At 68.1% G+C, this 83,719-nt stretch carries 66 protein-coding genes and 1 pseudogene (1 of these 67 only partly in view); 49 read left to right on the top strand and 18 right to left on the bottom strand.

The window, feature by feature from the left end:
• The first annotated feature begins 128 nt into the window (after positions 1-128).
• The 7 genes from DEU38_RS14765 (at position 129) to DEU38_RS14735 (ending at position 6,886) form a co-directional block, all read left to right on the top strand.
• Entirely contained in the window at positions 129-974 is an 846-nt protein-coding gene (locus tag DEU38_RS14765; protein WP_114722154.1) for an SDR family oxidoreductase, read from the top strand.
• A gap of 179 nt (positions 975-1,153) precedes the next feature.
• Positions 1,154-2,320: an acyl-CoA dehydrogenase family protein gene (locus DEU38_RS14760; protein ID WP_114722153.1), complete on the top strand. Its 1,167-nt coding sequence runs from the start codon at positions 1,154-1,156 to the stop codon at positions 2,318-2,320.
• Positions 2,317-3,309 carry a bifunctional MaoC family dehydratase N-terminal/OB-fold nucleic acid binding domain-containing protein gene (locus DEU38_RS14755; protein ID WP_114722152.1) on the top strand — a complete coding sequence of 331 codons (993 nt, stop codon included), beginning with the start codon at positions 2,317-2,319 and terminating at the stop codon, positions 3,307-3,309. Before DEU38_RS14760 ends, DEU38_RS14755 begins: the two co-directional genes overlap by 4 nt.
• Complete coding sequence (locus DEU38_RS14750; RefSeq protein WP_114722151.1) at positions 3,309-4,421, top strand: acyl-CoA dehydrogenase family protein; 1,113 nt, start codon at positions 3,309-3,311, stop codon at positions 4,419-4,421. Before DEU38_RS14755 ends, DEU38_RS14750 begins: the two co-directional genes overlap by 1 nt.
• Positions 4,418-4,867 (top strand): MaoC family dehydratase, encoded by a 450-nt coding sequence (locus DEU38_RS14745; RefSeq protein WP_114722150.1) that lies wholly within the window; start codon positions 4,418-4,420, stop codon positions 4,865-4,867. The genes DEU38_RS14750 and DEU38_RS14745 overlap by 4 nt, the downstream gene beginning before the upstream one ends.
• A complete protein-coding gene (locus DEU38_RS14740) occupies positions 4,867-6,045 on the top strand; it encodes a lipid-transfer protein (RefSeq protein WP_114722149.1) in 1,179 nt (392 codons plus the stop codon). Before DEU38_RS14745 ends, DEU38_RS14740 begins: the two co-directional genes overlap by 1 nt.
• 25 nt (positions 6,046-6,070) lie before the next feature.
• Complete coding sequence (locus tag DEU38_RS14735; RefSeq protein WP_114722148.1) at positions 6,071-6,886, top strand: MaoC/PaaZ C-terminal domain-containing protein; 816 nt, start codon at positions 6,071-6,073, stop codon at positions 6,884-6,886.
• A 133-nt stretch (positions 6,887-7,019) separates the two neighbouring features.
• Here DEU38_RS14735 and DEU38_RS14730 read toward each other — a convergent pair whose 3' ends face one another.
• Positions 7,020-7,799, bottom strand: coding sequence for an SDR family oxidoreductase (locus DEU38_RS14730; RefSeq protein ID WP_114722147.1), 780 nt, complete (start codon positions 7,797-7,799; stop codon positions 7,020-7,022).
• Positions 7,800-7,996: 197 nt separating this feature from the next.
• Between DEU38_RS14730 and DEU38_RS14725 the strand changes: the two genes are divergently transcribed.
• Together DEU38_RS14725 and DEU38_RS14720 are read left to right on the top strand one after the other, a co-directional pair.
• On the top strand, positions 7,997-8,758 hold the full coding sequence (locus tag DEU38_RS14725; protein WP_114722146.1) for an SDR family NAD(P)-dependent oxidoreductase: 762 nt from the start codon (positions 7,997-7,999) through the stop codon (positions 8,756-8,758).
• 1 nt (position 8,759) lies between these two features.
• Complete coding sequence (locus DEU38_RS14720; RefSeq protein ID WP_114722145.1) at positions 8,760-9,659, top strand: 2-hydroxyacid dehydrogenase; 900 nt, start codon at positions 8,760-8,762, stop codon at positions 9,657-9,659.
• Between the two features lie 76 nt (positions 9,660-9,735).
• On the opposite strand, the gene DEU38_RS14715 is transcribed toward DEU38_RS14720, so the two are convergent.
• Complete coding sequence (locus DEU38_RS14715) at positions 9,736-10,653, bottom strand: diiron oxygenase (protein ID WP_114722144.1); 918 nt, start codon at positions 10,651-10,653, stop codon at positions 9,736-9,738.
• A gap of 67 nt (positions 10,654-10,720) precedes the next feature.
• Positions 10,721-11,062, bottom strand: coding sequence for a GDSL-type esterase/lipase family protein (locus DEU38_RS28845; RefSeq protein WP_114722143.1), 342 nt, complete (start codon positions 11,060-11,062; stop codon positions 10,721-10,723).
• A gap of 165 nt (positions 11,063-11,227) precedes the next feature.
• On the opposite strand from DEU38_RS28845, the gene DEU38_RS14705 reads away from it, so the two are divergent.
• The 3 genes from DEU38_RS14705 (at position 11,228) to DEU38_RS14695 (ending at position 13,898) form a co-directional block, all read left to right on the top strand.
• Positions 11,228-12,838, top strand: coding sequence for an alpha/beta hydrolase (locus DEU38_RS14705; RefSeq protein ID WP_397484718.1), 1,611 nt, complete (start codon positions 11,228-11,230; stop codon positions 12,836-12,838).
• A gap of 404 nt (positions 12,839-13,242) precedes the next feature.
• Complete coding sequence (locus tag DEU38_RS14700) at positions 13,243-13,668, top strand: hypothetical protein (protein ID WP_114722141.1); 426 nt, start codon at positions 13,243-13,245, stop codon at positions 13,666-13,668.
• Complete coding sequence (locus DEU38_RS14695; RefSeq protein ID WP_147283515.1) at positions 13,665-13,898, top strand: hypothetical protein; 234 nt, start codon at positions 13,665-13,667, stop codon at positions 13,896-13,898. The genes DEU38_RS14700 and DEU38_RS14695 overlap by 4 nt, the downstream gene beginning before the upstream one ends.
• 174 nt (positions 13,899-14,072) lie before the next feature.
• Here the strand turns inward: DEU38_RS14695 and clpX are convergent, their stop codons facing one another.
• Both clpX and DEU38_RS14685 read right to left on the bottom strand, forming a co-directional pair.
• Positions 14,073-15,368, bottom strand: coding sequence for an ATP-dependent Clp protease ATP-binding subunit ClpX (gene clpX, locus DEU38_RS14690; protein WP_114722139.1), 1,296 nt, complete (start codon positions 15,366-15,368; stop codon positions 14,073-14,075).
• A gap of 44 nt (positions 15,369-15,412) precedes the next feature.
• Positions 15,413-16,501, bottom strand: coding sequence for a TetR/AcrR family transcriptional regulator (locus DEU38_RS14685; RefSeq protein WP_114722138.1), 1,089 nt, complete (start codon positions 16,499-16,501; stop codon positions 15,413-15,415).
• A gap of 492 nt (positions 16,502-16,993) precedes the next feature.
• Here DEU38_RS14685 and DEU38_RS14680 point away from each other — a divergent pair, with 492 nt between their 5' ends.
• Entirely contained in the window at positions 16,994-18,166 is a 1,173-nt protein-coding gene (locus DEU38_RS14680; protein ID WP_258557917.1) for a glycosyltransferase 87 family protein, read from the top strand.
• Between the two features lie 125 nt (positions 18,167-18,291).
• On the opposite strand, the pseudogene DEU38_RS29210 reads toward DEU38_RS14680, so the two are convergent.
• Both DEU38_RS29210 and DEU38_RS14670 read right to left on the bottom strand, forming a co-directional pair.
• A pseudogene (locus DEU38_RS29210) lies at positions 18,292-18,486 on the bottom strand (ABC transporter permease); the annotation flags it as partial.
• A gap of 185 nt (positions 18,487-18,671) precedes the next feature.
• A complete protein-coding gene (locus tag DEU38_RS14670) occupies positions 18,672-18,869 on the bottom strand; it encodes a hypothetical protein (RefSeq protein ID WP_147283514.1) in 198 nt (65 codons plus the stop codon).
• Positions 18,870-19,324: 455 nt separating this feature from the next.
• Here DEU38_RS14670 and DEU38_RS14665 point away from each other — a divergent pair, with 455 nt between their 5' ends.
• Complete coding sequence (locus tag DEU38_RS14665) at positions 19,325-20,686, top strand: FAD-dependent oxidoreductase (protein WP_181818787.1); 1,362 nt, start codon at positions 19,325-19,327, stop codon at positions 20,684-20,686.
• A gap of 279 nt (positions 20,687-20,965) precedes the next feature.
• On the opposite strand, the gene DEU38_RS14655 is transcribed toward DEU38_RS14665, so the two are convergent.
• Positions 20,966-21,697, bottom strand: a complete 732-nt coding sequence (locus DEU38_RS14655; RefSeq protein ID WP_114722133.1) for an IclR family transcriptional regulator — start codon at positions 21,695-21,697, stop codon at positions 20,966-20,968.
• Between the two features lie 98 nt (positions 21,698-21,795).
• On the opposite strand from DEU38_RS14655, the gene DEU38_RS14650 reads away from it, so the two are divergent.
• The 13 genes from DEU38_RS14650 (at position 21,796) to DEU38_RS14590 (ending at position 35,347) form a co-directional block, all read left to right on the top strand.
• Positions 21,796-23,001 carry an amidohydrolase family protein gene (locus DEU38_RS14650; RefSeq protein ID WP_114722132.1) on the top strand — a complete coding sequence of 402 codons (1,206 nt, stop codon included), beginning with the start codon at positions 21,796-21,798 and terminating at the stop codon, positions 22,999-23,001.
• A gap of 11 nt (positions 23,002-23,012) precedes the next feature.
• Positions 23,013-23,885: an alpha/beta fold hydrolase gene (locus DEU38_RS14645; RefSeq protein WP_114722131.1), complete on the top strand. Its 873-nt coding sequence runs from the start codon at positions 23,013-23,015 to the stop codon at positions 23,883-23,885.
• Between the two features lie 65 nt (positions 23,886-23,950).
• Positions 23,951-24,706 carry a class II aldolase/adducin family protein gene (locus DEU38_RS14640; RefSeq protein WP_114722130.1) on the top strand — a complete coding sequence of 252 codons (756 nt, stop codon included), beginning with the start codon at positions 23,951-23,953 and terminating at the stop codon, positions 24,704-24,706.
• Positions 24,703-25,014, top strand: coding sequence for a galactose-1-phosphate uridylyltransferase (locus DEU38_RS14635; protein ID WP_114722129.1), 312 nt, complete (start codon positions 24,703-24,705; stop codon positions 25,012-25,014). Before DEU38_RS14640 ends, DEU38_RS14635 begins: the two co-directional genes overlap by 4 nt.
• Positions 25,011-25,928, top strand: coding sequence for an NAD(P)-dependent oxidoreductase (locus DEU38_RS14630; RefSeq protein WP_114722128.1), 918 nt, complete (start codon positions 25,011-25,013; stop codon positions 25,926-25,928). Before DEU38_RS14635 ends, DEU38_RS14630 begins: the two co-directional genes overlap by 4 nt.
• Positions 25,925-27,145 carry an alpha-hydroxy acid oxidase gene (locus DEU38_RS14625; protein WP_114722127.1) on the top strand — a complete coding sequence of 407 codons (1,221 nt, stop codon included), beginning with the start codon at positions 25,925-25,927 and terminating at the stop codon, positions 27,143-27,145. The genes DEU38_RS14630 and DEU38_RS14625 overlap by 4 nt, the downstream gene beginning before the upstream one ends.
• A gap of 80 nt (positions 27,146-27,225) precedes the next feature.
• Entirely contained in the window at positions 27,226-28,374 is a 1,149-nt protein-coding gene (locus DEU38_RS14620) for a steroid 3-ketoacyl-CoA thiolase (protein WP_114722126.1), read from the top strand.
• Positions 28,375-28,776: 402 nt separating this feature from the next.
• Positions 28,777-30,309, top strand: a complete 1,533-nt coding sequence (locus DEU38_RS14615; RefSeq protein WP_258557913.1) for an ABC transporter substrate-binding protein — start codon at positions 28,777-28,779, stop codon at positions 30,307-30,309.
• Between the two features lie 36 nt (positions 30,310-30,345).
• Complete coding sequence (locus DEU38_RS14610; protein WP_114722124.1) at positions 30,346-31,287, top strand: ABC transporter permease; 942 nt, start codon at positions 30,346-30,348, stop codon at positions 31,285-31,287.
• The gene (locus DEU38_RS14605; RefSeq protein WP_258557912.1) at positions 31,284-32,171 is read left to right on the top strand and encodes an ABC transporter permease; all 888 of its coding nucleotides are present in this window, start codon (positions 31,284-31,286) and stop codon (positions 32,169-32,171) included. The genes DEU38_RS14610 and DEU38_RS14605 overlap by 4 nt, the downstream gene beginning before the upstream one ends.
• Complete coding sequence (locus tag DEU38_RS14600; RefSeq protein WP_114722123.1) at positions 32,158-33,213, top strand: ABC transporter ATP-binding protein; 1,056 nt, start codon at positions 32,158-32,160, stop codon at positions 33,211-33,213. The genes DEU38_RS14605 and DEU38_RS14600 overlap by 14 nt, the downstream gene beginning before the upstream one ends.
• Positions 33,210-34,016 carry an ATP-binding cassette domain-containing protein gene (locus tag DEU38_RS14595; RefSeq protein WP_114722122.1) on the top strand — a complete coding sequence of 269 codons (807 nt, stop codon included), beginning with the start codon at positions 33,210-33,212 and terminating at the stop codon, positions 34,014-34,016. The genes DEU38_RS14600 and DEU38_RS14595 overlap by 4 nt, the downstream gene beginning before the upstream one ends.
• Positions 34,017-34,102: 86 nt before the next feature.
• Positions 34,103-35,347 carry a phytanoyl-CoA dioxygenase family protein gene (locus DEU38_RS14590; protein WP_114722121.1) on the top strand — a complete coding sequence of 415 codons (1,245 nt, stop codon included), beginning with the start codon at positions 34,103-34,105 and terminating at the stop codon, positions 35,345-35,347.
• A gap of 19 nt (positions 35,348-35,366) precedes the next feature.
• Here the strand turns inward: DEU38_RS14590 and DEU38_RS14585 are convergent, their stop codons facing one another.
• Positions 35,367-36,932: an MFS transporter gene (locus DEU38_RS14585; RefSeq protein WP_114722120.1), complete on the bottom strand. Its 1,566-nt coding sequence runs from the start codon at positions 36,930-36,932 to the stop codon at positions 35,367-35,369.
• 73 nt (positions 36,933-37,005) lie between these two features.
• Here DEU38_RS14585 and DEU38_RS14580 point away from each other — a divergent pair, with 73 nt between their 5' ends.
• A complete protein-coding gene (locus tag DEU38_RS14580) occupies positions 37,006-37,689 on the top strand; it encodes a TetR/AcrR family transcriptional regulator (RefSeq protein ID WP_181818786.1) in 684 nt (227 codons plus the stop codon).
• Between the two features lie 6 nt (positions 37,690-37,695).
• On the opposite strand, the gene DEU38_RS14575 is transcribed toward DEU38_RS14580, so the two are convergent.
• Positions 37,696-38,739 (bottom strand): adenylate/guanylate cyclase domain-containing protein, encoded by a 1,044-nt coding sequence (locus DEU38_RS14575; RefSeq protein ID WP_114722119.1) that lies wholly within the window; start codon positions 38,737-38,739, stop codon positions 37,696-37,698.
• Positions 38,740-38,930: 191 nt separating this feature from the next.
• Here DEU38_RS14575 and DEU38_RS14570 point away from each other — a divergent pair, with 191 nt between their 5' ends.
• The 4 genes from DEU38_RS14570 (at position 38,931) to DEU38_RS14555 (ending at position 43,847) form a co-directional block, all read left to right on the top strand.
• A complete protein-coding gene (locus tag DEU38_RS14570; protein ID WP_114722118.1) occupies positions 38,931-39,713 on the top strand; it encodes a DUF6319 family protein in 783 nt (260 codons plus the stop codon).
• Between the two features lie 188 nt (positions 39,714-39,901).
• On the top strand, positions 39,902-40,558 hold the full coding sequence (locus tag DEU38_RS14565) for a S1 family peptidase (protein WP_181818785.1): 657 nt from the start codon (positions 39,902-39,904) through the stop codon (positions 40,556-40,558).
• Between the two features lie 305 nt (positions 40,559-40,863).
• The gene (locus DEU38_RS14560) at positions 40,864-42,501 is read left to right on the top strand and encodes a class I adenylate-forming enzyme family protein (RefSeq protein ID WP_258557921.1); all 1,638 of its coding nucleotides are present in this window, start codon (positions 40,864-40,866) and stop codon (positions 42,499-42,501) included.
• 44 nt (positions 42,502-42,545) lie between these two features.
• Entirely contained in the window at positions 42,546-43,847 is a 1,302-nt protein-coding gene (locus DEU38_RS14555) for an MFS transporter (protein WP_114722115.1), read from the top strand.
• 16 nt (positions 43,848-43,863) lie between these two features.
• Here the strand turns inward: DEU38_RS14555 and ilvD are convergent, their stop codons facing one another.
• Both ilvD and DEU38_RS14545 read right to left on the bottom strand, forming a co-directional pair.
• A complete protein-coding gene (gene ilvD / locus DEU38_RS14550; RefSeq protein ID WP_114722114.1) occupies positions 43,864-45,576 on the bottom strand; it encodes a dihydroxy-acid dehydratase in 1,713 nt (570 codons plus the stop codon).
• Between the two features lie 65 nt (positions 45,577-45,641).
• Entirely contained in the window at positions 45,642-47,309 is a 1,668-nt protein-coding gene (locus DEU38_RS14545; protein ID WP_114722113.1) for an NAD(P)/FAD-dependent oxidoreductase, read from the bottom strand.
• A gap of 97 nt (positions 47,310-47,406) precedes the next feature.
• On the opposite strand from DEU38_RS14545, the gene DEU38_RS14540 reads away from it, so the two are divergent.
• From DEU38_RS14540 to DEU38_RS14530, 3 genes are all read left to right on the top strand, one after another.
• Entirely contained in the window at positions 47,407-48,033 is a 627-nt protein-coding gene (locus tag DEU38_RS14540; protein ID WP_114722112.1) for a TetR/AcrR family transcriptional regulator, read from the top strand.
• A 79-nt stretch (positions 48,034-48,112) separates the two neighbouring features.
• Positions 48,113-49,093, top strand: a complete 981-nt coding sequence (locus DEU38_RS14535; RefSeq protein WP_258557911.1) for an alpha/beta hydrolase — start codon at positions 48,113-48,115, stop codon at positions 49,091-49,093.
• Positions 49,086-50,819, top strand: coding sequence for an amidohydrolase family protein (locus DEU38_RS14530; protein ID WP_114722111.1), 1,734 nt, complete (start codon positions 49,086-49,088; stop codon positions 50,817-50,819). The genes DEU38_RS14535 and DEU38_RS14530 overlap by 8 nt, the downstream gene beginning before the upstream one ends.
• Before the next feature lie 73 nt (positions 50,820-50,892).
• On the opposite strand, the gene DEU38_RS14525 is transcribed toward DEU38_RS14530, so the two are convergent.
• Positions 50,893-52,497 (bottom strand): ABC transporter substrate-binding protein, encoded by a 1,605-nt coding sequence (locus DEU38_RS14525; RefSeq protein WP_114722110.1) that lies wholly within the window; start codon positions 52,495-52,497, stop codon positions 50,893-50,895.
• A 553-nt stretch (positions 52,498-53,050) separates the two neighbouring features.
• On the opposite strand from DEU38_RS14525, the gene DEU38_RS14520 reads away from it, so the two are divergent.
• The 8 genes from DEU38_RS14520 (at position 53,051) to DEU38_RS14485 (ending at position 62,890) form a co-directional block, all read left to right on the top strand.
• Positions 53,051-53,761 carry a GntR family transcriptional regulator gene (locus tag DEU38_RS14520; protein WP_114722168.1) on the top strand — a complete coding sequence of 237 codons (711 nt, stop codon included), beginning with the start codon at positions 53,051-53,053 and terminating at the stop codon, positions 53,759-53,761.
• Positions 53,762-53,988: 227 nt separating this feature from the next.
• On the top strand, positions 53,989-55,602 hold the full coding sequence (locus DEU38_RS14515; protein WP_258557910.1) for an amidohydrolase: 1,614 nt from the start codon (positions 53,989-53,991) through the stop codon (positions 55,600-55,602).
• Between the two features lie 31 nt (positions 55,603-55,633).
• Positions 55,634-57,247 carry an ABC transporter substrate-binding protein gene (locus DEU38_RS14510; RefSeq protein WP_114722108.1) on the top strand — a complete coding sequence of 538 codons (1,614 nt, stop codon included), beginning with the start codon at positions 55,634-55,636 and terminating at the stop codon, positions 57,245-57,247.
• Positions 57,248-57,310: 63 nt separating this feature from the next.
• Positions 57,311-58,264 carry an ABC transporter permease gene (locus tag DEU38_RS14505; RefSeq protein WP_114722107.1) on the top strand — a complete coding sequence of 318 codons (954 nt, stop codon included), beginning with the start codon at positions 57,311-57,313 and terminating at the stop codon, positions 58,262-58,264.
• The gene (locus DEU38_RS14500) at positions 58,257-59,366 is read left to right on the top strand and encodes an ABC transporter permease (RefSeq protein ID WP_114722106.1); all 1,110 of its coding nucleotides are present in this window, start codon (positions 58,257-58,259) and stop codon (positions 59,364-59,366) included. The genes DEU38_RS14505 and DEU38_RS14500 overlap by 8 nt, the downstream gene beginning before the upstream one ends.
• Entirely contained in the window at positions 59,363-60,442 is a 1,080-nt protein-coding gene (locus DEU38_RS14495; protein ID WP_114722105.1) for an ABC transporter ATP-binding protein, read from the top strand. The genes DEU38_RS14500 and DEU38_RS14495 overlap by 4 nt, the downstream gene beginning before the upstream one ends.
• The gene (locus DEU38_RS14490) at positions 60,442-61,431 is read left to right on the top strand and encodes an ABC transporter ATP-binding protein (RefSeq protein ID WP_114722104.1); all 990 of its coding nucleotides are present in this window, start codon (positions 60,442-60,444) and stop codon (positions 61,429-61,431) included. Before DEU38_RS14495 ends, DEU38_RS14490 begins: the two co-directional genes overlap by 1 nt.
• A gap of 40 nt (positions 61,432-61,471) precedes the next feature.
• Complete coding sequence (locus DEU38_RS14485) at positions 61,472-62,890, top strand: amidase (RefSeq protein ID WP_114722103.1); 1,419 nt, start codon at positions 61,472-61,474, stop codon at positions 62,888-62,890.
• Between the two features lie 7 nt (positions 62,891-62,897).
• Here DEU38_RS14485 and DEU38_RS14480 read toward each other — a convergent pair whose 3' ends face one another.
• The gene (locus DEU38_RS14480; RefSeq protein ID WP_114722102.1) at positions 62,898-64,361 is read right to left on the bottom strand and encodes an MFS transporter; all 1,464 of its coding nucleotides are present in this window, start codon (positions 64,359-64,361) and stop codon (positions 62,898-62,900) included.
• Between the two features lie 308 nt (positions 64,362-64,669).
• Here DEU38_RS14480 and DEU38_RS14475 point away from each other — a divergent pair, with 308 nt between their 5' ends.
• The 5 genes from DEU38_RS14475 (at position 64,670) to DEU38_RS29205 (ending at position 69,428) form a co-directional block, all read left to right on the top strand.
• Entirely contained in the window at positions 64,670-65,041 is a 372-nt protein-coding gene (locus DEU38_RS14475; protein WP_258557909.1) for a hypothetical protein, read from the top strand.
• Between the two features lie 112 nt (positions 65,042-65,153).
• Positions 65,154-67,505 carry a LuxR C-terminal-related transcriptional regulator gene (locus DEU38_RS14470; protein ID WP_114722167.1) on the top strand — a complete coding sequence of 784 codons (2,352 nt, stop codon included), beginning with the start codon at positions 65,154-65,156 and terminating at the stop codon, positions 67,503-67,505.
• A gap of 113 nt (positions 67,506-67,618) precedes the next feature.
• Positions 67,619-68,779, top strand: a complete 1,161-nt coding sequence (locus DEU38_RS14465; protein WP_114722100.1) for a Rieske 2Fe-2S domain-containing protein — start codon at positions 67,619-67,621, stop codon at positions 68,777-68,779.
• Between the two features lie 44 nt (positions 68,780-68,823).
• Complete coding sequence (locus DEU38_RS14460) at positions 68,824-69,003, top strand: hypothetical protein (protein WP_258557908.1); 180 nt, start codon at positions 68,824-68,826, stop codon at positions 69,001-69,003.
• Positions 69,004-69,299: 296 nt separating this feature from the next.
• Complete coding sequence (locus tag DEU38_RS29205) at positions 69,300-69,428, top strand: hypothetical protein (RefSeq protein ID WP_258557907.1); 129 nt, start codon at positions 69,300-69,302, stop codon at positions 69,426-69,428.
• Positions 69,429-69,597: 169 nt separating this feature from the next.
• Here the strand turns inward: DEU38_RS29205 and DEU38_RS14455 are convergent, their stop codons facing one another.
• The 4 genes from DEU38_RS14455 to DEU38_RS14445 form a co-directional block, all read right to left on the bottom strand.
• Positions 69,598-70,446, bottom strand: coding sequence for a 3-hydroxybutyryl-CoA dehydrogenase (locus tag DEU38_RS14455; protein WP_114722098.1), 849 nt, complete (start codon positions 70,444-70,446; stop codon positions 69,598-69,600).
• Positions 70,447-70,608: 162 nt separating this feature from the next.
• Positions 70,609-70,752: a hypothetical protein gene (locus DEU38_RS28485; RefSeq protein ID WP_181818784.1), complete on the bottom strand. Its 144-nt coding sequence runs from the start codon at positions 70,750-70,752 to the stop codon at positions 70,609-70,611.
• A 166-nt stretch (positions 70,753-70,918) separates the two neighbouring features.
• On the bottom strand, positions 70,919-72,076 hold the full coding sequence (locus DEU38_RS14450) for an acyl-CoA dehydrogenase (RefSeq protein ID WP_114722097.1): 1,158 nt from the start codon (positions 72,074-72,076) through the stop codon (positions 70,919-70,921).
• A 178-nt stretch (positions 72,077-72,254) separates the two neighbouring features.
• Positions 72,255-73,022, bottom strand: coding sequence for a TetR family transcriptional regulator (locus tag DEU38_RS14445; RefSeq protein WP_114722096.1), 768 nt, complete (start codon positions 73,020-73,022; stop codon positions 72,255-72,257).
• Between the two features lie 227 nt (positions 73,023-73,249).
• On the opposite strand from DEU38_RS14445, the gene DEU38_RS14440 reads away from it, so the two are divergent.
• Positions 73,250-83,719, top strand: partial view of a non-ribosomal peptide synthase/polyketide synthase gene (locus DEU38_RS14440; protein ID WP_397484716.1) — the 5' end (the start) only. 14,067 nt of this gene lie beyond the right edge of the window; only the first 10,470 of its 24,537 coding nucleotides appear in the window; it begins with the start codon at positions 73,250-73,252; its stop codon lies off the right edge, out of view.

The following is an 83,719-nucleotide window of genomic DNA, read 5'->3' as shown; positions in this document are numbered from 1 at the left end:
CGACGAGCCGGTCTACCGTTGGGTGGGCCGCGGCGCGCCGGTCTACACGCAGATGACCGACGAGGACAAGACCGCGCTCGAGGCCGAGTTCGTCGAGTTCGGCCGGACGCGTTTCCTGGGCGTGTGAGATGACGACACGCAAGGTTGCCCTCGTCACCGGGGCGAGCCGCGGCATCGGCCGCGAGATCGCGCTCGCGTTCGCGCGCAAGGGTTTCGACGTTGCGATCACCGCCCGTACGGTCCGCGAGGGACAGGGTGCGGTGACGCCCCGCACCCGCGCGGAGGGCGAGGGTCTGCTCGCGGTGCCGGGCAGCCTCGAGACCACATCCGCGGAGATCGAGGCGTGCGGGGCCCGGGCGTTGCCGATCCCGATGGATCTGCTCGATCGGGACTCAGTTGTCGGCGCCGCCGACGAGATGCTGCGCGAGTGGGGCCGTGTTGATGTCCTCGTCAACAACGCCTACGCCCAGACTGCCGGTCACATGGAGCGCATCCTCGACCTTCGCCTCGACGACGCCGAGGTGATGGTGCGGGGAAACTACCTGCACCAGTTGGCGCTGATCCAGCGGGTGCTGCCGTCGATGGTCGACGGCGGTGACGGCGTGATCGTCAATCTGGTGTCCGGTTCGGCGACCACCGATCCGCCGGCGGCGCCCGGCGAGGGCGGTTGGGGCGTGGCGTACGCCGCGTCGAAGGCGGCGTTCGGCCGCCTCGCCGGTGCGGTCAACGCGGAGTACCGCGGACGTGGCATCCGCGCGTTCAACCTCAGCCCCGGGTTCGTCGTCACCGAGTCCGGCAAGGCGCGTGGCGGTACCGACAAGATCGAGGACGCCGGTTTCGACTCGGTTCCGGCGACCGTGCCCGCCGCGGCGGCCGTGTGGCTGGCCACCGCACCCGACGCCGAGCGTTTTCTCGGAAGGGTGGTCTGGGCGCCCAAGCTGGTGAATGATTTCACTGATTCCACCGCGCCCTGACCGGGCGTCTCGGAGTCGCCCGAGTGCAGGTTGGGTCGCGATTCCCGCTGTGCGAGATGTGTGACCCGAGGATTCGGCTCGGTCGCTAGCGTCCGGGACAACGCAGGCAGACAGTCGCCCGGAACCCGGCGACTGTCTGCCTTTGGTAAACGACGTCGTTCGGTATTAGAGGAGTAACGATGGATTTGAGGGAATCCCCCGAGCAGCTCGCGCTCCGCAAGGAGCTGCGCGAGTACTTCGCGAACCTGCTGCCTGCGGAGAAGCGCCGCGCGGCCGGTGAGCAGGGCGTGGGCGGCGAGTACTTCCGTGAGGTCGTCAAGCTGCTCGGCCAGGACGGCTGGCTCGGCATCGGCTGGCCCGAGGAGTACGGCGGACAGGGGCGTTCCATCGAGGAACAGTTCGTGTTCTTCGACGAGGTGCAGCGCGCCGGTCTGCCGTTCCCGTTCGTCACGGTGAACACCGTCGGCCCGACGCTGATGAAGTACGGGACCGAGGAGCAGAAGGAACGCTTCCTGCCGGGGATCCTCGCGGGCGACATCGTCTTCGCGATCGGCTACACCGAGCCCGAGGCCGGCACCGACCTCGCGTCGCTCAAGACCCGCGCCGTCCTCGACGGCGAGGAGTGGGTGGTCGACGGCAACAAGATCTTCACCTCCGGCGCCAACACCGCCGACTACGTGTGGCTCGCGTGCCGCACCGATCCCGAGGCCCCCAAGCACAAGGGCATCTCGATCCTCGTCGTGCCCACCGACGACCCCGGCTTCTCGTGGTCGCCCATCAACACGGTCGGTGGCCTGATGGTCACCTCGACGTACTACAGCGGCATCCGGGTGCCGCAGAAGGACGTCATCGGTGAGGTCAACGGCGGCTGGCAGCTGATCGCCGCGCAGCTCAACCACGAGCGCATCGGCCTCGCAGCGATCGGCGGCCGCACCTACGGCCTGTGGCACCAGGTTCTGGACTGGGCCAAGGCGAACGGCGCCATCGAGATCCCGTGGGTGCAGCAGGAGTTCGCACGCACGCACGCCAAGCTCGAGGCGATGCGCCTGCTCAACTGGAAGATGACGGCGGCCGTCGCGGCGGACAAGCTGTCCGGCGCGGACGCCGGTGCCACCAAGGCCTACGGCACCGAGACCCACATCGACGTGTACCGCACGCTGCTCGGCATCCTCGGCGCCGCGGGTCGCATCCGCCCCGAGTCGCCGGGTGCGCTGCTGGCCGGTCAGATCGAGCAGATCTCTCGGCAGGGCATGGTCAACACGTTCGGTGGCGGCGTCAACGAGGTGCTCCGCGACATGGTCGGCACGATGGGCCTGGGCCTGGTGCGAGAGAAGAGGGTCAAGTGAGCGAATTCCTCACCAAGCTCGGGGCATTCGAGGGTCAGGTCCTGACACCCACGACGTGGGGTCCGGACGAGGTCAACACCCCGATGATCCGTCACTGGGTCGAGACGATGGGCGACACCAGCCCTGTCTACCTCGACGACGACGCCGCGCGCGCCACCGGGCGTGACGGTGCGGTCGCGCCCGCGCTGATGGCGCAGGTGTGGACCATGCGCACCTTCAACGACAAGATGGCGAACAACGACCCGTCGCAGGTGTGGACCGACCTGATCGCCACGCTCGACGAGGCGGGCTTCACGTCCGTCGTCGCGACCGACTCGGACTTCGAGTTCTTCGTGGAACTGCGCCCCGGCGACCGGGTTTCGCTCACCGAGGTGATCGAGTCGATCTCCGAGGAGAAGAAGACGGGCCTCGGTGTCGGGCACTTCGTCACGACGCTGAAGACATACCGCAACGGTGACGACGAGGTCGTCGCGACGCAGCGCTGGCGCACCCTGCGGTTCAAGCCGAAGGGCAGCGAGAAGCCCGTCGAGAAGCCGGCAGAGAAGGCGGAGAAGGCAGGGAAGTCCTCGGGGGCGATCCCGGGTCTGCGCCCGCGTCCGGCGCTCAACGTCGACAACGCCTTCTGGTTCGAGGCCGCCAAGGAGCACCGCCTGGTGATCCAGCGATGCGCGAACTGCGGTGTGCTGCGCCATCCCACCGGGCCGATGTGCGGTGCGTGCCAGTCGCTCGACTGGGACACCGTCGACGCCTCGGGCCGCGGCATCGTCTACAGCTTTGTTGTCAACCACCATCCGCAGATCCCCGGGTTCGAGTACCCGCTCGTCGTGGCGACCATCGAACTCGAAGAGGGCACCCGCCTGATCGCGAACATGACCGGCGTCGCGCCGGACGACGTCGAGATCGGCATGCCGGTGGAACTGGACTGGATCGACGCCGACCCGGATCTGACGCTGCCCGCGTTCCGGCCGGCCGCACGGGAGGACTCCTGATGGACTTCAACTTCAGCGAAGAGCAAGAGGCGATTCGCAACCTCGCCGACGAGGTCTTCACCAGCAAGGCCGACATCGACCGGGTCAAGCAGGTCGAACTGAGCGACGAGCGCATCGACCGCGACCTGTGGCGCGAACTCGCGAACACGGGCCTGCTCGGCATCGCGCTGCCCGAGGATCTCGGCGGCGGCGGCATGGGCCTGTCCGAGCTGTACGTGCTGCTCGAGCAGCAGGGCCGCCACGTTGCGCCCGTGCCGATCTGGCAGTCGGCCCTCGCGGCCCTCGCGGTCGCAGAGTTCGGCTCCGACGCCCAGCGCACCGCGCTGGTTCCCGGTGTCGCCGAGGGCACGAGCTTCCTGACGATCGGTCTCGAGGAGTTCGGCCCGTACGTCGCGGGCGACCCGCAGACCACGGCCACCGAGGCCCGCGGCCAGTGGACGCTGACCGGCGCCAAGGCCGTCGTCCCGATCACGCACGTCGCGGACCGCGCGATCGTCTCGGCCACCACGCCGTCCGGTGCGGCGCTGTTCGTCGTCGACCTGGCGGCCGACGGTGTCACGGTGGAGCAGACGCACTCCACCAACTGGGAGATCTGCGGCAACGTCACGCTCGAGTCGGCTCCCGCGGAGCTGCTCGGCCCCGCAGACGGCCACACCGCCCAGTGGCTGCTCGACCGCGTCGAGCTCGCTCTCGCCGCGATCCAGCTCGGCGTCGGCTCCGGTGCCGTGCAGCAGGCCGTCACGTACCTCAACGGCCGCATGCAGTTCGGGCGTCCGCTCGCGACGTTCCAGGCCGTCAACCACCAGCTGGCCGATTGCTACATCGACCTCGAAGCGATGCGCGTGACGCTGTGGCAGGCCGCGTGGCTGCTCGCCGAGGACCAGGAACCCGGCACGTCGGTGCTCGTCGCGAAGTGGTGGGCCACCGACGGCGGCCAGCGCGTGGTGCACCGCACCACGCACGTCCACGGCGGCATGGGTGTCGACACCGACTACCCGGTGCACCGGCACCTGCTGTGGGGCAAGCAGATCGGCGCCACCCTCGGTGGCTCGGCGTCCGACCTCGCCCGTCTCGGCGAGCAGCTCGCCGCCGGTGTCGAGGTGGTCGCATGACCACCACCGTGCCCGCGCTGACCGGGCGCAGCTACGACGACATCGCGGTCGGCGAGGTGCTGCCCGAGCTGGCAATCCCGTTGACCCGCACGCTCATCGTGTCCACCGCGATCGCGACGCGCGACTTCCAGGACGTGCATCACGATCCCGAGCTGGCGCGCGAGCGCGGCTCCAAGGACGTGTTCATGAACATCCTCACCAGCAACGGGCTGGCGGGGCGGTTCGTGACGGACTGGGCCGGACCGTTCGCGACGGTGCGTCGGGTGAAGATCCGTCTGGGCGCCCCGAACTACCCGGGCGACACCATGACCATGACCGGTGAGGTCGTCTCGAAGGAGAACGGCCTCGTCGAGGTGAAGGTGCAGGGCGCGAACAGCCTCGGCAACCACCTCGCCGGCACCGTCACGGTCGCGTACCCCGCTGCCAGCGAAGGAAAGGACGCCTGATGGCCGTCAGCCCGCTCTCGGGTGCCGCCGCGATCGTCGGTATCGGCGCCACCGAGTTCTCGAAGAAGTCCGGCCGCTCCGAGCTGCAGCTCGCGTGCGAGGCCGTCACGGCCGCGCTCGCGGACGCCGGTATCGACCCGTCCGAGGTCGACGGTCTGACCACCTTCACGATGGAGACCAACGGCGAGATCCTCGTGGCCCGCAACTGCGGGCTCGGGGAGCTCAAGTTCTTCTCCCGGATCGGTTACGGCGGCGGCGCGGCGTGCGCGTCGGTGCAGCAGGCGGCGATGGCCGTCGCGACCGGCATCGCCGACGTCGTGGTGGTCTACCGTGCGTTCAACGAACGCTCCGGAATGCGCTTCGGCGCGGGCCAGCACGACCGCCCGATGGACAGCACCGCCGACCGCGCAGCGTACGCATGGCTGACCCCGCAGGGACTGTCGACTCCCGCCCAGTGGGTCGCGATGTTCGCTCGCCGGTACATGTACCAGTACGGTGCCACGAGTGAGGATTTCGGTCGGGTTGCTGTCGTGGCGCGCAAGCATGCTGCGAACAACCCGAAGGCGTGGTTCTACGGCAAGCCCATCACGCTCGAGGACCACCAGAACTCCCGGTGGATCGCCGAACCGCTGCACCTGCTCGACTGCTGCCAGGAGACCGACGGCGGTCAGGCCCTCGTCATCGTCTCGGCCGAGCGCGCCAAGGACCTGCGCAACAAGCCCGCGATCATCAAGGGTGCCGCGCAGGGTTCGGGCAAGGACCAGCACATGATGGCGAGCTACTACCGTCCCGACATCACCGGCATCCCGGAGATGGGTCTGGTCGGCCGCCAGCTGTACGCGCAGGCCGGTCTGACGCCGGACGACATCAATGCGGCGATCCTCTACGACCACTTCACCCCTCTGGTGCTCCCGCAGCTCGAGGAACTCGGTTTCTGCCGTCCCGGCGAGGCCAAGGACTTCATCCGCGAGGGCAATCTGGAGATCGGTGGACGGCTGCCGAGCAACACGCACGGCGGCCAGGTCGGTGAGGCGTACCTGCACGGCGTCAACGGCATCGCCGAGGCGGTCCGGGTGCTGCGGGGCACGTCCACCAACCAGCCCGAGAACGTCGAGAACATGCTCGTCACGGCGGGAACCGCGGTTCCCACGTCCGGCCTGATTCTCGGCGTCGCCTGACCGAATTACCTGGAAGGACCGAAGAATGACGGCAGTGGAGCAGAAGCCGGCCGGCGCGTGGCGTGGGGTCGACCTCGGCACCCGCACGGTGAGCTACGACGAGCGCGACGCGATCCTGTACGCGCTCGCCGTGGGTGCGAAGGCCACCGATCTGGACCTCGTGATGGAGGACCGGCTGCGGGTGCTGCCGACGTTCGCGTTGACCCTGGCCCAGTGGGCCCCCGACGAGCTGGGCCAGCGCGGCGCCTTCGACATGAAGACCGCGCTGCACGGCTCGCAGGAGCTGAAGGTGCTCGCACCGCTGCCCCGCAGCGGTGAGGTCACGCTGAAGGCCAGTGTCGGCGAGGTCTGGGACAAGGGCGCCGCGGCGGTGTTCGAGGTCAAGGTCGAGTGCGAGTACTTCGTGGCGACCTGGTCCCTGTTCGCCCCGGGCGCAGGCGGATTCGGTGGCGAGCGTGGCCCGTCCAAGCCGCCGGCGCCGGAGGGTGACGCCAACGTGACGGCCCAGCTCGAGACCGCGTTCAACGTGGCCGCGCTGTACCGCCTCACCGGCGACCGCCACCACATTCACATCGATCCGGCGGCCGCCGCCGGCATCGGACAGCCGCGCCCGATCATGCACGGACTGTGCACGCTCGCCGCGTCGACGTTGCCGCTCGCGAAGGAGCTCGGGGTGCACCCGGCCGACCTGACCGAGCTGCAGGGCCGCTTCGCCGCGCCGATGTTCCCCGGTGACACCGCGGATCTGCAGGCATGGGGCGACGCGTCGGGTCTGTCGTTCGAGCTCGTCCGCGAGGGCAAGGCTGCGATCTCCGGCGGTTACGCGGTCTTCACCAAGTAGCCCGCAACGACCGAATGTCACATGCGTTCAATCAGATTGAACGCATGTGACATTCGGCCACGACTTCAGCTGCGGGAGCACTCGACGAAATCGTGCTCCCGCAGCTGTTTTCATTCCGCCGACTCGCGATGCGTCAGATCTCGGGGTGTGTGGCCATGTAGCGGGCCGGGTACTCGCCGCCGCCGTGGACGGCCAGATCGGCGCCGTTGACGTACGACGACAGGTCGCTGCCCAGGAACAGGCAGGCCTTCGCGATGTCCGACGGAACCGCCATGCGCTCGATCGGCAGCGTGCGGGTGACGGCGGCGCCGCCGTCCTCGCCGTATACCGATGCCGCGGCCTCGGTGCGGATCAGCCCGGTGGTGATGTGGTTGACGCGCACCTTGGGTGCCCACTCGAGAGCCAGGGCCTTCGTGAGTGCCAGCAGGCCGGCCTTCGCCGCGGTGTACGCCGCGGTGCCGGGCTGCGGCTGATGTGCGGAGACGCTGCCGATGTTCACGATCGCGCCGCCCGTCTCCTGCTCGCGCATGACGAGATTCGCGGCCTGCGCCATGTAGTACGGCGCCAGCAGATTCAGTGCGACGATCTTCTCCACGAAACGCGGCGACACCGTGGCGGCATCGGCGTCCGGCGAGCCGCCGGCGTTGTTGACCAGCACGTCGAGGCGCCCGAAGCGATCGACCGCATCCTTGATCAGGGCCGTGGCGTCGGCGGGGTCGCGGACGTCGACGGCGCGGAAGGCTGCGGTGCGGCCGTCGACCGAGGGCAGGTTCTCCGGCTCGTTGCGGGCACACACCAGCACGTCGGCGCCGGCCCGCAGGAAGTGTTCGGCGATGGCGAAGCCGATGCCCTTGGTTCCGCCGGTGACGACTACGGACCGGCCGGTGAAGTCGACAGGGTTGGGGTAGTTCACGCGAACTGCCTTTCTGTGTGGCGCAGCGGTTTGTAGCGGAGTGCCCGTCCCCACGAGGATCCGTGGGGCTCAGAATCTTTCGTCGCGAATTTCGCGAAAACGCTGCGGACAAGCAAATGCTTGGTTAAGAATATCCGACTGGAGGGTTGTAGCACCAGGTCTCCGCGTTTCTCACGACATACCGAGAGCAGGTACACATGGGCAAGCTTGACGGCAAGGTCGCACTCATCACGGGCGCCGGGCAGGGCATCGGCCAGGGCATCGCGCACGCGCTGGCGAAGGAGGGTGTGTCGATCGCGGTCGCGGGGCGCACCGAGTCCAAGCTGGTCACGACGGTCGAGCAGATCGAGGCCTACGGCGGCAAGGCGTTACCTGTCCGGTGCGACGTGAGCGACGCGGCCGACATCGAGGCCGCCGTCGAGCGGACCGTCGGGTTCTTCGGCGGTGTCGACATCCTCGTCAACAACGCCAACGACTGCGGCCCCGGGCCGCTGCTGTCGGTCAAGGACGAGGACTTCGAGCGGTCGTTCGCGACCGGACCGCTCGCGACGCTGCGCCTGATGCGCGCGTGCTACCCGTCGATGAAGGAGCGTGGCGGCGGATCGATCGTCAACCTCGTCACGTCGGCGGCGGTCCGCTGGGACGCGAGCAACTACGGCGCCTACGGTTCCATCAAGGAGGGTATGCGCTCGCTGACCCGCGCCGCGGCCTGCGAGTGGGGCATCGACGGCATCCGCGTCAACTCCATCGCGCCGCACGCGATGTCGCCCGCGCTCGAGGGCTGGATCGAGCGGTTCCCCGAGGAGGCGGAGGCGTTCAAGGCCGGTATCCCGCTGCGTCGCATCGGTGACGCCGAGAGCGACATCGGCCGCGCCGTGGTGTTCCTCGTCGGCGACGACGCCGGCTACCTCACCGGCGCAACCATTCCGCTCGACGGCGGGCAGTCTCGCTGGGGCTGACATGGTGACGACGCGCACGGCGGCAGACCGGGTCCTGATCCTCACGGAGGATCCGGGCATCGAGAAGGCGATCCGCGCGGCCGCCGGTGCCGCCGTCGCGATCGTGCGCCCGGGTGCCCGCACCTCCGAGGAGGTGCGGGCGCTGCTGCCCGGGGTCGACGTCGTGGTCGCGGACTGGAGCGGACGCCTGCCGCTCGGCGCCGCCGAGGCCGCGGTGGGTCGACACCTCGAGCTGATCCAGCAGCCCGGCGTCGGCATCGCCTACATCGACCTCGACGCGTGGGCGGAAACCGGTGTCCCGGTGGCGAACACGCCCGGCGGTAACGCGGCCTCGGTCGCCGAGTGGGCGGTGGCCGCCACCGCGAGCCTGTGCCGGTCCCTCGGCTGGGCGGATGCCGAGATGCGTTCCGGCCGTTGGCCGCAGGCGTCGATCCTGCAGCGCGACTGCCGCGATCTCGGCGAACGGCGGGTGGGCCTCGTCGGATTCGGCGACATCAACCGTCGCTGCGCCGCCCTGTTCCAGGCGTTCGGGTGCGATGTCGCGTATCACTCGCGACGGCCGGATCCGGGGTCCGCGCTGCCCTACCGGTCGCTGGGTGACCTGCTCGCGGAGTCGGACGTGCTGGTGGTGGCGGTCCCACTCACCCCGCAGACCCGCGGACTGATCTCCGCGCGCGAACTGGCGCTGCTGCCGCCGGAAGCGTTGGTGGTCAACGTTGCCCGCGGACCTGTGGTGGACGAGGTCGCGCTGGCCGTGGCGATCCGATCGGGCGCGGTGGCGGGAGCGGCACTGGACGTGTTCGCGCACGAGCCCCTCGAAGCCGACAGCCCGCTGCGCGAACTCGACGGCGTCCTGCTCAGCCCGCACATCGCCGGCGGCAGTTCCACCGCGCTTCGGTGACTCTAGGGTCGAGGCAGCGACACGCGCCGGTCGCAGGTCTCTCGGCGACCGGGGCGTGGATCGTTCCGACCCGCCGTCAGAGCAGGTGGACCTTCTTGTAGAGCAACTTCGACGGGCCGCCGACGAGGCCGACGCTGTCGAGGAAGCTCATCAGCTTGGAGCCCGACGTGCGGATCATGTCGTGGTGGTGGGTGTTGGTGCGGGCCGCCTCGAGTGCGCGCTCCTTGTCGAGACCGGCGTTCGCGTAGACGTCGGGATGGATCATGCTCTTCATGACGAAGTAGACGACCGCGGCGGTGTTGACGCGTTCGACGGCCAACCGGGCGCGGCTCGCGCCCTGAAGTCGGCGTCCGACCTCTTCCCGGGCGAACCGGATGTGCCGCGCCTCCTCGAGTACGTGGATCTTGCTGACGGTGCGGGTGACCGGCTGGACGCGTTCGTCCTTCATGAAGTCACGCTGCATCATGTCGAGGATCTCCTCGGCCGCCATCACGCTGGCGTATGCGTTGGCGCCGCGGAAGAAGCCGCCCCACAGGCGACCTGCCTTGTGGATGAACGGGATCGGGCCGTAGTCGGGCATCCCGAGGCGCTCGCCGGCGCGGGCGAACATCACCGAATGGCGGCATTCGTCGGCCACCTCGGTGAGCGCGAACTGCACGTGGCGCGAATGCTTGTCGCGGCCGTAGACGTCGCGCAGCAGCATCTGCATGAGCAGGATCTCGAACCACAGGCCGACGCTCGACACGCTCGCCGCCTCGTGCTTGGTGAGCTCGATCTTCTGCTCGTCGCTCATCTCGTCCCACAGTGCCGTGCCGTAGAGCGTGCTCCATTCGGGGGTGAGGCCGAACTTGTCGGTGGGGACCGGTGCATCCCAGTCGACCTCGACCATCGGGTCGTAGGACTTGCGTGCCGACGACGCGAGCAGTCGACGTGCGGTCTCCTCACGGTCGGATACCGACGGAGCTGTGCGAGTCGACGGAGTCGCAGTGGTCATGACTACCCCTCGTTCGTGTCACCGCCGCAGTCGCGGCAAGCCATCTGTGTGTGACTGCTGGTTACTGTTAGCTGAACCATACAATGGGCATTGTCACAATGGCAACGGTCACGCGGCGGCGGCGTCGAGTTTTGCCTGCTAGAGCGGCAGCGAATGGGTGTACGGCCGGAGCACCTCGACCCGCGGCGTAGCCAGCGCCGCCCAGATGGAGGCGATCACGGGCGAAGTCGGCTCGCAGGCCGCCGTTCTCATCGGCGAGCGCGGGCCACGGGTCGATGTAGACGGCATCGGACTGTTCGGCGATGTCCCGGTACGCGCGGTTGAGTTCGCGGATCCGCCCGGCGTACCGGCGTTGCCGGGGCATCACGGTCTGCACGAACAACGGCGCTCCGGGTGCGCGGTCGCGCACCGCGCCGCGCCGACCAGTCGCCGCAGCAGTGGTCGCTCTGTGCGGTATCGGCGGCTGCCTCGTGATGCGTTCGCGCCGGAAGCCGCCCCGGTGCGGGCAGCTCCGATTCGGCGGAAAGTGCTCGCGCGCACTACTGTCGTGGATGTGCTGAACTCGGGGAACAGTATTCGGAAGTCGCAGTCCCGCACCGGCCGGAAGGCTCGCCTCGGTGCCGTCGCGGTCGGGTTGACGGTCGGATTCGCTTCCGTCGCCGTACCGTCGGCTGCCGCCGACCCCGCGGGCGGGGAGCTGGCCTGGGGCCCGTGCCCCGCCGAGTACGCGCTCGATCCGGACACCGACCAGTGCGGCACCGTCACGGTGCCGCGTGACTATGCGAATCCCGGTGCCGGATCGATCGACGTCCTCGTCACCCGTCACGCCGCCGAGGACCCGGCCGCGCGCCGGGGCGTGCTGTTCACCAACCCCGGCGGGCCCGGCGGCGACGCGATCGCGTCCAACGGCATGTTCGCGCAGGCGCTTCCCGAGCAGATCCGCCGGCAGTGGGACCTCATCGGTGTGCAGCCCCGGGGTCTCGCGCATGCTGGGGCGGTCGAATGTGCCGTCACCCCGGAGCTTTTGGCCGCAATGAACGTCGGCTTCGCGGGCGGGGCAGCGCGGCTGGCGTGCGACGGTGCGGCACCCGGCGCCACCGCGCACATCACGACGGAGAACACCGCCCGAGACTGGGAACAGGTGCGGATCGCGCTCGGTGTCGACGTGATCGACGTCTACGGCCTTTCGTACGGCACGATCCTCGCCTCGACGTACGCGACACTGTTCCCGCGGCACACGGGACGGATGGTGCTCGACTCGGCGGTCGATCGCGAGTGGCTGTGGAACGACGTCCTGTGGCACCAGAACGACGGCTACAAGGCGCGCTTCTATGACCTCATGGACTGGATCGCGGCGAACGACGCGATCTACGGCCTCGGCGGCACTCCGCTGCAGGTCTACCAGCGCTGGTCCGACCGCATCGTCGGAGAAGCGGGGGGCAACCCCACCCTCGCGCCCCCACCGGCGCAGATCGGCGACGTCCCACCCGGCCTGGAGAATGTCGCCGATGCGTACCGGGCCGGTGTCGACCTCACCGGCCCCGCCCGGGTCCAGTTCGAGGCGTTCCTGCGTCGTCTCGCCGATCCCGCTCACGCTCAGTCCGCGTCGAGTATCTATGCCCTCACACGCCAAGTGCTTCCCGCCCGGAACAGCTGGCCGATGGTCGCCCGCGTCATCCGGGACGGCCTCGGGGCACTTCCCGAGGGTGTGCCCAGCGACGTCACCGAGGACCAACTCAACTCGATTGTCCAGGCCCAGATGATGCAGGCGATCGTGCTTTGCAACGAGAACGCGGTCGCACCGCGGCCAGAGCGGCTCCCGGGCTGGCTCTTCTCGACGTTCGTCACGGGCGACCTGTTCGACGCCATCGGCTACGGCTACAGCGCAGGTCCGGGGTGCGCAGGGGCGCCGCCGGTGACCGCGCTACCGGAGATCGGCAACCACGGTTTGGCCACGGCGCCCCTCGTGCTGCAGGGATTGCGGGACCCGCAGACGCCCTACGACGGGGGTGTCCGACATGCCCGCGACATGAACGCGCACCTGGTCACCGTGGAAGGCGGGGACCACGGCGCCGCCATCCAAGGCGGCAACACCACGGTCGACACAGCGATCACGGACTACCTGCTGACCGGGGCCACCACCGTCACCCGCGTCCCGGAGGCGCCGATAGCCGCGCCGCTGTAGCGCGTGTGCGCAGGTCGACAGCCGGTTGTTCTGCGTGGCAGGCGATGTCGACCGCAGGCTCGAAGCGTTTGCAAGGTCGAGCAGGTGGCCGATCTGGCAGGGGATGAGCTTGCCGGCTTCCTGATCGTGCTCGTCGTTCGGCTACGAGAGATGTTGGAGCACTTACTCCATGATGGCGTGCAGTCCGCGGGAGCCGGTTCCTCGGACGATCGCTGAGGGTGTAATCGCGGCGGCACACGAATCCGAGGAAAGTGGCTCTTGTGCTGACCATTTCAGCGCAGCGTCGGCTCGTCAGCGGCGGCAGCCGACCGTGGCCTCGGGACACCACAGCTGTCCGGTCTGTCGGCTTCTGGCGCCTACGATCGATCCCGGGGATGTGCTCCGGGTCGAGGACGTGCCCAGGGGTGGAGGATCTGGAAGTGCAGGTGGGGGAGTTGGCCGACAGTCAGGGCATGTGGAGTGTGCGGGGCGCGCGGATCGCGATGATCTGCGCGGCCGCCATGATCGCCGTGCCGGCGCCGTTGTTGATCGTCGGCCTCGTGTCCACCACTGACCGGACCACAAGCACCGGGCACGCCGAAGGCTGCGAAGTGCTCTCGATCCGGAAACCTGGATGGTTCCGCGGCAAGGAATCGGCGAAGATCGGCACGACCTGCGGGACTCTGTCGACCCCGCAGACCGGCGCGATCATCGACAGCCTGGTAGTCGGGCGGGTCTACGACTTCGACGTGCTCATCAACACCGTCAACGGCTCGACCTCCCGGATCATCACGCGGTCCACGCCACAGTCGACCCTCGAACACCTGCAGCAGCAGGTGCTTCCGAAGTGAGGACGACTGTGGCGCAATGGATCCGCCGGCACCAGTTCTTCGCCACGATGGTCATCACCGTGACAGCTCTCGGTGGTGCTGCTGCCCTCAGCACGACTGGACTGCGATCACCGCACAGGACCATCACCGACCGCTTACGAATCGGCGTCACATACGACTTCGATGTGACCGAGCGCATCGTGTGGTTCGTTCGGACCACACTGATCGACGACGCCCGGCCGTCGCGGTAGCCCGCCGCCGGCCGGTTCGGTCGGTCGTCGGGCGGGCGGGCTGGCGACTGTGAATCGCCACCGGAGTAGTCATTTCCCGGGGCTCTGACCTGCGGTGTGACAACAACCACGTCGAGGACAGCGTCGATCGTGGTCAATGTAGATGGATTGCCCGAGCCGTGTTGGGGTGCTGGATCAGCCTGCTTCGCGGCCGGTGGTGTCGTGCGTTACGTTGCTTCGGTCGCGGCGCTGTTCGGCGATGGATGGGTTGGTGTTGGCGCGGACGATGTCTTCGTCGATGACCACGTCTGCGATGTCGTCGCGGCTGGGGATGTCGTACATGAAGTGCTGGAGCACTTCTTCCATGATGGCTCGCAGGCCCCGGGCGCCGGTTCCTCGGATGATCGCTTGGGAGGCGATCGCATCGAGAGCATCGGCCGTGAAGGTGAGTGTGACGCCGTCGATTTCGAAGAGGCGTGCGTATTGCTTGACGAGCGCGTTTTTCGGCTCGGTGAGGATCTTGACGAGCGCATCTTTGTCGAGGGGGCGCACTGCCGTCACAATCGGAAGGCGGCCGATGAACTCGGGGATGAGGCCGAACTTGTGAAGGTCATCGGGCATCACGTCGTCGAGGTCGTCTGGGGTGTCGGTGTCTCCGGATCGGATCTCGGCGCCGAACCCGATGCCGTGATGACCGACTCGGTTGGCAACGATCTTCTCGAGCCCTGCGAAGGCTCCGGAGACGACGAAGAGAATGTTGGTGGTGTCGATCTGTATGAAGTCTTGGTGCGGGTGTTTGCGGCCGCCTTGTGGGGGAACGCTTGCTTGGGTTCCTTCGAGGATTTTCAGGAGAGCTTGTTGGACGCCTTCGCCCGAGACGTCGCGGGTGATCGACGGGTTCTCGCTCTTGCGGGCGACCTTGTCGATTTCGTCGATGTAGATGATCCCGGTCTGGGCTCGATGAACGTCGAAGTCCGCGGCCTGGATCAGGTTGAGGAGGATGTTCTCGACATCCTCGCCGACGTAGCCGGCTTCGGTGAGGGCCGTGGCATCGGCGATCGTGAAGGGGACTCTGAGCATGCGGGCGAGAGTTTGTGCGAGATAGGTTTTTCCACAGCCTGTCGGCCCGAGCATCAGGACGTTCGATTTCGTGAGTTCGACAGTGTCACCGTCAGAGGCCTCGCTGCTGTCGCGCGCGGCGCGGATTCGCTTGTAGTGGTTGTAGACGGCGACAGCGAGCGACCGCTTGGCGGCGTGCTGACCGATGACGTATTGGTCGAGGTGAGCGCAGATTTCGGCCGGGGTGGGCATGCCTTCGCGTTCGAGAATTCCGGGTTCGGCCAACTCTTCTTCCAGGATCTCGTTGCACAGGTCGATGCACTCGTCGCAGACGTAGACGCCGGGGCCGGCAATCAGCTTCCGCACGTGCTTCTGGCCCTTGCCGCAAAACGAGCATTTCAACAGGTCACCGCTGTCGCTGATCTGTGCCATGTCTCACTCCTCGTCAACGCTGATGGGTGGGTGAAATGTGCGCGTCAGTGGTCTCGAGTTCGTGCGATGAGGGCGTCGGCGCGTGCGCAGGCACCGGGGCCGATGCTGCGCGAGGTGATGCGTCCATCGGAGATGGAGACGGCAGCCTCGGTGTCGTCATCGACGTTCGACAACCCGCAGGCTGCGGCGATCTCACCGTTGGGGTCGACCATCACCTGCACGCGCGGCCACGCGGCGGAGGGGAAGGCTTGGCGCAGCGACCGGCACATATCGGCGAGTGCCAATCGTGCCAGTGGCGCTAGCTCGGCGACGTCAGCGGTTACGAGAACAGCGGTGACTGGCGATTCACGGGGTGCTGTACGGACCAGGTGCTCGATGCACTCGAGCCGGTTCATCCCGACTACGGCAACGATTCCGTCGTCGATCGCCGTCGGCTTGCCGCGAACAACATCGGTTGCCCTGGGGACGGCCCACTCCTCGTCGACGGAATTCACAGCGACGTCAGTTGCCGGAAGAGTCCACGGATCGTCGATGACGATTCCAGTGATGTGTCGACAGGTTGCGATCACCTTGGAGTGATCCACGAAATCGGGTGCAACGAAGGATAATTCGCTTGCACCGTACAGAACGGTGAGCACGGATTCGGCGACGCCGACCATGCGCTCGGCGGCCCGGGAAAGTCTCTCGAGGGCCAAGCCGAGAAGTATGGCATCGAGCTTCACCAACTGGGCGAACGGCCGCTGAAACCGTTCGTCAGTGAGGATTTCGGGGATGAGGTCCACGCCGAGCATCGGAGAGGTGAGCTGAACTGATCCCTGATACTCGTAGTTGTTGGTCCGGGGCAGTCGATCCACCCAAGTGCTCGCGAACACCGCCAGCGCGCCCTCCGGGTCATCTGCATAAGTGTTCAGCACTTCGCCGGCGTTCTCCGCCTCCTCCGCGAGGACCGCTAGATACAGGGCACGCTTGCCGGGAAAGTTGGAATACACCGCGCCCCGGGTGAGGTCCGAGCGGATGGCGATGTCGTCCACGGTCGCTTTGCGGAAGCCGCGCTCGGAGAATTCGGCTCGGGCTGCCGCGAGCACCCTGCGCCGGTTGAGCTCTTGCTGCTGGACCCTCGTCAGCCGCGCCATCGCTCCGATTCCTCCCCTCCCTCTGATTCATCCCATTTCAAATGCTGCCGTCATCCGAATGTTGTTAGCATCCGAATGTACACGGGGGTGCTCCGCCTGGGGAGTGTTCGATCACTGGACCGCCCTTCAACAGAGCTATCGGCGATGCCGGGGGGCGAGCGCGGGAAGTGCAACTGTCGGGCGCCTGACCAGTGCATCGACGACTGTCGATGACGTCCTTGCCGAAGCTCGCGCACGTTGAGCCTGCCTACCGTGCCGTCGTGGACGTCATCTGCCGAATCTGTGGAAGGCGAGTAAGCCCTGGCTCGAACCATCACGCCCTTGCTCGCCTGGGACCCCTAGGTGCCCGATCGGCATGTCGCCGAATATTTGAATACCGGCTGTTAGGTTTGTCTAGTGCGGCATTCAGGGCAAAACCGAGTCGGCCTGACATCATCTGAACTGTTCTTCCGCAGCCGTGCAGGCGCCGCTGTTGCGGTCGCGGCGCTGGCCGTGTCGACCGGCCTGACCGTCAGCTTCCTCGTGGGGAACAGCTACATCGACCTGCTCGTCTACCGCATGGGCGCGAGGGTGCTGCTCGATGGAGACGACATCTACGGCGCGTTGCCGCCGGTCGTCGGCGACTTTGGGCTTCCATTCACGTACCCGCCGCTCGCGGCAATGTTGTTCGTCCCGCTCGCGCTGATGCCCCTCGGCCTGGGCCAGCTCGTGTTCACCCTTGTATCGGTGGCTGCGCTGGCGGTGACACTACGGATGGCCCTCGCGCGTGTGAGGCCGGATGTGGGCGCGCGGGCCTCGTGGACCATGACTGCTGTCGCGGTCGCCGTCGCACTGCAACTCGAGCCCGTTCGCGAAACCATCAGCTTCGGGCAGATCAACATGGTTCTGATGGCATTGGTCGCAGTCGATGTGCTGACGGAGAAGCCGAAATGGCCACGCGGGCTGTTGATCGGACTCGCGGCCGCGATCAAACTGACCCCCATAGCTTTCCTGCTGCTCTTCCTGCTCAAACGCGATTGGCGGACCAGCGGCCGCATCGTCGCCGCGGCCCTCGGATTCACCGCAGTGGCTTTCGCCGTGATGCCCGAGGCGTCCACGAAGTACTGGTCGCAGACTCTCCCGGATACGGGCCGGATCGGCCCGGCCTACTTCGCCAACAACGCGTCCTTCAAGGCGGTCATCTCGCGATTCGGGCCGCACGAGCATCTCGGGTCGGTCCTGTGGTTGGTCGCAGTCGTCGTGATGCTGGTGGTCGCGGTGATCGCGATCCGCCGCGCTCTCGACCACGACGATCTTGTCGTTGCGTTGATCGCGAACGCGACGGCAGTCCTGTTGGCCTCGCCTGTGTCGTGGTCGCACCACTGGGTGTGGGCAGCCCCAGCGCTGCTGGTCCTGGTGCTCGCGGTGGTGCGCGCGCCTTCTGCATGGAATGCCATCGCTGCCACCGGTATCGGTGCACTCTTCCTGATCGGCCCGCAACACCTGTTGCCGACGGCTGAGGATCGCGAGCTCGACTGGGCCCTGTGGCAGCACGGATTCGGCACTCTCTACGTGACGGTCGGGTTCGGGTTCTTGGTGTGGCTTGCCTTCGGCGCCTATCGGAACAGGTCGACAGCCCGTGAGTTGAGCCGTGGCGACATCCGCGCCATCCGTGCCAACCGCTGACTGCCCCCATCGTGATTTCGGGCCAGCAGTCCTCGCTGTTCCTGGGACTGCTTTCGGATGCCCGAGGGGCAGCACCCCCGAGGTTGCCCTCAGCGGGGTGGACTCGGCTCGCTGTTGTCAGCGAGTCACACCCAGTAAGGCACACGAGCCCGATACTTGCGGAGGGCGTAGATCGCGAGTGCCCACCCGGCGGCGGTGAAGCCCAGCACGATGTACCAGTGGTACGCCCGCTGGTCCTGTCCGTGCAGCGGCGCCCGGATGATCTCGAGATAGTGGTAGAGCGGGTTGATCTCCGCGATGCGTGCACGTTCTCCGGCACGGTCGCCGGGGCTAGCGGCTTCGCGTGCAGTCCCAGGTAAGCAACGTGCTTCGCCCCACCGCGAACATCATTTCTGTGTGATTTCCTGCCCCGGACCACTCTGCCGGCAACGCGGATCAGCTATCTGGCTGGGTAGTCCGGTGAAGGACGACTTCAAGCGAGTAGCTACGACGTCTCCGGGATCGGTCAAAATAGCGCGGTGTGTCCCGCCCATCCTCGCTGCATCTCGACCGTCATCGCGGTCAGCCTGCGCGCATTCGCGTCACGCCCACCAGTAGCGCCGCGGAGTGTCCATTCGGTGATCTCTCCGGACCCGTCGAAGTACGACGGCAGCTGCCCGGGTGCTGTGAGCAGCAGCCGGCTCGTGGCGAGTACGAACGCCACGCCGAATCCAACCAGCACTCTCCAGGATGGGCGCACGCGATTCGGTGATTTCCCCATACGCGGACCATATGCACCGGCCGCTTCCACTGTGACGCATGGCGATTGCCGAGCGTGCAGGGGAGGCCGTTGCGACCCCCGCACCGCAGCCCTGCATTTTGGTGGGCTACCGGAGGTCAGGCGAAACGGGACGAACACGCTGCGCTTCCGGAGCATATGAGACCATCGGGTATGAATATGCAGTTTTGGGAGGTAACGGCGCTCTTCCGGCATCTGCGGAACTATCTCGTGAATGCCCGCCGATTCTTCACGGGCTGGAGTGTCACCGAGATCCCGCCCACTGAAATCCCGCGCCCCGAAGACCGCTGAGCCGACAACGCGCCGACGTGGTCGAGGCAATGACCCTGGAGCGTGGCGGGGGCAACCCGCATCGAACGTCCCTCGAGGAAGGAACCATTATGAGTCCGAATGGCCCGTCCAAAATCCGCGCAAACGCGTCCACCGCAGGCCGGATGTGCCGGAGTGCCGATGCATCCACGCAGCCCACCGGTTCGGTTCTGGTGATCGGAGCCGGGATCGCGGGACTCACCGCGGCGCGCGACCTGGTCCGGGACGGGCGTCAGGTCACGGTGATCGAAGCACGCGACCGTGTGGGAGGCCGACTGTCGACCGATCGCACCTGGCAGGACATGCCTCTGGATCTGGGCGCATCCTGGATCCACGGCGTGGACGGCAACCCCGTCACAGAGCTGCGCGACGAGTTCGGTCTTCCCACCGTGGTGCTCAATACGGACGAGATCACCACCTACAGTGGCAGCCGACACCTGGACCCGGCCGCGATGACCGAGTACGGCACCGACGTCGAGGCGGCCATGGCCGCGATTCAGGACCTGTCCGCACAGCCGGCGTTCGCGAACACCTCCTTCGCGGCCGCCGTCGACCCGGTCCTGACGCAGCTGGGCCTGACCGGGATCCGCGCCGACCACGTCCGGGACACCGTCCACCAGTTCATCCAGGACGCCTTCGGCGCCGACGCCGGCCAGGTCCCGCTGTGGATCGCGCGGTATGAAGACGGTTACGGCGGCGACGAGGTGGTCTTCCCCCGCGGCTACGACGAGATCGCGACCGGGCTCGCCGAGGGCCTGGACGTGCGCGTGGGTCACGTCGTCGATCGCATCGCCCACGACGCCGCCGGGGTCCGGGTGCACACCGACCGCGGTGTCTTCGCCGCCGACCACGTGGTTGTCACCCTGCCGTTGGGTGTGTTGCAGGCCGGTGCCGTCGCCTTCGACCCGCCGCTGCCCGCGGCGAAACAGGAGGCGATCGGGCGCCTCGGCATGGGCGTCTACAACAAGCTGTACCTGCGCTTCGACACCCAGTTCTGGGACGACGCCGAGGTCATCGCCCAGTTCGGCCTGCCGAACGAGTCGATGGCCGCGTGGTATCCGCTCCATTCCGTCACCGGTGTGCCGGTGATCGTGGCGCTACGCGGCGGGTCGGTAGCGCGCCGCATCGAAAACCTCGATGACACCGCGACCGTCGCCGAGGGGATGCGTGGCCTGCGTGCCATGTACGGCGAGAGTGTGCCCGAGCCCCGTGCGTACCGGCTGACTCGCTGGTCGACCGACCCCTACGCCCGCGGCTCCTACTCGTACCCCGGAATCGACTCCACACCCGACGACCGAGCCATCGTCGCCGAACCGATCGGTAACCGAGTCTTCTTCGCCGGTGAGGCCACGCATGCCACCGAAGCCTCCACCGTCCACGGGGCGCTGCTCTCAGGCCGCCGCGAGGCCGGCCTCATCTCCAGGATCGGATGACCACGCACCCGGCTACAGCGCGTCCCCTGGATGACACCGTCTGGATCGGCGACCCCCTAGAGCGTGTCTCCTGTGTCGCGCGCGAGGTTCGAGCCGTGCGTGTGGGCTCGACAAGTCGTCGAGTCCACCGACACGGTCCAGTCGACCAGCCCGTTCGCATCGGCGTGTGCGAGTAGCGCAGTCAAGATCGTGTCCCAGGTCCCGTCGCCGGCGTAGCGGCGGTGACGCTTCCAGATCGTCTGCCACGGAACAAAATCCGGCGGCACGTCCCGCTACGCCCTAGTGGCGCCCTCCGCCGAGTTCGGCGACCGCGTTCCGGAGCAGAGTTCCGGCCGCGGCGTACTTCTCGGGGTTGAGCCGACTGTCGGGCCCGCTGACCACGAGTGCGCCCAACGGTTTTCCGCTCAGGTCCGTGACTGCCGCGGCGATGCTTGTCGATCCCTGCTGGACGGCGCCCTCGCACAGCGACCAGCCGCGCTCGCGGATCTCGTCGTACTCGGCATCCGTGAGCAGCATGCCGGGGGCGTCCGCCAGATCCGTGCGCCCCTCGGGGGTGAGGTGGGCAAAGATGGCGCGTCCTGCGGCACTGGTTTCCGGCGGGTGGACCGCGCCGACATGCAGTGCGGTGCGGACCATCTGCCGGCCCTCGGCGACGTCGACGACGACGATCGTCGTTCCGTCGAGCAGCGCGAGGTGCGCGGTCTCGCCCGTCTCGTCGCGGATGGAAGCCAGCAGTGGGCGGGCGCGTGCGGGCAGTGGTGACGTGTCGAGTGCGCGACCGGCGACGACCAACGGCTTGGTCGACAGTTCCCACCGTGGCGGCGCATCCGCCAGTGGGCGGATCCAGCCGGCTTCGTGCAGCGTCGCGAGCGTGCGCTGCATGGCGCTCTTGTCCTCGCCGAGTTCCTGGCACAGCGCAGTGAGACCGATGGGCTGGTGCGCGGCAACCGCCTCGACGACACGAAGACCGCGCGCGAGTGTGCCGAGTGTCTTGACTGCGATCTGGATCACTCCTACTGTGTGTATCTGAAAGTGATAGCGAGTATCGCATATCGATACTACCTCCGCAAGGGGCTGCGCTGCACCGCGATTCGACGAAGGAGATTTCCGTGACGGCTGTCAATCAGGAACTCGATCCCGCCCTCTTCAACCCCGAGCCCGAGCAGGCCGAGGTCAAGTACACGGTCATCTCCGTCGACGACCACGTGGTGGAGCCGGCGCACCTGTTCGAGACCTGGATGCCCGCGGCGTTGAAGGACCGTGGACCGAAGATCCTCGAGAACGAACAGGGCGCGCAGGTCTGGGAGTTCGACGGCAACATCTACTCACAGGTCGGCATGAACGCGGTCGCCGGCCGACGCAAGGAGTCCGTCAAGTACGAGCCGTTCCGCTTCGACCAGATGCGGCCGGGCTGCTACGACATCCATGCGCGCGTCAAGGACATGGATCTCGGCGGCATCTGGGCGATGCTCAACTTCCCGTCCCAGATCACCGGGTTCTGCGGCCGTGTATTCGCGCATGCCTCCGACAAGGAGGTCGGCATCGCGGCAGTGCGCGCATGGAACGACTGGCTCTACAACGAGTGGTACCTCGAGTATCCGACCCGTGTGATCCCCGGCGGCATCACCTATCTCACCGATCCGGTCGAGGCCGTCAAGGAGATCGAGCGCAACGCCGAGCGCGGCTTCACCTCGGTGACCTTCCCCGAGCGTCCGCACGCGATCGGGCTTCCCTCCCTGTGGGATCGCGACCACTGGGACCCGATCATCCAGGCGTGCGTCGACACCGACACCGTCATCTCCCTGCACGTGGGCAGCTCCGGCATGTACCAGTACCCGCAGGGTGCGCCCGGACTCCAGTTGGGCGCCACGATGTTCGGGCAGCTCTCCCTCGCCGCCTGCAGCGAGTGGCTGTGGTCGGGCTATCCCAAGGACCACCCCACGCTCAAGATCGCGATGAGCGAGGGTGGGATCGGGTGGGTGCCGATGCTGATCGACCGACTGGACAACATCATCGACCGATCGGGCTACGGCCTGGGCTGGGCCGACCGTCCGGCGGACATCCTGCGCCGCAACTTCTGGTTCTGCACGCTCGACGACCCGTCGACGATCGCGCTGCGCGACGTGATCGGAGTCGAGAACATCATGCTCGAGACCGACTACCCGCACGGGGACGGCACGTGGCCGCACACGCAGGGCGTCGTCGAGCAGTACTGGGGCGGGTTCCCCGCGAAGGACCTGCGAATGATGTGCAGCGAGAACGCCGCCAAGCTGTACCGGCATCCGCTGCCCGAGATCGTCCTTCCCCGAGGCTGAGGGGGAGGGGCTTGCTCGTCGACGTGGGTGACGTGGAGATCGCCACTCGGGTGGTGGGCTCGGGGCCGCCGCTGTTGCTGCTGCACGGTTACCCGCAGACGCGGCGAGTCTGGCAGCGGGTTGCCGATGACCTCGCCGACCGTTTCACGGTCGTCACCACCGATCTTCGTGGTTACGGCGAGAGCAGCAAGCCGGCGGGCGACGACGCCCATGCGACGTACTCCAAGCGGTCGATGGCCGGCGACCAGGTGGAAGTCATGCGCAGATTGGGCTTCGAGAGATTTGCGGTCGCCGGCCACGATCGGGGTGCCCGGGTCGTGCATCGCATGTGTCTGGATCATCCGGAGACGGTGGCACAGGCGGCGCTGCTGGACATCCTGCCGACCTCGGAGGTCTACGCGACCACCGATCGGCAGCTGGCCACGGCGTACTTCCACTGGTTCTTCCTGATCCGGCCGCACCGGCTCGCCGAGCAGCTCATCGACGGAAATCCGGATGCCTGGATGGAGAACGTGCTGGGTCTGGCCGGAGGGGCACCGACCTCGATGTCGGACGAGGACGTGGAACATTACAAGAGCTACTTCCGGGATCCGGCCGTGGTCCACGCGACGTGCGAGGACTATCGAGCCGGCGCGTCGGTCGACCTCGAACACGACGCGCTCGACGCCGGCCGCCGGATCACCTGCCCCGTCCTCGTCCTGTGGGGCGACCGGGGTCTGCTCGCCCGGCGTGAGCATCCGCTCAACGTATGGAAGAGATTCGCGCACAACGTGACTGGGGAACCGATTCCGGGAGGGCACTTCTTCATCGACGACTCTCCCGCCGATGTCGTGAGGGCCGTCGGGGAGTTCCTCGAGCCCTGGCGGTGCGGGCGACTCGCCTGAACCCGACACCCAGGCCCAGCACCACCCGAGGCCGGCACGCCTCGGGACCGAGAGGAGAAACGTCAATGACATTCACACCGACCGCAGATCGTCTGATCCCTGAACTCGATCCCCGGGAGGAGATCGTGATGCTCGGCCGCACCCTCTGGAACGAGGGATACCGCGACCACCTGGCCGGTCACATCACCTACAACCTCGGCGACGGCACGCTGCTGTGCAATCCGTGGCTGCTGACGTGGGAGGAGATGTACCCCGAGGACATTCTCCGAATCGATCTGCAGGGCAAACTGATCGAAGGATCCTGGCCGGTACCGCTCGGCATCCCGCTGCACCTGGCGCTGCACAACGCCCGCCCGGACGTGGTGTACGCACTGCACAACCACTCCGAGTACGGCACGGTGTGGGGCGACATCAAGGAGGTGCCGCCGGCGTACGACCAGAGCTCCAGCCTCGGCGGGGGTGAGTTGGTTCTCGTCGACGAGTACGACGGCGCCGTCAACAGCATGGAGGCCGCCGAGAAGGCGGTCCGCGCGATCGGCGACGCGGATCGGGCGCTGCTGGGTGGACACGGCGTCTTCGTCATCGCGGACACCGCGCGGGCAGTGTTCCTCCGTGCGGTCGCCCTCGAGCAACGCTGCAAGAACGCATGGATGGTGCGGGTGGCCGGCGGTCCCGACAAGACGTCGCTCCCGGACTGGTGGCTCGACCGGCAACTGAAGAACGACGGCAACGGGTACCACGGCTTCTGGGAGGCGGCGGTGCGTTCGGGGCTGCGGGCGGACCCGGTTCTCGCCGAGAAGATCCTGTCCAGGCCGCGATGACCGTGCCATCGATCGCGGAGGGGGCGGGAGCGGGCCCGGCCGAGGTCCGTCCCGCCTCCGCGGAACGAGCGGCGGACATCTTCACGTGCCGCGAGGTCATCCGGATCATCTCCGGGATCGAGCGGCGTGCACCCGGCGAACGCCTCGACGAGTACTACTGGGCCGAGTTGCTGGGCGGCTGTACCGAATCCGAGGTACTCGAGGCGACCTGGGAGCACTATCGCCGGCATGCGCGGCCGATCTGGCCGGCCGACATCCTCGCGCGGGTGGCGGCGCGGAGGGCCGAGGGCGCGGAGATCGTCCGATGACGCCGATCCTGGTGCTCGTTCCCGAGGAGCGCGGCATCTCGGCCCTCGCGCAGGTGCCGAACGTCTGCGCCGTCGTGTACGACCCGGAGAGCCGTCGGCTGCCGGACATCGCGTGCGACGCGGAGGTTCTGGTGGCGCACCGATTCGATCCCGCGGATGACGGCCCCCTCTTCGCGCAGCTGCCCCGGCTGCGGATGGTGCAGTTGTTCAGTTCGGGCGTCGAGCGCTGGACGAACGTCGTGCCCGACGGCGTGCGCGTGTCGAACGCGGACCGGGCGCACGGCGGGGCGGTGGCCGAGTGGGTCGTCGCGCAATTGCTCGCCCACGTCCGCGATCTGGCGGGCTACCGGATCAAGCAGCAGGAGCAGCGGTGGCAGGCGCACCCTACCGGGACGTTGTCGGACAGGCGCGTGCTCGTGTTCGGGGCGGGCGACATCGGCGAGAACCTTCGCCGACGACTCGAACCGTTCGGTTGTACGGTCACCCTGGTCGGACGGACGGCGCGTGCGGGGGTCGTGGACATCGAACGCGGCCGGGCCGAACTCGGTGACCAGGACGTCGTGATCCTGGCGCTGCCGCTCGACGATTCGACGGTGCACCTCGTGGATGCGGTGTTCCTCGCGACGATGAAGGACGGTGCGGTGCTGGTCAATGCAGGACGCGGCGAGCTCGTGGACACGGAGGCACTGCTCGCGGCAACCCGCGAGGAGCGCGTGTACGCGATCCTCGATGTCACCGATCCCGAACCGCTGCCCGCCGATCACGGTCTGTGGACCGCACCGGGGGTGGTGGTGACACCGCACGCGGCGGGCATCACCGACGACGTCCGCGACCGCTGTTGGGCCGCCGCGGTGCGGAAGATCGCGGCGTACGCCGACGGAACCGACGGATCCCGTGTGGCGGTGTCCCGATGAAGGCCTTCGGATTCGACTGGCGCTGGCAGGCCTCCGACGAGTTGCTCAACGTCGAGGACTACCGCCGTGCCGCGCGACGACGTCTGCCGCGCATGGTGTGGACTTACGTCGAGGGCGGGGCCGACGACCTGCGCACCGTCGCGGGCAACCGTTCGGCGTTCGACGACTGGTGGCTCGTGCCGAGCGTCCTGGCCGGCCACGACACCCACGACCTCGCCACCGAGGTGGCCGGGCTGCCGCTCTCGATGCCGGTGCTCACCGCGCCCACGGGCTTCAACGGCCTCACCCGGTGGAGCGGAGACCTCGACGCGATCCGCGCGGCGGAGCGCGTGGGAACCCGCTGTGTCGTGAGCACGGCATCGACGTGGTCGGTCGAGGAGGTCGCCGACGCGGCCACCGAGCCGCACGCGTTCCAGCTGTACCCCGGTGCGGGCGGGGTGGCCGCGGCCCTGATGCGCCGGGCGTGGGCCGCCGGCTTCCGGTCGCTGTTCGTCACGGTCGACGTCCCGACCGTCGGCAACCGTGAGGGCGAGAAGCGCGAAGGGATGGGCGTGCCGCCCGTCCTGACGCCACGCCGACTGCTCGACGTCTCCCGGCACCCGAGATGGGCCTACGACGTCGTGCGGCATCGGCGGATCGGCGGCCGCAACCTCGCGTCCGGCGACGGCGTGACCGCGGCGCTCGCCTCGATCGAGATCCAGGAGCGGCACCTCGTGCAGTCGCGGCTGAACTGGGACGACCTGGCCTGGATGCGGGACAACTGGCACGGCCGCCTCTACATCAAGGGGGTGCTGCGCGCCGAAGATGCCGTCCGCGCTGTCGACCTCGGTCTCGACGGCGTCGTCGTGTCGAATCACGGTGGCCGCCAACTGGACGGCTGTGTGCCGTCGGTGTCGGCGCTGCCGGCGGTGGCCGACGCGGTCGCCGGGCGGGCCGAGGTGCTCCTCGACGGCGGGATCCGGCGCGGCACGGACGTGCTCAAGGCGCTCGCACTCGGCGCGGACGCGGTGCTGATCGGCAGACCGTGCCTGTACGGGATGGCGGTGGCAGGCGACCGCGGCGTCGAGCACGTGCTGACGATCCTGAAGTCGGAGATCGAGCGGGGTCTGACGCTCCTCGGTGTGCGCGACATCCGGGATCTCGACCGATCGCACGTGCGTCCCGTGCGCGGCGGCGAGCGGGACGAGATTGGAATGTCGACCGTTACCACCCAGTGAGACTTGCGCCACAACGGCCGTGGATTCCTCGGTATCAAGAATCACGTTCCAGACGTTCGCGCTGCTCGAGGAGGACTGCAATGGGTACACCGGTGATTGTCGATGCGGCCAGGTCGCCGATCGGTCGACGTGGTGGCTGGCTGTCCGGCCTGCATGCCGCGCAACTTCTGGGTGCGGTCCAGTCGGGACTGCTCGAGCGTCTGAATCTCGATCCGAACATCATCGAGCAGGTGATCGGCGGCTGCGTCACCCAGGCGGGCGAGCAGGCGTCGAACGTCAGTCGCAACGCGTGGCTGCACGCGGGCCTGCCGGAGCGGACGGGCGTGACGACGATCGACTCGCAGTGCGGTTCCGGTCAGCAGTCGGTGAATCTGATCGCGGCCCAGATCGCTGCCGGCGTCATCGATGCGGGCATGGCGTGCGGCGTCGAGGCGATGTCCCGGGTGCCTCTGCTGTCCAACATCAGCGGCGACTTCGGCAGCCCCAAGCCGCCGGGCTGGAGTGTGGACATCCCGGCCCAGTTCGAGGGCGCCGACCGAATCGCGAGGCGACGGGGATTCACGCGCGAGGACCTCGACGCGTTCGGCCTACGGTCGCAGCAGCGTGCGGCCGCTGCGTGGGAGGACCGTCGATTCGACGGCCAGATCATCCCCGCGAAGGTTCCCGGCGCGGACGGGCAGGCGCCCACCGCGGTGTCCCGTGACCAGGGCCTGCGGGAGACGTCGATGGAGGCGCTCGCGCGCCTGAACCCCGTTCTCGAGGGCGGGCTGCACACCGCGGGGACCTCGTCGCAGATCTCCGACGGCGCCGCGGCCGCGGTGCTGATGGACGAGAACGTCGCCCGGGAGCTCGGGTTGCGCCCGCGTGCCCGGATCGTCGCGCAGTGCCTCATCGGCGCGGAGACGCACTTCCTCCTGGACGGTCCGGTGCAGGCCACCGAGTACCTGCTCGACCGAGCAGGCCTGTCCGTCAAGGATATCGATCTCTTCGAGGTCAACGAGGCCTTCGCGGCGGTGCCCATGTCCATGGCCCGGGTGCACGGCGTCGACGAGGACCGTCTCAACGTCAACGGCGGAGCCATCGCTCTGGGCCATCCTGTCGGGTCGTCGGGCGTGCGACTGATTGCCGCGGTGATGGACGAGCTCGAGCGCCGTGACGGTGAACGTGCGCTGGTCGCCGTCTGCGCCGGCGGGGCGATGGCGTCCGGGGCGATCGTCGAGCGGATCTGAACTATGTGAACACCATTGCCATGCAATGTCTTCGGAAGGCGCACGACGTTCTGTCGTGTGCCCGTTCCGGCTGCTCGGAACGAGCACGGCCGGGTCTGCAGAATCCACGATTCCACTCCGGTGTGATTTGCCGCACGCTGAATGCCGCGGCCTGCTAGGGTCCCATTCGGCGGCGGCAAAGGTCCGAAACATCCTTTGCTGCAACTTTTTCGGGCTACTCCCCAGTAGCTCCGATGATGGCGCGAACCGTCCGAGTCGACCCGACCGGTCGGGCAGGTGGTCCGATTCCAGCCGCGCGCGAAGGAAAGCGCGATCACGCGTGCGGGACGAGCCGATTCGTCGTGGATTTTCAGGAGGCATTGCATGATGGACAAGTGGCTTCGCAGGTCGAGGAACCTGGCTGTGCTGGCTACGGCCGCCGCGGTTCTCGCCGGATGTGGTGGTGGGGCTTCGTCTTCGACGACGTCCGATGCATCCGGTGACCTCGACCCCACCGCGATCCTGCGGGTCACGGCGAGCGCGCCCACCCGCAACCTGGACCCGTACATGCAGACCAGCTACGGCGGATGGGGCTACCTCACACCGGTTTTCGACCGGCTGACGGTGGTGGACGAAAACGGCGATCTCCAGCCGGCCCTGGCCGAGTCGTGGGAGTTCGCTCCGGACGGTTCCTACCTCGAGCTGAAGCTGCGCCAGGGCGTCGCCTTCCACGACGGCGCTCCGTTCGATGCGGCGGCGGTGGCCGCGAACATCGAGCGCGGCAAGACCATGGAGGGCAGCACGGTCGTCGCCGCGCTGAAGAACATCACCTCGGTCGACGTGGTCGACGACAGCACCGTCCGTCTGCAGTTGGCACCCGGTACCGGTGTGGAACTACCCGGTGTGTTCAGCAGCAACGTCGGAATGATGGTCAGCCCGAAGGCCATCGAGGCGAAGGCCGATCTGCGTAACAACCCGGGCCAGAGCGGATCCGGTGCGTACGTCGTGACGGCCTACGTGCCCGAGGAGTCGGTCACCCTGGCCCGTGCGGACGGTACGAACTGGGACCCCGAGGCCGGGAAGGTCGCGGGCATGGAGTTCAAGTGGATCTCCGACGCGAGTACCCGACTCAACGGGCTCAAGACCGGCGCCACCGATCTGAGCTGGGTGAGTTCCGCCAACGAGATCGTCGAGGCGAACTCGTTGTCCAAGAGTGGCACGCTGGACGTCACCGAGGTTCCCTTCCGGAACGTCCTGGGCGTGTTCATGCGGGCGCAGGGTGATCTCGCGAAGCCCGAGGTGCGGCAGGCGGTGGCGTCGGCGATCGATCCCGCGGCGATCAGCGCGTTGTTCTCCGACACCTGCACCCCGAACCGTCAGCTGTATCCGGCCGGTAGCTGGGCGGCCGACCCGTCCTACCAGTACCCGTACCAGTTCGATCTCGAGAAGGCGAAGAGCCTGGTGCAGGCGGCCGGCGGAGCCAAGGTCACGCTGACCTTCGCGGCGGGCACCAACACCGAGAAGCCGGCGAACGTCATCCAGTCGACGCTGTCGCAGGCCGGCATCGACGCGGAACTGAACCCGGTCCCCAACACGCAGAACGAACCCCGCTACATCGCCGGTGACTTCCAGTCGATGGTCTCCAACAGCTTCAGCCCCAAGGTGGATCCCGCCGAGACGGTCAACACCTTCGTGACCGGCCCGTACGACCTGGCCAACGGCAACCCGCAGATCGCGGAGCTTGCCGCGAAGGCTGCGAATCCGACTCTGTCGCAGGACGAGCGGGCCCCGATGTATCACGAGATCTGGGACCTGACGTTGAAGGAGGCGATGTTCGTGCCGATCTGCAACCAGACGAACGCGACCATCTCCACTGCGAAGGTCGTCGGCACCGAGAACATGCCCTGGGTGAATCTGGGCATCTTCGACGTCCGTCACGTGGGCATCACCAAGTAGTCGCACCGAACACCGACACCTGCCGAGAGGCCGAAGATGCTGCGCTATGCCGGAAAACGGTTGCTGGCGGCGATTCCGCTGCTGTTGGTCGTACCGTTGTTGATTTTTCTGTTGATCGATCTGGCACCGGGTGATCCGGCGGTGATCCTCGCGGGGGAGGACCCGACCCCGGAGCGGCTCGAGCAGTTGCGGGCCACCCTGAATCTGGATCAGAACGTGTTCGTGCGGTATCTGGACTGGGTCGGGTCGGTGCTGCGCGGTGATCTCGGGGTGTCGCTGCTGTCGGACCAGTCGGTGGCCGAACTTCTGTTCCGGCGCATGGCGACCACGCTCTCGCTGGTCGGGTTCGCAATGGTGCTGGCCGTCGTGATCGGTGTGATTCTCGGGGTGCTGGGATCGCTGCGTCCGGGTGGCGTGGTCGACCGCGGTATCAACGTGATCGCGTCTGTTGCGATCGCGATCCCGGCATTCTGGTTCGGCCTGGTCCTGGTGTCGCTGTTCGCGGTGTCGAACCAGATCTTCCCCGCATTCGGCTACGCGCCGCTCTCGGACGGTGTGGTGCCGTGGTTCCAGCATCTGGTGCTACCGGGTGTCGCGTTGGCGCTGCTGCCCGCCGCGGAGGTGACGTTGCAGTTGCGGTCGTCCCTCGGGCAGGTGATGGGCAGCGACTACATCCTCAACGCGAAGGCACGCGGGTTGGGTCAGGCGAGCGTCGTCCTCAAACACGGGCTCAAGAACGCGTGTATCCCGGTGGTGACCGTGCTCGGATTCCGGGTCGCCGAGGTGCTCGGCGGTGCGGTGACGATCGAGATCATCTACAGCATGCCGGGCATGGGATCGCTCGCGGTCAACAGTGTGCAGAACCATGACGTGCCGGTGCTGCTCGGGTTCGTGCTGTTCACCACGTGTGTGGTGGTGATCGTGAATCTGTTGGTCGACATCTCGTACGGCTACTTCAATCCGAAGGTGCGCGCATGACATCGACATTGCCTACCGAAGCGCTCGGCGACAGCACTCCCGGCGTCGCCGGCCGAGTCTGGGGTTTCGTGCGTCGCCGCCCCGCGGCGACGGTGGCGGGGGCGTTCGTGCTGCTGTTGGTGGTCATGGCGGTCTTCGCGCCGCTGCTGGCGCCCTACGATCCGTATGCGCAGGATCTGCTCGCACGGCTGCAGCCACCGTCGTCGGCGCACTGGTTGGGGACTGATGACTACGGCCGGGACGTGTTGAGCCGGTTGATCTACGGTGCCCGGATCTCGTTGCAGGCGTCGTTGCAGGCGGTGGCGCTCGCGCTGGTGCTGGGTCTGCCGTTGGGTGTGATCGCCGGCTACAGCGGGGGCTGGGTCGATACCGTCCTGACCCGGATCATGGACGCACTGATGAGTGCGCCGTCGCTGGTCCTGGCGATCACGATCGTCGCGGTCCTCGGTTCGGGGATCACCAATGCGATGCTCGCGGTCGGTCTGGTGATGGCCCCGCGGTTCTTCCGTGTCGCCCGGGCATCGACGATGGACGTGCGGGGCGACACCTACATCGAGGCATCGGTCGCGTTGGGCTGCACCACGTCCCGCACCATCGTCCGGCACATCCTGCCGAACGTGATGCCGCCGATCGTGCTGGTCATCTCGGTCTCGCTCGGCACCGCCGTGGCGGCGGAGGCGAGTCTGAGCTTCCTCGGTCTCGGCGCGAAGGCGCCGGCCGCGAGTTGGGGGTCGATGCTGTCCACGGCCGCGTCGAACATGCAGCTCGCGCCCTACCTGGTGTGGCCGCCCGGCGTGATGATCTTCCTGACCGTGCTCGCGTTCACCTACCTCGGCGACGGTGTGCGCCGCGCCCTGACGAGGAGTCGCAATGGCAGCAACTGACACCCTCACCCGTCCGCTGAACCCGGGAGCCGATCCCACCGCGCCCCTGCTGCGGGTGCGCGACCTCACGGTGCAGTTCCGCGCCGGCCGCAAGGACTGGGTCACCGCGGTCCAGGATGTGTCGTTCGACGTCGCCGCGGGTGAATCCGTTGCACTGGTGGGTGAATCGGGATCGGGCAAGACGGTCTCCTCACTCGCGGTGATGGGGTTGACCCCGGACACCGGTGGGCGGGTCTCGAACGGCAGCGTCGAGTTCGACGGGCGGGACCTGACGGCGCTGCCCGCCAAGGAGTGGCGCAAGCTGCGGGGCACCGGGATGGGGATGATCTTCCAGCAGCCCATCCGCAGCCTCAATCCCGCCTACACGGTGGGCGATCAGATCGCCGAGTCGGTGCGTAAGCACCTGGGGCTGGACCGCAAGGCCGCGATGGCGCGTGCGGTCGAGATGCTCGAGTTGGTCCAGATTCCGCGGGCCGCAGAGCGGGTGCGGGAGTATCCGCACGCGTTCAGCGGCGGCATGTGCCAGCGGGTGATGATCGCGATGGTCATGGCCTGCAACCCGAGGCTGTTGATCGCGGACGAGCCCACCACCGCGCTGGATGTGACTGTGCAGGAAACGATCCTGGATCTGCTCCGGGACCTGCAGGAGCAGACCGGGGTCGCGCTGCTGTTCGTCACCCACGACCTCGGCGTCGTCGCGGAACTGTGCGAGCGAGTCGTGGTGATGTACGCGGGCGAGGTGATCGAGGACGGCCGCGCCGCCGAGGTGTTCTTCCGCCCGCAGCACCCCTACACGTCCGGCTTGCTCGCCTCGATCCCGCGTCCGGGCCGGGGCGTCGACAGACGCCTCGCCGCGATCCCGGGCCGGATCCCCGCTGCCGGCGAGTGGCCGGTGGGCTGCCACTTCCACGACCGCTGCACCCACGCCCGCGCCGGTTTGTGCGACACCACGCATCCCGCGCTGACCGACACGACCGCGGGCCGGGCAGCGCGCTGCCTGCGTGTGACGGATCTGCAACTGCAAGGAGTGGAGGCCCCATGAGCCTGCTCGAGGTCACGAACCTGACCAAATCGTTCTCCACCCGTCGGGACTTCCTCGGCCGGAGAACCGGGTGGACCCATGCGGTGCGGGATGTCTCGTTCACACTCGATGCCGGCGAATGTCTCGCTGTCGTCGGAGAATCCGGGGCCGGCAAGTCCACCGTCGGTCGGATGGTGCTGCGCCTGATCGAACCCGATTCCGGCACCGTCACCTTCGACGGCGAGGACGTTCGGGCGGCGAAACCGGCCCGGCTGCGCGAGATGCGCCGCGGCATGCAGATGATCTTCCAGGACCCGCACTCCTCCCTCGACCCCCGGATGACCGTGGCCGACGCGGTCGCCGAACCGCTGCTCGTGCACTCCGACCTCGATCGCGTCGCCCGCACACAACGCGTCCGCGAGTTGCTCGACAAGGTCGGAATCGGCTCCCGCTACCTCGGACGGTATCCGGCCGAGTTGTCCGGCGGTCAGCTCCAGCGTGTCGCGATCGCGAGGGCGTTGACGCTCGAACCGAAGATGATTGTCTGCGACGAACCCGTTGCCGCGCTCGATGTCTCGGTTCGCGCGCAGGTCCTCAACCTGCTGCGGGACCTGCAGGAGGAACTCGGCCTGGCCTACCTGTTCGTGTGCCACGACCTGGCGCTCATCGAGGTGATCGCCGACCGGGTGATGGTGATGAGAGCCGGCGAGGTCGTCGAGACCGGCACCGTCAGCGACATCTACGACCATCCGCGGGAGGACTACACCCGGAAGCTGTTGGAGGCCATCCCGATCCCGATCCCACGATCGGCGCGCGTGGGCTGATCCCCGCCGCTCGGCGCGTTGGAGATCGAAATCGGCTCGTTCCGTGGACCATCTGGAGAGAACAAGAAACGTCGGAGGAGTGTGGAATGGGCACCGATACGCGAGGAACAGGTCTTCCCTGGGTCGAGGCAATCGCGGGTTCCTTCCCGCGGTATTCGTTCGACGAGTTCCACACGATCCAGCTGCCGGCACTGAACGCCCGAAACGCCGTGCTTCTGGTCGATGATCTCGCGGGTGTGCCGCCGCTGGGCTTCCGGCTTCCCGGCGGCCGGGCGTTCACCTGGGCCGCCACGGCTGACGGCATCCGGGTGGTGGAGGGCGAGCAGAACGCCGAGACGCTCGTCGAACTCGACGAGACGACGTTCTCGTCGTACCTGAACGAGCTGTTGACGGCGAGCGGTTCCGTTCGCACCGAGCGCGCGACGGTGGTGCGGGGCAGCCTCGACGGCTGGAAGCGATGGCAGCCGGCCACACGGTCCCTGATCTCGGGCCGGCCGATCTACACCGATGCCGTGCGGGACACGCTCGTCGGGCTCGACGGCGAGCCCCTCGACCTGCTTCGTCGCTTCCCGGTCGACGGTGATCGCGACGAGATGCGTCATTTCCTCGACACCGCGGGATTCCTGCACGTCAAGGAGGTGTATTCCCCGGAGGAGATCGCGTCGTTCCGCGAAGAGGTCGAGTTCGTCCGGTCCCGGACGACCCCCGGCGATCCGTACTCGTGGTGGTCGCTCAATGCCGACGGTGACGAAGTGGTCACCCGCATCAATTACCTCGGTCGCCATTCGGAGGTGTTGCAGGAACTCTGTTTCGAACCTCGGATGACCGAATTCGCGCGCCTGGGCAACCCTGCCTTCCGCGTGTGCGATGACCGTCTGGACGGGCCGATGGTCTTCGTCAAGTCCTCCGACATCGTCAAGGGTGACGGCGATCTCGGCTGGCACACCGATGACGGCATCGGTGGCCACCCGGTTCTGTGCCCGCTCATCCAGGCCGGAGTCCAGCTCGACCACGCCGATCCCGAGAACGGTCAGCTCATGGTCCTGGCGGGCTCGCACCGGTACACCAACCACTGGCTGCAGTGGGGTGAGGAGGGCAACCTGCCCGTCGTCAGGCTCGAGACCGAGCCGGGTGACCTCACCCTCCACTTCGGCGACCTCATGCACAGCACCCCACCACCCGTCGGCCGGAATGCGGGTCGGCGCGCCCTCTACTACAAGTTCTCGGAAGAGAAGACGTTCGAGTGGGTGCCTCCGGGATGTCACTACAACGACGCACTCTTCCACGCCGATGCGACCGGCAAGGTGTCGGCGCGGGCCGCCACCCACTGACCGCCGGACGCCCGTCCGATCAGTCGACCTCGGCGAGCACGTCGGCGTTCTCCGGTTCGGGTGCGGTGGCGATGCCGCGTCCGCCCGGCGCCCACACACCGAGCACGACTGCGGTGACGAACAGGACCCCGGCGAGTACGAACGAGGCCTCCTGCATACCGTGCAGGAAGGACTCCTTCGCGAACTCGGCCAGCTGATCCCCCTGCGGGCCCGCGAGTTTGGAGACCTCGAGCGCGGCCGCGAGCGAGTCGCCGACGGGCTGCTCGGCCTGCTCGGGGACGGCATCGACCGCGGGCTGGATGTGCTGTCCGTAACCGGCTGCGAGGATGCTGCCCGCCAGTGCCACGCCGATCGCGGCGCCGATCTCGCGGGTGGCGTCGTTGACCGCGGACGCGACACCCTGATTGGCGGTCGGGGTGTTCTGCACGATGGCCGTGGTCGCGGGCGCGGTGCACAGCCCCAGCCCGAAGGCGGCGACCACGAGCGGCACGGCGACATCCGGGTACGAACTGGTCTCGTCGAGCCGACCCAGCAGGACCAGCGACACAGCCATGACCGTGAGACCTCCGAACGTCATCGCCCGCAGCCCCAGCAGCGGAATGAGCAGCGGTGCCAGCACCGACAGCGCGAGCACCACGACGGCGATCGGGGCCAGTGCGAGGGCCGACTGCAGCGGCGAGTAGTCCAGGACCAACTGCAGGTGCTGGACGATGAGGAAGAACAGACCGAACGTCGCGAAGAACTGCAGCAGAAGGGAAGTCGATCCCACACCGAAGGTACGGTTGCGGAACAGTCGGACGTCGAGGAGGGGGTGCGCCACGCGGAGTTCGACCATCGCGAACACAGCGGCCGCGGCGAGCCCACCGACGATGGCCGCGAGCACGAGCGGGTCGAGCCACCCGCGTTGCGGTGCCTCGATGATGCCGAGCACGAACACCCCGATCGCCCCGGCGATGAGCACGCCGCCACGGATATCGAACGCCGACGGGTGTTCGTCGCGGGACGACGGGATCGTGAAGGACAGCGCGAACAGCACGGCCGAGACGGCCGCGAGCCCGACGAAGATCGAGTGCCAGGACCACTGCTCGAGCAGCAGTCCGGAGCCGATGAGACCGGCGATACCACCGGATCCTGCGACGCCGGACCAGATGCCGACGGCCTTGGAACGCTGCGCGGCCGGGAAACTCGCGGTCAGGATGGACAGTGTCGCCGGCATGACGAACGCCGCGCCGATGCCCGAGGCCGCGCGGGCGCCGATCAGCCAGGCGGGGGAGTCGACCAGGATCGGCAGGGCGGAGGCGACCCCGAACACGAACAGGCCGAACACCAGCACCCCACGGCGGCCGTAGTGATCGCCCAGCGCGCCGGCCGGCAGCAGCAGGCACGCGAGGGTGAGGGTGTAGCCGTCGACGATCCAGGTGAGCTGGGACTGGGTGGCCCCGGTGTCGCGGGCGAGGTCGGGCAGCGCGGTGTTGAGGGCTGCCATTGCCGCCACGACGAGGGCCACCGCTGCGCACGACACGGTGAGGGTCCAGATCTGGCCCCACGTCATCCGCTCCGCGTTTCCGGTGTACTTTCCAGCCATGCGGGCCTCCCCGTACGAAACAAGACTGTCAGTATCGTAGGTGAACTGACGGTTCCACAAGAGGTGATGACGGATGGCTGGTGACGTAGCGGAAGTGGCGGAGTCGGAGCAGGATCCGCGAAAGGCGCGTTCACGTGCGCGGTTGCTCGACGCCGCGACCACGCTTCTCGCGAAGGGGGGCACCGACGCCGTCACGATCGATGCCGTCACGAAACTCGCGAAGGTGGCGCGGGCGACGCTCTACCGGCATTTCGACAGCGGTACCGAACTGGTGGCGGCGGCCTTCGGACGGCTCATCCCGCCCGCCCCCGCGGTCCCGTTGTCGGGCGATCTGCGGACGCAACTGGTCGAGTTGATGGTGAGTCAGGCCCGGCTGATCGAAGAGGCGCCGATGCACGTGACCGCGCTGTGCTGGCTGGGAATGGGGCCGGCGCTCGACGACTACTCGAGCGCGTCGGATCTGGAGGGGGTCGACCATCCCCACGCGGACAAGCCGGAACTCAGGTCGCTGCGCGAGCATGTCGTCGTGCAGTACCGCACCGCGTTCGATCGCGTGCTCGGCACCGACGAGGCGCGCCGGTCCCTGGGTGATTTCGACTACGACCTCGCCCTCGCGCAACTGGTCGGACCGCTCGTCTTCACCAAGCTGGCAACCCTCGCACCGCTGGGGCCGGACGCCTGTGTGCGGATCGTCGACGACTTCCTCGCGGCCCGAGGTTCGCAGACGGCGGCGGACACCCCGTCGGACGGCAGTTGACCCGCGTCACGGACCGTCCGGACCGCGGCCGGGCCGCAGCGCGAACGCGCGCAGCCGCGAGTACCCGCGGACCCGGAGCGGCCGCAACGACCTGAGCGTGACGCCGTCGTCGTCGGCGAGCATCGCCGCCAGTTCCGCGTCCACCAGGACGGTTCCCGGCCGGGCTGCGCTCGTCAGTCGTGCCGCGATGTTGACCGCCTCGCCGAACAGGTCGCCGAACCGCATGAGCACCGATCCCGCCGCGAGCCCCACCCGAAGGTCGGGTCGATCCGTGTCGGTGTGCGCCGCGTACTGCAGCGCCAGCGCGATCCGCGCCGCGTCGGCCGCCTTCTCCGCCGCGAACATCACTTCGTCGCCGACGTTCTTGACCACCCACCCGCCGCCCTGCGTGATGATCGACGTCGTCTGCGATTCGAACTCCTCGAGCAGTGAACTCAGGTCGTCGACGCGGATCCGACGCGTCAGACTCGTGTACCCGACCATGTCCGCGAACCCCACGACGAGTGCCCGGTGGCTGGTGTCCTCGCCGACACTGCCGGACCGGCGCGCGGTGGCCGCCGCCAGATGCCGCCGCCACACATACGACTGCAGTGCTTCGACGGTGGGCAGCAGTTGCGATGTGAGCGACCCGACCGCGGTCCGCAGGGCTTGCTCGTCGAGCGTGCCGGACTGTGCGTGGGCGGTGGCCAGCTCGTCGGCCAGGTGCGAGTTCAGTACCGCAACCTGCCACTCGGCCAGCCGGGACATGGACTGCCCCAGCGCCCGGGTGGCGGCGACCGCGGCATCGGGGGCCAGCGCGCCACCGTCCACGAAACCCACCAGGGCGCGCAGGGCGGCGACGTCGCCGTCGGTGAACATCACGGCGTCCGGATCCGCGTCGATCGCGAATCCCATCGACACCCACAACCGCTGCGCCCGCTCGAGTGGCACGTCGGCGAGCTCGGCAATCTGGTCCCGGGTGTATCGCCGCGGGCCACCGAGCAGCGTCTGCTCGACCTCCGACTGGATGACGCCGAGCACACCGGCATCGAGGTTCTCGGAGAGCTCCACGGCAGGCCCCTTTCGCGACGAATTGCCCCAAGAGTGAATCACCGATCCGGGACGAGTGGCCGCTTCCGCCGACCCGCGGGTCGTCGGGGCTGTCGGTGGGCTGTGCCAGAGTAGCGGGGTAGGTTTCAGCGTTCTTGGTTTCAGTGTTCTTGGTTTCAGTGTTCTTGTAGGTATTCAGGAGGATCCACATCATGCCGCCCCGCAGACGTTCCGGATCAGGCTCGTCACCGGAACACCTCACCGCGGAGAACCTCGAGGCACTGGCCGCGGCCGTCGCCGAGGGGAAGCGCGCCACCGTGTACCTCCGCGAAGCCACGCCCAGCCTCGGTATCGAGGCGGGATGCTCGGCCAAAGTTGTTTCCGTGGAAGGAAATACGGTCATCATCCGCCCCAAGGGAGTCAACGACGAACTGCCGTTCGAGGCGGAGGAACTGCGCATGACGCGCACGGCGCCCGAGCCCCCCGCCAAGGCTGCAGCCAAGCCCGCGACCGCGCGCAAGGTCGCCCCGACCCCGGCCCCGGCTCCGGTGCCCGCCCAGGTCTCCACCCCGCGTCCCGCGGCGCGACCCACGCCGGCCGCGGCACCCGCGCCGGTGCGCGCGGCAGCGCCGGCTGCGAAGGCCGAGTCGGTGTCCGTTCCCGCGGTTCCCGCACCGGCACCCAGCGCCGCGCCTGCACCCCGCCGAACCAAGAAGGTCGCGGCGGGCAGCGTGAGCGTGACGATTCACGCCGGCCCCGAGAACGAGTGGACGGTCACCGTCGCGCATGGTGCGAAGCGCCCGAGCAAGGCGGTTCCGGTCAGTCCGGACGCGGTGGATCGCGCCGTCCGCGAACTCGGGGAGCCCGTCGCGCTCGAGGCCGTCCAATCGGTCATCTCCGCTGCTCGTGAGGCTGCGGAACAGCGGATCGAGGCATTGAGCAAGGAACTCGAGGATGCGCGACGGGCGCTCGAAGCGTTGGGCTCGACCACCTAGTCGGCGATTCGGTGACGATCGGGTCAACGAGGCCCGTCGGCATCGACGGAGGTGGGAAGGTTGCCGATAGAGTGTCCCGCCGACTCGCGCGCGCATGATCGCGGCGAGGGCGTGCATGCAGGGTAGTGCGCAGGCATGTGGCGGTGATCGACCGATGGCACATTCGTAGCGCCAACCGGGAGGGCAACATGCTCAAGCGACTTTCCTTGATCTTCGCGGCGTTGGCGGTGATCGCCGCCATGCTCGGAGTCGGCACCGCCACCGCCGCACCGCCGAAGGCGGTTCTCGGCGGTGGGTCCGGAATCGTGATCGACAACATGTACGAATGCACGCTCACCACCATCGGGCACGACAACGCCGGCAGGCTGGTCGGCATCACGGCGGGGCACTGCGGTGAGGCCGGGGCGGCGGTGGTGCCGGAGTCCGCACCCGACGCCGGGGTGGTGGGGCACTTCGCGGTGTCCAACCACGACTACGACTACGCCGTGATCGAATTCGATCCCGCGAAGGTCGCGCCGGTGAACACGATCGGCGAGGTCACCATCACCGGGATCGGTACACCGGCGCAGTTCCCGGCGGTCGCGTGCAAGCAGGGGCGGACCACCGGTCACACATGCGGCGTCGTGTACGGGGACGTGCTCCAATCGCAGGAGACGTGGACGCAGATGTGCGTCATCGAGGGCGATTCGGGCTCACCGGTCGTCGTCGGGACGACGCTGGTCGCGATGGTGAATGCCTATCTCGGCGTCGCCTGCCTCGGTCCCGAACTCGGCACCAACATGACGCCGATCATCGACAGCATCAACGCGACCGGTGGCCCCGGCGCCGGCTACAGACCGATCTAGGTGTAGTTCCCGTTTCGCCGATGTGCCGGATCCTCGTCGAGGGTCCGGCACATTCTCGTGGGCGGACCACGTCGTCCTTCAAGGTTTCCCGCTGTGTCGGTGCATGTGCGATACCCGGGCCGCCCGCTCCCACTTGACACGCCAGGTGTGACAGGCAACACTCCCTGTACCCGAACGAGCGATCGGTCGGTCTGTTCAGTTTGGCGGGTTCGCCGGGGTCCCACTGCTCGCGTCCCGAGTCCTGCTGTTGCCCTGTTGTCAACTGCCGAAAGGGGGCTGGTGCCATGCCCGACGCACGCCCTTGGATGTCGCTGTATCCGAGTGGAACGGTCACGGATCCGTCGATCCCGTTCGCGTCGCTCGTCGATGCCTGGAATGCCCGCGTCGCGGCGAATCCCGATGGTGTGGCCCTGCGCTACTTCGACGGTGTGCTCACCGCCGCCGAGGTCGACGAACAGTCCGACGCGCTCGCGGTCGGGTTGTCGGAGAAGGGGGTCCGGCGGGGTGACCGTGTCGGGATCTACCTGCAGAACATCCCGCAGTACGCCATCTCGATGGTGGCCCTGTGGAAGATCGGTGCGGCCGCCCTGCTCCTCAACCCGATGTATCGCGGAGCTGAACTGCGGCACCTGGTCGACGACGCGGGCACCGTCGGTGTCATCTGTTCGGATCGTTCTGCGGAGGAAACGGCGGACACGTTGCGGGGCAGCTCGGTCCGATGGCTGATCACCACGAGCGACCTCGACTTCCAGAACAGGTCGGACCCGAGGGTGTTTGCCGATCCGGTCCGGGCGACGAGCCGGGTGGGTGAGGACCTCGTGAACGTCGTGGCCCGCCATCGCGGTGCGCGTCCCCCGCGACCGGACGTCTCGGGCGACGATACGGCGATCGTCGCCTACACCTCCGGAACGACGGGCATTCCCAAGGCCAGCCTCAACACGCATGCGAACGTGCTCGCCGTCGCCACGACATTCGGTGACTTCGTCGGCACCGCCGACGGCGACGTCGTCTTCGCGATCGCGCCGCTGTTCCACATCACCGGTGCAGTGATCAACGCGGTCGTCGCTTTGATTCGTGACTGCACACTCGTCTTCGCGAATCGGTTCCACCCCGAGGTGACGCTCGAGACGTTCGTCGAGCACCGGGTCACGTTCACGATCGGATCCATCACCGTCTTCAACGCCCTCTACCGGGTGCCCGACGCCTCCCCGGAGCACTTCGCATCGGTCAAGGCGCTCTACTCGGGCGGTGCTCCGATCCCGCCTGCGACCGTCCGGAAGTTCGAGGAGCGGTTCGGGCACTACATCCACAACGCGTTCGGGATGACGGAGACGTCGTCCGGGGTGATCGCGGTTCCTCCCGGTGCCCGCGCACCGGTCGATCCGGCCAGCGGGTCGTTGTCGATCGGGATCCCGCTACCGCTGCTGGACGCTCGTGTCGTGAGTGCCGACGGCGAACCGGTCCTCGCCGGGACGGCAGGCGAACTGACCCTCGCCGGGCCTCAGATCATCGCGGGATATCTGGGGCGGCCGGAGGACACGGCGAAGACCTTTCCCTGCGGCCGGCTCCACACCGGCGACGTGGCGATCATGGACGAGCACGGATGGGTCTACCTGGTCGACCGGCTCAAGGACCAGATCAACGTGTCCGGCTACAAGGTGTGGCCACGTGAGGTCGAAGGTGTGTTGCACGAACACCCGGCCGTCTACGAGGCAGGTGTCACCGGCGAGCCGGACGACTATCAGGGCGAGAGGGTCGTTGCGTACGTGTCGCTCAACCCCGGCGCCCACGTGTCGGAGAGCGAGCTCGTCGCGTTCGTCGGTGACCGGTTGGCGGCCTACAAGCGGCCGCGGCAGGTGCACGTCGTCGACTCCATTCCCAAGACACTCACCGGCAAGATCCGCCGAACCGAACTCCGTGGCCGCGCCGGCGCCACGATGTGAGTTCCGTTCCACAGCAAACCAATTCTGACGAAAGCTGAAGAATCGTGACATCTGAAGTTGCCGAGAGAGAACGCCCCGGGCAGGCGAACGCTACGGGCATCGGCTCGAAGAAGAAGTCGCTCCTGGCGAGTGCGGTCGGGAACGTGCTGGAGTGGTACGAATGGAGCGCCTACGCAGTGTTCGCGCCGTTCATCGCCGCGGTTGTCTTCGACAACTCGAATCCGGTGTCGGCCCTGCTGTCCACGCTCGCCGTTTTTGCCGTCGGGTTCCTGATGCGCCCGCTCGGCGGCATCGTGTTCGGGCGGATCGCCGACCGGCGGGGACGGAAATTCGTCCTGATCACCACCATGCTCATGATGGCCGGTGGCAGCCTGGTGATCGGCATCATGCCCACGTACGAGTCCGTCGGCGTCTGGGCCTCGGTGATTCTGTTGGCGGCCCGCGTTGTTCAGGGATTTGCGCACGGTGGCGAGTCCGCGACCGCGTACTCGTACGTCAGCGAGATCGCACCGCCGAACCGTCGAGGCATGTGGGGCAGTGTCGCCTTCATCGCGATCTTCGGTGGGTCCGTGCTGGCCTATTCGGTGGGTGGTGTCGTGACCTCGACGCTGTCGGAGAGCGCGGTCGCGCAGTGGGGTTGGCGTATCCCCTTCCTCATCGGTGCGGTTCTGGCGCTGGCAGCGCTGTACCTTCGCCGGAGCATGGAGGAGAGCGAGGTGTTCGACGCGCAGGACAACTCGGACGACACCCGCATTCCTCGACGGACCGTGGTCCGTGCCGTGCTGCTCATGATCGGTATGACGTCCGGCATCACCGCCGCGCACTACACCTGGACGTCGTACATCTCGACCTATGCGATCACCCAGGAGGGCATGAATCCCGACACCGCCTACTGGATGCTCGTCATCGCACAGCTGATCGCGCTCGTCTCGCTTCCCTTCTGGGGGCTGCTCTCGGACCGGATCGGTCGCCGGCCCATGTTGTTCGCGTTCGCGGGGCTGATGTTCGTGCTGCAGTTCCCGCTCACCGCGATGATCACGTCGTCGGGGTGGACGCTGCTCGTGGCGACGACCGTCGCGCTCCTGGTCGTCTCGATTCCCGCGTCGGTCCTGTCCGCGACGCTGTCGGAGAGCTTCCCGACCAAGCTCCGCACACAGGCGATCGGATTCGCGTATTCGATCTCCGTCGCGGTGTTCGGTGGTTCCTCGCCCTACCTGAACCAACTCCTGGTAGGGCAGGGGATCGGGTGGGCCTTCAGCGTCTACATCATGGTGCTCTGCGTCTTCACCGGTGTCGCGTGCCTGTTCATGAGGGAGACCAAGGGAATCCGACTCGAGAACGTCTAGATTCCGGCCGACGGTGTCAGCCGCACACGGCACCGTCGGACGCCGACCCGACGAGCTTGGTGTACTTCGCCAGCACGCCACGGGTGTAACGGGGAGGCAGGGGCTCCCATCCGCTCCGGCGGGTGGCGAGCTCCTTCTCGTCCACCAGGAGATCGAGCACCCCGTTGGCGACGTCCAGGCTGATCCGGTCGCCGTCGCGGACGAATGCGATCGGCCCGGCGTCGACGGCCTCCGGCGCGACGTGCCCGACGCACAGTCCCGTCGTACCCCCGGAGAACCGGCCGTCCGTCAGCAGCAGCACGTCCTTGCCGAGGCCGGCGCCCTTGATCGCGGCGGTGATCGCCAGCATCTCCCGCATCCCGGGTCCGCCCTTGGGGCCCTCGTAGCGGATCACGACGACGTCGCCGGCCGTGATCGTCCCGTCCTCGAGCGCATCCATCGCCGCACGCTCACGATCGAAAACGCGTGCGGTTCCCTCGAATACGGACGAATCGAACCCGGCCGACTTCACCACCGCGCCGCCCGGCGCGAGCGTGCCCTCGAGGATCGTGATGCCGCCCGTGGGATGGATCGGTGAGCTGAGCGCGCGCAGGACCTTGCCGTCCGGGTCCGGGGGAGCGATCTCGGCGAGGTTCTCGGCGAGTGTGCGGCCGGTGACGGTGAGGCAGTCGCCGTGCAGCAGTCCGGCGTCGAGCAGGGACTTCATGATCACCGGGACGCCGCCGATCCGGTCGACGTCGATCATGACGTGACGGCCGAACGGTTTGACGTCGGCCAGGTGCGGGACGCGCGCCCCGACGCGAGCGAAGTCGTCGAGCGTGAGCGCCACCTCGGCCTCGTGTGCGATCGCCAGCAGGTGCAGTACCGCGTTGGTGGAGCCGCCGAACGCCATGACGACGGCGATCGCGTTCTCGAACGCCTCCTTCGTCAGGATGTCCGACGTGGTGATCCCGCGGCGCAGCAACTCGACCACGGCCTGTCCGCTGCGCCGGGCGAACCCGTCGCGGCGGCGGTCGGTGGCCGGCGGTGCGGCGCTGCCGGGCAGTGACATCCCCAGCGCCTCGGCCGCGCACGCCATCGTGTTGGCGGTGTACATGCCGCCGCACGCGCCCTCGCCGGGACAGATCGCGCGTTCGATCGCGTCGACGTCCTCTCGGCTCATCAGTCCGCGCGAGCAGGCCCCGACGGCCTCGAACGCGTCGATGATGGTGACTTCCTTCTCGGTGCCGTCGGACAGCTTCGCGATGCCCGGCAGGATCGAGCCGGCGTAGAGGAAGACGTTGGCCAGGTTCAGTCGCGCGGCCGCCATCAGCATGCCGGGCAGCGACTTGTCGCAGCCGGCGAGCAGCACCGAACCGTCGAGTCGCTCGGCCTGCATCACCGTCTCGACGCTGTCCGCGATCACCTCACGGGAGACCAGCGAGAAGTGCATGCCCTCGTGGCCCATCGAGATGCCGTCCGAGACCGAGATGGTGCCGAACTCGAGCGGGTAGCCGCCGGCCGCGAACACGCCGTCCTTGCACGCGTCGGCCAGTCGGTCCAGCGACAGGTTGCACGGGGTGATCTCGTTCCACGACGACCCGATCCCGATCTGTGGCTTGTCCCAGTCGTCGTCGCCCATGCCCACCGCCCGCAGCATGCCGCGGGCGGCGGTCTTCTCGAGGCCGTCCGTGACGTCCCGGCTGCGCGGCTTGATGTCCGGTGCGGGGGAATCCTTCGAAGTGGTCACGGCGCTTCTCCCAACGATCGATCGTCACGGATGGCGGTGCTTTCGTCCATGTAACCACGCTGCATCTATCCGAGTTCGGTGGTTGTGGAGAACCCTCGGTAGCCGTCCGCGGCGATCTGCGCACACAGGTTCCGGTAGTTGCCGACGCCGCCGAGATACGGCATGAAGATGCGCGGCTTCCCGGGGACGTTGGCACCGAGGTACCACGAGTCCGCCTGCATGTAGAGGCTGCCGACGGCGATGCCCGTCACGTGCTCCACCCACTCGTCCTGCGCCTCGAGCGTGGCCTCCGCGAACCGGGCACCGGTGCTGCGCATGTGGTCGAGGTAGCCGATCACCCACTCCACGTGCTGTTCGATCGACACCACGACGTTCGAGAGGACCGACGGACTACCCGGCCCGGCGAGCACGAACAGATTGGGGAACCCGGCCACCGAGACGCCGAGGTAGGTGCGCGGGCCCGCCTCCCACGTGTCGCGCAGCGTCACCCCGTCCCGTCCACGGATGTCGATGGCGCCGAGCGCGCCGGTCATGGCGTCGAACCCGGTGGCGAAGACGATCGCGTCGAGTTCGTGGACGCCGGCGTCCGTGCGGATGCCCTCGGACACGATCTCCTCGATCGGGGTGGCACGCAGGTCGACCAGTTCGACGTTGCCGCGGTTGAAGGTCTCGTAGTAGTCGGTGCCGACACACACACGCTTGGATCCCAGCGGATAGCCCTTGGGGCACAGCACTTCCGCGGTGACGGGATCGGAGACCGTCTCACGAATCTTCGAGCGCACGAACTCGGCGGCGGTCTCGTTCGCGGTGGCATCCGTCATGACGTCGCCGAACGTGGTCTGGAAGGCGAGCCCGCCTGCGGCCCAGCGGGTCTCGTACTCCTTGATCCGAACATCCGGTGCGGTCTCGAGTGCGAGTCCGACCGGCGGCGGGAGGATCCAGCCGCCGTGCGATTGCCGCTGCAGTTGCCGGCGCGCGGGGTAGTCGGCCTTGATCTCGGCGAGTTCGCCGGGCCCGAGCGGCCGGTTGCGTGCCGGAAGAACGAATCCCGGAGTCCGCTGGAACACAGTCAGCTCCGCCGCCTGTTCCGCGATCACCGGAATCGCCTGGACTCCCGACGAGCCGGTGCCGATCACGCCGACGCGCTTGCCGCGGAAGTCGACGCCCTGCTCGGGCCAGTTCGCGGTGTGGTGGATCTCGCCGGTGAACGTGGCCAGGCCTGCGATGTCGGGAATCCGGGCCGACGACAGCGGTCCGGTGGCCATGACGGTCCAGCGGGCCGTGACGGTGTCGCCGCTGTCGGTGGTGACCGTCCACAGCCCGCTCGCGTCGTCGAAGTGCGCCGACGTCACGCGGGAGCCGAAGGTGATGTCCTCACGCAGACCGAACCGGTCGGCGACGTGCTCGAGATAGCGCAGGATCTCCGGCTGGGCGGGGAAGCGCTCGGTCCACACCCATTCCTGCTGCAGGTCGTCGTCGAACGAGTACGAGTAGTCGGCGCTGTCGACATCGCACCGCGCCCCCGGGTACCGATTCCAGAACCACGTGCCGCCCACACCATCGCCGGCCTCGAACAGTCGAACGGTCAGACCGCGCCGGCGCAGGCTGTGCAGCGTGTACAGGCCCGCGAACCCGGCACCGACGACGACGGCGTCGTAGGTGGGCTCGGAGGATGCGGTGGATTCTCGGGATTCTCGGGATTCTCGGGATTCTCGGGACGTGCTGTCGGGCATCGCGGTCGACCTCGTTTCGTGGTGGTTGGGAGGGGTGCCAGTAGCATCGGTGCAGGTGTCCCGCTGATCAGGCGGGTGCGACGGGAGGCGTACGAACGTGGATGCAGGGGTGCCGGATCGGCTGGGTAGGCCGGCGCTGCAGGACCCCGCGTCGCTGCCGAAGGGGCAGCGGGAGCGCCGTCAACGGATCATCGATGCGGCCGGTGAACTGCTCGTCGACGACGACTTCGAACGCATCCAGATCCGCGACGTCGCGGAACGGTCGGGGGTCGCCCTCGGGACCGTGTACCGGTACTTCACGTCCAAGGAACACCTGTACGCCGCCGTCCTGCGAGACTGGTCGGCGACCGATCCGATCAAGCACGGCGGCGCACCCGATCCGGAACTGCCTCCGGCCGAACGGATCCGGATTCGCCTACACCACTCGGTCCACCGGTTCGAGGAGTACCCGACGTATCTGCGCCTGCAGAACGTGTTGCGCCAGTCGGCCGATCCGATCGTGTGTGCGTTGTTCGCCGAGTTCTCGGCGCAGGTGCTCGGCTCGTACCGCGAGCAGTTGTTCGATCTGCCGGACGAGGACGCCGCGGACGTCGTCGCGGTCGTGACCGCGGTGCTTGCACACGAGCTGATCCTGTTCGGGCTCGGGCGCCAGGACGTCGCCGAGGTCCACCGACTGCTCGACCGCACGGTCGACATGATCTTTCCGCCCGCGACGGCGCGCTGAGCCGCTTCCGCCGCGCGGGTAGTCACCGGCTCCGGTGTGACCGTTGTCATAGCTACAGACTAGAGTTAGATTCTAGTTCATGACAAGAGTGGTGCAGGACAACCGAACTGAATTGGATTCCGCGCTCCAGGCCGTCGCGAACGCGGTTGCCGGCGCCGGGCTCCCGCCGATGGTGGAGTTGGATCCGGACGACGCGCGCCTCCGGATCCGGGGTGCGCTGCAGTCGTGTGCCGCCGGACCCGAGGTCGCCTCGGTCACGACGCACGCAGTGGACGAGTACGTCACGGTCCGGCTCTACCGCCCCGGGGAACCCCGGGTCGCGGGGACGATCGTCCACTTCCACGGCGGTGGTTGGGTCACGGGGGATCTCGACTACGCCGATGCCTTCTGCCGGCTCATGGCGGACGCCGCCGGTGCCGCGGTCGTGAGTGTGGACTATCGCCTCGCACCCGAGCATCCGTTCCCGGCCGCGATCGACGACGCCATGACGGTCCTGCGCTGGGTGGCCGGCGCCGCGGAGGGCCTGGAGCCGCGGATCGTCGTCACCGGCGACAGCGCCGGCGGCAACCTGGCTGCGGTGTGCGCCAATCTCGTCGGCGCCGACGGTGACATCGACGTCGTCGGTCAGGTGCTCGTCTATCCGGTCCTGGATTCCGATCTCACCCGCGCGTCGTACGACGCCAATTCGGGTGTGTTCCTCGGCGCCCGGGAGATGCGGTGGTTCCTCGACCACTACTGCCCGGACCCCGCCGAGCGGACGTCGCCGCTGCTCGCCCCGATCCGTGCCGCGGACCTCTCGACCACTGCTCCCGCGGTGGTGGTCGTGGGCGGTCACGATCCGCTGCTCGACGAGGGGGTCGAGTACGCCGAACGACTCGCGGCCTCCGGAGTCGCCGTGAACCTGCTGGACTACCCGTCGCTTCCGCACGGGTTCCTCCAGTTCACCGCCGTCTCGGGTACCGCGCGCACCGCGGCGGACCGGATTGCCTCCGCTGCCGCTCGGATGCTCGAAACCGGTGCCAGCAAAGTGAACTCGACCGTCGGAGACGAACATGCATGATCTGGTGATCCGTGGGGGCCACGTCGTCGACGGAACCGGGACCGAGCCTCGTGCAGCGGACGTGGCCGTCGACGCCGGCCGCATCACCCTGGTCGGTGACGTCACCGAGCGGGGACGACGCGAGATCGACGCCGCGGGTCGGCTCGTCACGCCCGGCTTCGTCGACATCCACACCCACTACGACGGCCAGGTCACCTGGGACCCACTGCTGACGCCGTCGTCGCTGCACGGTGTGACGACGGTGGTGATGGGCAACTGTGGCGTGGGGTTCGCACCCGTCGTACCGGAACAACGTCACTGGTTGATCAGCCTGATGGAGGGTGTCGAGGACATTCCCGGAAGTGTTCTCGCGGAAGGGATGACATGGAACTGGGAGACCTTCCCCGACTATCTCGACGCGATCGACACGCCGCACGCGATCGACTTCGCGGCGCAGCTACCGCACGGCGCGCTCCGCACGTACGTCATGGGCCGTCGGGGCGGTGACCATCTCGCCCGGCCCACCGACGAGGAGATGGAGCGGATGCGCGACCTCGTGGCCGAGGCGGTCGAGGCCGGCGCGCTGGGCTGGTCGACGTCGCGGTCCGCGGTGCACAAGACGTCCAACGGTGAGCCGACGCCCAGCCTCACCGCGTCGCGCGAGGAACTGACCGGACTCGCGCTCGGCCTCGCGAAGGCCGGTGGCGGTGTCATCGACTTCATCTCGGACTTCATGGACGAGCCCGAGGAGATGGAGTTCGTGAGCGCGATCGTCGAAGCGGCCCAGCGGCCGATGTCGGTGTCGATCGTGCAGAGCGACCGGGCCCCGGACAAGTGGCGTTCGCTGCTCGACGGTCTGTCGGAAATCTCTGCGAAGCAGAACATTCCGATCACCGGTCAGGTGGCGCCCCGGGCGGTCGGCGTGATGCTCGGCTGGGAGCTGAGCTGGCACCCCTTCATGGCCTACCCCAGCTACGCGGCGCTCGCCGACCTGCCGCGCGAGGAGCGGGTGGCGCGGCTGCGCCGTCCGGAGGTCCGGGCCACGATTCTGGCCGAACGGCCGGTGACGGACAGCGAGTTCGTCGAGCGGCTCTCCACCAGGTTCGATCAGGTCTACCTGCTCGGCGATCCGCCCAATTACGAACCCGGACCGAATGAATCCGTTGCGGCGCTGGCCGAGCGCAACGGTGTGGCGCCCGCCGAGGTGGCATACGACGCGATGATGGAGTGCGGCGGGCGGGGACTGCTGTACTTCCCGATGCTCAACTACGCGGCCGGCAATCTCGACGCGGTGCGGGAGATGATCGCCCGCACCGACACGGTGCCGGCGCTCGGCGACGGCGGCGCCCACTGCGGCGCGATCTGCGACGCGAGCTTCCCCACGACCCTGCTCACGCACTGGGGGCGAGACCGTAAGGCCGGCGGGCTGTTCCCGATCGAGTGGCTCGTCAAGCGGCACACCGTCGACACCGCCGCCGTAGTGGGATTGCTGGATCGCGGTCAGGTACGGGCCGGGTACCGTGCCGACCTCAACGTCATCGACTTCGACAGGTTGCAGGCGGATCGTCCCGAGGTGCTCTACGACCTGCCGACCGGAGGCCGGCGGCTGATGCAGACCGCGTCGGGGTACGTCGCGACCGTCGTCGCCGGTGAGATCGTATTCGAGAACGGGGAGCACACGGGCGCGCTACCCGGACGGCTGGTGCGCGGCGCCCAGCCCGCTCCGGACGCGGCCGGCGCCTCCTGAAGCGGGGAAGTCCCCGTCACTCCGCGGAGTGACGGGGACTTCCCGTTCGGGGACCGGGTGGAACCGGAGGGGGTCAGTTGGACTTGAAAGCCTTGTCGAACAGGATGATTCCGTCGACGGTCGGATTGGCCCGATACACGTCGGGCGACCACGCGACGTAGTTGGCCCCGGCACCCCACGAGAGGAACGGCTGGTCGGTGTTCACGAGCTTCTGGATGTCCACGATCGCGGCCCGCTTGGCGGTCTCGTCGGGAGCCGAGAGCACCTTGCTGAGCAGCTCGTCCATCTGCGGATTCTTGTAGCTCAGAATGTTGTTCGTCGAGGTGCTCGACAGCGAGCTGTACAGCCGGATCTCGGGCGCGACGTCCGCGATGCTGTAGGCGCCGTAACTCATGTCGAAGTTGCGGTCGATGTAGAGACGCTTGACCATGTCGGTGATGCTGCTGGTGTACTCCAGCGCCACGTCGAAGCCGACCGAGTTCATCTGTGCCTGAACGGCGAGCGCGAGCTGCTGTGCATCGGGGTCGTTGACGCCGACATAGGTGAGCTTGCCGTCGAAGCCGTCGGCCTTCGCCTGGTCGAGCAGTTCCTTCGCCTTGGCGGCATCGGGGCTCACGCCGCTGACGTCACCGAACCACTCGGACCACGGCTGGAACATGTCGGTGCCCGGCATGCCCTCGCCGGCGCGCACGCGCTGGTTGAGGACCTCGGGATCGACTGCGTACGCGATCGCCTGGCGGACGCGTGGATCCGCAGCGGGACGTCCCGGCGCGCCGTTGAGCTGGCCGACCATCGACATGCTCGTGGTCTCGATGTAGCCCGGGAACTCGGCCTTTGCGGCGTTGACGGTCTGCGCATTGCGGAGGTAGATCATGTCGACGCCGTCGGTCTTCAGCGCGTCGACCTTGGGCTGTTCGCCCGCGATGGCGACGAACTTCAGGCCTTCGAGGTTCGGTGCGCCGCCCCAGTAGTCGGCTCGGGCCTTCAGCTGGAGCTCCTGCTGCGGCTGGAGACTGACCACCGTGAACGGGCCGGCGCCGATCGGGGTGAACTTGTCGCCCTGCTGGGACGCGGGCGCGACGATCATGCCGTGCCCGTAGGCGAGCATCGCGGGGAAGGTCCGCCACGGCTGCTTCAGCGTGAAGACCACCGTCGAGGGATCCTGCGCGACGTTGCTCTGCACCATCTGCGTGTAGACCTGCGAGTTGGCGCCGCGACGCTGGTTGTACCGGTCGATGCTGGCGACGACCGCGTTCGCATCCAACGGTGTTCCGTCGCTGAAGGTTACGTTGTCGCGAAGCTCGAGCGTCCACGTCAGGTGGTCGGCGCTCTCGTCGAACGACTTGGCCAGCTGTGGCTGGAAGTCCTTCGACTGTGTGTCGTACCGCATCAGGACGTCGTAGACCGCCGCCATCTCGGTGCCGCCGGTCGCGCCGGCCGGCTGGGTCACCGTCGGGTCGAGACTCGTCACGGGGGCGTACGACGCGAAGCTGACCGTACCGCCCGACACCGGCGTCCCGCCGTCGCCCTGGTCGCCCAGGATGCCGTAGGCCGTGGTCGTCGTTCCGGACGACCCGTTGTCGTCGGACCCTTCCGCACTCGCGCAGCCGGCGAGTGCGACCGCGCCGGCGACCGCGACCGCCAGCGTGCGGCCGAGCCTTCTCGAATACTTACTCATGAACCAACCTCCACGCTTTTGGGGTTGACGCCTGCCCGCCGGTACGAGCCAGGTGACGCGTCCGCATGATCGAGTTGAATCTCGGGACTCGGCAGGGCTATGAGCCCGGCCGCCGAGTGCTGGACGGAGGGTGTTCCAATCCACTCGGTCCATTGCGACACGGACTCTAGCTGGCCCGACACCGCTGAACAAGAATGAAATGCAGAACCGCCATCTCAGTGTGTCGCAGAGAAATTCGTGAGCTGTGCACACGGTAGGGCCGCAGTGGAGGAGTGGACTGTTTGCGCCCGCGCTGCGGGGCAAATGAAACGTTCGACCGGCTCGGCAAAACCGAATCGCGTCAGGTCTTGTGCAATTGAGAAATGCATCCTAGATTGGCGAGGCGCAGGTTTGTATAGACAAAGTTCTCGTCCTGCTGCGCGGGCTTGCGGCCGGTTCCGGTCGGTGGTCCGCGTGACCATCGGCGGCAGCACCAGGCGGGAGGGACTCTCTCGATGTACCAGGTAATAGGTGTGTTGGATGTGTTCCGGAACGTGTGGAGAACCGCCGTCCCGTGACCGACCCTCAGCACGTCCTGCTGGCGCAGGAGCTGATCGCCCGGATCCAGTCGGGGGAGTTCAGCGTCGGAGACAAGCTGCCGACGGAGCACGAATTGTGCGAAAGCCGATCCCTTGCCCGCGGCACGGTGCGTCAAGCGCTCAAGCACCTCGAGGATGCCGGGATGATCAGTCGGCGCCGCGGTGCCGGGACCACTGTGTCCTCCCCGGTCGCGATGGGCGGACACCAGGCGTTCGTCACGAGCAGGGCCGGCATGTTGTCGTTCGTTCGGCACACTCGAATTCGGCACCCGGCGACCAATAGTGTTGTGGTGGAACGTGAGTTGGCCGCGCTGACGGGTCTGCCCGCGGGTACCGAGTGGTTCTGCGTCAAGGGTCCACGCGTGATCCGTGAGTCGGATCTTCCGCCCATCTGTTGGAGTGAGCTGTACCTGCGGGCGGATCTGCCGTATCGGGACATGCTGCTCACCGCCAAGTTCGACATCGCCAACCTCGTGCGGCAGCGCATCGAGCAGGAAGTGAGTGCCACGCGCCTCGCGGGTGCGGTCTCCGAGGCGCTCGATGTGGAGAGTGGAAGCGCCGCACTGGTTGTCGTGCATCGGTATTTCGACTCGAGTGACGTTCTCGAGGCAGTCGGGGTCCACATCCATCCGGCGGATCGCTATCGCGTCGCAACGTCGGTTGGCTCGCAGCTCGCCGCCGACTGACATCCCGCGCACCTCGCCGGGCGTCCGATGCCCGGTCGGAAAAGCTACTCGGCGGTACTTTGACCCCGGGTACTGACATGAATTCTATTGTGCGTTAGCCTCTTCGAAACAGGGTGTGACGCACATCTCATCTAGGGGGTTCAGTGCTCGGCAGCAGCTCGGCGACGGGATCGCCCATGGACGGATCCGGCCCCGACCGTGTCTATGTCGGCGGTGTGGTTCGGTCCATGACAGGTGCCGACGGCGCGACGGCGTTCGCGATCTCGAACGGCCGTTTCGTCGCGGTCGGTACCGACTCGGAGATTCGCGCGCTGGGCGGCCCCGGTACCGAGATCGTGGACCTCCGGGGGCGCACGGTTCTTCCCGGCTTCATCGAGACGCACGTGCACCCGCACATGTCGGGGATGAACGGCACGACCGTGGACGCCGGAGTGGATTCGTGCCCGGACATCGGGACACTCGTCGAGGCTCTGTCGACGCGCGCGGCGACCACCGCAGCCGGATTGCCTGTGGTGGCGTCCGGTTTCGACGACAGTCTGGTCGCCGAGGACCGTGGCCTCACCGTCGACGATCTGGATCGTGCCGCGGGGGATCGGCCGGTCGTCGTCCGACACCTGTCGGGACACGGCGTGTACGTCAACTCGTTCATGCTGCGGAGCAATGGCATCGATCATTCCACCCCGGATCCCGAGGGCGGAGTGATCGTGCGCGACGCGTCGGGTAACCCGACCGGCGAGTTCCGTGAGATTCCCGCCATGCGACTGGTGGTCGGTCCGGGCGAGAGCATGCCGTCCGGCGACGACCTCGACGCCGCGCTGCGTTATGCGCTCGAGAAGATGGCCTCCGCCGGTGTGACGAGCTTCCACGACATGTTCGTGACACCCCCCATGATCGAGTCCTATCGACGTCTTCGTGATTCGGGCGAGCTCACGCTGCGGGGGCGCCTGTACGCCGGCTTCGGCACTCTGGACGGCTTCGCCGTCGACACCGACGGCGGTTGGGATGCCGACGATTTCCTGGGTGTGGGCGGTGTGAAGCTGATCTCGGACGGCTCGATCCAGCTGCATACGGGCGCACTCTCGGAGCCGTACCACGATCTCGGTGAGTGCCATTGCGGCGAGATGGCGATTCCCTCCAGCGACTTGGACGAGATGGTGGCGCGATGCCACGGCGCCGGACGTCAGGTCGCGATCCACACCAACGGTGACCGCGCAATCGACCTCGCACTCGATGCGATCGAGAAGGCGTTCGCAGCGTCCGGGAGCGCCGGCCTCCCGCACGCGGGTCTGCAGCACCGATTGGAGCACGTCCAGACGATTCGTGAGGACCAGATCCAGCGCATGCGCGAACTCGGCGTCGCTGCCTCGGTGTTCGTCAATCACGTCTACTACTGGGGCGACCGGCACCGCGACCGCTTCCTGGGTCCGGAGCGCGGCAGCAGGATCAGTCCGGTGGCCTCGATCGCCGCGGCCGAGGTGCCCTTCGCGCTGCACTGCGACAGCCCCGTCACCCCGGTCGATCCTTTGTTCACGATCCACACGGCCGTGAACCGAATCACCCGTGAGGGCGACGTCCTCGGCCCGCAGCAGCGGGTCGAGGCGCTGACCGCCGTGGGCGGATACACCGCGTCGGCTGCTCGGATCGGCGGCGAATCCGATGTCAAGGGATCGATCCGCCCCGGCCTGTTCGCCGACTTCGTCGTCCTCGGGGACGACCCGCTGACCTGTGATCCCCTCGCGATCAAGGACATTCCAGTTCTCGCGACCGTCGTCGGCGGCGACGTCGTGTACGCGGCCGAGAGACTCAGCTGCGTTTCCCCAGCTTCCCCAGTTTCCCCATAGCCCTGCAATCACTTCCTGAAAGTAGGTTCGAATGAAACGTCACGCACTCGCGCGGGCCGGTATCTGGCTCACCTCGCTGGCAACCGCCACCGCAATGCTGGCCGGTTGCGCGAGCGGCGGGTCGGGTTCGTCGACCGACGCGTCCGATGTGAGGTCCGGGATCGTGGGGGAGCAGCCGGACGGCGGCGATCCGCAGTCCGGCGGCACGGTCTCGTACGCCACCTACAACGGTGTGAGCAGTCTCGATCCGGCCGACCGCCAGGACGGCGGCGCCACCGGTGGCAGCGAGATGGCGGCGATCTACGACCTGTTGATGCGCTACGACTCCGAAAGCAAGGAGTATCAGCCACAACTCGCGCAGTCGCTGACCGCGAACGCCGACAACACGGTGTGGACGTTGAAGCTCCGGCCGGACGCGAAGTTCAGTGACGCCACCCCGGTCGATGCCGCGGCGGTGCAGTGGAGCATCAACCACTACCTGGAGAAGAAGGGCACCCACACCCAGGTGTGGAAGGCCACCGTCGCCGACGTCGCCTCGCCCGATCCGGCCACCGTGGTGTTCACGCTCAAGCAGGCGTGGAACGAGTTTCCGATCATGCTCACCACCGGACCGGGCATGATCGTGGCGCCCTCGTCGATGGCGACCGGCACCTTCGCCCCGGTCGGCGCCGGCCCGTTCCGGGTCGAGAAGTTCGCCTCCCAGGACGAGCTCGTCCTGACGGCGAGCCCGTCGTACTGGGACGGCAAGCCGCACCTGGACAAGCTGCGCTTCCCGGCCATCGTCAGTGAGCAGGGCAAGCTCGACGCCCTGCACACGGGTGGCGTCCAGGTCGCGTATCTGCGTGGTGCGGAGGCAGTTCACAGCGCCCTCGACTCAGGCGACACCGGTTTCGTCTACACCTTCAACATGGGTGGAGTCGGCCTCATCAACCAGCGTGAGGGTCGAGCGGGCGCCGACGAGCGGGTTCGCAAGGCGATCGTGGCCGGGGTCAACCCCGACACCTTCAACGAGCGCGTCGAGGGCGGGCAGGGCCTGCCCGGCAGCGACATGTTCCAGACGGGGTCCAAGTGGCACGGTGATGTGGCCGGCACCGGCTACGACCCGGAGGCGGCGAAGAAGTACCTCGCGGAGGCCAAGGCCGACGGATACGACGGCAAGCTCACCTACGTCGGGCTCAACGATCCGCAGACCCAGCGCAGCGCCCTGGCCTTCCAGTCGATGCTGCAGGCGGTCGGATTCACCGTCGACATCGTCTACGCGACGAGCATCAACGATCTCGTGAAGAAGACATACGCGCAGTTCGACTACGACATCTCGTACTCGGCGTTCAACGTCCTCGACGAGTCGCCGTTCGTGCGCCTGTACGGCAACTTCTTCAGCGGTTCGGCCTCGAACGTCCTCGGGTACAAGAACCCGGAGATGGACGCACTGCTCGGCAACCTGCAGACCGCTCCCACGGACGAGGCCCGACTCGGGGTCGTCGAGGAAATGCAGACCCTCGTGAACGAGACCTCGCCGATGGTCACGGTCAGCACCGGCAAGTTCTTCATCCCGTGGAGCAAGAACGTCCACGGGATCACGCCCAGCGCCGACGGCATCATGCTTTTCGGAAATGCTTGGCTCACCGCGGATTCGGCTTCCTAGCCGGCGATCTGCCCACACGGACAGCAGGGATGCTCATGGATTCAGGAAGGAGGCGGTGCGGAGATGGCGAGAACAGTGATCGATAAGATCGTCGAGTTGATCGTCGTGCTCTTCGTCGTCAGTCTCGGTACGTTTGCGCTCGTGTCACTCATCCCGGGTGATCCGTCCGTCGCGATGCTGGGCGAGGGGCACACACCCGAGGAGTACGCGCAGGCGCGGGCGGACATGGGTCTCGACGACCCCTTCCTCACGCGATACTGGCACTGGTTGTCCGGTGCACTGCAGGGCGACCTGGGGCAGTCGATGGTGCCGCCGCAAGGGCCGGTGACCGAGAGCATCAGCGCCGCAATGCCGGTGAGTGTCCAGCTCGCCGTCATGGGCCTGTTCATCGCGATCGTCGTCGCGGTGCCGCTGGCGATGTGGTCCGCCCGTCACCAGGGCGGCTGGATCGACCGTGCGATCAGCGCCTGCACGTTCGGTGTGCTCTCGATCCCCAGCTTCCTGTCGGGCCTGCTGCTGATCATGGTCATGGTCAACTATCTCGGCTGGTTCCCGCGGTCGCAGTGGGTGCGGGTATCGGAGGGACTCGGCCAGAACCTCTACCACGCAATCCTTCCGGCGATCACGATCAGCCTGCTGGAGATGGCGATGTTCATCCGCATCCTGCGCAGCGACCTGGTCATGACGTTGAAGGAGAACTTCATCCTCGTCGCCAAGGCGAAGGGCATGTCGAATGCCCGACTGCTCTTCAGTGATGCGTTGCGGCCGTCGTCGTTCTCGCTCATCACGATGCTCGGCATCGTCCTCGGTTCGATGATCGGCAGCACCGTGATCGTCGAGACGCTGTTCTCGTTGCCGGGCATGGGGTCGCTGATCGTCCGCGCCGCACAGCAGGGCGACATGCCGATGGTGCAGGGGGCGGTCCTGGTGATCGCTCTCGTCTACGTGGTCGCCAACGGCGTCATCGACATCGCGTACGGATACCTCGACCCAAGGAGCCGACGAGCCCATGTCTGACACGACGACCGACGACATCGAAATGCCGGCCATCACCGGCCGGGCACTCGACGACGCGAACGCGGAGGAGCTGGCGAACGCATCGGATCTCGCCGAGCGCCGCAACCTGTACCGGGTCGGTGCGATCCTCACCGTGGTGGGCCTGATCGCCGCCGGTGTCGGACTCGGGGCCGCGGGAGTGGTGATGGGAGCACGCCTCGCGATCTTCGCGGTCGGGCTCGTGGCGCTCTACATGGGCGTGCGCCGCCTCGGACTGGCCCGCTTCGGATCCGACTTCGATCTGACCTTCATCCTGTCGTGCGCGTGGCTGACGGTGCTCATCGTGGCCGCGGTGATCGCGCCGCTCCTGCCGCTGGCCGAACACGAGGACACCACCAAGACCCTCAGCGCCAAGAGCTACGCCGAACCGAGCCTGTTCTCGGCGCATCCACTCGGCACCAACAACTTCGGCCTCGACATGCTGGCCCGGTCCATCTATGGAGCACGTTCCTCGCTGATCGTCGCGGTTGCCGCGGTCCTGATCGGCATCCTCGTGGGTGGGGCGATCGGCATCATCGCCGGCTACTTCGGCGGCAAGGTCGACCGGATCATCGGGGTGTTCACGAACTCGTTGCTCGCGGTGCCCGCGCTGATCCTGCTGATCGCACTCGCGTCGGTCCTCGAGCCGAACCTGCGCAACATCTCCTTCGCGCTGGCCGTGCTCGCGATACCCAGCATGGTCCGCATCGCTCGTGCCAACACCCTGGTGTTCTCGCAACGTGAATTCGTGCTGGCCGCAAGGGCGATGGGAGCCACGAAGTGGCGGGTCATGGTGCGAGAGATCGCGCCCAACGTCGCGCTGCCGCTCCTCTCGTTGGGCATGGTGATGATCTCGGTGATGATCGTCGCGGAGGCATCCCTGAGCTTCCTGGGGCTGGGCATCCAGCCGCCGTCACCGACCTGGGGAAACATGATCTCCGAGGGTCAGGGCAAGGTGTTCGAGCAGCATCCGTACATCGTTCTGGTGCCGGGCCTGTTCCTGTTCCTGACGGTGTTCTCCTTCAACCTGGTCGGCGAGAAGGCCCAGAAGCGCACGGGCGGAACACGGGAGGTGAAGCTGTGAGTAGCAACGAGCCATTGTTGACGGTGGACAACGTGTACACCAGGTTCCGCACCAAGCGCGGACAGCTCCGCGCCGTGGACGGCGTCTCGCTCCGGCTCGACGCCGGCGAGACCCTCGGGCTGGTCGGCGAGTCCGGGTCCGGCAAATCGGTTCTGGGCCAGACCATCATGGGGCTGGTGTCGACCGACGGGCCCGCCAAGGTGACCGGCAGTGTGCGCTTCATGGGCCGGGACATGCAGTCCCTGACCCGCAAGGAGCAGCAGCAGCTGTGGGGCAAGGACATCGCGATGGTGTTCCAGGATCCGATGTCGGCGCTCAACCCGTTCAAGCGCATCGGAACCCATGTCACGGAGTCCCTCCGCGCGCACCTGGGCCTCGGCAAGGACGAGGCTCGGGCGCGGGCGATCGAACTCCTGCGCAAGGTCCGGATCCCCGAACCCGAGCGACGGATGGATCAGTACCCGCACGAGCTGTCCGGCGGCATGCGTCAGCGCGTGGTGATCGCGATGGCGCTGGCGTGCGACCCGAAACTGACGATCGCCGACGAGCCGACGACCGCGCTCGACGTGACGGTTCAGAAGCAGATCCTCGAGCTGCTCGAATCGTTGCGTGTCGAGTTGGGCATGGCCGGAATCCTCGTCAGTCACGACCTGGGCGTGGTTGCCGGGCAGACGGATCGGGTCGCGGTCATGTATGCCGGACGGATCGTCGAGACGGCGCCCACCCGGCAGCTGTTCGGCAGCCCGCGGCATCCGTACACCGAGGCGTTGCTGGCCGCGGTGCCTCGGCTCGAGCAGGAGCCGCACACCACTCTCGAATCGATCGAGGGTGGCCTGCCGGACATGACGAAGCCGCAGCAGGGGTGCTCGTTCGCGTCCCGCTGCCGCTACGCACAGCAGAAGTGCCTCGAGGTGGTTCCCGAGCTGACGGTGTGCGCCGACACCGCGGGTGCGCGGCACCCGCACGAGGTGGCGTGCCACTTCCCGCTCGGCGGCCCCGAGGCGCAGGACACCGCGGACACCCAGGCGGACGCCGGTGCCGCGTCGGGCACCAAGGTGAGAGTGGAGAGCATCTGATGACGGCAAGCGGAGTTGCGCAGGCGCGGACGGAGCGGAAGCCGGTCCTGGCGGTCGAGGATCTGGTGGTCGAGTTCCCGGCCGGCCGCAACCAGACGGTGCACGCGGTGTCGGGGATCAGCTTCGACCTCGTGGCGGGCGAGACCCTCGGCATCGTCGGCGAGTCGGGCTGCGGCAAGTCGACCGCGGGACGCGCGGTCCTACAGCTGCCCAAGCCGAAGTCGGGGAGCGTCCGGCTCGACGGGACCGAGCTGACGGCGCTCAGCGCGTCGGAGCTGCGCAAGGTGCGGGCCCAGATGCAGATGATCATGCAGGACCCCATCTCGTCGCTGAACCCGCGCCGCAAGGTGAAGCACCTGGTGACCGAGGGGCCGCGCATCTGGGGTTCGAGGGACCGCGCGAAGCTCGAGGAACGCGCGCGGAACCTGCTCACGGCAGTGGGACTCGACCCGGAGATGGTGTGGGATCGGCTGCCGGGAGAGCTGTCCGGTGGCCAGTGCCAGCGCGTCTGCATCGCACGGGCGATGATGCTCGAGCCGAAGCTGCTGATCTGCGACGAGCCGGTGTCCAGTCTCGACGTGTCGGTGCAGGCACAGATCCTCAACCTGCTCGAGGCCACCAAGAAGCGGTTCGAGTTCACGATGATCTTCATCGCGCACAACATGGCGGTGGTGAAGAACATCAGCGACCGGGTGATGGTGATGTACCTGGGGAAGGTCTGCGAGGTCTCGCCGTCCTCCGACATGGAGAACATTGCGCTGCACCCGTACTCGAAGTTGCTGCTCGCCTCCATCCCGGACCCCGATCGGCACCGGGACGACGTCGAGACGATCGAGCAGATCGAGGGCGACCTGCCCTCGCCGCTGAATCCCCCGTCCGGATGCCGATTCCGGACGCGCTGCCCGCTCGCCACCGAGCGTTGCGCCGCGGAGGAGCCCCAGCTGCGAAATGTCGGCGAAAACCATTACGTCGCTTGCCACAACGTCTGACACCGCGGTCTGGGCGACAGGCGAACGCTTGGAGGATTGTATGGAGAACTTGTTCGACGACCAGGACATGACCGGACTGGCGGCGTCGATCCGGGACGGGGACGTCTCGGCTCGTGAGGTCGTGGAGTTCTCGATCAGCCGCCTCGCGGAGCGCAACCCTGCGGTCAATGCGGTGGTCAGCGAGCGCGCCGAGGCGGCCCTGGCCGAGGTCGACGCCGGTCTTCCGGACGGCCCGCTGCGCGGGATCCCGTTCCTGATCAAGGATCTTCACGCCGATGTGGCGGGCCTGCCGACCAGCAACGGCTCGCGACTGTTCGCGGGACGCGTCGCGCAGCGCGACACCGAACTCGTTGCCCGCTACCGCCGGGCCGGCCTCGTCGTCATCGGCAAGACCAACACCCCGGAGTTCGGCCAGAACGCGAGCACCGAACCGGTCCTGTTCGGGCCGACGCGCAACCCCCGCCGCCTCACGCACGGGGTGGGTGGTTCGTCGGGCGGCGCGGCCGCGGCGGTCGCGGTGGGCATCGCGCCCGCCGCGCACGCCAGCGACGGCGGCGGCTCGATCCGAATTCCGGCGTCCGCCAACGGACTCGTGGGCCTCAAGCCGTCGCGCGGGCGGATGCCGTCGGGCTCGCCGCTCGCGGGGCCGCTGTCGGTGGAGCACGCGGTGACGCGCAGCGTGCGCGATACCGCGCTGCTGCTCGATCTCACGTGCGGTCCCGCCGTGGGTGCGCCGTTCGGCATTGCTCCGCCCGCACGCCCGTACGTGCAGGAAGTCGGTGCCGATCCCGGCAGGCTCCGCATCGGGATCACCACGGTCATGCCGAACGGTGAACCGGTGCACCCGGATTGCGCGGCCGTCGCCTCCGATGTCGGCGTTCTGCTGGAGAAGCTGGGGCACAGCGTCGAGACCGCCGCCCCCGTGTTCCACCCGGACGCGCTCGCGGCGGCCATGCAGTACCTCATGTCCGCTCCGATGGCGGTCGAGATCGACCAGCGTCTGGCCGAACTCGGCCGGGAACTGCGCGACGACGATCTCGAGACGATGGCCCGCGTGCAGTACGACCGCTGCAAGTCGGACTCCGCGACCGATCTCGCGTTCGCGTACACCGAACTCGAGCGGACGGCGCGGGACATCGGCCGGTTCTTCACCGAGTACGACCTGCTGCTCACTCCGTCGCTCGGGGCTCCCACCCCGCCGCTGGGCCTGCTCGACGCGATGAATCTCGAGGCCATGTGGAAGCACGCCGGCATCTACGGTGCGCTGACATCGCCGTTCAACAGCGGTGGTCAGCCCGCGATCTCGCTCCCGCTGGGCAAGGATTCGACGGGTCTGCCGCTCGGTGCCCAACTGGTGGCCGCGCACGGGCGTGAGGATCTGCTGATCCGGATCGCGTCGCAACTCGAGGCGGCGTACCCGTGGAACACCGCCCCGGTGTGGCCCGCGGTCCAGGACTGACCGGCGGTCAGTCGGGCGGCGGCTGGACGGCGGGCGCGGTGACGTCACAGTGCGGTTGGCACGCGACGGACTCGCCCGCCTCCTCCGCTGCCGGTTCCTCGGCCACCGTGCGGCGGGGGATCATCACTGCCGAGATCACGGCACCGATCAGCAGTAGTGCGGCGCAGATCAGCATCGCGATCCGGAAGCCCGACCCGAACGCGGCGGGATCGGTGAGCGCCTCGGTGCCGATGCCGGCGAGTCCGGGCAGGGCTGCGACCGCGAGCAGTTGACTCGTGCGGGCCACCGCGTTGTTCACGCCCGACGCGATCCCTGCCTGGTCCGACGACACCGAGCCGAGCACGGCCGCGGTGAGGGGCGCGACGAGCGCGGCCAGGCCCAGGCCGAACACCAGGACGGCGGGCAGGACCTGCGTCGGATACGACGCGTCGGGGCCGATCCGCAGCATCAGCAGCAACCCGGCGGCGGCCAGCAGCGGACCCACGGTCATCGGGATCCGTGGCCCGTGGACCTGCGCCCACCGGCCGGCCCGCGACGACAGCAGCAGCATCAGGATCGTGATCGGGAGCGATGCGACACCCGCCGCCAGCGGGGAGTACCCGGACACGATCTGCAGCTGCAGCAGCAGCAGGAAGAACACGCCCCCGAGCGCGGCGTACACCGCGAAGGTCACGAGGTTGGCGGCCACGAACACCCGCGACGCGAACAGTGAACTCGGCACGAGGGGATACCGGGCGTGGCGCTCGACGAGCACGAACGCCGCGAACAGCGCGATCCCGGCGACGCTCATCCACGCCGTCTTCTCGATCAGCCCGTACGTGAGGGCGCCGAGCGCGAGCGCCGCCAGAATCGATCCTGCGAAGTCGAGTCGCTCGGGCGGGTGCGGGTCCCGGGTCTCCGGAACGTGCCGCGCCGAGACCCACACGACCGCGACCGCGAGCGGGAGGTTGATGAGGAACACCGACCGCCAGCCCGCGACCTGGACCAGCCACCCGCCCAGCAGCGGTCCGACGGCGGCCGCCACCCCGCCGAGCCCCGACCACATTCCGATCGCGGCACCCTGGTCGTCGTCCTCGAACGATGCCGAGATGATCGCGAGACTGCCCGGTGTCAGCAGCGCTGCACCGAATCCCTGCAGGAGCCGGGCCGCGACGAGCGCCGTGACGTCCGGAGCCAGCGCGCACAGCCCCGAGGCGACCGCGAACCATACTGTTCCCCAGATGAATACGCGACGACGTCCCCATCGGTCGCCGAGTGCGCCGCCGAGCAGGATCAGCGACGCGAGTGTGAGGGTGTAGCCGCTGAGCGTCCACTGCACGCCCGCGACCTCGGCCCCGAGGTCCTCGGCGATGCGTGGCAGCGCGACATTGACGACGGTGCCGTCGAGCATCGCGAGCGAGGATCCGAGGACGGTGGCCGTCACGACCCACCGGCCCCGCGCCGACTTCAGGTGAAGCGCCGGAGCGGTCATGTCTTCGATGGTGCGCCTCTGATCGGGGTGACGGGAACCCCCGACCGATGGCCGCGGTTCATGAGGGGACTGTGAGAGTTCGCCGGTCACCCGCCCGGATCGCCTTGTTCGGTGTGTGTGTCGGGCTACCGTGCCCCGATCGGATTCACAGACGAACGAGGGGGAACGGCATGTACTCGACGTGGGGCGAAGCGAAGCGGGTCGGGCGAGCGGCGGCAGCCGGAACGATGTGTATTGCGGCTCTTCTGCTCTCGTCGTGTTCCGGCGAGACGGACCCGGAGCCGCCCGCACCGATCACGACCACCCCGGTGGCATGGACACAGCCGCCGCTCACCGCACCCACGCCGGCGGAGCTGAACGCCAACCTCGCCCGCGCGTTCGATGCCGGCATCCCGGCGGCCGACAAGATCACGCTCGTCCAGGGCGCAGCGGCCGATCCGCAACTGATCGACCAGGTGGTGGCGGCCGCGAAGGCGAACAAGGCGGAGGTCGAGGTCGTCGACGTGACGGATCTCGGCGACGGTTCGGTGGTCGGGACGGTGGCCATGCGCCTCGACGGTCAGCCCACCCCGGAGAGCGTCATGAACTTCGTGGCGGAGGACGGAGTCTGGAAGCTGTCGCAGGACAGCGCGTGCAGCATCGTGAGCGTGGCTGGGCTGACATCGCCCGCCTGCGAGTGAGCGGCGAGAACATCTCGGAATCGTCGGGGCGGGTGATCTGACACGCGCTCGACGGCATCCCTCCCGGCGTACCGTGAAAATGTCGGGGCAGGGTGACGGAAGTGACGGTTCGATGACGCTCGCCGTACGTGGCATGGTCGGGAACCTGCCCATGGCGCTGACCAGTTTCGTCGGCCGTCGTCGCGAGTCGAGCGAGGCGCGGCGGCTGCTGTCCACCGCGCGCCTGGTGACACTGACCGGGATCGGCGGGGTCGGTAAGACCAGGCTCGCGCTGCGGGTGGCCGAGGATTCGCGAAGGGCCTTCGGTGACGGTGTGCGGCTGGTCGAACTCGCCGAGGTCCACGACCCGGAGTCGCTGAAGGATACGGTCGCGATTGCCGTCGGGTTGCGGGTCCGCGCCGCACGGCCGCCGCTGGACATGCTGGTCGAGTACCTGGCCTCGCGTCGGCTCCTGTTGGTGATGGACAACTGCGAGCATCTGGTGGGGGCGGTCGCGGCGCTGTGCGAGGCGCTGTTGCGGAGGTGTTCCCAGCTTCGGATTCTGGCGACGAGTCGCGAACCCCTGGGAATCGGCGGGGAGGCGATCCTGCGGGTTCCGCCGTTGACGGTCCCGGATCCGCAGCGCGCACCACCGTTGGACGGGCTTCCCCAGTACGAGGCGGTCACGTTGTTCGTCGAGCGCGCCACGGCCGCCGTTCCCGAGTTCCGGCTCACCGAGGAGAACCGGGGCGACGTCGTCGGGATCTGCCGGCAGCTGGAGGGTCTGCCGTTACCGATCGAACTGGCAGCGGCGCGATTGCGGGCGATGTCCGCGGCGCAGATCCTGGACCGGCTGACCGACCGCTACCGGTTGTTGAACAGGGGCAGCCGTTCGGCGCCGACTCGACAGCAGTCGCTGCGTGCGTGTGTCGACTGGAGCCACGACCTGTGCTCGGAGCAGGATCAGATGCTGTGGCGCCGGTTGGCGGTTTTCGCAGGCAGCTTCGAGTTGGACGCAGCCGAGGGCATCTGCTCCGAGGGCTCCGCCGAGGACGAGCTGTTGGACGGCGTGGCGTCCCTGGTCGACAAGTCGATCTTGATCCGGGAAGAGCCGGGCATTGCCGTGAGGTACCGGCTGTTGGAAACGATCCGCGACTACGGACAGGAGAAACTACGTGAGTCCGGCGAGCATCTGGCGTTCGTGCGGAGGCACCGGGACTGGTACGAGCGGCTCGTGTCGCGGGCCGCGGACGAGTGGATCAGTCCCCATCAGGTGGAGTGGATCGCCCGGCTCGAACGCGAGCAGCCGAACCTGCGCGACGCGCTGACGTTCAGCATCGCCGGGAACGAGGAGGACGCCGCCGCCGGGCTGCGGATGGCCACCGCGTTGTATCCGTTCTGGCTCTCCCGCGGTCGGCTCAGCGAGGGACGGCGCTGGCTCGAGCGCGCGCTGGCGCGCCCGACCGCGGCCGAGACGGCGGATCGTGCCAGGGCGCTGTACGCGTGCAGCGCTCTCGCCGCGATGCAGGGCGATGTCGAGGGCGGGATGGCCCGCGTGCAGGAGGGGCGCGAACTCAACCTGGGGCACGACGATGCCGTGTCGGATGCCTTCATCACACATGTCGAGGGACTGCTGGCACTCGCGGCCGGTGACTTCGATCGGGGGGTCGCGTGTTTGGAAGCGAGTCTCGAGGTCTTCCGTTCGGAGGGCATGCGGATGCAGATCGTCGAGGACCTGGCGGGTCTCGGGTTGGCCACTGCATTGCTCGGTGAGGCGGAGCGGGCGGCGGCGTGGCACGCCGAGGTGCTCGCCATCACCGAACCCTGTGGTGAGGCGGTCTTCCGGACCTACTCGTTGTGGGCCACGGGCATGGCGGAGTTGCAGCGGGGCGACCCCGCGCACGCGGTCGCGTTGTTCGAGGAGGGTCTGCGATTGACCCGGTCGGTGGACGATCCGCTGAGCGCCGCGTGGTTCCTGGACGTGATGGCATGGATCGCTGCCGCGGCCCAGGAGTTCGGGCGTGCCGCCACGCTGAGGGGGGCGGCCATGGCGATGTGGCAGATCGTGGACGGTCCGACGGTCAGATTTCCCAGCCTGCTCGTTCACCGCGACGAGTGCCGGCGCCAGATCGTCGGTGCGATCGGCGAGCGAGGGTACGAGGCGGCGCTTCACCGCGGCCGGGAACTGACTTTCGAGGGCGCGGTTTCATTCGCACTCCGGGAAGAGCCCGCGGCCGTCGAACCCGAGCCCGCCGCCACAGCGACGAGTCTGACCCGACGCGAGCGACAGGTCGCCGATCTGGTGGCGCAGGGGCTCACCAACAAGGCGATAGCCGAGCAGTTGGTCATCTCTCCGCGCACCGCCCAGGGGCACGTCGAGCACGTGCTGACCAAGCTCGGCTTCACCTCACGGACGCAGATCGCGGCTTGGATCGTCGAGCGGACCAGGGACGAATCCCTGGATCAAGACTCGTCGATCGAATGACCGTTCAACGGGAGGGCCTCTGGAACAGCAGCTTTCGCGGCGCGAGATTGGAGGGTCGAGCGGGGGCACATGTACAGCCCGCATACGTGCCCCGCAGAACGAAAGGACTCACCATGACCTCAGTGTCCTCAGTGGACGCCGACACCACCGACGAGATCCGAATCATCGAGACGGGAGCGCCCCCGGCGCGATTCGCCCGCGGCTGGCACTGCCTCGGTCTCGTCGCCGACTTCAAGGACGGCAAGCCGCACTCCGTGCAGGCCTTCGGCACCAAGCTCGTCGTGTTCGCCGACAGCAAGGGCGATCTGAAGATCCTCGACGCGTACTGCCGCCACATGGGCGGCGACCTGAGCCAGGGCGAGATCAAGGGCGACACCGTCGCGTGCCCGTTCCACGACTGGCGCTGGGCCGGCAACGGCAAGTGCACCGACATCCCCTACGCCCGCCGGGTGCCGCCGGTCGCCAAGACCCGCGCCTGGACCACCACGGAGCAGGACGACCTGCTGTTCGTGTGGAACGACCCCGAGGGCAACCCGCCGCCGCCGGAGATCGCGATCCCCGCGATGCGCACCGGTGACGCCGAGTGGACCGCGTGGCAGTGGAAGTCGATCGTCATCGACACCAACTGCCGCGAGATCGTCGACAACGTCGTGGACATGGCGCACTTCTTCTACGTGCACTACTCGTTCCCCACCTACTTCAAGAACATCTTCGAGGGCCACGTCGCGATCCAGGAACAGAAGGGCGTCGGCCGCGACGACGTCACCGAGTGGACCGACCCGGATGTCCCGAAGCTGGTGGGCAACACCTCCGTGGCCGCGTACCACGGGCCGTCGTTCATGATCGACGACCTCGTCTACCACTACGACAAGTACGACGTCGAGTCCGTGCTGATCAACTGCCACTACCCGATCTCCCCGAACCAGTTCGTACTCATGTACGGCATCTCGGTGAAGAAAACCGAGCAGGTCCCGGCCGAGATCGCCGACCAACTGGTCGACGCGATGATCGGCTACATCGGCATCGGGTTCGAACAGGACATCGAGATCTGGAAGAACAAGACCCGCATCGACAACCCGCTCCTGACCAACGAAGACGGCCCGGTCTACCAGCTGCGCCGGTGGTACGAGCAGTTCTACGTCGACGTCGCCGACGTCACCCCGGACATGGTGGACCGCTTCGAGTTCGAACTCGACACCACCAAGCCCGTCGAGGCATGGAAGCTCGAAGTCGCCGACAACCTCGCCCGCCGCGCCGCTGCGGAAACGGTGTAGCGGTGGAGCCCGTCGACTGCGACCGATGCGGTTGCCATGTCCTCGTGACGAAGAACAGCTGGCAGCACACTTCGGTCCAGTGGACCGCCGAGGCGCGGGCGGCGTGTCGGGAACTGGGTGGCGGTGCCACCGATCCGGCATCGCTGGCGTGTAGCTGCCCGGCGATGCAGGACTCCATCGCCCGCGCGGCCGTCGAGGGGCGGATCTCCGTCGTCGACGAGTGATCTCGTGCGCCCGGGCCGGATCACCGGCCCGGGCACACGTGATCTCGTCAGCGACAGTGCGGCCGGTCGACCGACCAGAACCGACCGCTACTGTTTTCCTGCCGGACACCTTGCCGTTCTCGGATCGTTGCCGGGTCACGTGAATATTACTCACAGAGATTCGAGCTGGTCGGAAGCGAAATCGACTGTCTTGCAGAATCTCTGCCCGGATGTCTTGCGTACTCTCGTGAGCGCCGTGCAGCACATCGGACGCGCAAAGAGCGCGTACATACACATTCACTGTGAGGAGTTTTGACATGGGTTCTTCCGACGCTGATCTCGCCCTGATCAAGCAGATCCAGCCGGTCGTCAGCGGCATCGGTGGCCTTCTTTCGGGCGTTGCCGCAGTCCTCGGCCTGGTCGGCGCGCTGAACGCCTTCAGCTGAACGACTGTCGAACCAGACCTCCGTTCCACACCCCGGCCGAGTCGCCGGGGGTGGACGGAGGTTGTCGGCATTTGTCCTGACAGCCGCTGCCGCTGTCGCTCGGACGGAAACAGAAAGCGCCCCATCGTCTTGGAGACGACGGGGCGCTTTGCCGTGATCGGGTCAGGGACTACTTGTAGCTGTAGAAGCCCTGTCCGACCTTCTTGCCCAGGTGCCCGGCGTCGACCTTGCGGCGCAGCAGGGCCGGCGGCGCGTAGTTCGGCTGTCCGAACTCGGCGTACAGCGACTCGGCGGCGGCCAGTGCGACGTCCAGGCCGACGGTGTCGAGCAGCGTCAGCGGGCCCATCGGGTAGCCGCAGCCACCCTTCATCGCGTCGTCGATGTCCTCGGCGGTCGCGTAGCCCGACTCGAGCATGCGGACGGCGTCGCACAGGTACGGGATGAGCAGCGCGTTGACGATGAAGCCCGCGCGGTCACCGGCCCGGACGGCCTTCTTGCCCAGGGTGTTACGGGCGTAATCCGTGACGGCCGCGACGGTCTCTTCGGACGTGACCAGGCTGACCACGATCTCCACCAGCGGCATGACCGGCACCGGGTTGAAGAAGTGGACACCGACGACCTGCGACGGACGCTGCGTGGCGTTCGCGATCTTGATGACCGGGATCGAGGAGGTGTTGGTCGCGAGGATGCCCGACGGCTTCACGATCTTGTCGAGCTTGCCGAAGATCTCGGCCTTGAGCGCCTCGATCTCCGGGGCAGCCTCGATCACCAGATCGCGGTCCGCGAACTCCTCGATGTCGAGGGTCACGCGCACCCGTGCGATGGCGGCGTCCGCCTCCTCCTGGGTGATCTTGCCGCGGGCGACGCCGCGGTTGATCGAGGTCGCGATCCGGGCCTGGGCGGCCTCGGCGAACTCCTGCTTGGTCTCGAGAATCAGGACCGAGCTTCCGGCCTTGGCACAAACCTCGGCAATGCCGGCACCCATCGTGCCGCCGCCGATTACACCAACTAGCTCCACAGTTGAATCTCCACTGTCGTCTCTTCACGACGCCCGACGGGCGACGTGCTGTCGAGGATCATTCTGCTATCCGGGGACCCGGATCGGTCACCCCGCATCCGTCACCCCGGCGTCGGAAGCACCGATGCCGGGGTGACGGATGTCGTGGGTGTCGTCGAACCGTCAGCTGCCGAGGCTGCCACCTCCGAGGCCGCCACCTCCGAGGCCGCCCAGACCGCCGGTCCCGCCGCCTCCCTGACCGCCCATGAGGGCCATCAACTGGGCCAACACGTCCACCAGATCCCCGAGAATGCTGATCGATCCCATGTGTACCAACTCCTCTGCGTCGGCCACGGCACCGGCCCCCGAACGGCCTGCCTACTGCAGATCCCGGATCGAACCGTGCTGTCACCTACTGCGGCACCCCAGGTGCTACACCCTCATTGAACGCCGGGGACCTCGAGCTGTGGAACCGTCGCAGCGAAACCGTTCGTTATTTGAGCAGTGCGCGTGACATCACGACGCGCTGGATCTGGTTGGTGCCCTCGTAGATCTGGGTGATCTTGGCGTCGCGCATCATGCGCTCGACCGGGAAGTCGGTGGTGTAGCCGGCGCCGCCGAACAGCTGGACAGCGTTGGTGGTGACCTCCATCGCGACGTCCGACGCGAGGCACTTCGCGGCCGCGGAGATGAAGCCGAGGTTCTTCTCGCCGCGCTCGGCGCGAGCCGCCGCGGTGTAGACCATGAGGCGGGCCGACTCGATCTTCATCGCCATGTCGGCGAGCATGAACTGCGTGTTCTGGAACGACGCGATGGACGTGCCGAACTGCTTGCGGTCCTTGGTGTATGCCAACGCGGCATCGAACGCGCCCTGCGCGAGACCGAGCGCCTGCGCACCGATCGTGGGACGCGTGTGGTCGAGGGTCTCGAGCGCGGTCTTGAAGCCGGTGCCGGGCTCGCCGATGATGCGGTCACCCGGGATGCGGCAGTTCTCGAAGTACAGCTCGGCCGTGGGGGAGCCCTTGATACCCAGCTTGTGCTCGAGCGGTCCCACGACGAAGCCCTCGTCGTCCTTGTGCACCATGAACGCGGAGATGCCGTTGGCGCCCTTGTCGGGGTCGGTCACGGCCATGACGGTGTACCAAGTGGACTGACCGCCGTTGGTGATCCAGCACTTGGAGCCGTTGAGGATCCAGCTGTCGCCGTCCGCCTTCGCGCGGGTACGCATCGCGGCGGCATCGGAGCCGGCCTCACGCTCGGACAGTGCGTACGACGCCATCTTGCCGCCGGCGATGTCCGGGAGCACCTGCTGCTTGAGCTCCTCGGAACCCTTGAGGATCAGGCCCATCGTGCCGAGCTTGTTGACCGCGGGGATCAGCGAGGACGAACCACAGACGCGGGCGACTTCCTCGATCACGATGCACGCGGCGACCGAATCGGCGCCCTGGCCGTCGTACGCCTCGGGGACGTGGATGGCATTGAATCCCGATGCGACGAGGGCTGCCAGAGCTTCTTCGGGGAAGCGGGCCTTCTCGTCGACTTCCTTCGCGTACGGCGCGATCTCCTTCTCGGAGAGAGCGCGGATCGCGGCCCGCAGCTCGTCGTGCTCCTCGTTCAGCTGGAAGAGGGGGAAATCGGGATTGCCGGCCATGGGGACGCTCCTCGGTTGTGCGGGACGGTCGGTTGGGACGGTCGGCTGGCACCGAGTGACTGGGGCACTCAGTGCCAGGTTCGCGTCGTCGTGCTGTGGCGTACCTCTCGGCATGTTTCAGCCGATCGCGCACGTGGGTCCACGAATGACCCCAGTCAAGCATGGCACTAAGTGCCAGTCAAGGGTTGGTGGGTGAGGGTCCGGTCTCGGTGGCCTCGAGCTGCAGGCGCACCCGACGGGCCACCTCTGCGGGCGGCGTTCCCGGCGGATAGGTCACCACCGTCACGGCGTCGGTCGGGCGGGTATTCGTCGAGTCCGTCGACGTCACGGCGGTGGCGGTCGTGTCGCGCGTGCCGGCTCCGAATTTGCGCCGGATCTCGAGCAGCGCGCGCTGCAGTTCCTCGGAGGTTGCATTCTCGTCGCCGCGGATCATCGCTCGCAGCAGATAGTTGTGGCACGCCGTCACGCTCGCCGCGAACCCGACGACGTCCAGCGGCTTCGCGGACGGGACGGCGCCACGCAGGTGGTCGGTGAACAGGCGCTCGTAGCGGTAGCCGGTGACGAGTTCCCGGTCGCGGAGCGCGGGCACCCGCTGGACCACCTGGTAGCGGCGCACCGACAGCTCGCGGTTCTCACGGAACCGGTTGAAGACCAGGCGGGCGGCCTCGCACACCGCCATCCACGGATCCTCGGTGGTGCCCGAGAGGTAGTCGGCGGCCTGCTCGAGCAGTGATTCGTGATCGGCGAAGATCACGTCCTCCTTCGACCGGAACTGCCGGAAGAACGTGCGCCGCGAGACGCCCGCCGCAGCGGCGATCTGGTCGACCGTGGTGGCCTCGTAGCCGTGCTCGGCGAAGAGCCGGATGGCCTGGGTCGCGACATGGACTCGGAAGTCCGCAGGATCGCCGTTGCTGTCGGGTCCGGTGCCCTCGACGCGCTCACTCATGCGTGCCAGTATCCATGCCCGATCCGGCCCGGCCGATCGTCCACCTGCACTCCCGGCCGGTCCGTCCACCTTCTCTGACCTGCCGATCTGGACCGCAGCCACGCGGCGGGCGGATACTGCACATAGGCGCTGCCCGTCGTTGGACGGCTTCCGCCCAGGGAGTGTTTGTTCGACGACGACGACGGCGCGAGCCGCCGCGGCGAACCAACCTCTCTTGGGGGCGATACGTGGATTCTGCTGAACCTCACCCAGAACCCCGCACTGAGTCGAGCGCTACCTCACGATCGGGCCCGGCGTGCCCTGCCGGCCGGTCCGGCGATCGGTTCCCTGACCGGTTTCCACTGTCGGAGGCACAGCGTGCCCTGTGGTTCGCGCAGCAGCTCGTGCCCGACGTCCCGCTGTTCATCGCGCAGTACGTGGAGATCGACGGCCCGCTCGACATCGACGTGCTGCGCGCGGCGAACGTTCGCGCGGCCCGGGAGTTCCAGTCACCGTTCCTGTGCGTCGTCACCGTCGACGGCGAGCCCATGCAGTACGTCGACCCGGCGCGGGACACGTCGATCACGCTGATGGACCTGCGCGCCGAGGCCGACCCGGTCGCGTCCGCGCACGCGTGGATGCAGCGAGAGGTGGCGACACCGCTCGACCTGTCGGTCGACCGCCTCGTCCAGACTGTGATCCTGCGGGTGGGTGACCGACATTTCCTGTGGTACAGCAGAAGTCATCACATCGCGCTCGACGGTTACGGCGCTGCGACCATGCTCTACCGCATCGCTCACCTCTATACGGCGGCGGTGGAGGGGCGCGAGCCGGATCCGCCCGCCGCGGTCGACCTGCACACCCTTCACGAGATCGACGAACGCTACCGGGCGTCGGGCCGTCACGACACCGATCGCGCGTACTGGGCGCACCGGCTCGACGGCGTGCGCGGCGTGGCACTCATCGGTTCGGGCGCGCCCGCGGTGGCCGAAAGTCGGCTCGCGACTGCAGCATTGTCCGATGCGACGATGCGGCGACTCGAACGGACGGCGGCACCGCAGGGGGCCGACGCGTCCGCGGCGGCTCGGATCGTCGCCGCCTTCGCGTGTTTCCTGAGCCGGACGACGGGCCGCCGCGACGTGGTCGTGAACATCCCGGTCTCCGCCCGCACCACCGCCGTGCTGCGGCGGTCGGGCGGGATGACCGTCAACCTGTTGCCGCTTCCGGTCGAGATCCGCGACGACGACACGATCGGTGACCTCGCCGATCGAGTGCAGCTCGAAATGGTTGCAGCACTGCGTCATCAGCGTTGCAGCCGCGCCGACATCCAGCGCGACCGCGGTGGCGACGTCGCGGCGCCGATCGTCAACGTCATGTTCTTCCATCCCGAGATCGTGATGGGTCCGCTCGCGACCGAGTTCCACATCATCACGTCCGGGCCGGTGGACGACCTACTGGTCAACGTCTACCAATCCGGAACGCCGGTCCGAACTTTCGTCGACTTCCGGGCGAACCCGCACCGGTACCCGGAGGAGGTCGAGGCGTCCTACCATCGACGCTTCCTGGAGTTCCTCGAGCAGTTCGTCGCCACCGACCCGCGGTCGCCCGTCACGGACGTGCACGTCGCCGCGGTGCCGTCCCCGGTGGCGGAGGCGTCCGCTCCGTCGCCGATCCTCGACACGGAAACCGAACTGCCCGGCACGTCCCCGCAGGCCGCCGACGGCCGGACCACACAGGTGATCGCGGACGTGTTCACCGTGGTCCTGGGGACACCCCGACCGGTCCTTCCCGAGGACAGCTTCTTCGATCTCGGCGGCGACTCGCTGGTGGCCACGAAGGTGGTGGCCCGCCTGAACGCGGCGCTGCATGTGACGCTGACGGTGCGGGACCTGTTCGAGATGCCCACGGCGCGCGGCCTCGCGCAACACGTCGGCACGCTGGTCGGACCGGACGGATCGCCGACCGGTCCGGCGCCGGTGCCGGTACCTGCCCGCGGTGATCGACCGGATCGGCTGCCGCTTTCGCCGGCGCAGCAGCGGATGTGGTTCGTCAACCAGCTCAACACCGATTCGCCGGTCTACAACATCGCGTTCGCGGTGACGTTGACCGGGGAGCTCGACACCGAGGCCCTGCGTGCCGCGATCGCCGACGTCGTCGAGCGCCACGAGGCGTTGCGCACGTTGTTCCCGGCGGACGTCGGCGGCCCGCACCAGGTGATCGTGCCCGCCGAGTCCGCCGCGGCGGACGTGACCCCGATCGCGGCGGGACGCGACGACGTGTGGGACGCCATCCGGGCGGATGCCGTCGTGGGGTTCGATGTGCGCGAACAGCTTCCGCTGCGCATCCGGCTGTTCCGGATCGGAGCGGACGAGTACGTCCTGGCGGTGGTCGTCCACCACATCGCGGCGGACGGGCAGTCGGTGCTGCCGCTGGCGCGCGACGTGATGGTCGCGTACGGCGCACGTCGGTCCGGCGGGCCGCCGACCTGGACCTCGCTGCCGGTCCAGTACGCCGACTACGCCCTGTGGCAACGGGAGATGCTCGGCGACGAGTGCGACCACGACTCGATCGCAGCCCGACAACTGCGGTTCTGGACGGCCCGGTTGGCGGACCTGCCCCCCGCGATCGCACTGCCGCACGACCGTCCGCGCCCACCGACGGTGTCGACGGCGGGCGGGGCGGTCACGTTCGAGATCGCCCCGGACACGCACCTGCGGCTGCTCGAGCTGGGCCGCGAACGCGACTGCACGCTGTTCATGGTGCTCCATGCCGCCTTCGCGGTGCTGCTCTCGCGCCTCGGCGCCGGTCGTGACGTCGCGATCGGCACCCCCGTGGCCGGACGCGCCGCCGCCGAACTCGACGACCTGGTCGGCATGTTCGTCAACACTCTCGTCCTGCGCAGCGACGTCGATCCCGCGTCCACGTTCGTCGAGGTGCTGGCGCACGTCCGCGACACCGATCTGGGTGCGCTCGCCCACGCGGAGCTTCCGTTCGAGCGGCTCGTCGAGGAACTGGCGACCGACCGCTCGCCGGCGCACGCGCCGCTCGTCCAGGTGATGCTCGAACTGCAGAATCCCGAGACGACGGCGGTGGAGCTGCCGGGCGTCCTCGCCGACGTGCGGGAGGTGGACACCGCCGTCGCGAAGTTCGAACTGCAGCTGAGCGTGCGGGAGTATGTCGACGAGGGTGGGCATCCGCAGGGCCTGTCGGCCGCATTGCATTTCGCATGCGACCTGTTCGATCGCGAGACGATCGCGGGCTTCGCCGAGCGCCTGCAGTGCATCCTCGTGACGGTCGCCGCGAACGGTGACGCGGTCGTCGGCGACCTCGAGATCGCCGACGAATCCCAACGCGCGCTGTCCGCGCTGCCACCGGACGTGCTCGGCGTCGCCGCGACGCTGCCGGACCTGCTGGCTCGGGCGGCCGCGGCGGATCCGGCTGCGGTCGCCGTCGTCGCGGGTCCGACACGGCTGACGTACCGGGAGCTGTCCGAACGCGCGAACCGGTTGTCCCGCTGGCTGATCGAGCGCGGGGTCGGACCGGAGACCCGGGTGGCCGTCGCGATGACGCGGTCGGTGGACTTACCCGTGGTTCTCGCCGCGGTCGTCGGCGCGGGGGCCGCCTACGTGCCCGTGGACGTCGACTACCCCGACGAGCGCATCGCGTTCCTGCTCGCCGACGCCCGCCCGGCGTGCGTCCTCGTCGACTTCGCCGGTGCCCGGCGGCTGTCGTCGGTGCCGGTCGACGTCCCGCTCGTGGATCTCGACGACGCCTCGGTTCGCACCGGGGTCGCCGAGATGTCGCCGGACCCGGTCACCGACTCCGACCGCACCGCGCCACTGCGGCCCGACGCGACCGTGTACGTGATCTACACGTCCGGCTCGACGGGCCGGCCCAAGGGCGTCGCGGTCCCGCACCGCAGCGTGGTCACGCTGTTCGAGCGTACTCAGCCGCTCTTCGGCTTCGACGCGACCGACGTATGGACGATGTTCCATTCGTACGCCTTCGATTTCGCGGTGTGGGAACTGTGGGGCGCGCTGCTGCACGGCGCGACCGTCGTGGTGGTCGACCGCGACACGGCCCGGTCCCCCCGCGACTTCCTCGCGCTGTTGCGGGACGAGGCGGTGACGATCCTGAACCAGACTCCCGGCGCCTTCCGTCAGCTGATCGCCGCGGACCGGGGGTCGGGCGACGGGGAGCGGGCGCTGCGGCTGCGGCAGGTGATCCTCGGTGGTGAGGTGTTGGATCCGTCGCAGCTGTCGGCGTGGTTCGAGCGCCGCGGCGACGTCACTCCGCGGCTGTCGAACATGTACGGGATCACCGAGACGTGCGTGCACGTCACCCACGTCCCGGTCACCGCCGATTCGGCCACACACGGGATCCCGGGCTCGATCGGATACCCGCTGCCCGGGATGGCGGTTCGGGTGCTCGACGGGCGCCTGCACCCCCTGCCGCCCGGCATCGTCGGCGAACTGTACGTGGCCGGTGCCCAACTGTCGCGCGGCTACCTCGACCGCCCGGGACTGACCGCGGGCCGGTTCGTGCCGGATCCGTTCGCGGCCGGGACCCGGATGTATCGGACGGGCGACCTGGGCACCTGGACTACCGACGGCACGCTGCGATTCGCCGGACGAGCCGACGCCCAGGTGCAGGTGCGCGGGTACCGGGTGGAACTGGGCGAGGTGGAGTCGGTGCTGGCCGCGGTGCCGGGGGTCGGCTCCGCCGTCGCGATCGCAGACGACGGTCCGGCCGGCATCCGGATCCTCGGGTACGTGGTGCCGTCGGACGGGGCGCCGATCGATCCGGTCGCGGTGAAAGATGCTGCGGCGCGATCGCTCCCGGGCTACATGGTGCCGTCGGCGGTCACCGTCCTGGACCGGCTGCCGACCACGGCCCACGGCAAGCTCGACCGCGCGGCGCTACCCGCACCCGAGGACGCCGAGCGCACGCGCATCGCGCCCCGTGATCCCGTCGAGGAGGCCGTCGCGTCGGCGGTCGGCGCCCTGCTGGGACTCGAGTGGGTCGGTGTCGACGACGACTTCTTCGCACTCGGCGGCAATTCGCTGGTGGCCGCGCAGTTGGCGGCGCGCGTCGGTGACGCGACGGGCGCCGACCTCGGCATCCGGGACGTGTTCGACGCGCCCACCGTCGCGGGGCTGGCACGCCGGGCCCGCGAGACCGATGCGACGGCGGGCCCGCGGACCCGCCCACCGCTCGTCGCCCGGCCGCGGCCCGCGCGTATTCCACTCTCGCCGGCCCAGCAGCGGATCTGGTTCGTCAACCAGTTCGACACGGACTCGCCGGCGTACAATATCTCGCTCTCCCTGCAACTGTCCGGGGCGCTCGACCGCGATGCGCTCGTCGCGGCGATCGGTGACGTGGTAGCGCGGCACGAGTCGCTGCGGACGATCTATCCGCTCGACGACGCCGGTCCGCGCCAGGAGGTGTTACCCGTCGACCGACTGGATCTCGCGGTCGACAGCGAGGACGTGGGCGACGAGGACGATCTCCGGCGGCGGATGCGTGCGGTGATGTCGCGGGGGTTCGACGTCACGGTGCGGACGCCGCTGCGCGCCGGTCTGTTCCGGATCGGCGACTCCGAGCATGTGCTCACCGTGGTCCTGCATCACATCCTGTCCGACGGGTTCTCGCTCGGGGTGCTCGCGCGGGATCTCGCGGCGGCCTACGCGGCCCGGATCTCCACGGGCACACCGTCGTGGACGCCGCTCGACGTGCAGTACGCGGACTACGCGTTGTGGCAATCGGACTGGTTGGGCGACGCCGACGACCCGGACTCGCCGCTCGCCCGCCAGCTGGACTACTGGACCACGACATTGGCGGGCCTGCCGGTCGTGCTGGACCTGCCGTGCGATCGGCCCCGACCCGACGTGCGGTCCCAGCAGGGCGGCCGCGTCGAGCTCGAGCTCCCGGCCGATCTGCACGGGCGCATCGTCGAACTCGCCCGCGAACACGATTCGAGCGTGTTCATGGTGATGCACGCGGCGCTGGCCACGCTGCTGGCGCGGGTCGGCGGGACCGACGACATCGCCGTCGGCACGCCCATCGCGGGCCGTGGCGCGGCGGCACTGGACGACATGGTCGGCATGTTCGTCAACACCCTCGTCCTCCGCTGCGACGTCGGCGGGAGTTGTTCGTTCGCGGAACTGTTGCGCCGGGTCCGGGAGGCCGATCTGAGCGCGTTCATGCACGCCGACACCCCCTTCGAGCGGGTGGTCGAGGCGATCGACCCGCCGCGGTCCACCGCGCATTCCCCGCTGTTCCAGGTGATGCTCGAGTTCCGGACCATCGCGCGCCCGGACGTCGAACTGCCCGGGCTGCGGGTCCGCGCGCTCGATCACGGCGACGAGGTCGCCAACTTCGATCTCCAGCTGAGCGTGGCGGAGGAGTTCGACCCGGTCGGCGATCCCGCGGGCATGTCGGCCGGGTTCGTCTTCGCGACCGACGTGTTCGACGTCGAGACGGTCCGCGGCCTGGCCGACCGGCTGGTGCGGATCCTGCGGGCCGCGGCGACCTCGGCCGACGTGATCGTCGGGGACATCGACATCCTCGATCCGTCCGAACGCGCCGCGCTGGCACCGGTCCGCGGCTCGCCCGGCGCCGCGCCGCGGACGCTCGCCGCGCTGCTCGCGACGGCCGCCGCGCCCGACGCACAGCGGCCGGCGATCCGCTACCGGGGCGTCGACCTCTCCTACGGCGATCTCGATCGCCGGTCGAACAGGCTGGCCCACATGATGATCGGCGCGGGTATCGGACCCGGCTCGGTCGTGGCGCTCGGCATGCCGCGCGGACCCGACTACCAGATCGCACTGTGGGCGGTCGCGAAGACCGGCGCCGCGTTCCTGCCGGTGGATCCCGCGCACCCACCCGAGCGAATCGCGTTGATGCTCGCCGACTCCCAGGCCCGCCTCGGACTCACCAACCGGGACGTGCGGACCGAACTCGCCGGGTCCGTGCCGTGGTGGCTGCTCGACGGCGACGACCTCTCGGTGTGGTCGGACGGGCCCGTCCGGGATGCCGAGCGGGTCTCGCCGGTGCGTCTCGACGATGTCGCGTATCTGATCTACACGTCCGGATCCACCGGAGTTCCCAAGGGGGTGGCCGTCACCCACCGGGGGATCGCGGACTTCGCCGCCCACCTGCAGGCGCGTTGCGCGGCGACGTGTTCGTCCCGCGTCCTGCACCTCGCGTCGCCCAGTTTCGATGCGTCGATCCTCGAACTGGTCCTCGCGGTCGGCGCCGGCGCGACCATGGTGATCGCCCCGCCCACGGTGTACGGCGGCGGCGAACTGCGCACGCTGCTCGCGGCCGAGCGCGTCACGCACTGCCTGATGACCCCGACGGCGCTGGCGGCCACCGACCCGGGTGGGCTCACCGATCTCGGGTGCGTGCTGGCCGGCGGCGAGGTGTGTCCGACCGACGTGGTCGCGCGCTGGGCACCGGACCGCGTCATGTACAACGCGTACGGTCCCACCGAGACCACCGTCGTGGGCAGCATCAGCGATCGCCTGGTGCCGGACGGTCCCGTGACGATCGGCGGTCCGGCCCCCGGATTCCACGCGCTGGTCCTCGACCCGCGACTGCAGCCGGTGCCGGTGGGCGCGCCGGGCGAGCTGTACCTCGCGGGTCCGGCGCTGGCCCGCGGATACTACCGACGCCCCGTGCTCACCGCGTCCCGGTTCGTGGCCGATCCGAGCGGACGCGACGGTGAACGGCTCTACCGCACCGGGGATCTGGTGCGTTGGACCGGTTCGGGCTCGCTGATGTACCTGGGACGCGCGGATCGGCAGATCAAGCTACGCGGCTATCGGATCGATCCCGGGGAGATCGAGGCCGCCCTGACCGAACAGCCGATCGTGGGGCACGCCGTCGTGGACGTCCGCCGGGTGGGGCGGATCGGGGAGCGCCTGATCGCCTACGTGGTGCCCGCGGCCGGCGCCGACATCGACACCGCGGACCTGCACGACGTGCTCGCCGCGCGGCTGCCGTCGTACATGGTGCCGGCGCACATCACCGTGGTGCCCGAAGTCCCGATGACCGTGCACGGCAAACTCGATCGCGGCGCGCTCCCGGACCCCGATTTCGGCGCCGAGGTGTCGACCGGGCGAGCACCCGCGACCGGCACCGAGGCGACCCTGTCCCGCCTGTTCGCCGACGTGCTGGGGCTGGACGCGGTCGGCGTGGAGGATTCGTTCTTCGCCCTCGGGGGCGACAGCATCATGTCGATCCAGCTGGTTGCCCGGGCGAAGTCCGCGGGGCTGTCGGTCACACCGCGCGACGTCTTCGACCACCGGTCGGTCGCCGCGCTCGCCGCAGTCGCTGCCGCGCGGGGCGGCGCCGAGGCCGACACGGTCGAGGAACTCGACGGCGCGGGGATCGGCGAGGTGCCGCTGACCCCCGTCCTCGCGTGGCTGCTGCGGCGTGCGGGCCACCGGATCGGCCGGTTCTCCCAGTCGGTGCTGCTGAACCTGCCGCCGAACATGCGGGAGAGCGACCTCGTCGACGCGGTGCAGGCGGTACTGGATCGTCACGACATGCTGCGTGCTCGGCTGACCCGTGGGTCGGGTGACGAAACAGACTGGCGGATGGAGGTTCTCCCGATCGGGAGCATCCGCGCGGAGGACACGTTCACCCGGATCCCGGTGGCGTCGTCCGACGGGGACACCCTCGGGAGCCTCGCGGGCGCCGCACTCGACGCCGCCGCCGACCGACTCGACCCGGGGGCGGGGCGGATGGTCGGGGTCGTGTGGTTCGACGGACCGGCGGGCGGCCGGCTGCTGGTGGTGGTGCACCACACCGTCGTGGACGGGGTGTCCTGGCGGGTGATCGTGCCGGATCTGGCGTCCGCGTGGGCACAGGCCGCGAGCGGCCGCACCCCCGCACTGGAGTCGGTGGGCACGTCGATGCGCCGGTGGGCCCACGCACTGTTGTCCGTCGCGGAGCGCCGACGCCGGGAGACTCCGTTGTGGGAGGGCATCGTCGGCGCGGGCGATCCGCCACTGGGCCGTCGTGCCGCGGATCCCGGCCGCGACGTCCATGCGACGGTCGAGGTGCTGCCGGTCGACCTCCCCGCCGACCTCACCGCCCCGTTACTCACGGCGCTGCCGACCGCGATCCACGGCACCGCGGTCGACGTCCTGCTTGCCGCCCTCGCGATGGCGGTGGGCCGATGGAACACCGAACGCGGCCGCGCCGCAATCGATCCCCTCTTCGGCATCGAGGGTCACGGGCGGGAGGAGACGGTCGTACCGGGCGTCGACCTGAGTCGCACGGTGGGCTGGTTCACGTCGATCCACCCGGCGCGGCCCGCTCTGTCGTCGATCGACCTGGACGACGCGTTCGGCGGGGGGCCCGCCGCGGGCAGCGCGGTCAAACTCGTCAAGGAGCACCTGCGGTCCATCCCAGACCGCGGCATCGGTTACGGACTGCTCACCGAGCTCGACGGCGAGGCGGGCACTCGGCTCCGGTGCTCGCCGCAGATCGTCGTCAACTACCTCGGCCGGCTCGCCGCCGGGAACAGCACCGGATCGCGGATATGGATGCCGGTCGAGGGCGACGGACTCGGCGGTGCGCAGGATCCGAACATGCCGGTGGCGGCGCCGCTCGACATCTCCGCCGGGATCGGCTCGGGCCCCGGCGGTCCCGCGTTGCAGTCGTCGTGGTCGTTCGCGACGGGGGTGTTCGCCGAGATCGACGTCCGCCGGCTCGCACAGCTGTGGCGGGACGCGCTCGGGGCGCTCGCCGAGTACGCACGATCGCCCGACGCCGGCGGGCTCACGCCGTCCGACCTCCCACTGGTCCACCTCGACCAGCGTTCCATCGACGCCCTCGAGGCGCAGCGTCCCGGGCTGGTCGACGTCTGGCCCCTCACGCCGTTGCAGGCCGGGCTGCTGTTCCACGCCCGCATGGCGGGCAACTCCCTGGACGCCTACATGGTGCAGCTGGTCGTGGATCTGCGCGGCGAGCCCGATCGGGAACGGCTCCTCGCGTCGGCCCGCGCACTGTTCGATCGGAACCCGAACCTGCGCGCGTGCTTCGTGGACGACGGTGCGGGTGAGACGCTCCAGGTGATCGCGGCGGACGTCGCGGTGCCGTGGATCGAGATCGACCTGTCCGGGCTGGACGAGCCCGCGCGCGAGCATCGCTGGCGGGCGCTGCTGAGCGAGGACCGGGCGACTCCGTTCCCGATGGACCGCGCCCCGCTGATGCGGTTTGCGCTCGTGCGCCTCGCTCCTGGGCGGTACCGGCTGCTCGTGACGCACCACCACATCCTGCTGGACGGCTGGTCGACTCCGCTTCTGCTGCAGCAGTTACTGACGCTGTACGCGGCCGAGGCCGATGCGTCGGTGTTGCCGCGCGGCGGCGAGTACCGCGACTACCTGGTGTGGCTGGCGGACCAGGACGGGTCCGTCGAGGCGTGGCGTACCGCCCTCGCCGGCGCGACCGAGCCGACCGTGCTGACGTCCCCCCCGGGCGATGCGGACGGGCAGCAGACGGACGACGTCGCGGTGACCGAGGTGGCACTGAGCGCATCCGAGACCGCGGCGCTCACGCACGCGGCGCGGGAACGCGGTGTCACCGTCAACACCGTCGTGCAGGTGGCCTGGGCGCTCGTGCTCGGCGTCCTCACGGGCCGGTCGGACGTTGTGTTCGGTGCCACCGTATCCGGCCGTGCCCCGTCGGTTTCCGGCATCGAGACC

The organism is Rhodococcus sp. AG1013 (genome assembly GCF_003350365.1).
Taxonomy (GTDB): Bacteria; Actinomycetota; Actinomycetes; order Mycobacteriales; family Mycobacteriaceae; genus Prescottella.
Note: the sequence above shows the minus strand (reverse complement) of the source record. Positions and strands in the feature narration are given on the sequence as shown.

Excerpts from the sequence above, each read along its gene's own strand:
- DEU38_RS14765 (WP_114722154.1), top strand. The coding sequence starts at position 129 with ATGACGACACGCAAGGTTGCCCTCGTCACCGGGGCGAGCCGCGGCATC.
- DEU38_RS14760 (WP_114722153.1), top strand. The coding sequence starts at position 1,154 with ATGGATTTGAGGGAATCCCCCGAGCAGCTCGCGCTCCGCAAGGAGCTG.
- DEU38_RS14750 (WP_114722151.1), top strand. The coding sequence starts at position 3,309 with ATGGACTTCAACTTCAGCGAAGAGCAAGAGGCGATTCGCAACCTCGCC.
- DEU38_RS14745 (WP_114722150.1), top strand. The coding sequence starts at position 4,418 with ATGACCACCACCGTGCCCGCGCTGACCGGGCGCAGCTACGACGACATC.
- DEU38_RS14740 (WP_114722149.1), top strand. The coding sequence starts at position 4,867 with ATGGCCGTCAGCCCGCTCTCGGGTGCCGCCGCGATCGTCGGTATCGGC.
- DEU38_RS14735 (WP_114722148.1), top strand. The coding sequence starts at position 6,071 with ATGACGGCAGTGGAGCAGAAGCCGGCCGGCGCGTGGCGTGGGGTCGAC.
- DEU38_RS14725 (WP_114722146.1), top strand. The coding sequence starts at position 7,997 with ATGGGCAAGCTTGACGGCAAGGTCGCACTCATCACGGGCGCCGGGCAG.
- DEU38_RS14720 (WP_114722145.1), top strand. The coding sequence starts at position 8,760 with ATGGTGACGACGCGCACGGCGGCAGACCGGGTCCTGATCCTCACGGAG.
- DEU38_RS14715 (WP_114722144.1), bottom strand. The coding sequence starts at position 10,653 with ATGACCACTGCGACTCCGTCGACTCGCACAGCTCCGTCGGTATCCGAC.
- clpX (WP_114722139.1), bottom strand. The coding sequence starts at position 15,368 with ATGGCACAGATCAGCGACAGCGGTGACCTGTTGAAATGCTCGTTTTGC.
- DEU38_RS14685 (WP_114722138.1), bottom strand. The coding sequence starts at position 16,501 with ATGGCGCGGCTGACGAGGGTCCAGCAGCAAGAGCTCAACCGGCGCAGG.
- DEU38_RS14665 (WP_181818787.1), top strand. The coding sequence starts at position 19,325 with ATGAGTCCGAATGGCCCGTCCAAAATCCGCGCAAACGCGTCCACCGCA.
- DEU38_RS14640 (WP_114722130.1), top strand. The coding sequence starts at position 23,951 with ATGACATTCACACCGACCGCAGATCGTCTGATCCCTGAACTCGATCCC.
- DEU38_RS14635 (WP_114722129.1), top strand. The coding sequence starts at position 24,703 with ATGACCGTGCCATCGATCGCGGAGGGGGCGGGAGCGGGCCCGGCCGAG.
- DEU38_RS14630 (WP_114722128.1), top strand. The coding sequence starts at position 25,011 with ATGACGCCGATCCTGGTGCTCGTTCCCGAGGAGCGCGGCATCTCGGCC.
- DEU38_RS14625 (WP_114722127.1), top strand. The coding sequence starts at position 25,925 with ATGAAGGCCTTCGGATTCGACTGGCGCTGGCAGGCCTCCGACGAGTTG.
- DEU38_RS14620 (WP_114722126.1), top strand. The coding sequence starts at position 27,226 with ATGGGTACACCGGTGATTGTCGATGCGGCCAGGTCGCCGATCGGTCGA.
- DEU38_RS14610 (WP_114722124.1), top strand. The coding sequence starts at position 30,346 with ATGCTGCGCTATGCCGGAAAACGGTTGCTGGCGGCGATTCCGCTGCTG.
- DEU38_RS14605 (WP_258557912.1), top strand. The coding sequence starts at position 31,284 with ATGACATCGACATTGCCTACCGAAGCGCTCGGCGACAGCACTCCCGGC.
- DEU38_RS14600 (WP_114722123.1), top strand. The coding sequence starts at position 32,158 with ATGGCAGCAACTGACACCCTCACCCGTCCGCTGAACCCGGGAGCCGAT.
- DEU38_RS14595 (WP_114722122.1), top strand. The coding sequence starts at position 33,210 with ATGAGCCTGCTCGAGGTCACGAACCTGACCAAATCGTTCTCCACCCGT.
- DEU38_RS14590 (WP_114722121.1), top strand. The coding sequence starts at position 34,103 with ATGGGCACCGATACGCGAGGAACAGGTCTTCCCTGGGTCGAGGCAATC.
- DEU38_RS14585 (WP_114722120.1), bottom strand. The coding sequence starts at position 36,932 with ATGGCTGGAAAGTACACCGGAAACGCGGAGCGGATGACGTGGGGCCAG.
- DEU38_RS14580 (WP_181818786.1), top strand. The coding sequence starts at position 37,006 with ATGGCTGGTGACGTAGCGGAAGTGGCGGAGTCGGAGCAGGATCCGCGA.
- DEU38_RS14570 (WP_114722118.1), top strand. The coding sequence starts at position 38,931 with ATGCCGCCCCGCAGACGTTCCGGATCAGGCTCGTCACCGGAACACCTC.
- DEU38_RS14565 (WP_181818785.1), top strand. The coding sequence starts at position 39,902 with ATGCTCAAGCGACTTTCCTTGATCTTCGCGGCGTTGGCGGTGATCGCC.
- DEU38_RS14560 (WP_258557921.1), top strand. The coding sequence starts at position 40,864 with ATGTCGCTGTATCCGAGTGGAACGGTCACGGATCCGTCGATCCCGTTC.
- DEU38_RS14545 (WP_114722113.1), bottom strand. The coding sequence starts at position 47,309 with ATGCCCGACAGCACGTCCCGAGAATCCCGAGAATCCCGAGAATCCCGA.
- DEU38_RS14535 (WP_258557911.1), top strand. The coding sequence starts at position 48,113 with ATGACAAGAGTGGTGCAGGACAACCGAACTGAATTGGATTCCGCGCTC.
- DEU38_RS14530 (WP_114722111.1), top strand. The coding sequence starts at position 49,086 with ATGCATGATCTGGTGATCCGTGGGGGCCACGTCGTCGACGGAACCGGG.
- DEU38_RS14525 (WP_114722110.1), bottom strand. The coding sequence starts at position 52,497 with ATGAGTAAGTATTCGAGAAGGCTCGGCCGCACGCTGGCGGTCGCGGTC.
- DEU38_RS14515 (WP_258557910.1), top strand. The coding sequence starts at position 53,989 with ATGACAGGTGCCGACGGCGCGACGGCGTTCGCGATCTCGAACGGCCGT.
- DEU38_RS14510 (WP_114722108.1), top strand. The coding sequence starts at position 55,634 with ATGAAACGTCACGCACTCGCGCGGGCCGGTATCTGGCTCACCTCGCTG.
- DEU38_RS14505 (WP_114722107.1), top strand. The coding sequence starts at position 57,311 with ATGGCGAGAACAGTGATCGATAAGATCGTCGAGTTGATCGTCGTGCTC.
- DEU38_RS14500 (WP_114722106.1), top strand. The coding sequence starts at position 58,257 with ATGTCTGACACGACGACCGACGACATCGAAATGCCGGCCATCACCGGC.
- DEU38_RS14490 (WP_114722104.1), top strand. The coding sequence starts at position 60,442 with ATGACGGCAAGCGGAGTTGCGCAGGCGCGGACGGAGCGGAAGCCGGTC.
- DEU38_RS14485 (WP_114722103.1), top strand. The coding sequence starts at position 61,472 with ATGGAGAACTTGTTCGACGACCAGGACATGACCGGACTGGCGGCGTCG.
- DEU38_RS14480 (WP_114722102.1), bottom strand. The coding sequence starts at position 64,361 with ATGACCGCTCCGGCGCTTCACCTGAAGTCGGCGCGGGGCCGGTGGGTC.
- DEU38_RS14470 (WP_114722167.1), top strand. The coding sequence starts at position 65,154 with ATGACGCTCGCCGTACGTGGCATGGTCGGGAACCTGCCCATGGCGCTG.
- DEU38_RS14465 (WP_114722100.1), top strand. The coding sequence starts at position 67,619 with ATGACCTCAGTGTCCTCAGTGGACGCCGACACCACCGACGAGATCCGA.
- DEU38_RS29205 (WP_258557907.1), top strand. The coding sequence starts at position 69,300 with ATGGGTTCTTCCGACGCTGATCTCGCCCTGATCAAGCAGATCCAGCCG.
- DEU38_RS28485 (WP_181818784.1), bottom strand. The coding sequence starts at position 70,752 with ATGGGATCGATCAGCATTCTCGGGGATCTGGTGGACGTGTTGGCCCAG.
- DEU38_RS14450 (WP_114722097.1), bottom strand. The coding sequence starts at position 72,076 with ATGGCCGGCAATCCCGATTTCCCCCTCTTCCAGCTGAACGAGGAGCAC.
- DEU38_RS14445 (WP_114722096.1), bottom strand. The coding sequence starts at position 73,022 with ATGAGTGAGCGCGTCGAGGGCACCGGACCCGACAGCAACGGCGATCCT.